This is a genomic window from Chloroflexota bacterium, assembly GCA_014360825.1.
Taxonomy (GTDB): Bacteria; Chloroflexota; Anaerolineae; order UBA2200; family JACIWT01; genus JACIWT01.
The window spans coordinates 1-111,637 of the sequence record JACIWT010000008.1 but is presented as its reverse complement, the minus strand read 5'-3'; the positions used below and the strand labels follow the sequence as shown (position 1 = coordinate 111,637).

122 protein-coding genes and 1 pseudogene (1 of these 123 cut by a window edge) are annotated in these 111,637 nt (G+C 60.1%); 65 read left to right on the top strand and 58 right to left on the bottom strand.

The features are described 5' to 3' along the window. The 9 genes from H5T64_07165 to H5T64_07125 all read right to left on the bottom strand — a co-directional run. Positions 1–965, bottom strand: the 5' portion of a protein-coding gene (locus tag H5T64_07165; protein ID MBC7264126.1) for a dihydrodipicolinate reductase. The gene continues 52 nt to the left of window position 1, outside the view; 965 of the gene's 1,017 nt are visible here — the first part of the coding sequence; the start codon lies at positions 963–965; its stop codon lies off the left edge, out of view. Positions 966–1,150: 185 nt separating this feature from the next. Beyond that, complete coding sequence (gene lysA, locus H5T64_07160; GenBank protein MBC7264125.1) at positions 1,151–2,377, bottom strand: diaminopimelate decarboxylase; 1,227 nt, start codon at positions 2,375–2,377, stop codon at positions 1,151–1,153. Positions 2,378–2,386: 9 nt separating this feature from the next. Continuing rightward, complete coding sequence (locus H5T64_07155) at positions 2,387–3,259, bottom strand: ABC transporter permease (protein ID MBC7264124.1); 873 nt, start codon at positions 3,257–3,259, stop codon at positions 2,387–2,389. A 33-nt stretch (positions 3,260–3,292) separates the two neighbouring features. Beyond that, positions 3,293–4,222 carry an ABC transporter permease gene (locus tag H5T64_07150; protein ID MBC7264123.1) on the bottom strand — a complete coding sequence of 310 codons (930 nt, stop codon included), beginning with the start codon at positions 4,220–4,222 and terminating at the stop codon, positions 3,293–3,295. Between the two features lie 92 nt (positions 4,223–4,314). Further along, complete coding sequence (locus H5T64_07145; GenBank protein MBC7264122.1) at positions 4,315–5,970, bottom strand: ABC transporter substrate-binding protein; 1,656 nt, start codon at positions 5,968–5,970, stop codon at positions 4,315–4,317. A 173-nt stretch (positions 5,971–6,143) separates the two neighbouring features. Continuing rightward, a complete protein-coding gene (locus tag H5T64_07140; GenBank protein ID MBC7264121.1) occupies positions 6,144–7,118 on the bottom strand; it encodes a C40 family peptidase in 975 nt (324 codons plus the stop codon). Positions 7,119–7,234: 116 nt separating this feature from the next. Continuing rightward, the gene (locus tag H5T64_07135; protein MBC7264120.1) at positions 7,235–7,546 is read right to left on the bottom strand and encodes a DUF2007 domain-containing protein; all 312 of its coding nucleotides are present in this window, start codon (positions 7,544–7,546) and stop codon (positions 7,235–7,237) included. A 21-nt stretch (positions 7,547–7,567) separates the two neighbouring features. After that, positions 7,568–7,747, bottom strand: coding sequence for a type II toxin-antitoxin system HicB family antitoxin (locus H5T64_07130; GenBank protein MBC7264119.1), 180 nt, complete (start codon positions 7,745–7,747; stop codon positions 7,568–7,570). Positions 7,748–7,777: 30 nt separating this feature from the next. Next, the gene (locus tag H5T64_07125) at positions 7,778–8,704 is read right to left on the bottom strand and encodes an NAD-dependent epimerase/dehydratase family protein (GenBank protein MBC7264118.1); all 927 of its coding nucleotides are present in this window, start codon (positions 8,702–8,704) and stop codon (positions 7,778–7,780) included. 169 nt (positions 8,705–8,873) lie between these two features. Here H5T64_07125 and H5T64_07120 point away from each other — a divergent pair, with 169 nt between their 5' ends. The 3 genes from H5T64_07120 to H5T64_07110 all read left to right on the top strand — a co-directional run bounded on the left by H5T64_07120 (position 8,874) and on the right by H5T64_07110 (position 14,130). Further along, on the top strand, positions 8,874–10,061 hold the full coding sequence (locus H5T64_07120) for a cellulase family glycosylhydrolase (GenBank protein ID MBC7264117.1): 1,188 nt from the start codon (positions 8,874–8,876) through the stop codon (positions 10,059–10,061). Between the two features lie 81 nt (positions 10,062–10,142). Continuing rightward, entirely contained in the window at positions 10,143–11,348 is a 1,206-nt protein-coding gene (locus tag H5T64_07115; GenBank protein MBC7264116.1) for a tetratricopeptide repeat protein, read from the top strand. A gap of 91 nt (positions 11,349–11,439) precedes the next feature. After that, positions 11,440–14,130 (top strand): cation-transporting P-type ATPase, encoded by a 2,691-nt coding sequence (locus H5T64_07110; protein MBC7264115.1) that lies wholly within the window; start codon positions 11,440–11,442, stop codon positions 14,128–14,130. Positions 14,131–14,133: 3 nt separating this feature from the next. On the opposite strand, the gene H5T64_07105 is transcribed toward H5T64_07110, so the two are convergent. The 7 genes from H5T64_07105 to H5T64_07075 form a co-directional block, all read right to left on the bottom strand. After that, positions 14,134–15,501, bottom strand: a complete 1,368-nt coding sequence (locus H5T64_07105) for a hypothetical protein (GenBank protein ID MBC7264114.1) — start codon at positions 15,499–15,501, stop codon at positions 14,134–14,136. A 566-nt stretch (positions 15,502–16,067) separates the two neighbouring features. Beyond that, on the bottom strand, positions 16,068–16,214 hold the full coding sequence (locus tag H5T64_07100; protein MBC7264113.1) for a hypothetical protein: 147 nt from the start codon (positions 16,212–16,214) through the stop codon (positions 16,068–16,070). A gap of 29 nt (positions 16,215–16,243) precedes the next feature. Then, positions 16,244–16,696 carry a type II toxin-antitoxin system VapC family toxin gene (locus H5T64_07095; protein ID MBC7264112.1) on the bottom strand — a complete coding sequence of 151 codons (453 nt, stop codon included), beginning with the start codon at positions 16,694–16,696 and terminating at the stop codon, positions 16,244–16,246. Between the two features lie 9 nt (positions 16,697–16,705). Further along, positions 16,706–16,975, bottom strand: coding sequence for a type II toxin-antitoxin system Phd/YefM family antitoxin (locus tag H5T64_07090; GenBank protein MBC7264111.1), 270 nt, complete (start codon positions 16,973–16,975; stop codon positions 16,706–16,708). 415 nt (positions 16,976–17,390) lie between these two features. Continuing rightward, positions 17,391–17,783 (bottom strand): DUF2752 domain-containing protein, encoded by a 393-nt coding sequence (locus H5T64_07085; GenBank protein ID MBC7264110.1) that lies wholly within the window; start codon positions 17,781–17,783, stop codon positions 17,391–17,393. 1 nt (position 17,784) lies between these two features. Continuing rightward, the gene (locus tag H5T64_07080; GenBank protein ID MBC7264109.1) at positions 17,785–18,165 is read right to left on the bottom strand and encodes a TM2 domain-containing protein; all 381 of its coding nucleotides are present in this window, start codon (positions 18,163–18,165) and stop codon (positions 17,785–17,787) included. A 216-nt stretch (positions 18,166–18,381) separates the two neighbouring features. After that, entirely contained in the window at positions 18,382–19,479 is a 1,098-nt protein-coding gene (locus H5T64_07075; GenBank protein ID MBC7264108.1) for a transposase, read from the bottom strand. A 524-nt stretch (positions 19,480–20,003) separates the two neighbouring features. Here H5T64_07075 and H5T64_07070 point away from each other — a divergent pair. From H5T64_07070 to H5T64_07060, 3 genes are all read left to right on the top strand, one after another. Further along, a complete protein-coding gene (locus H5T64_07070; protein ID MBC7264107.1) occupies positions 20,004–21,734 on the top strand; it encodes a thiamine pyrophosphate-binding protein in 1,731 nt (576 codons plus the stop codon). 71 nt (positions 21,735–21,805) lie between these two features. Further along, positions 21,806–22,831, top strand: coding sequence for an alcohol dehydrogenase catalytic domain-containing protein (locus tag H5T64_07065; GenBank protein ID MBC7264106.1), 1,026 nt, complete (start codon positions 21,806–21,808; stop codon positions 22,829–22,831). After that, positions 22,828–23,262 carry an SCP2 sterol-binding domain-containing protein gene (locus tag H5T64_07060; protein MBC7264105.1) on the top strand — a complete coding sequence of 145 codons (435 nt, stop codon included), beginning with the start codon at positions 22,828–22,830 and terminating at the stop codon, positions 23,260–23,262. Before H5T64_07065 ends, H5T64_07060 begins: the two co-directional genes overlap by 4 nt. 9 nt (positions 23,263–23,271) lie before the next feature. Here H5T64_07060 and H5T64_07055 read toward each other — a convergent pair whose 3' ends face one another. From H5T64_07055 to H5T64_07035, 5 genes are all read right to left on the bottom strand, one after another. Then, positions 23,272–25,560 carry a YfhO family protein gene (locus H5T64_07055; protein MBC7264104.1) on the bottom strand — a complete coding sequence of 763 codons (2,289 nt, stop codon included), beginning with the start codon at positions 25,558–25,560 and terminating at the stop codon, positions 23,272–23,274. Between the two features lie 261 nt (positions 25,561–25,821). Further along, a complete protein-coding gene (locus H5T64_07050; protein MBC7264103.1) occupies positions 25,822–26,115 on the bottom strand; it encodes a hypothetical protein in 294 nt (97 codons plus the stop codon). A gap of 259 nt (positions 26,116–26,374) precedes the next feature. Next, positions 26,375–28,534, bottom strand: coding sequence for a hypothetical protein (locus H5T64_07045; GenBank protein ID MBC7264102.1), 2,160 nt, complete (start codon positions 28,532–28,534; stop codon positions 26,375–26,377). A gap of 14 nt (positions 28,535–28,548) precedes the next feature. Then, positions 28,549–29,016 carry a hypothetical protein gene (locus tag H5T64_07040; protein MBC7264101.1) on the bottom strand — a complete coding sequence of 156 codons (468 nt, stop codon included), beginning with the start codon at positions 29,014–29,016 and terminating at the stop codon, positions 28,549–28,551. Further along, on the bottom strand, positions 29,013–29,639 hold the full coding sequence (locus H5T64_07035) for a hypothetical protein (GenBank protein ID MBC7264100.1): 627 nt from the start codon (positions 29,637–29,639) through the stop codon (positions 29,013–29,015). Before H5T64_07035 ends, H5T64_07040 begins: the two co-directional genes overlap by 4 nt. A gap of 225 nt (positions 29,640–29,864) precedes the next feature. On the opposite strand from H5T64_07035, the gene H5T64_07030 reads away from it, so the two are divergent. Beyond that, positions 29,865–30,320, top strand: a complete 456-nt coding sequence (locus H5T64_07030; GenBank protein ID MBC7264099.1) for a GxxExxY protein — start codon at positions 29,865–29,867, stop codon at positions 30,318–30,320. Positions 30,321–30,408: 88 nt separating this feature from the next. Continuing rightward, the gene (locus H5T64_07025; protein MBC7264098.1) at positions 30,409–30,933 is read left to right on the top strand and encodes a hypothetical protein; all 525 of its coding nucleotides are present in this window, start codon (positions 30,409–30,411) and stop codon (positions 30,931–30,933) included. An 8-nt stretch (positions 30,934–30,941) separates the two neighbouring features. Here the strand turns inward: H5T64_07025 and H5T64_07020 are convergent, their stop codons facing one another. The 15 genes from H5T64_07020 to H5T64_06950 all read right to left on the bottom strand — a co-directional run bounded on the left by H5T64_07020 (position 30,942) and on the right by H5T64_06950 (position 46,187). Continuing rightward, positions 30,942–31,199, bottom strand: a complete 258-nt coding sequence (locus H5T64_07020) for a hypothetical protein (GenBank protein ID MBC7264097.1) — start codon at positions 31,197–31,199, stop codon at positions 30,942–30,944. Positions 31,200–31,369: 170 nt separating this feature from the next. Next, positions 31,370–31,567: a cold-shock protein gene (locus H5T64_07015; protein ID MBC7264096.1), complete on the bottom strand. Its 198-nt coding sequence runs from the start codon at positions 31,565–31,567 to the stop codon at positions 31,370–31,372. Between the two features lie 632 nt (positions 31,568–32,199). Further along, positions 32,200–33,531, bottom strand: a complete 1,332-nt coding sequence (locus H5T64_07010; GenBank protein MBC7264095.1) for a hypothetical protein — start codon at positions 33,529–33,531, stop codon at positions 32,200–32,202. 301 nt (positions 33,532–33,832) lie between these two features. After that, complete coding sequence (locus H5T64_07005; protein MBC7264094.1) at positions 33,833–34,039, bottom strand: DUF2283 domain-containing protein; 207 nt, start codon at positions 34,037–34,039, stop codon at positions 33,833–33,835. 2 nt (positions 34,040–34,041) lie between these two features. Further along, positions 34,042–34,317 carry a DUF4258 domain-containing protein gene (locus H5T64_07000; GenBank protein MBC7264093.1) on the bottom strand — a complete coding sequence of 92 codons (276 nt, stop codon included), beginning with the start codon at positions 34,315–34,317 and terminating at the stop codon, positions 34,042–34,044. A 29-nt stretch (positions 34,318–34,346) separates the two neighbouring features. Continuing rightward, entirely contained in the window at positions 34,347–35,042 is a 696-nt protein-coding gene (locus tag H5T64_06995) for a hypothetical protein (protein MBC7264092.1), read from the bottom strand. Between the two features lie 97 nt (positions 35,043–35,139). Beyond that, positions 35,140–36,168, bottom strand: a complete 1,029-nt coding sequence (locus tag H5T64_06990) for a zinc-dependent alcohol dehydrogenase family protein (GenBank protein MBC7264091.1) — start codon at positions 36,166–36,168, stop codon at positions 35,140–35,142. Positions 36,169–36,224: 56 nt separating this feature from the next. Beyond that, entirely contained in the window at positions 36,225–36,635 is a 411-nt protein-coding gene (locus H5T64_06985) for a hypothetical protein (protein MBC7264090.1), read from the bottom strand. Between the two features lie 75 nt (positions 36,636–36,710). After that, complete coding sequence (locus tag H5T64_06980) at positions 36,711–36,944, bottom strand: hypothetical protein (GenBank protein MBC7264089.1); 234 nt, start codon at positions 36,942–36,944, stop codon at positions 36,711–36,713. Between the two features lie 223 nt (positions 36,945–37,167). Beyond that, the gene (locus H5T64_06975; GenBank protein ID MBC7264088.1) at positions 37,168–38,259 is read right to left on the bottom strand and encodes a LysM peptidoglycan-binding domain-containing protein; all 1,092 of its coding nucleotides are present in this window, start codon (positions 38,257–38,259) and stop codon (positions 37,168–37,170) included. A 32-nt stretch (positions 38,260–38,291) separates the two neighbouring features. Then, the gene (locus H5T64_06970) at positions 38,292–43,142 is read right to left on the bottom strand and encodes a carboxypeptidase regulatory-like domain-containing protein (protein MBC7264087.1); all 4,851 of its coding nucleotides are present in this window, start codon (positions 43,140–43,142) and stop codon (positions 38,292–38,294) included. Positions 43,143–43,519: 377 nt separating this feature from the next. Beyond that, positions 43,520–43,747 carry a DUF3343 domain-containing protein gene (locus H5T64_06965; protein MBC7264086.1) on the bottom strand — a complete coding sequence of 76 codons (228 nt, stop codon included), beginning with the start codon at positions 43,745–43,747 and terminating at the stop codon, positions 43,520–43,522. Then, on the bottom strand, positions 43,744–44,793 hold the full coding sequence (gene selD / locus H5T64_06960) for a selenide, water dikinase SelD (GenBank protein ID MBC7264085.1): 1,050 nt from the start codon (positions 44,791–44,793) through the stop codon (positions 43,744–43,746). The genes H5T64_06965 and selD overlap by 4 nt, the downstream gene beginning before the upstream one ends. A gap of 60 nt (positions 44,794–44,853) precedes the next feature. Next, on the bottom strand, positions 44,854–45,075 hold the full coding sequence (locus H5T64_06955) for a sulfurtransferase TusA family protein (protein MBC7264084.1): 222 nt from the start codon (positions 45,073–45,075) through the stop codon (positions 44,854–44,856). Positions 45,076–45,089: 14 nt separating this feature from the next. Further along, positions 45,090–46,187, bottom strand: coding sequence for a YedE-related selenium metabolism membrane protein (locus H5T64_06950; GenBank protein ID MBC7264083.1), 1,098 nt, complete (start codon positions 46,185–46,187; stop codon positions 45,090–45,092). Positions 46,188–46,482: 295 nt separating this feature from the next. Here H5T64_06950 and H5T64_06945 point away from each other — a divergent pair, with 295 nt between their 5' ends. From H5T64_06945 to argF, 8 genes and pseudogenes are all read left to right on the top strand, one after another. Next, positions 46,483–46,656 carry a hypothetical protein gene (locus H5T64_06945; protein MBC7264082.1) on the top strand — a complete coding sequence of 58 codons (174 nt, stop codon included), beginning with the start codon at positions 46,483–46,485 and terminating at the stop codon, positions 46,654–46,656. After that, positions 46,653–46,886, top strand: a pseudogene (locus H5T64_06940) (MBL fold metallo-hydrolase). Before H5T64_06945 ends, H5T64_06940 begins: the two are co-directional and overlap by 4 nt. A gap of 748 nt (positions 46,887–47,634) precedes the next feature. Further along, positions 47,635–48,270, top strand: coding sequence for a DUF3786 domain-containing protein (locus tag H5T64_06935; protein ID MBC7264081.1), 636 nt, complete (start codon positions 47,635–47,637; stop codon positions 48,268–48,270). Positions 48,271–48,441: 171 nt separating this feature from the next. Further along, on the top strand, positions 48,442–48,681 hold the full coding sequence (locus H5T64_06930) for a hypothetical protein (GenBank protein MBC7264080.1): 240 nt from the start codon (positions 48,442–48,444) through the stop codon (positions 48,679–48,681). After that, the gene (locus H5T64_06925; GenBank protein MBC7264079.1) at positions 48,678–49,250 is read left to right on the top strand and encodes a hypothetical protein; all 573 of its coding nucleotides are present in this window, start codon (positions 48,678–48,680) and stop codon (positions 49,248–49,250) included. Before H5T64_06930 ends, H5T64_06925 begins: the two co-directional genes overlap by 4 nt. Continuing rightward, a complete protein-coding gene (locus tag H5T64_06920) occupies positions 49,247–50,167 on the top strand; it encodes a hypothetical protein (GenBank protein MBC7264078.1) in 921 nt (306 codons plus the stop codon). The genes H5T64_06925 and H5T64_06920 overlap by 4 nt, the downstream gene beginning before the upstream one ends. A 35-nt stretch (positions 50,168–50,202) precedes the next feature. Then, positions 50,203–50,934 carry an HD domain-containing protein gene (locus H5T64_06915; GenBank protein MBC7264077.1) on the top strand — a complete coding sequence of 244 codons (732 nt, stop codon included), beginning with the start codon at positions 50,203–50,205 and terminating at the stop codon, positions 50,932–50,934. A gap of 129 nt (positions 50,935–51,063) precedes the next feature. Further along, entirely contained in the window at positions 51,064–51,990 is a 927-nt protein-coding gene (gene argF / locus H5T64_06910; GenBank protein MBC7264076.1) for an ornithine carbamoyltransferase, read from the top strand. An 86-nt stretch (positions 51,991–52,076) separates the two neighbouring features. Here argF and H5T64_06905 read toward each other — a convergent pair whose 3' ends face one another. Together H5T64_06905 and H5T64_06900 are read right to left on the bottom strand one after the other, a co-directional pair. Next, a complete protein-coding gene (locus H5T64_06905) occupies positions 52,077–52,304 on the bottom strand; it encodes a type II toxin-antitoxin system HicA family toxin (GenBank protein ID MBC7264075.1) in 228 nt (75 codons plus the stop codon). Beyond that, complete coding sequence (locus tag H5T64_06900; protein MBC7264074.1) at positions 52,304–52,519, bottom strand: type II toxin-antitoxin system HicB family antitoxin; 216 nt, start codon at positions 52,517–52,519, stop codon at positions 52,304–52,306. The genes H5T64_06905 and H5T64_06900 overlap by 1 nt, the downstream gene beginning before the upstream one ends. Positions 52,520–52,764: 245 nt before the next feature. Between H5T64_06900 and H5T64_06895 the strand changes: the two genes are divergently transcribed. From H5T64_06895 to H5T64_06810, 18 genes are all read left to right on the top strand, one after another. Then, the gene (locus H5T64_06895; protein MBC7264073.1) at positions 52,765–53,628 is read left to right on the top strand and encodes a TIGR00159 family protein; all 864 of its coding nucleotides are present in this window, start codon (positions 52,765–52,767) and stop codon (positions 53,626–53,628) included. Between the two features lie 2 nt (positions 53,629–53,630). Further along, on the top strand, positions 53,631–54,854 hold the full coding sequence (locus tag H5T64_06890; GenBank protein MBC7264072.1) for a hypothetical protein: 1,224 nt from the start codon (positions 53,631–53,633) through the stop codon (positions 54,852–54,854). Between the two features lie 123 nt (positions 54,855–54,977). Further along, positions 54,978–56,303, top strand: coding sequence for a ribosome biogenesis GTPase Der (gene der / locus H5T64_06885; protein ID MBC7264071.1), 1,326 nt, complete (start codon positions 54,978–54,980; stop codon positions 56,301–56,303). 156 nt (positions 56,304–56,459) lie between these two features. Beyond that, positions 56,460–56,726, top strand: coding sequence for a hypothetical protein (locus H5T64_06880; GenBank protein ID MBC7264070.1), 267 nt, complete (start codon positions 56,460–56,462; stop codon positions 56,724–56,726). Next, positions 56,701–57,150 (top strand): type II toxin-antitoxin system VapC family toxin, encoded by a 450-nt coding sequence (locus H5T64_06875; GenBank protein MBC7264069.1) that lies wholly within the window; start codon positions 56,701–56,703, stop codon positions 57,148–57,150. The genes H5T64_06880 and H5T64_06875 overlap by 26 nt, the downstream gene beginning before the upstream one ends. Continuing rightward, a complete protein-coding gene (locus H5T64_06870) occupies positions 57,147–57,953 on the top strand; it encodes a radical SAM protein (protein MBC7264068.1) in 807 nt (268 codons plus the stop codon). The genes H5T64_06875 and H5T64_06870 overlap by 4 nt, the downstream gene beginning before the upstream one ends. A gap of 126 nt (positions 57,954–58,079) precedes the next feature. Next, positions 58,080–58,883 (top strand): GNAT family N-acetyltransferase, encoded by an 804-nt coding sequence (locus H5T64_06865; GenBank protein ID MBC7264067.1) that lies wholly within the window; start codon positions 58,080–58,082, stop codon positions 58,881–58,883. Between the two features lie 185 nt (positions 58,884–59,068). Then, entirely contained in the window at positions 59,069–59,530 is a 462-nt protein-coding gene (locus tag H5T64_06860; protein ID MBC7264066.1) for a MarR family transcriptional regulator, read from the top strand. Beyond that, complete coding sequence (locus tag H5T64_06855) at positions 59,527–61,332, top strand: ABC transporter ATP-binding protein (protein MBC7264065.1); 1,806 nt, start codon at positions 59,527–59,529, stop codon at positions 61,330–61,332. Before H5T64_06860 ends, H5T64_06855 begins: the two co-directional genes overlap by 4 nt. A 53-nt stretch (positions 61,333–61,385) precedes the next feature. Next, positions 61,386–63,194: an ABC transporter ATP-binding protein gene (locus tag H5T64_06850; GenBank protein ID MBC7264064.1), complete on the top strand. Its 1,809-nt coding sequence runs from the start codon at positions 61,386–61,388 to the stop codon at positions 63,192–63,194. A 31-nt stretch (positions 63,195–63,225) separates the two neighbouring features. Continuing rightward, positions 63,226–63,747: a hypothetical protein gene (locus H5T64_06845; protein ID MBC7264063.1), complete on the top strand. Its 522-nt coding sequence runs from the start codon at positions 63,226–63,228 to the stop codon at positions 63,745–63,747. A 142-nt stretch (positions 63,748–63,889) separates the two neighbouring features. Then, positions 63,890–64,237: a DUF1232 domain-containing protein gene (locus tag H5T64_06840; protein MBC7264062.1), complete on the top strand. Its 348-nt coding sequence runs from the start codon at positions 63,890–63,892 to the stop codon at positions 64,235–64,237. 55 nt (positions 64,238–64,292) lie between these two features. Then, a complete protein-coding gene (locus H5T64_06835; GenBank protein ID MBC7264061.1) occupies positions 64,293–65,225 on the top strand; it encodes an ABC transporter ATP-binding protein in 933 nt (310 codons plus the stop codon). Next, positions 65,222–65,956, top strand: coding sequence for an ABC transporter permease (locus H5T64_06830; GenBank protein MBC7264060.1), 735 nt, complete (start codon positions 65,222–65,224; stop codon positions 65,954–65,956). The genes H5T64_06835 and H5T64_06830 overlap by 4 nt, the downstream gene beginning before the upstream one ends. A gap of 23 nt (positions 65,957–65,979) precedes the next feature. Beyond that, entirely contained in the window at positions 65,980–66,837 is an 858-nt protein-coding gene (locus H5T64_06825) for an alpha/beta fold hydrolase (protein MBC7264059.1), read from the top strand. Between the two features lie 292 nt (positions 66,838–67,129). Further along, the gene (locus H5T64_06820; protein MBC7264058.1) at positions 67,130–67,876 is read left to right on the top strand and encodes a slipin family protein; all 747 of its coding nucleotides are present in this window, start codon (positions 67,130–67,132) and stop codon (positions 67,874–67,876) included. Positions 67,877–67,881: 5 nt separating this feature from the next. Continuing rightward, the gene (locus H5T64_06815; protein ID MBC7264057.1) at positions 67,882–68,622 is read left to right on the top strand and encodes an orotidine 5'-phosphate decarboxylase; all 741 of its coding nucleotides are present in this window, start codon (positions 67,882–67,884) and stop codon (positions 68,620–68,622) included. A gap of 186 nt (positions 68,623–68,808) precedes the next feature. Further along, entirely contained in the window at positions 68,809–70,698 is a 1,890-nt protein-coding gene (locus H5T64_06810; protein ID MBC7264056.1) for a potassium transporter TrkA, read from the top strand. Between the two features lie 386 nt (positions 70,699–71,084). Here H5T64_06810 and H5T64_06805 read toward each other — a convergent pair whose 3' ends face one another. The 3 genes from H5T64_06805 to H5T64_06795 form a co-directional block, all read right to left on the bottom strand. Continuing rightward, on the bottom strand, positions 71,085–73,091 hold the full coding sequence (locus H5T64_06805; protein MBC7264055.1) for a hypothetical protein: 2,007 nt from the start codon (positions 73,089–73,091) through the stop codon (positions 71,085–71,087). Positions 73,092–73,178: 87 nt separating this feature from the next. After that, positions 73,179–73,646 carry a zinc ribbon domain-containing protein gene (locus H5T64_06800; protein ID MBC7264054.1) on the bottom strand — a complete coding sequence of 156 codons (468 nt, stop codon included), beginning with the start codon at positions 73,644–73,646 and terminating at the stop codon, positions 73,179–73,181. A 133-nt stretch (positions 73,647–73,779) separates the two neighbouring features. After that, positions 73,780–74,400 carry a zinc ribbon domain-containing protein gene (locus tag H5T64_06795; GenBank protein ID MBC7264053.1) on the bottom strand — a complete coding sequence of 207 codons (621 nt, stop codon included), beginning with the start codon at positions 74,398–74,400 and terminating at the stop codon, positions 73,780–73,782. Positions 74,401–74,849: 449 nt separating this feature from the next. Between H5T64_06795 and H5T64_06790 the strand changes: the two genes are divergently transcribed. The 17 genes from H5T64_06790 to H5T64_06710 all read left to right on the top strand — a co-directional run bounded on the left by H5T64_06790 (position 74,850) and on the right by H5T64_06710 (position 90,989). Then, positions 74,850–76,121: a glycosyltransferase family 4 protein gene (locus tag H5T64_06790; protein ID MBC7264052.1), complete on the top strand. Its 1,272-nt coding sequence runs from the start codon at positions 74,850–74,852 to the stop codon at positions 76,119–76,121. 33 nt (positions 76,122–76,154) lie between these two features. After that, positions 76,155–78,017 carry a glucosyl-3-phosphoglycerate synthase gene (locus tag H5T64_06785; protein ID MBC7264051.1) on the top strand — a complete coding sequence of 621 codons (1,863 nt, stop codon included), beginning with the start codon at positions 76,155–76,157 and terminating at the stop codon, positions 78,015–78,017. A 62-nt stretch (positions 78,018–78,079) separates the two neighbouring features. After that, positions 78,080–79,093, top strand: a complete 1,014-nt coding sequence (locus H5T64_06780) for a DUF362 domain-containing protein (GenBank protein MBC7264050.1) — start codon at positions 78,080–78,082, stop codon at positions 79,091–79,093. Beyond that, positions 79,083–80,600 (top strand): 4Fe-4S binding protein, encoded by a 1,518-nt coding sequence (locus H5T64_06775; protein MBC7264049.1) that lies wholly within the window; start codon positions 79,083–79,085, stop codon positions 80,598–80,600. Before H5T64_06780 ends, H5T64_06775 begins: the two co-directional genes overlap by 11 nt. Positions 80,601–80,932: 332 nt before the next feature. Next, positions 80,933–81,121, top strand: coding sequence for a hypothetical protein (locus tag H5T64_06770; GenBank protein ID MBC7264048.1), 189 nt, complete (start codon positions 80,933–80,935; stop codon positions 81,119–81,121). Between the two features lie 2 nt (positions 81,122–81,123). Further along, positions 81,124–82,314 (top strand): zinc ribbon domain-containing protein, encoded by a 1,191-nt coding sequence (locus H5T64_06765; GenBank protein ID MBC7264047.1) that lies wholly within the window; start codon positions 81,124–81,126, stop codon positions 82,312–82,314. A gap of 158 nt (positions 82,315–82,472) precedes the next feature. Continuing rightward, positions 82,473–82,817, top strand: a complete 345-nt coding sequence (locus tag H5T64_06760; protein ID MBC7264046.1) for a nucleotidyltransferase domain-containing protein — start codon at positions 82,473–82,475, stop codon at positions 82,815–82,817. Further along, complete coding sequence (locus tag H5T64_06755; protein MBC7264045.1) at positions 82,814–83,224, top strand: HEPN domain-containing protein; 411 nt, start codon at positions 82,814–82,816, stop codon at positions 83,222–83,224. Before H5T64_06760 ends, H5T64_06755 begins: the two co-directional genes overlap by 4 nt. A gap of 66 nt (positions 83,225–83,290) precedes the next feature. Beyond that, entirely contained in the window at positions 83,291–84,583 is a 1,293-nt protein-coding gene (locus H5T64_06750; protein MBC7264044.1) for an MFS transporter, read from the top strand. Between the two features lie 562 nt (positions 84,584–85,145). Next, on the top strand, positions 85,146–86,054 hold the full coding sequence (locus H5T64_06745; protein ID MBC7264043.1) for a DUF559 domain-containing protein: 909 nt from the start codon (positions 85,146–85,148) through the stop codon (positions 86,052–86,054). Between the two features lie 30 nt (positions 86,055–86,084). Beyond that, entirely contained in the window at positions 86,085–87,230 is a 1,146-nt protein-coding gene (locus tag H5T64_06740; GenBank protein ID MBC7264042.1) for a 4Fe-4S binding protein, read from the top strand. 145 nt (positions 87,231–87,375) lie between these two features. After that, a complete protein-coding gene (locus H5T64_06735; protein ID MBC7264041.1) occupies positions 87,376–88,299 on the top strand; it encodes a tetratricopeptide repeat protein in 924 nt (307 codons plus the stop codon). A 131-nt stretch (positions 88,300–88,430) separates the two neighbouring features. After that, entirely contained in the window at positions 88,431–88,937 is a 507-nt protein-coding gene (locus H5T64_06730; protein ID MBC7264040.1) for a hypothetical protein, read from the top strand. Between the two features lie 85 nt (positions 88,938–89,022). Further along, the gene (locus H5T64_06725; protein ID MBC7264039.1) at positions 89,023–89,514 is read left to right on the top strand and encodes a DUF523 domain-containing protein; all 492 of its coding nucleotides are present in this window, start codon (positions 89,023–89,025) and stop codon (positions 89,512–89,514) included. 23 nt (positions 89,515–89,537) lie between these two features. Continuing rightward, a complete protein-coding gene (locus tag H5T64_06720) occupies positions 89,538–90,029 on the top strand; it encodes a permease (GenBank protein MBC7264038.1) in 492 nt (163 codons plus the stop codon). Positions 90,030–90,148: 119 nt separating this feature from the next. After that, on the top strand, positions 90,149–90,565 hold the full coding sequence (locus H5T64_06715; protein ID MBC7264037.1) for a nucleotidyltransferase domain-containing protein: 417 nt from the start codon (positions 90,149–90,151) through the stop codon (positions 90,563–90,565). Continuing rightward, complete coding sequence (locus H5T64_06710) at positions 90,558–90,989, top strand: DUF86 domain-containing protein (GenBank protein ID MBC7264036.1); 432 nt, start codon at positions 90,558–90,560, stop codon at positions 90,987–90,989. Before H5T64_06715 ends, H5T64_06710 begins: the two co-directional genes overlap by 8 nt. A 14-nt stretch (positions 90,990–91,003) precedes the next feature. On the opposite strand, the gene H5T64_06705 is transcribed toward H5T64_06710, so the two are convergent. Genes H5T64_06705 through H5T64_06695 form a run of 3 tightly spaced genes read right to left on the bottom strand, consistent with a single transcriptional unit; the run spans position 91,004 to position 94,491 of the window. Beyond that, positions 91,004–92,401 carry an FAD-binding protein gene (locus H5T64_06705; GenBank protein ID MBC7264035.1) on the bottom strand — a complete coding sequence of 466 codons (1,398 nt, stop codon included), beginning with the start codon at positions 92,399–92,401 and terminating at the stop codon, positions 91,004–91,006. 18 nt (positions 92,402–92,419) lie between these two features. Continuing rightward, positions 92,420–93,316: a dihydrodipicolinate synthase family protein gene (locus tag H5T64_06700; GenBank protein MBC7264034.1), complete on the bottom strand. Its 897-nt coding sequence runs from the start codon at positions 93,314–93,316 to the stop codon at positions 92,420–92,422. Next, entirely contained in the window at positions 93,313–94,491 is a 1,179-nt protein-coding gene (locus H5T64_06695; protein ID MBC7264033.1) for an alanine--glyoxylate aminotransferase family protein, read from the bottom strand. Before H5T64_06695 ends, H5T64_06700 begins: the two co-directional genes overlap by 4 nt. A 609-nt stretch (positions 94,492–95,100) precedes the next feature. Between H5T64_06695 and H5T64_06690 the strand changes: the two genes are divergently transcribed. From H5T64_06690 to H5T64_06640, 11 genes are all read left to right on the top strand, one after another. Beyond that, positions 95,101–96,168 (top strand): hypothetical protein, encoded by a 1,068-nt coding sequence (locus tag H5T64_06690; protein ID MBC7264032.1) that lies wholly within the window; start codon positions 95,101–95,103, stop codon positions 96,166–96,168. A gap of 84 nt (positions 96,169–96,252) precedes the next feature. After that, positions 96,253–96,750, top strand: coding sequence for a DUF3795 domain-containing protein (locus tag H5T64_06685; protein ID MBC7264031.1), 498 nt, complete (start codon positions 96,253–96,255; stop codon positions 96,748–96,750). A gap of 80 nt (positions 96,751–96,830) precedes the next feature. Beyond that, complete coding sequence (locus H5T64_06680) at positions 96,831–97,709, top strand: hypothetical protein (protein MBC7264030.1); 879 nt, start codon at positions 96,831–96,833, stop codon at positions 97,707–97,709. 97 nt (positions 97,710–97,806) lie between these two features. Beyond that, entirely contained in the window at positions 97,807–98,505 is a 699-nt protein-coding gene (locus H5T64_06675; GenBank protein MBC7264029.1) for a haloacid dehalogenase type II, read from the top strand. Positions 98,506–98,994: 489 nt separating this feature from the next. Beyond that, on the top strand, positions 98,995–99,825 hold the full coding sequence (locus H5T64_06670; protein ID MBC7264028.1) for a GyrI-like domain-containing protein: 831 nt from the start codon (positions 98,995–98,997) through the stop codon (positions 99,823–99,825). Positions 99,826–99,960: 135 nt separating this feature from the next. Further along, the gene (locus H5T64_06665; protein ID MBC7264027.1) at positions 99,961–100,224 is read left to right on the top strand and encodes a DUF433 domain-containing protein; all 264 of its coding nucleotides are present in this window, start codon (positions 99,961–99,963) and stop codon (positions 100,222–100,224) included. Further along, entirely contained in the window at positions 100,224–100,607 is a 384-nt protein-coding gene (locus H5T64_06660) for a hypothetical protein (GenBank protein ID MBC7264026.1), read from the top strand. Before H5T64_06665 ends, H5T64_06660 begins: the two co-directional genes overlap by 1 nt. Positions 100,608–100,668: 61 nt before the next feature. After that, positions 100,669–100,872 carry a flavodoxin family protein gene (locus H5T64_06655; GenBank protein ID MBC7264025.1) on the top strand — a complete coding sequence of 68 codons (204 nt, stop codon included), beginning with the start codon at positions 100,669–100,671 and terminating at the stop codon, positions 100,870–100,872. 85 nt (positions 100,873–100,957) lie between these two features. Further along, positions 100,958–101,119 carry a hypothetical protein gene (locus tag H5T64_06650; protein ID MBC7264024.1) on the top strand — a complete coding sequence of 54 codons (162 nt, stop codon included), beginning with the start codon at positions 100,958–100,960 and terminating at the stop codon, positions 101,117–101,119. Positions 101,120–101,244: 125 nt separating this feature from the next. Beyond that, a complete protein-coding gene (locus H5T64_06645; protein MBC7264023.1) occupies positions 101,245–101,625 on the top strand; it encodes a hypothetical protein in 381 nt (126 codons plus the stop codon). A gap of 3 nt (positions 101,626–101,628) precedes the next feature. Beyond that, complete coding sequence (locus H5T64_06640) at positions 101,629–102,216, top strand: hypothetical protein (GenBank protein ID MBC7264022.1); 588 nt, start codon at positions 101,629–101,631, stop codon at positions 102,214–102,216. Here the strand turns inward: H5T64_06640 and H5T64_06635 are convergent. The 11 genes from H5T64_06635 to H5T64_06585 form a co-directional block, all read right to left on the bottom strand. Further along, on the bottom strand, positions 102,213–102,992 hold the full coding sequence (locus H5T64_06635; GenBank protein ID MBC7264021.1) for an XdhC family protein: 780 nt from the start codon (positions 102,990–102,992) through the stop codon (positions 102,213–102,215). The genes H5T64_06640 and H5T64_06635 overlap by 4 nt on opposite strands. A gap of 72 nt (positions 102,993–103,064) precedes the next feature. Continuing rightward, positions 103,065–103,346, bottom strand: a complete 282-nt coding sequence (locus tag H5T64_06630) for a metal-sulfur cluster assembly factor (protein ID MBC7264020.1) — start codon at positions 103,344–103,346, stop codon at positions 103,065–103,067. Next, the gene (locus H5T64_06625; GenBank protein ID MBC7264019.1) at positions 103,340–103,939 is read right to left on the bottom strand and encodes a winged helix-turn-helix transcriptional regulator; all 600 of its coding nucleotides are present in this window, start codon (positions 103,937–103,939) and stop codon (positions 103,340–103,342) included. The genes H5T64_06630 and H5T64_06625 overlap by 7 nt, the downstream gene beginning before the upstream one ends. Before the next feature lie 12 nt (positions 103,940–103,951). After that, positions 103,952–104,899, bottom strand: a complete 948-nt coding sequence (locus H5T64_06620; protein MBC7264018.1) for a SufD family Fe-S cluster assembly protein — start codon at positions 104,897–104,899, stop codon at positions 103,952–103,954. After that, positions 104,866–105,603, bottom strand: a complete 738-nt coding sequence (locus H5T64_06615; protein ID MBC7264017.1) for an ATP-binding cassette domain-containing protein — start codon at positions 105,601–105,603, stop codon at positions 104,866–104,868. Before H5T64_06615 ends, H5T64_06620 begins: the two co-directional genes overlap by 34 nt. Further along, a complete protein-coding gene (locus H5T64_06610; protein MBC7264016.1) occupies positions 105,597–106,142 on the bottom strand; it encodes a hypothetical protein in 546 nt (181 codons plus the stop codon). The genes H5T64_06615 and H5T64_06610 overlap by 7 nt, the downstream gene beginning before the upstream one ends. 89 nt (positions 106,143–106,231) lie before the next feature. Next, entirely contained in the window at positions 106,232–106,378 is a 147-nt protein-coding gene (locus H5T64_06605; GenBank protein ID MBC7264015.1) for a hypothetical protein, read from the bottom strand. 152 nt (positions 106,379–106,530) lie between these two features. After that, entirely contained in the window at positions 106,531–106,791 is a 261-nt protein-coding gene (locus tag H5T64_06600; protein MBC7264014.1) for a hypothetical protein, read from the bottom strand. 54 nt (positions 106,792–106,845) lie between these two features. Beyond that, positions 106,846–107,616, bottom strand: a complete 771-nt coding sequence (gene arsM / locus H5T64_06595) for an arsenite methyltransferase (GenBank protein ID MBC7264013.1) — start codon at positions 107,614–107,616, stop codon at positions 106,846–106,848. Positions 107,617–107,723: 107 nt separating this feature from the next. Continuing rightward, positions 107,724–107,951, bottom strand: a complete 228-nt coding sequence (locus H5T64_06590; GenBank protein MBC7264012.1) for a glutaredoxin — start codon at positions 107,949–107,951, stop codon at positions 107,724–107,726. A gap of 42 nt (positions 107,952–107,993) precedes the next feature. Beyond that, on the bottom strand, positions 107,994–108,386 hold the full coding sequence (locus tag H5T64_06585) for a winged helix-turn-helix transcriptional regulator (protein MBC7264011.1): 393 nt from the start codon (positions 108,384–108,386) through the stop codon (positions 107,994–107,996). An 87-nt stretch (positions 108,387–108,473) separates the two neighbouring features. On the opposite strand from H5T64_06585, the gene H5T64_06580 reads away from it, so the two are divergent. From H5T64_06580 to H5T64_06570, 3 genes are all read left to right on the top strand, one after another. Further along, a complete protein-coding gene (locus H5T64_06580) occupies positions 108,474–108,785 on the top strand; it encodes a hypothetical protein (protein ID MBC7264010.1) in 312 nt (103 codons plus the stop codon). A 511-nt stretch (positions 108,786–109,296) separates the two neighbouring features. After that, entirely contained in the window at positions 109,297–110,082 is a 786-nt protein-coding gene (locus H5T64_06575; protein MBC7264009.1) for a radical SAM protein, read from the top strand. Positions 110,083–110,226: 144 nt separating this feature from the next. Continuing rightward, positions 110,227–110,529 (top strand): hypothetical protein, encoded by a 303-nt coding sequence (locus tag H5T64_06570; GenBank protein MBC7264008.1) that lies wholly within the window; start codon positions 110,227–110,229, stop codon positions 110,527–110,529. Positions 110,530–110,631: 102 nt separating this feature from the next. On the opposite strand, the gene H5T64_06565 is transcribed toward H5T64_06570, so the two are convergent. From H5T64_06565 to H5T64_06555, 3 genes are all read right to left on the bottom strand, one after another. Next, entirely contained in the window at positions 110,632–111,012 is a 381-nt protein-coding gene (locus tag H5T64_06565; GenBank protein MBC7264007.1) for a type II toxin-antitoxin system PemK/MazF family toxin, read from the bottom strand. Next, positions 111,003–111,257 carry a hypothetical protein gene (locus H5T64_06560; GenBank protein MBC7264006.1) on the bottom strand — a complete coding sequence of 85 codons (255 nt, stop codon included), beginning with the start codon at positions 111,255–111,257 and terminating at the stop codon, positions 111,003–111,005. The genes H5T64_06565 and H5T64_06560 overlap by 10 nt, the downstream gene beginning before the upstream one ends. A gap of 127 nt (positions 111,258–111,384) precedes the next feature. Further along, the coding region (locus tag H5T64_06555) for a hypothetical protein (protein ID MBC7264005.1) at positions 111,385–111,637 on the bottom strand (253 nt) is incomplete at its 5' end.

Below are 111,637 nucleotides of genomic sequence, written 5' to 3'. Positions count from 1 at the left end.
ATAGCCAACAAACCGGGTGGGGCCTTCATCACCCGTGGGATGGCGTTGACCACGATGGCTGCTGTGGCCACATCACCGTGGATGCCTTTCACCACCATCTCCAGGTTTGGTGTACCCTCAATGAAGACGGAATCGCCGGCCTCTTCAGCGCCGATCTGCATGCGCAGGTCGAGGGTGATAACCGCTTCGTCTCCTTTCCAGCCGCGCGCTATTTGCTGTAAGCCCGCTACTTGGCCAGGCTGCACTTCGATATATTTGCTCTTCAGGGGGCGATCGGCAATCAGTGGCTCGATGGTCTCCTCGATGCGGTCCAATCTCCACTCCAGGGCATCGGCGATGGTGGCCACCGATTCTGGGAGACCGACGTGCTTCACGGTGCCCGTCTCCACTCGGGCGGCAAATTCCTCTGCCGTCAGCCCGGCGCCGATCTTCCTCTGCAGCGGCAGGCGGCGCTGAGAGGCGTCCACGATGCGTTGCACCCGGATGCGCCGCACTTCCTGACAAACCGCGGTGAGGGCAATGGGCAAGGTGTCCATGATGAACCCTGGGTTGACGCCCGTGCCCACCACGGTAACCTTGTGTTGGCGAGCGACCCGGTCCAGTTCGTAAGCCTGCGCTGGGTGTTGCATCCAAGGATAGGATAGTTCTTCGCAGGTGGATACGATGTCCAGGCCCGCAGCGATGATTTCCAGGAGCTGTGGCTGCACCTGTTTCAGAAAAGAGCCGGTGGAGTGTACGACGATGTCTGCCTGGCTGCTGGCCAGGACTTCTCCGGGCTGATCGGAGACGGTAACACCCAGCGGGGCGTCCAGGCCGATGACCTCGCCTATATCACGACCCGCCTTGGCGGGGTCAATGTCAATACCACCGACGATGGTGAATCCTGGTCGTTGGGTCACGAGGCGGGCGATGGCCGCCCCGATGGGTCCGAGGCCGTAGTGAATAGTGCGGATGTTTTCTGTCATTGTTTAGACTCCTTCTTGGGCGGGCACAAGGCCCGCCCCTACGTTGTGCAGGCGCGAGACCTGCCCCCTACGTTGTGTGGGCGCGAGACCTGCCCCCTACGTTGTGCAGGCGCGAGACCTGCCCCCTACGTTGTGCGGGCGCGAGGCCTGCCCCTAGGTTGGTTTGGGCAGGGTGAACCCCGCCCCTACAGATTGGTTTGTCTATGAAGTAGGTCATCCAGGCTCTCTCTGTGCCGGATGAGACGGCTCTGGGAGCCTTTGACCAGTACCTCTGCCGGCAGGGGTCGCGAGTTGTAGCGGCTGGCCATAGAGAAGCCGTAGGCTCCAGCGTGGGTGATGGCCAGGATATCGCCTTCCTCTGTGGGCGGCAGAGCGCACTGCTGGGCGAAGATATCGCCGTTCTCACAGATGTTGCCGGCCACTGTAACCACGTGTTTCTCCCCCTCTACCCGGCAAGCGTTGATGATCGGGTGATATGCCCCGTATAGCACGGGACGGATCAAATGATTGAAGCCAGAGTCCACGCCCACGATGGTCCTATTCGGCGTGTGTTTGATGTCGTTCACTGTAACCAAGAGGTAGCCGGACTCGGCAACCAAATAACGTCCCGGCTCGAGCATCAGAGTCAGTTCTCGCCCGTAGGAGGCGCAGAAATCAGAGAAGATAGCCGACACCTGACGTCCGAATTCCGCGATGTCCAGCGGCTCTTCGCCGGGCCGATAGGGAACACCCAGTCCGCCCCCGATGTCAATGAACTCCAGGTCAGGGAAATGGCGCGCGGTCTCTAAGAGCAAGGCCATAGCCTCGAGGAGGACCTCTGCATCCAGGATGCCCGAGCCGATATGGCTTTGCAAGCCAATGATGGTCAGTCCCTCCTCTTTGGCCCGGGACTTGATTTCCTCGTGTTGGCGGCGGTCAATGCCGAATTTGCTATGCTCCCCAGCAGTGACCACATACTGGTGGTGGCCACTGCCCACCCCAGGGTTAATGCGGACGGATACCCTGGCCCCGGGTTTCAGCCGCGCCCAATGCCTCATTTGCGTGAACGAGTCCAGGTTAAGCATCACACCCCCACGCGCCAGGTAGGCGAGTTCCTCTTGGCTGGCATTGTAGCCGGTGTAGAGGATGCGATCCGGCGGGTAGCCGGCCTGGCGGGCGAGGAAAACCTCCCCTGGCGAGACGGCGTCAATGCCCGCTCCTTCCTCCAGTAGGATTTTCAGGATGGCCAGGTTGGTGTTGGCTTTGCAGGCGTAGAGGATGCGCAGTGGGCGATACGCGATTGTCTGTGCCAGAGTGTGATATTGGCGGCGGATGGTCTCTTCCTCGTAGACGTAGAGGGGAGAGCCGTATTCACGCACTAGGTCAATCGCCTTGCAATCGGCGAGGTAGAGTTGATTATCGCGGATCTTCATGGAGGAGAATCACTGCTTCAAGTATGGGTCCAAGGCGTCTCGCAGGCCATCGCCGAAGAGGTTGAAACTGAGCACAGTGATGAAAATGGCAAGGCCGGGCCAGATGGAGAGCCAGGGCATGGTGCGAATATAGGGTCTGCCGGAATAGAGCATCTCACCCCAGGAAGGAGTGGGTGGGGGAACACCCAGCCCGATGAAACTCAAGCCAGCCTCGGTCATAATGGCTCCTGGGATGGCCATCGTGGTGCTCACGATCAGCGGGGCCAGACAATTGGGCAGCACATGCCTGAAAATGATGCGCAGGTCGCTGGCTCCCACGGCCCGGGCGGCCTCGATGTAGGCGCGCTCTTTGATGGAGAGCACTTGCCCGCGCATGATGCGAGCCCGGCCAGCCCAGCCCACCACTCCCAGCCCCAAAATGATGCCCAACAGTCCCCCCTTTGGTCCCAGGACAAACATCAGAGCCATCATAAATAAAAGGCTGGGGAAGGCGAAGAAGGCGTCGGCTAATCTCATGATCAGGTCATCTACCCGGCCGCCGTAATACCCAGAGACCAACCCCATCACCACGGCCACAAACAGGGAGAGAAACTGGGGCAAAAAGCCCACTAACAATGAAACACGGGTGCCGTAGATCAGCCGGCTGAGGAGGCAACGGCCCTTAATATCTGCTCCCAGCGGGTACTTGCTCCCCGGCGGCGAGTGACTGTCTTCCAAGTGTTGCTCTATGGGGTCGTGCGGTGCAAGTAGCGGGGCACAGATGGCGACCACAAACAGGAGTACGATGACTACGAGCCCGACGATCGCCATCCTATTGCGCTGCAGCCGATCCCAGGCATCCGAGATAAAGGTACGCGGGGCCTTTTCTTCGCGGAACTTCATTGTCTTCTCCACAAGCAACCCCTCTCGTTTCGACTATTGATAGCGGATACGCGGATCGAGGAAAGCGTACAGGATATCCACAGCCAGGTTGACGAACAAAAAAATGAAAGCACAGAACATCACATCCCCTTGGATGAGGAATAAATCGCGGTTAAAGGTAGCGTCCAGAAGAAGTTTACCCACCCCAGGCAAGCCAAAGACGATTTCCAGGAAGGCCACCCCGGTGAGGTAAACGCCGAAGCCGATGGCTTCCATAGTCACAAGAGGGATCAGGGCATTGCGGAAAGCATGCCGGAAGATGACCACCCGCTCGCGCAGTCCCTTGGCCCGCGCGGTGCGCACGTAGTCCTCTCGGAGCACTTCCAACAAGCAGGAACGGGTCATCCGAGCAGTGGAGGCGGAGCCTAACAAACCCAGAGTCAGGGCCGGGAGCGCCAGGGACCTCAGCCCCTCCGAGAAACCAGAGACGGGAAACAGGCCGAGCCGGTAAGCAAACACCAGTTGCAGGAGCAGGGCCAGCCAGAAACTGGGCATCGAGACGCCAGCGAGGGCGATCAACATCCCGACGTAGTCCGCAATGGAATACTGTTTGATCGCCGAGATCGTGCCGGCGGCGATGCCGATCACCAAGTCTATGATCATAGCCGAGACCGCCAAGGCGATCGTAATGGGAAGCCGCTCCAGAATCAGTTTCATCACGGGCTGGCGGTAGAAGAAAGACTTGCCGAAATTTCCATGTAGGATGCCGCTCACGAAACGTAAGTATTGCACGTAAACGGGTTGGTCGAGGCCGTACTCGTGCCGGATGCGCTCCACGAGGCTCTTCTGAGATGCCGCACGTGGTCCCAGCATCGTTACCACCGGGTCCCCTGGGACGACGTTCATCAGGGTGAAGGTGATCACGGTGACCAGGATGAAGACGGGGATCATCTGCAAGAATCGGCGGGCAATATAGGCGGTCATATTTTTCCCTGCTCCAAACGCGCTACATTAGGATGCGGGGGTGCATTTTAGCACCCCCGCATATCATCCGCCACTCGAGGCGGGTTACTGGCTTAGTGCTCTGTCAGGTCAACGGGATAGTAGAAGACCACCTCGTTAGGCGGCAGGACAAAGCCCTTGACCCATGGCTGGATAATGCGCATGGTCTCCAGGTGCCATAACCACACCCGCTGGCAGTCCTCCTCGATGCCGATCTTCTCGATCTCGTGATAGAGTTTGCAGCGCTCCTCTAAATCGGTCGTGGTCGCTGCCTTGTCAATCAATTCATCCACCCTGGGGTTGACGTACATGTTCTTCGACTCTTCGGTCTCCGGGGCGGAACGCCAGATATAGGCGAAGAAGTTGTGCGGATCGGCGAAGTCGGCCCACCAACTCAGGTAGTAGCAGTCGGTCTGGCCTTTGTACACCATATCCCAGAAGGCGCTGCGCTCCACGATCTGTTGCTCGACGGTGATACCCACCTGGGCCAGTTGAGCGACGATGGCATCCACAACGTCGGATTGAGCACGCTGCACGCACTTGATGGTGAAGCCCTTCTCATACCCGGCTTCCGTGAGCAGGGCTTTTGCCTTTTCGACGTTGTACTCATATACCTTGATGTCCGGGTTGTAGCAGGGCATGCCCGGTGGCAGGACGGTGTTAGCCAGTACGCCAGTACCTTTGAGGACCTTATCCAGGATGGACTGTCGGTCAATGGCATGGGCGATGGCCTGGCGGACGCGCACATCCTTGAGCGGTCCCGAAAAGTTGTTCAACTGGAAATAGTAGGTATCCAGCGCTGGCACCCGCACCACGAGATCCTTCCACTTGGGGTCGGTGGTCAGGCGCTCCAATTCGGCGGTGGGCACATCGTAGACGTCCAGTTCACCGTTCTCGAATTTCAGCATGCCGGTGGCTGAGTCTTCGATGATGATGATCTCCACGCCGTCCAGCGCCGGTGGGCCCTCGTAGTAGTCCTTGTTGGCTTCCAAGACGATCTTCTCTCCCCGGACCCAATCCTTGAGTTTGAAGGGGCCGGTGCCGGATGGGTGCACGATGTAGTCAGCGCCCCACTTCTCTACCTCTTCTTTGCAGAGGATGCCGAGACAGGGCGTGACCAGTTCAGCCAGGAAAGCGCCGTAGGGCTGGCTCAGGGTGAATTGGATGGTGTACTTGTCGATCACCTTGATGCCCTCGACCTCTGTGGCTTTGCCCCCTGCCTTGTCCATCGCCCCCACGATGTAGACGCCAAACATCTGGGCTGGCGAAGCCAGGGCTGGATCGTAGAGGCGCTCGAAGGTGAACTTCACATCTTCTGCGGTGACTTCTTGGCCGGTGTGGAATTTGACTCCCTTCCTGAGGTAGAAAGTGTAGACCTTGCCGTCAGGAGAGATATCCCATCTCTCTGCTAAGTCGGGCACAATGGAGAGGTCACCCGAATAGTCGAGGCGCACCAGCGTGCTGTAGATTTGGCGGGCCACGCCGTACATTGCCAGGCTCATGTCCATTTGCGGGTCCAGGCCACTTAGGTCCGAATCTAACAAGGAACCATCGCGGAGGATCTTGGGCTTGGCCGGAGGCACTGGCGTAGGCGTGGGTGGTGCTTCGGTGGCCTTGGCAGGCGGCACAGGGGTCGGTGGGGCCGCTGGCGCGCAGCCAGATATAAAACTGGCTAGCAAAGCCACGCAAGCAAACAGGGTCAACAGCAAATAGATTCTATTGGTTTTCATGTCCCTCCTCCTTTGGGAATCTCAAAATGCGATAGACAGTACACAACTTTCCTTTCCTCTCACCTCCTTTTCGCAAAGTCCAGCCGACGAATAGAATTCGGAGGCCATTTCTGCAAAGCCCCCCTGAGGCTTCACCATTGTAGCCGGGCAGGGCTCGTCAGAGTCGCTGACAACTATGGTCTTCTCGCTCCCTGATAGAGCGAGACCCAGTAAGGTTCATCAAGGCGAGAGATTTGGACGATGGGACGTTCGTGGGTGGTAGCGTGGATGAACTCGCCGTTGCCTATATACATTCCCACATGGCTGACGCGCCCCTGGCCGAAAAATACGAGGTCCCCCGGTTGCAGGTTCTCTCTGGCCACGGGCTGCAAGTTGGGCTGAGTGTATTGGATGTCTGCATCTCGTAGCAGGCTGATCCCGTTCAGGCGATAGACGAGTTGGACGAAGCCGGAGCAGTCAATCCCCAGGGGGGTGCATCCGCCCCACTGGTAGGGTAGTCCGAGGAAGCGTTTAGCGGTCTCCACCAGGTCAAGCCCGCTCCCACGCGGCTTGGGGGCATCGGCCGGGGCGATGGTCACGTCGCCCTTCTGAATCCACCTCACCGCCCTATCGGGCAGGACCACTGTAACCCAATCCCCCCGGTCTTCCACCACCTCCATACGGGTGCCGATAGTAACCTGCAGTGCGGGCGCGTGAGCGGTGACATCGGGTTCGTGGTAGAGGAAGGCGAGCAGGTTTCGAACTTCCGCAACTTGGCCGGCTGAAGCATAGGATCTCTCGCCCTCGGCGTAGACCCGGACCTGGGACGCCTCGATCCAGCCTTGGTACTGATCGGGCATCCGGACGTAGTACCAGCCGTCCCTGCTCTCCCAGATGGAGAGTTCGGTACCCAGAGTAGCCTGGGTAACCACATCCACGGCTTTACTGGGCTGGCTGTAGAGGTTCACTACGCTGCCTACCACCACTCCTTTGGTTTGGTGGCTGGTTGTCATGGCAGTGGGGTGCTGTTGTATGGCGGAGGTTGTGGGGGTGGGGATTACCTGTGGGCCTGGGGGCGGCGATGGGACACTCGTGTTCGTTGCCTTAGCACATGCTGTTAGAGTTAGGGTACAGATAAGCCCTATCAGGACCAAACCCTTCCCTAACACTCCAGCTCCTCCTCCACGTAGATATACGCACGCTTACTCGTAGTATATGACGAAAGGATTTCTTTGTCAAATGCGCTGCGCTGGGACTCGTAGCGCCTCGACTGTTCCAAGGGCGTTCAGTCTTCGTTGGCGCTGGGAGGTTCCTCCTCCCCCTCAGTCTCCAGTGCCGCTTGTTCCTCTGGCGTCAGGCTGTGCAGCACCTCGGTGGCCTGTTCCTGGTATGCGGCGGGCACCATCACCCGCACCTCGCCGAGGCCATCTACCGTGAGGCCAAACACCAACCCTGCGCTGTCGTAGTTCAAGAGCGCCGGTATCCCCTCCGCTTCCAGTTTGGCTTTGATGACCCGGGCTGCCAGGTGCCCCTGGGATATGTACACCGTTACCAAATCCGCGCCCAGATTCACGCCGCGAGGTCTATCTTGCAGCATTGAGCCCCTTTCTTCACTACTCTATACCTCTTCCACTGGCCCTTTGTACTCTTCTAGGCACAGTTCTAGAACCTCTTTGAGGTTCTTCTGAAGTTCGTCTAATGTAGCCCCCTGAGTATGAGCACCTGGAATGCCTGGTACTATTCCTACATAAAGTTTCGTCTCTGGATCCCATTCCAAATAAGCAGCAAAAGTTCGCATAATACACCCCCGTTTTGCTATCTCGCACGCTCACCGTTTGAACTGTGGGTCCTCGGCCATCATCCGCCGCAGGCCGGTCTCCAGATCCACTTTTGGCTCAAAACCCAATTTCTTGCGTGCCAGGCGGATGTCGGCCACCAGGCGTGACACACCCCCGCTCTGGAGGTTGGAGTACAGCCGGTGAGCCTCGCGTCCGGTAACCCGTTCAATGGTCGTCACCAGTTCGTTGATGCTCACTTCGCGCCCGCTGCCCACATTGATGGCGGTGCGATCCACCGTCTCGGCCCGCGCCGCGGCCACGAGGGCATCTACCACATCGGAGATGTACACGAAATCCCGCGTCTGGTGCCCTTGCCCGTAGATGACCAATGATCCGCCGCTGATGGCAGCCTTCAGGAATTTGGGGATCACGGGCGCGTGTTCTGGAGGGTTGGGCTGGCCCGGGCCGTAAGCGTTGAAGACCCGCAATATCACCGTCTCTATGCCATAGAGAGCACCTAATGCCCGCACGTAGCCCTCCGCGGCCATCTTGCTGACGGCATAGGGACTTTGAGGGCGGAGCACTGCATCTTCGGTAACGGGCTGGCGATCTTGCTCGCCATAGGCGGCCCCCGAGGAGGTGAACACCACTCGCTTGACCTTGGCGTCGCGCACCGCGGTCATCAGGCTCACAGTCCCGCCTACGTTCACGTCGTTGTACTCGACGGGGTAAAGCACCGATTCTGGCACCGACACCCGCGCGGCCAGATGGTAAACGCAATCCACCCCCTTGAGCAGTGTCCACAGTTTGGGGATGTCGCGGGTATCGCCGCGAGTGAAGACCACGTCGCGGTTTAGACGGGCGCTATCGCCGGCGCTCAGATCATCGAGCACGCGAACGTGATGACCCTCCTCTGCCAGGCGGTTGGCCAGCGCTGCCCCCAGGAATCCTGCCCCTCCCGTGATCAGAAATTTCATCTCAGCCTTATCCTCTCCGATTGGCGGTGATTTTCTCCGTTGGCGTGATTATATCTTGTAGTGCGGTGGATGTCAATGTCTGGGATGAAGGTTGTGACTGGTTCGACAAAAGTCGTGCTTTGTTGTAGAATGGAGATGCCCGCGATAAGCCGGGGAGAGGAGAACGTCCTTGACATTTCGGCGTCTGGGGCTCGTCTGCGCGATGTTGGCAGCGGTAGTGGCGGTCGCATCCGCCCAGGGGACGCCCCAACTGGCAAGTTCATATCCGTACCAGGTATACGTGCCCGTCGCGGTATGTAATCCGCGTTATACCGCTTACCTGCCCATTTTTGGGGGGACCGAGAGCGTGGTTCCTGGTGCTGCCATCCTGCCAGCCTCAGCTGTACCACTACCTTTCGTGGATAGCCGACCGGTTTCCGATTGTCGTGGCATGGTCCGCCGCGTCGGCGAGAACTTGGAACTGGATGGGCAGCCCTTCCTCTTCGTTGGGGTGAATGTCAGTTACCTGGCCGCGCCGGAATTTCCCCAGAGCGAAGTCGAACTCCTTCTGGCTACCCTGGCCAATTCTGGTGTCACCGTAGTACGCATCTGGGTAAAGCCCGATAGTGATATCTCCCGTCTCTCTTACATTTTGGATTTGGGACGTCAGCACCACCTGCGTTTCATCGTTACTCTGCAGGATTACTACTTCTGGAAAGATGCTCGCTGGTTCAAGACCACTTATCGCGAAGTGGACCTGCCCCACGTGCGGGCGTTGGTCTCCCAGTTCGCAGACCGGCCCGAGATCTTGATGTGGGAACTGATGAACGAGCCGGGCTGTGGTAATGACGATTGGAGCCCTAACTGCACTGAGGCGGTGTACGAGTGGGCAAAAGCACTTTCGGTGGAAATCAAGGCTCTGGACCCATGTCACCTGGTATCGGTGGGAACGGTGGGAACAGGCTGGATAGAGGCCGAGGAAGATCTCTTCCGTCGCGTCAATGCACTGCCCACGGTGGATGTGGTCAGCGTGCATCGCCCCACCTACCGCGGCTGTGAAGCGGAATTGCGCATCGCTCACGAACTGGGCAAACCCGTCTTCTACGGCGAAGTGTACCATCAGGCGTATAAAGAAAACTGCCGCCCTTTGAACTCCAATGCCCTGGATGAGCGGGCAGTCGTGATCGCCGAGGACCTGCGCCGGGCCTGGGAGAATGGCGTGGACGGCTATTTGCTCTGGGACTATGCGTATGGGGCGCTGGAACGGCCCGACGGTCAGATCCAGTATTTCTGCGGCATCTATGGCTACGCTGCCGATGATCCCGCCTGGGAGGTCCTGCGCCGAGCGCCGGTGACGCGAACCGGGTTCGACAATTGACAATGAGCGGGATTGGACTATAATCCATTCGCAAAAATCGGGCGTGGTTACCCGCTCGGAAAAGAGTTCAGGGAACCTGAGATGTTAGACGAATCGAGACATGGGCAAGCATACATACACGTCGAGCACGGGGAGGCGCTAGAACGGGCCGGACGCTTCGATGAGGCGATGTTGGAGTTCAAACGGGCAGTGGAGGCCGACCCCGGCCTGGCTAGAGCCCACCTGGCCTTAGGCTATCACTACCAGCGGAAGGGTCTTTTGACCAAGGCCGCCGAGGAATTCCGCACCGCCCTTTCCCTGGAAGAAAGTTACGAGGCTTACTATAGCCTGGGTCACGTGCTCATTGACTTGGAGCAATATGAAGAAGCCGTCCAAGTATTCGCTCGGTGCCTGGAGATTCTGCCCGATGATCCGTCGTCGCGCTACGAATTGGCCTATGCCTACTACTGTCTGGCCGATTACCAGGCTGCCCTGACACTGTTGAAAGAACTTCTGGGCTCTTACCCGGACGATTGGGACCTGTACCACCTGTCCGGAAGTTGCTACTTGAGCATGGGCGATTACACTGCTGCTGCGCAAGCGTTGGAGACCGCGGTGGCAAAGGCTCCCTCCCCCGCAGAAGCGATATCCGTCCAGGATACTTTGGCCATCGCCCGGCGCCATCTGGAGATGGACGCAGATCACGACAGCCGGCCCAAGGACCGCCTCTACGCTGACTACGGCGTGATCTACTTGGGCAGCGGCGGCGACGACGGCATCACTATCCCCGAGTACGAGGGTTACACCTTCCGGTATCACGACGTGGCCGTTACTCTGCGACGTCTCTACGCTATCGCTCTGGGCTTCGGCTGGCACTTCGACGCCATCGCTATGACCGATGAGGGTTCGCAACCGTTGGGATTGGTGCTCTCACGTTTGTTCCACGCCCCGCTGAAACCTGTCGAAGAGTTATCTCCCACGCAGTTCACCTTAGTGGTTACAGCCCACGGTTCGGTGCCTGAACTCTGCCAGGTGGTGATGGAACGCATCGAGGGGCCGATGCTTTCTTTCATCCTGGGGGTGGATTGGGCTGGCGAGAGCGACCTGCTGCCAGACATCGTAGGCGTGCTTTCCAATCGCCCGGTGGCGTTACCCTGGGGCTCCACACCCTCCAGGCGCGAGGCGGCCACGATTGCCGGCAAGATCAGTCGCGCCTACAATGCTTTGGGGCCCGAACCCACCCTGCAGACCCAGGTGAGTTACTACACGGACCTACACCGACGTCTCCGATTCCTAAGCGAGGCGTAGGCTCTCGTCCCATACTGGCAAAGCAAAGTAGGGGCGTAGTAGGGGCGTAGCATGCTACGCCCCTACCGTTATTGGGGGAGATCCTCCGAAAATGCAAGAGATACTATGGCATGCGCAGGCTGTGGATGACGTCCTGGCCCAATTCCACACCAGCCGGGAGGGCCTGACCTCCGAGGAGGCTGCCGCCCGCCTGGCACGCTATGGTGGCAACATCACTGGCCAGGTGCGCGGGGTCTCGCCAGTTCGTCTCCTCTTGCGCCAGTTCTCCAACTTCTTCATCCTGGTGCTCTTTGTTGCCGCCGGCTTGGCGTATGCGGTGGGCTTCATTCCTGGCCAACAGCCGCGCACTCTGGATGCGATTTTCATCTTGTTCATCATCGCCGTCACCGTAACTCTGGGTTTCATCGAAGAGTACCGGGCCCAGCGGGAACTGACAGCCATCCGGCAACTTCTGGCCGACCGGGCGGTTGTCTTGCGCGACGGTCGCCGCCTTGAGATAAGCGCTGCCGACATTGTGCCCGGCGATATCTTGGTCCTCTCTGCGGGGCAGAAGGTACCCGCTGACGGCAGGCTGGTGGAGGCCCATGCGCTGCGGGCCGACGAGGCGGCTCTCACTGGCGAGAGTGTGGCAGTGGACAAGGGCGAGCAACCTGTTGCACCGGATGCACCCCTGGCCGAGCGGAGCAGCATGGTGTATGGCGGGACCTATATCACCCACGGTTCCGGGTTGGCTGTGGTGGTGCGCACGGGTCAGGCCACCGAGATGGGACGGATTGCTACCTCACTGAGGGAAATGGCCGAGCGCCCCACTCCCTTCCAGGTGGAGGTGCAGAAAATGGCCCGCCAGATGACCGTCATCGTGGGCACGCTGGCGGTTGTGGTGGCGCTGGTCCTGCTCTTCATCCTGCACGCACCGTTGATCGAGGTGGCTCTGAATACGCTGAGCCTGGCCGTGGCCACGATCCCGGCCAGCCTGCCCATGGTCCTCACCTTCGCCCTGGCACTGGGGGCCCGCGAGATGGCACGGCGACGGGCTGTGGTGCGGCGGCTGTCGGTGGCCGAGAGCCTGGGCTCGGTGGATACGATCTGCACCGACAAAACGGGCACGCTGACCCAGAGCACACTGGCTGTGCAGAGACTCTTCGCCGATGGACAGGTGATGCCTTTCCCCTTGCCCCACTCGAACCCTGATGGGACGTGGCGGGAGTTGCTCTTGGCAGGGCTCCTTTGCAATGAGGCTTCGCTGGAGGGGAATACGAACCACGCCTCCCGGCAAAGCGGGATAAATGAACTGCCCGTTTTGGGCGACCCGGTGGATGTGGCGCTGCTCCGGGCCGCACAAGCAGCAGGACTGGATGTGGAGGCAGAACGCCGGGCCTACCCCCGAGTGAAGCTGATCCCCTTCGATTCAGAGCGGATGCGGATGACCACAGTGCACCAAGCCCCCGGCGATGGTGCAGGCCATTATCTGGTTTTCGCCAAAGGAGCCTTGCGGGCAGTGTTGAGCCGATGTGACCGACTGTTGGAGCACGGACAGATCGTCCCGCTCACGGAGGAGAGACGGGAGGACATCACCAACGTGGTGCGAAGCCTGCAGGACGAAGGTTGGTATGTCTTGGCCCTGGCGAGCGGAGAAATCTCGTCGGCCGAGGACGATGGCATACTGGAGAACGAGGAGGTACTGGAGAACGGATTGGTTTTCCTGGGCCTGCAGGCGATGATAGACCCGCCGCGGCCCGAAGCCAAGCCTGCCATCGCCGCCTGCCGCGAGGCTGGCATCCGCCTGATTATGATCACCGGCGACAACGCGCTGACGGCGCGGGCAGTGGGTCGGGAACTGGGCCTGGGCGAGCGGGCCATCGAAGGCGACGATCTGGAGAGTGTGTCGGTCGAGGAACGACGCCGCCGGCTGAAGGGCGTGGACATCGTGGCTCGGGCAACACCTCAAACGAAACAACAGGTGCTCGAGACTCTGCAGAGCGAGGGGCACTTCGTGGCTATGACCGGCGACGGCGTCAATGATGCCATCGCCCTCAAGCAGGCCGATGTGGGGGTGGCCATGGGTCAGCGCGGGGCCGATATCGCCAAGGAATCGGCCAGCATGGTTCTCCTGGACGATAACTTCGCCACCATCGCCGCGGCCATCGAAGAGGGACGGCGCATCTTCGACAACATCCGCAAGTTCACCAACTACCTGTTGAGCACGAGCCTGGCCGAAGTGTTCGAGGTGCTCATCCTCTCGGTCGCAGGTTACTTCCCCCTGAACGCTACCATGCTCCTGTGGGTGAACGTGGTCACCGACCTGGTGCCGGCCAGCGCCCTGGCTGGCGACCCGGCTGTCCCAGGGATTATGAAGCGCCGTCCACGCCGCCACGATGAGCCCATCCTAAACCGCGCCATCTATGCAGTCATCGCCGGCAGCGTCTTCCGCACGGTGATCGCCTACACGTTCCTGTTCGCTATGGGTCTGCGCCTGGGCGATGTGGCCTACGCCCGCACCATTCTTTTCACCGCCATCGTGCTCCACGCCTTCACCCGGGTGATGGTGGTGCGGCAGATGGATTCGCTCTCCCTGTGGTCCAACCCCACGTTGCTGGGCAGTTATGCCGTCTCGGTGGCGCTGCAACTGGTGGCCCTGTACACCCCGCTGCGGGTCATCTTCGGCGCGGTGCCTCTGGATCTGCGAGCCTGGTTGCTGATCATCCCAGTCGTAGCGGGGTCCTCCCTGGCCGGCGTGTATATGACGCGCTGGATCTTACGGCTGGTGCCCCTCTGGGATTGACCCTCACCACGAGATCGGGCTTGCTGCCGAATCCACCGCCGTGAACTCACCCTGCCGCCAGTTGTCCCGGTAATCACAGATTGCTGAGCCCAGGGGATAGGTCGGTGGCGGGCCACCCCACCAGGACCGCCATACACACAGCGGGGCAGGCGAGTTCACCCAAACGTCGTAAACCGTGTTCGATAGCACATTGCAGGCGGTGATCAACGCCGTTGCAGGGCCAGGCACGCCGTAGGTCAGTATCCCGTAGTCGTTGTATTGGATGGTGCTGCTCGTAACGGTCATAGCGTGAGGCCCGTACAAGGCCACGCCATAGGTGTTGGATGCGATAATGGAGTATCGTATCACCGACGGCGAGTAGATGTTCAGCCCCGCCCCGTATCTTACCACCACCCGCTCCAATGTGGACCCAGGCCCACCCAGACGGAGCCCCAGCCATGCCCCTTTGGTAGTCGTAGTGGCGTGGGTGAAGGTGATGGGCTGGCTGACGGTCCCCACCGCGTACAGCGTCCCCGCGATATCGAAGAGATAGGGGCCATTCACCCGCACCTCCACCCCTGGGTATATAGTCAGCGTGACCCCTTCGGCCACAGCCACGTTGCAGGTTACGGTTACCGGTCCACTGGACCACGCGGTGTCAGCGGAGATCACCCCGCAGGCCGGGGTTGCCGTGGGCAGCGGTGTCGGCGTGGGCGTGGGGGTAGCGACGGCGTATTCGATGGTGACGTAGGCGCGGTAGGCGGGGGCATAATCGCGGGAGTAGATGGCGCGGTAGTTCCCGTACGAGGCACCGTTGTCTTTGATCAGGATGTCCAGGGCATTGCCAAAGGCCCAGCCGGGCCGATTCACCACCTGCTGGATGAGCGAAGTGATGGTGCAGGTGTACCAGGTGTTGGCGGTCCAGGGGCCCGGCGACCAATCTACGTAGGTGGGCATAGTAGTCCGGTTGGCAGGGCCGTTGTCTGAGGCGAAGGTGGCCGCATCGTCGGCGTCCTCGACGTAGATGCGCAGGGGGACCGAGGCACTGGAGGTCTCCTTGGCCATGACGAACAGCGTGGCCGAGAGCACCTGTGCTCCCTGTGGGACGTTCACCGGGTCGAGGACCAGCCCGGTGTGGGCCCAGCCGTATCCCGTGCCCTTGTTGCCCATGTTAAGGGCGGTGTCGTAGAGCCACACTGGGGGCGACGAGGACTGGGCATGCCAGGCGTCATCTGTGGCCAGCGCGCCCACGTAGGCGGTGACGATGGTGGATTGGGCGGCGACGCGCCCCTCAGACGTGGGAGGCATTGGGGGAGCGGTGCAGGCGATAAGAGCCAGGGCGACGACAAGGACGGCGAAAGTGCAGGCGGCGAAAAGGCGTTTGATTGACATAATCTACCTCCTGGTGAAAATGGATTGCGGTCTACCTCCTGGTGAAAACTGTTTCAGACTTCCGAAGTCTGCCAGACTTCGGAAGTCTGAAGTCTGAAACACAAGTCTGATTCAATTGTAATGTATTTATAGTGTGAGCCGCCTCTGCGCAGCAGAGTGACCGCAGCCCTACGGGGCCGGGAACAGCGGATTCGGGGAACGGATTGAGCGGATTGATTGCAGTGGTTGGCTAGTATGGTGGGGCAGGTTTCCGTACCTGCCCTGGATGGCTATCAGCGGATGGGTAGCGGATGAGCAGATGGGGGAGCGGATGGGTGTCAGCGGATGGGTAGCGGATGAGCGGATGGGGGGCGGTCGGTCGCTTGGAACGTAGCGCAAGTTGTCAACTTGCGCTCGCGTCCTCGCAGGCGGACGCCAGGCCGATATAGGCTCCACAAGTGCGGTTTCAACTGCCCTGATTAGAGTATCTGGTCCGAGATGGCAACTCCTTGCCCCTTATCTCGTTATCTCCCCCAGCCGTGCCCACGCTGCTTCTTCCAAGTCGGCAATGTCCATCATCGGGGCCGTTATTTCCGGGAGTAGGGCGGCCGGGTCATCCGCCTGCCAGCCCCGTTGCCTCTGCCTACGCCTAACAGCATCTCCTCGCTGATGTCGTGGTCGTTGTAGGTGTAGATGTGGCGCATCGAACCAGTAACACAGTGGTGGGTCGGCAACGCCTTGAACCCCGTCAATGGTTGAAGTGTTATTTCAATGCTCCTTTATTCCAGTCTGCCAGGGCCTCGGCAGGCCAGCGAGTCGCGACGATCTCGGCCACCCGCTCCCGCTGCTGCCGGTCTAGCGTAACCAATGTGCTGCCGAAGCGCAAGGCCACGGCAGCGTAGACTGCATCGCTTCCCCGGAGGCGGTGTTGCGCAGCCAGGTCCGCCGCCTGCTGCGCCAGGGTTACGTCCAGCGGAACCAGCACCAGATAAGGCAGACGGCTGAGGGCGGCAACAAACCGACGGGTCAGGTCGGTGTCTCTTTGCCCCCTCCCTAGAGCGGCGGCTGTCTCGGGCAGGAGGAGCGTGGGCACTATGATCGGTGTGCCATTCTCCTGCATCCGGGCCAGGAGATTCTGGCTCACCTCGTGGCCCTGTTCGCGGGGGTTGAAAGCGTTCAGGAAAACGCTGGCATCTACGGTGTAGGTCGCGGCCATGGCAGTTTCCTAACGGCGTATCTCGGAGAGGAGTTCGGCGGCGGTCAGGTCAGACTGCCATCCTTGACCGATCTTCTCCCCCAGGGAAAGCAGTTCTTTCCACGCGTCCTCGCCCTCGTCGGCAGGAGGTATCGCCTCTCTCCCTGCCTCCCCCAGCGGCATTAGCACACCGACCGGTTTCCCCCGGTAGGTGACCAGGTAGCGGGCGCGGCGGTCTCGCACCGCCCGGATGATCGCCGAGGCCCGCGCCTTCAGTTCCCGCACGCCAATCTCAGCCATTGTTCCTCCAAGTCTAGTAGTCACTATTGTGACCACATTGTATACCCAAACATCCAGTTTGTCAAATCCTGGAAGGGCCGGAACTGGCCCTATCTGTAGGCGTCAGGGGCTGTCATCAGATTGAGAAAACGGACAAACGGAATGAGGGCGGCGGATTGGATACGGATGGAGCGGACGGCTGTCAGCGGATGGGTAGCGGATTAGCGGATGGGGGAGCGGATGGGTGTATCCGCTAATCCGCTATGCCGAAGGCTATCCGTTGATAGGCTGTTGGCGGACGGCTATCAGCGGATGGGTAGCGGATTAGCGGATGGGGGAGCGGATGGACGTATCCGCTAATCCGCTATGCCGAAGGCCATCCGTTGATAGGCTGTTGGCGGACGGCATCTGTGGCTTGTGCAGGGACGGTTCAAACCTACTTCTCTTGTTTTTTGGGAGAGGGTTCTTCGGCGATGGAAATGGCACTTGTGGAAAGCAGTGTAAAACCCTCCCTTCTTGTTTGGTGTAATAATAGGTACAGGTCTCGCGCGATGATGACTACTAACAGTGGTGCGATCAGTAGCACATTGGCGTTGTAGGCGACGGCGGATTCAAGGTCACCGTGGAGAAGGGCAGCCAAAGCGTGGGTGGTACCGTGAACAGGGCAATAACCGAACAAGCGTTCCCACAGGCAAAACTGCGGAAGCGCGTCTAGCACGTTCAAAGGCACGATCGCTAGCGCGATACATGCCACGACGATTAATAACAATCGAGAAGCAGGTGTAATGCCGTAGAACCAGTACGCCGTGCCGGTAAGCTTGTTGGTCATCCTATCGCTTGCGAAGGGCTCGTCCCTCAGCGTCAGGCAAGTTGTTCATAGCAATCAGGATTAGATCGATCAGCCACCAGATGCCACATCCACCTGCCGTGAGCAGTTTCAGGATGCCCAGCACAGTGTACCCTAGGTAGAACCGGTCAATTCCTAGTTCACCCAAGAAGATCGATAGTAGCAGTGCAGTAGTCCAGTCCTTCTGCTCGGCGATCTCGCCCGCCGCAACACGAACACCGCACTTAATGCAGATCTCAGCGGCCGGGCCGGTTTCTGCGCCACAGTTCCAGCAGTACCTCACCCCTTGGCCTACCTTCATACCACAGCTGGTGCAGACTGCTGCCTTTTCGCCCACTGGAGCACCACAATTGCGACAATACATTGCTGCCCTCCTTAAAAAATATGAATTGATTTAGAAGTTGAACATCAAGCGGGCTAACCGGCAACTAACTGCTCATAGATAACCGGCGAGCACTGCTTTCGATACTCTATGAGGTTTTTCCCTTTTTGGTGGCCGTGTGAAGTTTACGGAGTCTTACATGTTATTATTTCTATTATATACCAATCAGCGCATTTTTGTCAATTACTTTTCTGAAGTTCAGACATGAGTTCGGACAGGAGCGGAGACGAGGTTAGTGAAAGCGAGCAAGGCAGTGTTCGCTACCCATTTGGCCATGGCGCGGGATACCTGTGGTCTGTGTTCCAGTAGGAGGAAGAGTCCGGAATAAAGGCGGTATTTGCTGTGGCTACTGTCAAACAGCTTGTCACGCAAGGTTTCACCCAACAAGAGGCCGATGGTGTAAGCGATCAAGAGCAAAGCCAGGATCTGTTCCAGATAGTCCTGGCGCTGATTCATGACCCTCCCCAGTCCCAGGAGGTTCTTGAGGTCACGGAAGCTTTCATCAATCTTCATGCGCTGCTGGTATAGGGTGAGTGCTTGCTCTGGTGGCAAGTCCGTGGTCAGCCAAAGGGGTTGCCCGAATCCGCGTTGCCAGTACCCAATGACATTGACAGGGACTTGCCCTTTGTACAACACGTTGCGGTACACAACGGTTTGCTGTGGACTGACGACCAAGTCGATGCGTTCCCCAGTCTTGGTCCACATCACGGGTGGGTGAGAGCCCAGGTTCAGGCGAATCACGAAGTGCACCCCTTCAGCAGCCAGGTTCAGCAATAACTCCAGGTAGCTGAACTCGCGATCCAGAACGAGAGGCCGGTCGCCCAACACGGCCTTGATCCCTGCAAAGGCCCGACAGTGTTCCATATTGCGTGAAGTGGCCTCTTGGCGAATGGTCTTGGAGGAATAGGTGATGAAATGAAAGGGGATGGCCCGCCCGTGAAAGGGCGTGGCCAACATCAGTAGCCAGAACCCCCTCGTCTTGCCGTCGCTCAGCTTACCTACGTACTCCGTGCGCCGCGCTTGCCGGCGCGGAATCTCTGTCACGTCCCCGATGACGAACTTTGCATCCGGCTGCATCTGCTGCAGCAACCCCGCCTTCACATCGTTCTGCGCCACAAAGCGTTGGATCTCCTTATATCGCGCGGCCAGAGAGCCAGGCATCGCTCGCGCGATGTCTGTCAATCGCACCGACTGAGCTTCCAAAATGGCTTGAACGATCCGACTTACCTTCTCCGCTACTTGCTTATGTGCAAACAGGGTTTGCACAAAGCGCTGGACTCGTATATTCTTTACCATGAAGCTTCCTCCTCGGTAATGTTGTGCAAGGATAAGTTTACCTAAAGGAGGAAGCTTCATCCATTCGTTCACCCCTGCATGTCCGAACTCATGTCCGAATCTCAGCTTTTCACTCCTTTCACAGGGTAGTTGCAAAGTCGGCTGGACTCGATCTGTTCCAAAGCACTTGCAGTGCCGGAGCGCCCGGCGACGCTGTACCGTCGCTGCCAAGAGGCGCGAACAAGGCCTGCAGTGTAACTGCGGGAGAACATCGGCGTAGAATTATCGCCTGTCAAGGGATTTTGTAACAGCCCTCACTTCTTTACCTGAGCCTGCACGTCGCCTTCCCTCGTGCCACATCTTCTGCGGCTGCTTGCTACCGCCCTCGCGTTCAGCTCGCTGAACCAACTCCAGGCCATTGACTTTCGCCCTCGGCTGCGTTATACTGAATTCGCGAGCGTCATCGTCGGGGCAGTCCTGTGTTGCCGCCCTGGGCACCCACAAGGGGTGCCCCTACTGGCCTAACGCACAGAGAGGAGGGAACAATGAGCGCAATCATGGGTGCGGATGTCCTGGTCCAATGTCTGATCCAGGAGAAGGTGCGGTTTGTCTTCGGCATCCCGGGCGGGCAGTTGTGCCCCATCCTCGATGCCATCCGGCGCTTGGGCACCGAGGTGGGCATGCAGTTCATCATGACCCGCCACGAGCAGGCTGCCGCTCACATGGCCGACGCCTACGCCCGCGTGACCGGTGAGCCCGGCGTCTGTATGGGCACGGTGGGGCCCGGCGCCGCCGACCTGGTGCCCGGCGTGTACGCCGCCTGGGCCGACTCCATCCCAATGATCATCCTGACCGCCCAGAACCAGACCTGGAAGAGTTACCCCGAGCACGGTTCTATGCAGTCCCTGGCCCAGGTGGACCTATTCGCCCCGATTACCAAGTGGAGGGCGCGGGTAACCCACTGGCGGCGGATCCCAGAACTGGTGCAGCGCGCCTTCCGCGTTGCCGTGTCGGGTCGTCCCGGGCCAGTGCACCTGGACCTACACGTGGATGTGATGGTGGCCACAGGCGACGAGGCGTCTCTGGCCTTCCATCCTTATCCCCCGGCGCGCTACCGGGCCGACCGCGGGCCGATGGCTCAGCCGGATCTGATCGAACAGGCGGCGCGGATGCTGGTGGAGGCAGAGCGCCCGCTACTGCACCCCGGCGGCGGTGTGTTGCGTTCGGGCGCATGGGATGAAGTCCGCGAACTGGCGGAGTACCTCTCCGCTCCGGTTACCACAAGCCAGGGAGCCTGTGGCGCGATCCCGGAGGATCACCCGCTCTGTCTCATCGCTGGGGGGTACGGTGCCCTCGGCGCTCAGGCGGCAGCCGACGTCGTCCTTTTGATCGGCGGGCGAATGGGCGATGTGGATTTCTGGGGTCAGCCTCCCTACTGGGGCGAGCCCGACCAGCAGAAACTGATCCAGATTGACATCGAGCCCGAGAACGTGGGGCTCAATCGCCCCGTGGACCTGGCCCTGATCGGCGATGCCAAGGCTACCCTGCGCGCCCTCATCGAGGCCGTGAAGCGCCTGACGTCCCCTATCCCCGAGCGCCCCGAAATGGCGGAATATCGGGCCACTCAGGAGGCTTGGCTGGCCCAGTTCGAGAAACAGGCCGCATCGGACAAGAAACCGATCCATCCCCTGCGCCTGGTCCGGGATGTGCGCACCTTCTTCCCGCGCGACGCCATCTCCGTTGTGGACGGCGGCAACACTGCGGTGTGGGCGCATTATCTGAACCGCATCTATGCGCCCCGTTCGTTCCTCTGGGCGGCCGATTCGGGTCATCTGGGGGCAGGGCTACCCTACGCCATCGGCGCTAAACTGGCCCGGCCCGATCGTATGTTGTATGCCATCTGCGGCGACGGGGCCTTTGGCCTGAACATCCAGGAATTGGAGACCGCCGCGCGGCTGAATGTACCGTTGGTTGCCATCGTCGTCAACGACCGCCAGTGGGGCATGATCAAGGCCACCCAGATGGCCGCTTATGATGCCTGCTACATCGGCGTGGATTTCAGCGACATCCGCTACGACCTGATAGCGCGGGCGATGGGCTGCCACGGCGAACGGGTGGAGGAAGCGAAGGAGATCAGGCCGGCACTGGAACGCGCGGTGGCCTCGGGCAAGCCGGCGGTCCTGGACGTGGTGGTGGATCAGTGGGCCCATCTGACCCCGCCTGACCTGGAGAACCTGGACGCGGTGTGGATGGAGGGGTGTGAGTTGCCGCGGTGATGGGCAGGAGGCAGGATGCAAGAGGCGGGATGCAAGGGGCAGGATGCAAGATGCAAGGGGCAGGAAGAGCAATGAAGGCGGCGGTCTTCCGAGGGAGAGGACAAATCGAGGTAACAGAGGTGCCACGGCCTGAATTGGACCGCGGTGAGGCGCTGATCCGCGTTGGGTACTGTGGCATCTGCGGGACCGATTTGGAGGCATTCCACACCGGGATGTACGAGCCGGGGTTGGTCATCGGACACGAGTTCGCCGGCACCATTGTGGAGGTGGGCCCGGGCGTGGCGGACTGGCGAATCGGCGATCGGGTGGTGGTAAACGATGCCATCCCCTGCGGTGAGTGCTTGCCCTGTCGAGAGGGGCGGCCGGATGCTTGCGAGAGTGTGATGATGATCGGCGTCAGCCACGATGGGGGCATGGCAGAGTACGTGAAGGCTCCTGTCCGGGGCCTCCATCGCTTGCCCGATGGTGTTACCCTGCGCCAGGGCGCGCTGGTGGAGTCGCTTACCATCGCACTGCATGGCGTCCGGCGCTCACGACTCAAGCCGGGGGACAACGCGTTGGTGATGGGTGCTGGCCCCATCGGGCTGCTAACCCTGCAGTGCGCCCTGCTGGCTGGGGCGCGAACGGCGGCCGTGACTGAAGTGGACCCGGTCCGTGCAGCGCTGGCAGGTCGGCTCGGTGCGGCGGCCGTGCTGGACCCGAACCGCGACCACGTGGGCGTTGCGTTAGCCGACCTGACCGATGGCTGGGGCCCCGACGTGGTGTACATCTGCACTGGCGCGCCAGAGCCATTCCGCGACGCCATCTCCCTCGTCCGCAAGGGCGGGCAGATCTTCCTCATCGGCCTGTGCGTGGAGCCAGTGGAGACCGATTTCATGAGCGTGGTCATGGGCGACTTGTGCATTGAGGGCAGCCTTATGGGACGGGCCGAGTTTCCCGCTGCCATAGACTTCATCGCCCAACACCGGGTAGATGTAGAATCGCTGATCTCCCACGAGATCGCTCTAAATGACGTGGTGACCAAGGGGTTCCATCTGTTAGATACACCCGGCTCCGGAGCCGTCAAAATCCTGGTTCAGATAGGAGGGGAATCATGAAACTGGGTTCTTTGGAGTATCTGGAAGAGGTCAAGAAGAGAACCAACGCCGACCCGGAGTATCTCGAACTAGCGAAGGGGAACAACGAGTCGTACACTCTCGTTCTCGAGCCCGAACCCGCCCAGGGTGTAGCCGAGCAGATCGTGGTCGGCTTCGACAACGTGGACGGGAAGATGAACGCGGTTTGGCTAGGGCAGCGTCCCACCCAGTTCACCCTGTCCGGCTCGTACGGCGTGTGGGTAGATATCCTGCGCGGCAAGATGGGAGCCACCAAGGCCATCACGATGCGCAAACTCAAGACCCAGGGCCCATTCCTGCAACTCTTGCAGGGCGCCAACCGCATCATTCGCTGGGTGGAAATCCTGCGCACCATCCCCACCGAGTTTGAGGGCAACTACGCCCAATACAACCTGCCCGGCGAGCCAAAGTAGCGGCAGTGGTCAGGTGGTGCCACGCTGGCGGAAAAATTTCTTCCACCAGGCGAGGCCCCAGGCTGCCAATCCCAACCAACTTAGCGCGCTCAAGGACAGCCCAATCCAGAAACTGGAGGGCGAAAACCAGAGGCGCACTTCATGGTCTCCTGGGGGGATGTAGATGGCGCGGAAAAGGTAGTCCGCCTGGAGGACCCTCGTCGGCTGACTATCTATGGTCGCCCGCCAGCCAGGATAATAGACCTCGCTCAGCAGGAGATAGGCGGGCGTGGGCGTACTCACCTGGAGCGAGAGACGATTGCACGAGTATTCGATGAAAGAAATGGAACGGGGCTGGTTGCCCGGCTCCTGGACCGGCATCGGTTTCTCTTGCAGCACCACGATTTGCGCCGGGTCAAAATCGGGGGCGTGAACCGCAGCCAAGGCGGCCTCAGCGCTTTCCACCTCCACCGCTTGGTAGATGAGTTGCGCCATTGGATAGGCGGTGGTGTTCAGGTAGATATCCACGTCGGACCCAGCGGTGTAAACGGGCACCAGCCGCTCGTCTCCGGGAGGGCTGCCCTTATCGGCCAACACGTATTTGACCCCCAAGAGTCCGTACAGCCTGTCGCCTCGCGCCCCGATGCTCCAGCGGTAGGTCTCATAGGTGGCGAGATTCAGCGGATTGGCGACTCCACCGATATCGTATAGGCCGTATACGGCGGCGGCGTCGGGTTGCCAGGCGCTGGCGGCGCTGGAGTCAATGCGGTAGAGACCCGGGTCGCGGCGCAAGAATGCTACGACATCATCATGCTGGTAACCCGTGGTCGGATCCTCCCGCTGGACCTCCACCATCGAGCCGCTCAGGATCAGGTCGAGGGCCAGAATCGCGACGGCAACCCCGCCCAGCCAGCGTGTCCCATATCTGCGCGCCACTGCCCAGAGCCACAATAGCCCCAGGCAACACAAAGCCACCGCCATCCAGAGGGCATTTCGCGTCCTCTCCCACCGGTCGGCGGGAACAGATACAGCCCTAAGTAGCCAGGCGGATAGGACGAGCGCGGCAGTTAACATAACGATAACCGCGATCTGACCGCGGCGCGAATGGCGGATACGGTCCAGCCCGTAAGCGGCCAGCGCGGCCAACCCGAAGTCGCCTAGTACCACCAGCCGGGCGGGGGCGCGGACGCCGCGGAACCCCGGCAGCCAGTAGATCAAACGGTAGACGGGAGTGTGGCCTCCGAGGGCCAGGGCAAATCCGACGACCACCAGGAGGGCGAAGAACGCCGCTGGAAATTGCCCCACGTCGGTGGAGATCGGGCTTTCCTTCCTTCGCCCCGCCAGCAATCCCGCCACGGCCAAGGCCAGTGTCAATACGCCCACATATCCCACCTCGACCCGATCCCATGAGCCCCAAAAGTTCTGAGGTCCGCGACCATAGAAGCCGGGGACCACCAACCCAACCAGCGCTTGCCAGGGCAGAGAGTAGCGGGTCGCTTCTGCCCACGATAGTCCGGCGCGGGCGGTATGGGACCCCAACTCATAGGCGGGGTAGAGGGCCACTGCTGCCGCCGCCATACCCACCAGGACGACTATCGCTGCCAGAGCCGCCACACCCGCGGCCGCTCGAACGCCCAGCCGCCTGGCAGCATAGATGCGATATAGCGTCAGGATGGCGAGAGCCAGGCCGAGGAAGAGCAGCATTTGCCCGTGTCCCGCCAGGGCTGCAATGGCCAGCACTGCCTCCGCTGCCGCGGCGAAGTGCAAGGACCGGCGGGTGAAGGCGCGATCGGCGAGCAGGATCAGCGCGGGCAGGTAAGCGATGGTGGCGTTGAGGTTGAGGTTGCCGATGTGGGTGATGAAAGGGTCGGATAGGGTAAAAGCAAGCCCCCCGAAGACAGACGCGGTTCGGCTGAGGCCCTTGTCGCGCAGGAGGAGGTACATCAGCGCGGCGGCGAGAACTATGTGGTAAACCACCAGCCCCTCCATAACCTCATAACTTGGCTCCCCACCCACCAGGAAGAGGAGCAGGTGGATGGGGTAGAAGAGGCAGGACTGGTGATCGGCGGCGAAGGGTGCACCGGCGTAGAGGGTCGGGTTCCACAGAGGGAAAATCCCCTGGCGCAGGGAGCGCGCGGCAAAGCGCCAGGTGGGCCACAGAAAGGAGACCAGGTCGCCGCCGCCCCACGGTATCCAGTAGCGGCCGGAGAGCAGGGGCCAGAAAAACGCCAGTACGAGCAGCGTCAGTGTGGCGAGCGAAAGCGCATCTTGCCAGCACTTTTGTTTCGCCTGAGCATACCCTGGCGTGCGAGATTGCATTCAACACCCTCGTTGGCAGGCCGAAGAGATACGACCGTCCACCCCACTATATACAGCCAGGGTGATCTTGTCAAAGTGTTTTCTTCTCCCCGGAGCGGGTGTGGAAACTCACCTCAATTCGCTGATAGTTCATCAGCGGATGTCCTTCGGCATAGCGGATTAGCGAATGCATCGCCCTATCGCCCATATATCCGCTAATCCGCTACCCATCCGCTGATAGCAATCCGTTCATCCGCTATGTATCCGCGGACCACCATCCCTTCACAGTTTCGGCCCATCGCCCTCCAGGCCGCGGTGGCGGTGACCGTGCACTGGGTCGAAGCGCGGGTCGGGGGCGGGAGTCGCCCCGTAGAGACAGAACACGCACCCATCGGCCGGGTTGATGTCGTCGAAGAGGAGGACCCCGCATTGCACCCCCGGCGCGATCAGGTCAGGGCGGATGTCCATAGCCACCGGTACGCCCATTAGAAGCGAGTTCTCGTAGCCGACCAGTTCGACGGTCGCCGTCCACGACGCTTCGTCGAAGGCGCGGATGATAGCGGGGTGGATGATCATGGGATACCTCCAGTTAGCAGATAATCGGCGCGATCGTGGGAGCCGTCTCCAGACGGCGATGCGTTGCGCTTAGACAATGGGCTGGGACAATGGGCTTAAGCCCATTGTCTCTCTTATTCGATCACAGGTCTTGACGCCACGCGGCTCCTGTGATAATATGACAAGCGATAGCACGGGCTGCAGGGGAGGGGCGACGCTGAAATCACCAATTGCACGGAACTCCCTACCTCTTGCCTCCTGCCCCCTGCACCCTGCATCTTTATACCCCCTCAATCCATACCCGCTGCTGATATGTCCCACGTCCAGGCTCCCACACGTGCTCAATGCCCACCACCCGCCGCTTGGCTGAAGCAAGCCCAGCCCTTGCATCCGTAATCCCAATGAAATCGAACAACTCCAGCGCCGGATTCAACCCCGCCTCAAACCACCCCGAATAGTTCATCGCCTGGCTATCCCTTATCACCGCCTCAGCCGCAGACCAACACAACTGCACCGTATTCCACTGCCGACGCGATACCACATCAAATGTGTCCATCCCCAGTTCACTTGCCCGCTGTATGTCCTTGACCTGATAACCCGCCCCATATCCCACCGCTCGCACCCGCGTCGGCCCTACTACGCCCACTAAATAGGACCCACGAAGTATCTCATTGCTGGTCCCATAGTCGTAATCCGTGGGCGGGTCCGATGACTGCTTCCACGGAATGAAACAATACAAGCCCCCTGTGTAAAAACCACTACCCCAACGCGCACGCCCACCCACCAACGATAACAGGTCGTTCAGTACCTGCAAGCCCGTTCGCGGCGTCTCCAGCGCCCCACTGTACTGATCCGCAGGCCACCACCGCCCCCAAGCACGCACGTACCGCCCCCAATAGCCCAGGATGTGTCCAGACACCGCTACGTTCTCGACGATGGTGTCCCACTCAGGGGACCCATCGAACATCACCGAGAAAAAGCCCACCCGCGCCGCTAACTCCTCTATCACCCACTTCACCGTCTTACCCTTGAACGTGAAGGTCGCATCCGCTTTCCACCGCCGAAACAGTTCCCACCCGTCCACACAGTAAAGCCTCACCCACGCCGACGGACGCACCCACCGCGTCCCCGACGCCCCGACGCGGCGCTCAATCCGATCAATGAAGAACGGGCGCATCTCCACCAGCTCCCTACCACTACTGGTGGTATATCCCTGTTTTAATACCACCACAGATAGTAGCTTCACCGCCTCCTCTGTCGCCCCTGGCTGGCCCAGGTCGTTGAGTGCGCCATCGGAATTATCCAGGTCCACCACCAACCGCCCATGGCCTGGCCGCTCCAGGCACCAGTAGCCCAAGATCCGACTCTGTGGACAGGTCCAGTTCATATCCGCATGCCCACCGTAGTAAAACCGCGCCCGGTTCACCGTGGCCTCTGAGTTGGCATACAGCGCCAGGTTGAACCAGGTGGCACAAACCCGATGGAGGTTCGTCATGTCCTCATTCAAAGGCGTGGCATAACTCCAGTGGTCGAAATCCCGCGACTTAATGTACATCGGCATCCGCCATTCCATACCAGACGCCGAGAAGTCATCTATATAGATCAGTGCCCATACTTGCCCCTCTGTGGCACCTTCACAATAGGTCAAGGAAGGCCACCAGGGGTCAAACCCAGCCGAAGCATACCCAGGAGGAACTATCCGCTGTGGCGTAGTCCAAGACCCCTCACTCACTACCGTGGAGACAATCCGGGAGTCCTGCAACCGCCGTATCGCCGCCACCAAATACCACTTCGAGTCGTGATACGCCACCGCCAACCCCCGACAGTAGTCAAACTCAGGCCCGTATTCGTCTACCAGGTTCGTGATCTGTAGCACCGACCCGCCGTTGTAATCGCACCGATAGACGTAGCGCATCCCCTCAATGCTGGTAGCGTAGAAAATCGCCTCACCACCACCCGCAGCAATCCGGAAATAGTAGTTCCCGGAGTAGTTCCCTAAGTTCTTCACCGTCCGCTTGGCGCTCCAGGTGTAGCCCCCATCGGTGGACTGAATCTCGTTGATCAACCGCGTGTAGGTCCCCTCGAAGAAGAAAACGCGAATCGTGCCATTGTCATCACGGACGATGGCCACATCGCCGTAGGGCGGGGGCAGGGCGTTAGACGCCCGCAACACCCAGGGGTTGGGGTCCCCCCACTGCCATTGACTTTCCTGGTTGACGTCCGTGATCACCTGCGTCCAGATCTCGCCATCTGTTTCTAACATCACCCGCACGATCGTGCTACCAGCCACACAAGCAGCGCACAGGTCACCGACGGACATCCAGCCATCGCCGTAAAGCGTTTCCCAGCGCACTTGCTTATCCCGAATATCCGCCTCAACCGCAGGTGTGCGCCGCAGTGACCGCACCGCCGCCCGCAAGGTATCCGTTAGGTTACGCATCACGCATCACTCCTCTATTCCGGCGGCCAGGCCAAGCGCTCGCTCTCGCCCACCCACAGAAGTCCGCAGCCGGCGTAGAGTGTCCATAGTTCAGAGAGGAGGATAAGCGCGCCCGTAGCCGCCTCCCACGCCAGCCCGCCCTCGTCGACGGGGGAGGGAGCAGGAGGGGGTTCGCCCAGGTTGAGGGCGACGAGGGTGCGCAGGGAGACACGGCGCCCGGTGCGGCGGCGGATCAGGTCGTGGAGGTCGGTGGTGCGCTCGATTAGGGCGCGGGCCAAGGCACGGTCGCCGCAGGCCAGGGCGCGCAGGTCAGATTGGCGGACCCGAAAGGTGACCACCCGCTCGTAGCGCAGAGCGAATAGGGCGGGGGCCGGGTCATCCCAGGGGTACCAGACCCGGATGCCTTGGGCAGGATGGTAGAGGATGACGTGGGGTTCGCCATCGGGTGGGTCGGGTTCGACGTGCAGGGTGGCCGTGTTCACAGACCTGGCTCCACAATCAGGTGATCGGCGATGATCTCGCGGGACGACACCTCACGCAGCCAGACCTCGAACTCACGGGCCCGCAGCCGTCCCCAGGAGGCCAGAGCATCGTAGGCCCGCTCCACTGTGACCTTGCCCATCAGCGAGCGGGCCAATGCTTCGGCGGCGTATCCGGCCGCCCCGTTGACGATGTGGGGTTGATCGGTCTCGGGGATGGTGGAGTCGGTCTCGTCCAGGATATGGGGGCCGCGGGTGTGGACGGAGATGGCATCGCCGCTGGCAGGAGCGTCGAGGGTGAGGAGGACCAAGTAGTCGGTGCCGGCGTCGGATTCGACTTCAAAGCGACACCAGGCGCGGGGATAGCGCCCGGTGGGCCATTCCACCGCCGCGACGCCGCGTCGGCCGGGGAAGCGGTCGGAGAGCGCGGCCAGGCTGTAGCGGCGCAGACCGACCGAGGCGGTGAGGGTAGCGATGCGGGTGTAGGGGGCGACGGCGCTGTAGCGTTCCAGGGCAGTGGCAAGATGTTCGGCTAATTGGGCGTCGGACCAATCGGCGTTGCCGGCATCGCGCAGCCGGGCTTCCAAGTCAGCGATGGCGTCTGCCAATGTGGACCATTTGGACATCGTGAGCCTCCTGTTGTCTTGGGGGTTGCTGTCAACGGATCGCTGTCAACGGATTTTTGGAGCGGATTGAATGGATTTACTTACCAGAAAGGCACTCTCGATACCAACCCAATCTACTCAATCTGTTCCCGGAATCCGCTGACAGCGCTGCAATTGAACAAACCCACCAGTTATGATATAATGCCAAATGCAGGGTCGCGGAAACAATTTAGGACGGGAGATGCGATGACTAACAAGCGCATTGAGGGGCCGCATGAGGACTTGACCTATCGTATCATTGGTGCAGCGATGGCTGTTCATCGCCAATGGGGGCCGGGTCTCAAAGAGCAGCAATATCAACGCAGCTTGGAGATCAGTTTCACGGAGATGGAACTCTCTTATACGGCCCAACAAAACCTTCCGGTCTATGATCGAGATGTGCTAGTGGGTTTCTACATTCCCGACTTCATTGTTGAAGAGCGAGTCGTAGTGGAAATCAAGGCCTTGGGCGATCTGGATAATAGCCACCTGGCGCAAGTGATCGGCTATCTAGCAGTGACCGGGTGTCCGGTGGGATTGCTGATCAACTTTGGGACACGAAGTCTGCAGTATCGTCGCATTCTGCCACCCCGCAATATCAGCGAACACCGAATCAATCGGCAGTGGCTGTTTGTTCCCGACTGGCTTAAGGGAGAGGGATGAGAAGTGCTGTCAACGGATTTGGCGACTGAAGTGTAATCTGTTCAATCCGTTCTCATAATCCGTTGACAGCGACTGCAGGGAGGACTTCTTGCGAATAGCCATCATTGGCCCGACGGCGATTGAGACTGTGGCAGCGGCAGGAGGGTGGAGCGCGGAGGAGTGCCGCCGCCTGGCAGCCCAGGCTGGAGAGGAACTAGCGGCGCGGGGCCACGAGTTGGTGGTCGTGCCCGACCGGGGTGTGGGCCTCATCGCCGCGGAGGCTTACCGGCGGGCGGGCGGGCCCAAGGTAATCGGCCTTATCCCGCGCGGCGGGTCGAATTTGCAGGCTCGGATCGCCGAGTGTGAGCGACATCGGGACTTGTGCGATGTGGTCGTGGACGACCTGACCTGGGACGAACAGCATCCTCGCCTCTGCCAACTTGCCGATGCGCTCCTGTGCATTGGCCTGAGTTGTGGCACCATCGCCGAGATCGCTTGGACGAAGTGGACGGGCTATAAACCAGTGTTCGTGATCCGCGAACTGGTGAGCGCCATCCCACCGGAGATAATGGCCGAAACCAACGTGCAATTAGTAGGCGGGTTAGAGGAAGTGTGGGACAGGATAAGCGGATAAGGGAGTGCTTAGTACTCTCCGTCCACAGTGGGAATCCGCTGGCTTCCATTCTTATCAACGTCTGCCCTCAGGGCGCGAAGGATGCACTCGCGTAGGTCGGGGTAGGCGACGAGGACACCGCTGAGGAACTTGCGCCCCGGCGAGCGTTGCCGCCGGTAGATCATACACAGGCAGGCGGCGGTAACACCGATGCGCTGCGCCATCTCTTGTAGGGTCAGGTTCTCGTTCTCTTGCTTCTCCCGTAGCCGGCGCAGCAGTTCGTCCATGGCCCTGCCCACTTCCTGCCATTATAATAGCACAAATGTTCTAATTTGTCAAATCGCGCCTGTGGCTTGACCACACGGCGGCGGGGCGCGATCGGGCTCAGAAGGTGTGGCAAATGAAAAAGCCTCGGCGGGAACCCTGTTCCCACCGAGGCTTCTTTGGTTGCGGCGTGCTATAACTTGACGACGTTCACAGCGTGCGGCCCCTTGGGGCTGTCTTCGATGTCGAACTCGACGTGGTCACCCTCGTCTAGGTTGCGGAAACCTTCGCCTTGGATAGACGAGAAGTGCACGAACACGTCATTGCCGCTCTCGCGGCTGATGAAGCCGTAACCCTTGGTTCGGTTGAACCACTTGACGGTGCCGGTCATTCTGTCACTCATGTCCCGACATACCTCCTTCCTTTGGTAGATGTTGCAGGGTGGAGGTACTTGTTCGGTGGCGTGGTCTCAAGCGGTCCAACCTCGCTCCACAAACAGGGCCACCTAGGAGTTTGCCCTAGGTGGCCCGATTGGTTTACCCAGAACAAGTACTAACTACATCCTACAGTAAAACATTATACGCAGATTCGCAAATCTGTCAAATCGCTGCAGTGCTCTGTGGGGTAAGTATCGGTCAACTTCGGCGAGTAGCACCAAACGACCGAGAGCGTTTGGGCTTCGGGAACCTGAGATCCTCTCGCAAAGTCTGTTCGCAGATCTTAGCGCAGCCCCAGGATCTTACTGGCGATGGCTGCCATGATCAGGATGAATGCCCCAACAGAGGCAAAGGCGACGACGATGAGCAAGACCAGCGAAAGGGTGTCCACCGAGCAGTTCTCCTATGTGGGCGGTGATGCGCACGGCGGGCGGCGACGGCGCTAGGCCAAAAGGGGGCGGGATTGAATCTGCTTATATTATACACGACATGTCAAAATAGTCAAATCGCGCTCGAATCATGCAAAAACGATGCACCGACTTTTGGATTGCAGGCGTCCACTCTCCACTTGGGCGGATAGTGAGGTCTAAGGCCCCCACACCCTCATCTCCACATCATCTACGTACATTGCTGTGGGCTGTCCGCCGACGCCGTCATTCTTCACCCCGAAGTACAGCCGGATGGTCTGGCCAGCGTAGCGGGTGATATCCCACTCCGGCGGTGTCTGGTAGTAGGTCCAACTTTGCGTGTTCTCGCAGACGCGCAGGATATTTTCCAAAAACTCGTTCTGTGTGTTCAGAATACGCACCAGTTGGAGATCATAGGGCAGTGTATCGGCGCTGATGGGATAGTACCAGAAGCTGATGGTCCCTCGCGTCGTAGTGATGGGAATGGTAATATCCTGCCAGACAGATGACCAACATTCTCCATCAGGCCCATCCGTGATGCCCAACCGGTAACTGCGCATCCCCCTATACGAGAGCGCTGCAGTGTAGGCGCTGGCGCATGGGTAGGTAGTGCGGTACTGCCAAGCCTCGTAGTCCTCGAAGCCAGGGTTGACCACTAACTGCTGGCCCCCTGGCGTGGGTGACCCAGTGGGCGTGGGGGTAAGGGTTACCGTCGCGGTTGGGGTGCTCGTGCCCGTCGGGGTGTTGGTGGGCGTATGAGTGCTGGTCGGTGTCTCGCTCGGCGTGGGCGAGGGGCCACTGGTGGGGCTGAGGGATGGCGTCGGCGTGGCGGTGTTCGTGGGCGTCTCACTTGCCGTGGGTGAGGGGCCAACGGTGAAAGTGGGGGATGGTGTGGGGGTGGAGGTGTGTGTTGCAGTCGGCGTGCGGGTGGGCGTATAGGTGGGGGTGATAGGCGGATACCCCACCCGCACTACTGGCAGATAGACGAAGCGCGGTGGAGCCTCGCCCACCTGGATGTGCCCCGACGTAGAGGTGGCGGGGATGGCATGGGTGTTTGAATCCACCAGGATCACCTCATCCAAGGCCAGGGGGCTGGTGCCATTGGCGATGGCGATGAAGGTGATGCGACAGATGGTGCCACTGCCGCTCAGTGGTGCGGTCCCGTAGATGAGCGTTGCGGCGTAGAGCACTTCGCCTGTCTTATTGTCGGCGCTGCGGCGGGCGACATACGTCTGGCCGGTGACAGGGGGCGGGAAGTCGCCGTACTCGACCTGCACGCCATCCACAGCGGGATCAGCATCTACTACCTGCAACACCGTGGGGTTGAAACGCAAACGCACTTGCACTCCCCAGAAATTGCTGACGTTCTCGACGCGCACGTCCACCGTCGTCTGCTCACCGACGTTGATCTGCTGTGTCGCAGGGACGACGCGCACCAACGCTGTGGTGGCGTCGGAAGAGAGTACCAAGGCTATGAGGGTCAACAGTGTGGCGATGATTCGGACACGCAAGATGGATTATCCTCCGACAAGCGAATTGGCGCGCTGTGGTCCAACCTCTGGCGTGGGCGCAGTTTAGCGCGTCACGTCCAGCAAGTCAACTCGTGCGATGTCTCTGCTGTCCGCGTTACCACCCTTGATGACGGTGGCAGTGCGGTATCGTTACTCTCCTCGCCCCACCAAGAATATGCCCCCGACCGTTGGCCGGGGGCAGGATAGTAATACCTTTGGTCCGGGGGAGAACTTTCAGGCTGGGTCTGAGGTTCCTTCGGGGTTCGCAGAGCAGTCGTCGAATTTACTCGACGGCGATATCTTAAGTCGGCTTCCCTGCTAATTCATACACCATTCGGGTCGGCTGAATCACCCGGCGCGAAGCGTCTAATATCTCTAACGACACTACATTCCCTGCGGCATCGTAATCAATGATGATGCCCGGCTTGTCCTCATCGCTTTCTGCCACAGGCGCTTCGCTCAGGATGATGGTCAGCGTATCTGTTTGGGGGTCGTAAATTACCCGCATTTCTATCTCCAATATTTCTCTACCTTGCTGGTGCGATAGACAGTAACCACCTCAAATGGCTCATGGTGTACATCCACAAACACACGCACCAAGTACACCTTAGGCGGTTCACCAAAGGTTAGCCTGGATTGATAAACACGACGCCCAGAACGTATCTCCCACCACTGTTCTGGTGTAGTCAGAACCCCATCCACCTCGTCTTCTGTGATGCCCCGTCGCTCCATTTCCCAGCGAGCGTGATTGGTGAGCACATAGTTTCGCGGGTCTGGGCATGACATACGGTCGGTCTTTCCTACTACCCTCGAACTTAAAGCCCGGCAGCGATGGCAACGGCGCTCGCTATCCAGGAACCAACCACCAGTGCCGCCGAGGCAATGTAATAAAGCGAGGGCCTCCTCGTCCCCGGAGCGAGAACAGCGTCGCGGAGTCGCGCTCCCACCCAGTAGCCTGCGGGGAAGAGGAGTGCGGAGAAAACTGCCCACGGCAAACCCTCCGCCGCTAAGAAGGCCACGAAACCCCCGGGGCGATTGAAGGATAGAAGGTACTGGCATGGCGCGAGCCGCATGCCAGCAAAGTAGAAAGCCGCCGCCGCCAACAGCGCCGCCGACGCACCACTCGCTACACGGGCCAGATGGCCCCTCTCCAGTTTGCGTCCGGCAAAGGACACGACTCCGGCCAGAGCAAGTCCCTCCAGCATCACGGCCAGGCAGGAGTTTGCCTTGCACAAGACCGAGACGTGGAGGATGGGGACTACCAGTTGCTTGCACAGGATGGCCACCAATGCCACCCCCGCCAGCATCATGGGCCGCCTGAAAGCACCGGTGGCGATGCCCAGGATGCCCATCCCGATCCCGGTCAGGATGGCGGCTCGGTACGGGAAGTTCGCTGATGCCATCGCGCCTCCCAGAACCACCTCGGATACACCCCAAAGGGAGCCAAGCACCGCGATGGCGGTGAATATATCCAGCAACGGTGTTCTCTTCTCAAGGGCTTTCGTTTCCATCGCTTCCCCTCTCCTTGAAAGATTCTTGGTTATTAATAATATCTCGAACCTCGCCGCTGTCAAATGGAGTATCTCCCAGTCACCACCATCTCTCTGCTCAATCTATCCTCAAAACCTTCGCTCCCCGGATCTTCCGCCTTTTCAGTTCCAGCAAGGCCTTATTCGCCTCTTCCAATGCGTATTCCTGCACCTCGGGTCGGATGGGCACTTCTGCTGCCAGGGCCAGGAATTCGCTCACATCCCTCCTGGTGACATTGGCGACGCTCTTGATCTCCTTCTCCATCCACAGATGGGAGGGATAATCTACGCGGAGAAGATGGTCTTTGTCTGCTTCTTCCTTGCGGATGGCGTTAATGACCAGCCTTCCGCCAGGCTCGAGATTCGCTAGCGCCTCCACCACTGGTTTCCAGACCGGCGTGGTATCCATGATGCAATCCAATTTCACCGGGCATTCCTCTCCCACATCCCCGGCCCAGACGGCGCCTAATTCCCTGGCAAACGCCCTTTCCCCTTCGCTCCTGGCGAACACGAAGACCCTGGCGTTCGGATAGCGGTGTCTCACCATCTTCAGCACCAAGTGCGCCGAAGCCCCAAATCCGGTGAGGCCCAGGTTCCCCCCATCCTTGAGATCGCATAATCTCAGGGATCGGTAGCCGATCGCCCCAGCGCACAGAAGGGGCGCTGCTTCCGCGTCCGAAAAGACATCGGGAATGGGATAGGCGAAATCCTCGGGCACGGTCATATACTGGGCGTATCCGCCGTTTGCGTCTCGGCCCGTAGCCTTGAACTCGGGGCACAGGTTCTCGTTCCCTGCCAGGCAGAACTTGCATTTCCCGCACGCAGAATAAATCCAGGCGATTCCAACCCGATCCCCGACCCGGAAGATGCTCGCTTTGGGACCGAGATCTTCGACTCTCCCCACCACCTGGTGACCCAGGACAATGGGCAGAATGGGTGGCGGTGTTCGCCCCTCGATTTCGTCCAGTTCGGTGTGGCAAACCCCACAGGCGGACACTTTCACCAGGATTTCCTTCTCCCCGGGGATCGGGTCGGGCAGGGTGGTGAGTTCCAGTGGGGTCTCGTTCTCCTCCAGGCGACAGAGCCTGTTCAGTACCATCGCTTTCATTCAAATCCCTCGTTTGCGCCGCGGAGAAATTCATAGACTTGGCGTTCTCGGCTTTACTATTTTGCCTCCATCAATCCTTTGATTTCCACCAAATCGTCGCGTGCCCAACGGGTGAATTCCTTGGTGCGATCATCCGGCCGGAGTTTCCACAGTAAATCCATGAACATGGTGACCGCCTCCATGAGGGATCGGTACATCATCACGCCCACCTGATCCCATGGACCGAGTCCACCTTCTGGGAGTATGTAGCGCACGGACTCTTTGATCTGTGCCTTTTTGGCTGGGTCCAGTGCTCCCTTGGGCGCTCGCGATAAGATGCGATCTACTTGATCGAATTTCGTTTCGTTGAAGGGGCCACACAGCGACAAATAACGCACGGCTTCCAAATACACTCGTATGGTTTGCTCAATCTCGTCTCTCAGCGGGTCCTTCTTGCTGCTCGCAGAGCGCTTTCTGAACCAGTCCATGGGCATCTCCCTTCTGTTGCAATTTTGGTAATGACAAGCCCTCGCCGTCGAATGGAATCGCCCGTGTGCGACGGCTCATATCATCAAACCCGCCCCGCGGGTTTCCCATTCGTTGCCGTCGGTTTCCAACCGACGGCAGATTGATGGCACATTGCCGAAATCTCCGGCCAGTCGCCGAAATCTCCAGCCTGCCGTCGCATAGGCATCCCTCGCCGTCGAATAGAATTCGACGGCTCGCATTGTCAAACCCGCTGGGCGGGTTTCCCATTCGTTGCCGTCGGTTTCCAACCGACGGCTTGTCATGGCCATAAAATAGCGCCAGCCGCTGTTTATATTATGCCTTCAGCCACTGGCGCTACACAAACTTATTTTTCTCTTGCCAATGCCAACGATCATGCTCGACCTGGCTATCAGATACAGTAGGCCCAATGGGACTGCCTGCTCTCAGGCAGGCTACAACGGAGCGGACTAACAGAAAGTGAAGCGCCTCAGAAACCCGTTTTCTTCGAGAAAACGGGTTTCTGAGAAGGGCTCACGGTATGCAGAGCACCTGTCCGACGTAGATCAGGTTCGGGTTCACCAGGTTGTTGAGCGTGATGATGTACCACGGTAAGACCTGGTACATCGCCGCGATACCCCACAACGTCTGGCCCGGCTGCACGGTGTGCCACACGCGGCACGGCGGCAGCGGTGGCCCACTCGGGATCACCAGTACCTGGCCGGCCCGGATGTAGTTCGGGTTCAGGATGCCATTGGCCGCCTGGATAGCCTGCACTGTGGTGCCGTAGCGCAGGGCGATGCGGAACAGGTTCTCGCCTGGCTGGACCACATGGGTGACGGGCCCGGGCCACGAGGGTGGCGGCGCTGCCGGAATCCACAGAGCTTGGCCCGCCCGGATATAGTTCGGGTTCACGATGCCGTTGGCCGAGATGAGCACACTGATGGGCACACCGAACCTGCGGCTAATCGAGGACAGAGTGTCACCCCACTGCACGATGTACGTGAAGCCCCCCACACCTGGTGGCCACGCTGGTGTAGGCCCGACCGTGGGTGTGGCCGCGGGGGTGGACGTGGGAGTTGGGGTTGGCCCGCTCACCACCGTGATGGAGCCGCCGGTCGTGGTATGGGTGATGGGTGCAGCGCTCGAGTCCACCAGGGTCGTGGCGGTGAAGGAGATGTTACCTGTCCCCGCCGCGATGCCCTTGAACTGGATGGAGATGAGCGTGCCTGTCCCAGTCGCCGCCGGAGCCGTCGAACCCACCAGGGTGTACACGTACTGCACGGTCCCGGCGGTGTTATCGGCGGTGTTGTTCTGCAGGAACCCCTGGAAGGGATCCAGGAACGCGCCGGGGGCCACCTGGATACCGGGCGCCGTCGGGTTGGCGTCTTGCACCTCGAGTTTGGTCTTGTCAAAAGAGAGGCGCAAATCCACCCCATACAGGTTGGTGACGTTCTGCACCCGGATCTCCACTACCGCTGTTCCTCCCACAGCAATGGACTGTGATGCCGGGTACACGATCACCGTTGTCCCCTGGGCCAGGGCTGGCGGCGCGGCAACCAGTATGAAACTGAGTGCCATTAGGGTCGCCAGCAGGGCTCTAAGTCCGCGTACTTTGTTCCACATCGTTTGTACCTCCTTGCTTGCTTCGTTGTTGACTACTTTTTGTGGACGATGGGCATGTAGATCCAAGCCTCAGCGAAAGCCGAAACGGTCCCGCCAGAGGCGGTAGCATCCAGAGCGCCGCCCTCAGCATCGCTGAGTGCCAGACGCTTGAAGGTAAGAGCCGATGAGCCTTCGTTCACAACCCAGAACGTGATGCTGGCTAAAGTGCCGTCGCCCTGCCCGGGTTCCGCTGAGCCACTGCGGGTGGCTACAAACAGGATCCGCCCGGCAGCGTTATCCGCATTGTTCGGACCGATGTAGCTCTGGTCGGGACCCAGATCCACGAATGGGCCGGGGGTGATTTGTACGCCCTCCACCGCGGCATCGCTATCTACCACCTGCAACACGGTGGGCTCAAAGGCGATCTCGAACTCCGTGCCGTACAGGTTCGACGCGTTCTCGATCTTCACGTTGATGGTGATGAACTCGCCCATTTCCACCCGCGTCCATGCCGGATCCAGGAAGACGCGGGCCGGCTCCGGACTTGCCGCCATAGTCATCACGCTTGGGACCATAGCCCACGGCGCAGGGCAGGTGGCGTCGTAGTTGCGGCCGGCGCATACCAGGTCCATCACGTTCAGGCAGCCGTCGCCGTTCACGTCCGCCCGTGGGTTGATGGGGATGCGGCAGGGGCTTGGGTCGCTCCAGCCGGGATCCGTGGCGATGATCACCAGGTCAATGATGTTCACTCTGCAGTCGTCATTCAGGTCGCCGGCGGGCAGTTGAGCAGTGCCGATGTCGGTGTTCACGCCGGCGGATACGACCACACCGGTCTTCTCCGCGTAGATGTAGTTCTGCTTGGAGGCGCGGACGGTGTATGTCCCGGCGGGCAAGCCACCGAAACTGAAACTGCCACTGGCTCCGGTGGTGGTCGTGGCCACGACGGGCCCACTGGCGGTTACGGTGGTGCCGGAGTGGTTCGTCCGCCCGAAGAGCAGCACCACGCCGGAGATGCCGCCGGTGCCAGAGGGCGTGGCGGTAGGCGTGGGCGTCCGGGTCGGAGTGCGCGTCGGTGTGGGCGTCGGCGCTGCGGCAGGCGCGGCGCTGTAATCCGTCTCACCGTAAACGCGCAACGTGTTCCGAGCACTCACTACGTTGATGTAAGGGTCAATGGTGTCCGTCGGTGCGTAAAGCAAAGTCAGGCGCAGCGGATGGGCCGGGTCGGCGGTGAAGTAATCTTCGCCCACGGCCGGGTCGGTGTTGGTGGCCGGGATGTTGGAGTTCAGGCCGTGTAGGGCGTTCTGGGTGATGGTAATCGCGTCGCAGCCGTAGAAATGCACGCGGCTCTGATCCGACCACCAGTCGGTGGTGAGCAAGTAGTACTCGGTAATGCCGGGTACATCGGCCAGAAGCAGCGTGCTGTAGTGTTGCGGGATGATGCGGAACTGCTCGGTGCTCCATAGGTCTGTGGAACCAATGCGCCAGTACTTCTCTTTGAGTTCGCCGCTGAACTGCGGTTCCACATCTTCGTCTGTCAGACGGACGGAGAGCCCCGGCCGGGCATAGATGGAGCCGTGACAATCAGCGTCATAGGAGAGGGGATTGGCGAAATCTGCCTCAGTGATAGCCTGGATGTCTTGCATAGCAGTATGGTAAGCGTTGAAAGGCGGCACGAAGGGCAGATAATCGTCAATGCCGTAATCCTGCAGGCGCTGCGAATCCTGGTAGTTCACGAATTCCTGCTTGGGGATGGGCGTGCGGATAGTGATGTACTTGAACTCATATTGTTCCCAGGTTGGGTTAACATAATCCGCAGGCACCACATGGACGGCGGTGACGTTGTACTCGTGCCCGTCCACGAAGAAGCGCTTGAGATACCAGGGATCACCGGGGGTCAGGTCGTGGGCTCCAGCGCCGTTATCCATGGCCGAGCGCGAGGCTCCCAGGGCGCGGCCCACCATCACCCAGGCCATCTTGGTGGTGGGATTGATGCCGCTCACCCAGACGAACCACGGGCCGTCCATACTGCCCAGGTTGTTACCACCGGCCGGTATCTTCCTGTACCACGTGTCGGTGCGGCCGGCGATGGCCATCTCGCCTGCGGCCAGCGTGACGAAGCCGATCTGATAGGGCTGGAGCGAAGGGCCTGTGCCACCGCCTGTGCGCCAGATGCGGAACTCCGCCCCGCTCGCCGAAACGTTGTCCAGATACACCATGTAGTCTAAGAACTGGGCACTCTGACCACGGGCGAGTTCTACGTCGTCCACGGCCAGGATGACCATTTCGTCGCCACTCAGGGGGACGCCATCCTGGTCTAACTGGTCGAGGGCCCCACCGTCGCCATCGAAATCGGCGGCGATGTGGGTGCGCTTCTCCAGTGAGCGCTCGCTATGCACAGTGACGATGTCGTTGATGTCGTCGAAATTGCAATCGAAGGAAGTCACGCCCCAGCCAGCGCTGGGCAGCCAGGCCGGGTCCGGTGCGCCAGCGACGAGGCCCGGCAATTCCCGGTACCCCGTGGCCATGGGGAAGACCATGGTAGTCTGGCCGGGCTGGCCGTGGGTGGGTTTATCGGTCGTATCCAGCAGCATGTACGTATATTCTTGCAGGAGGGCGGGGAAAGTGTAAACGCTGCTGGACGTGAGGATCTTATCCATGTACTCTGGCTCATACCACATCCGCAGGAACACTTTCTCCCGGGCATCGCCGTTCTCGGTGCGGATGCGCCCGTAGAGGGCGTGGATGGGTTCGCCGGTATGGTCGAACTCGTTCATATAGGCCGGGTCGAAGGTGAGCGAGTCCTTGCGCGGAGCCTGTGGGAGATGCGGGTTGAAGGGAGCCCACGGGTCGGTGTAGGGATAGACCTCCACCGGGTAGGTAGGCGCCAGACGGTCGGTGGCGGTGCTATCGCCTGCCGAGCGGCCATCGTAGCCGTACAGGCGCACGCCTTCGAGGGTCTTGTATTTCGGGCCACCTTGTGCTGGGTCGAACCAGAACTTCACCCGCGGCTGCCAGCCGCTGCCAGGCATGGCAGAGACTCCTTCATCGCGCACCCAGCAATCCACGGTGTCGTCCCAGCGCAGGTTGTAGCGACCGGTATCGGCGGGCCGGCCCTGCATCCATTGCAAATACTCGCTCTGCGGGGCGGTGTAGGCCGCCGTCAGCAAGTATAGTTCATTCACGCCGGGGATGTCGGGCAGGACGAATTCTGTGTAATACCAGGGCAGGGAATGGAACTGCTCCACGTACCAGAATTCGCTGCCGTCGCTCCGGTCTTCCCCATACTTCTGCTTGAGTTCGCCGATGTACTGCTCGTTGGGACCCTCGCGGACGTAGTACATCTGCGTGTCCAGAGGGCTGCTATAAGTCCGCAGCCCATCCCTGGTGACATAGGGCAGGCTCACGTTGTCCTGCAAGATAGGTGCCACCGGCCCGATGAGTGGTCCCAGATAGTGGACGGCGCTCTCGGCAGCGGTCAGGTCGGTGCCGCAGGTGAATTCGGTGATGGCCTGCACGTCGCCCAAAATGTAGTGCTCGTGGTTATACGGCGGCATCACCGACAACTGCTCATTGGTGTTATATTCCTCCAGGTACACCGAGTGCTGGTCAATGAAGTAAGTATCCGGGCCTTTGGGAAGCGGCGTGCGAATGGTGATGAATTGGAAGCGCGAATCGGTTTCACCCGCGAAGTTGCGGGCGTAGATGGCGACTACGTTGTATTCGTGGCCATCCACGTAGAAGCGCTTGAGCCACCAGGGGTCGCCGGGGCGCAGGTCCGGAGAATAGGGGGCGTCTTCCATGCCACTGTGGGTGGCGCCGAGGGCGCGACCCACCACGATGCGGGCACGCGCTTCCGTCGGGTCCACGGTGTCCACGTAGGCGAAGAAGGGCCCGCGGACGTGGCCGATCTGGTCGCTATTGTAGGGCCCGAAGACCGTCGAAGGGTTGGCAATGATGAATTGCCGCTCGGGGACCAATTTGGTCACCGACATGCCCAAGGCGATGTTGCCATTGTAATAAATGATTAGGCGGGCCCCATCGCTCGACACGTTGTCCAGGCCGAGGTAGAAGTCCAAGAACTGGAGGGAGTCGCCGACGTGGAGTTCGATCGTGTCCAGATGCAGGATCAGCAACTCGTCGCCGCTCAGCGGGGTTCCATCTTGGTCCAGTTTCTGGATGACGCCGTCGCCGTCGAAGTCAATGCGGAAGTGATTGATGTAGGGCCCCTGCGAGAGGCTGAGTTCGCTATCCAGGTGCACGATCTCTGGGGTGCCATCGAAGTTGGCGTCCAGGCTGGTGAGGCCGTAGCCTCTGCTGGTGTTGCCCAGGTCGGCCATGCGTACGCCCACCGGGAAGACGAATTTGGAGATGCCCATCTGGGCCCAGGCTGGCTCGGGCTTGTCGGCCAGGCGCTTGGGCTCCATCATCATGTAGGTGAACTCCTGCATGATGGCCGGATACCACTCGTCGGTGCTGGTGGGCCGGTAACTGCTGTCGCGGTCGAGGACGCGGTTGGCATTGAGGTCCTTGTCCCAGTGCTCCGGCTCATACCACATGCGGAACCAGACCTTCTCCGAACCGTTGCGGTCGCCGAGATAGATGTGGTGGTAAAGGTCTCGGTTCTCGTCGGGGGTCTCCAGTTCGTACATCCAGATAGGGTTCCAGGTGATGGAATCCTTTTTGGGTGCTTGAGACAACTGGGGGTTGAAGACCGCGAACGGGTCGGTGTAAGGCGGGTCTTCTACGCCGGCGGTGGTGAACGGATCACGGACGGTGGGGTCGCCGGGCTGGCCAAGGGCGGGGAGAACTACGATCCACAGGCTGAGCGCCAGGGCGATCAGGACGAGCACGACTACACCCAGGCGCAATCGCGCCTGCGCTGTGAGATGCGGCATCTGATTCATTTTTCACCTCCGGGGCGATGCCAAAACGCCGGGGAAAAATGGCTCCCCAGGGCACGTTTATCTTACCATATATCAACCAAATTGTCAACTTTGGCGAACTACTTGTGAGGGCGATGGTGGTGTGAACGCAGGTAAATAATTATTCACCGCTGAGGACGCCAAGAACGCGGAGAAAACCTCAAAACTCAGCCATCTCGGCGTGCTCTGCGGTAGAATCCACTCCTTGGATAGAAAGTGCGTAACTTTTCTGTATTACTTGACGGAATAGGGCGGGGATAGTTGCGGGGGGAGGTTGATTTTATCGCTCCGCTAGTATTGAGAGTACTGCCGCCCGGTGATTGATTGCCAGCGGCAGGCGGTTTGTTGCCAAGCCCCGCTCACCCTACAGGATGCATACCCGCGATCTCCACGCCGGCCGCGGCCAGCAATGCGCTCACCGATTCTGCTTTGCCCCAATCGAAACGCAGGGCAATGCCGCAGTCGCTGGAGAGTTCCCGCGGCGTGGGGATCAGTTGGACCTCTAACCCATTCTTGAGCAGGACCTTCTCGGCGCGTATCGCCGCCGAGGTCGTGTAGAACAAAACCACACCAGCCGACGCCGTCATTTCCGAACCTCAATCCCCGAACCCTCCACGACCTCACCGACGCGCCAGACCGCTCGCCCCAGGGCGGCGAAAAGGGCTTCCAATTCCGGCGTTTTCTCCGCCGGCACGGCAATCAGGAGCCCCCCGCTGGTCTCTGGGGTGAAGAGGAGCATCTGCATCTCCTCCGGGATCTCAGGGGCGAAGGTTACCCCGCAGCCGTAGTAATCCCGGTTGCGGTTAGTACCACCTGGGAAGAGCCATTTACCCGCGTAGCCGCGGGCGCCTTCCAAGAAGGGGAGTTTGCCGAAATAGAAACACAACCCCACGGCACTTAATTCGGCCATCTCGCTGGCGTGACCCAGCAGGCTGAAACCAGTGATGTCGGTGGCGGCGTGGACGCCCACCTTTTGCATCGCCTGGGCAGCCAGACGGTTGAGGGTAGCCATGCTCTCCACTGCTTTTTGCACGTGGGCAGGGTCGGCCACCCCGCCCTTGAGGGCGGTGGTGATGATGCCCACTCCCAGAGGCTTGGTCAGCACCAGGTCGTCGCCGGGCCGGGCCCCCGCCTTGGTGAGCACCCGATCCGGGTGAACCACGCCCAGCACCGCCAGACCGTATTTCGGCTCGGGGTCGTCCAGAGTGTGGCCGCCAGCCAGTACCCCGCCAGCCTCGGCCACTTTCTCCGCCCCGCCGCGCAGGATCTCGGCGATGATTGCCGGGTCCATGTCGGCGGGGAAAGCGCAGACGTTGAGGGCCAGGATCACCTCGCCGCCCATCGCATAGACATCGCTCATGGCGTTGGCCGCGGCGATCGCCCCATACTGATACGGGTCATCCACCACCGGGGTGAAGAAATCCACGGTGTGAATGACGGCCACGTCATCCGTCAGGCGATAGACCGCAGCGTCATCGGCTTTGGAGAGCCCTACCAACAGGTTGGGGTAATCCTCGGCGCGAAAGAGGTTTTGCAGTGGGCGCAGGACCTGCGCCAGGGCCGCTGGGCCCCTCTTCGCCGCTCAACCCGCAGCCGTGGTCATCGCAGTCAGACGGATCTCTTCTCTCGTCATCTCAATCTTCCTTCTCCAGTCGGGGCGACGCACCCCCGCAGGAGTGCGTCGCACTCCTCGCTATTCTTTGGATAATGTTAGCAGGAACTCATCTCCTTCCTGCGTTATTTCCACTCGCCAGCCCAGGCCGCGAGCCATACGGCTCACATTGTCCCGGCTGGTACCGCTATCCACTCGCACCTTTACCGTGCCCTTCCCAGCCGCCTCCAGCGCCTTGCGGGCCAGGATGACTGGTTGCGGGCACGATAGCCCGCGAGCGTCCACAGTTTCAACGTGGTTCATCGTTACTCTCCTCTCTACGGTTCGCGCATCGTCAGCCCGATGGCAACGCAGATGATCAAACCGACGATCACTGCTGCTGGGCCGAAGGGGCTCGGCCCGCTCGTCGAACTGGCCAGGTTGAAGTTGTGGGCAAATCCCGCCCCCACGATCATCCCTAGTGAGAACAATGCGGCGTCGCCGTCGCCTTCACCAGACAGGAAAAGTTGCCGACCTGGGCAGCCACCAGCCAGAGTAAAGGCCAACCCTGCCAGGACCATCCCTCCGAAGTTCCACAGCGCGTTGGTGTGGGCCACAGGCTGATTCTCAAAATCTGGCCGGAACTGTCCCAGCAGCAAGTTGGTGACGAAAGCGGTTGCGATCAGCGCCAGGATGCCGTTGAGCAGGTGCGTGTCGCGCATCAGGATGAGGTCGCGCAGGGCGCCGACGGTGCAGAAGCGGCTGCGTTGGGCCAGGAAGCCGAGGAGTAAGCCGACCCCCAGGGCGACCAGCAACGGCGCGTGTTGGCTGCCCGGGCCTTTCGTCGAGAAGAAGATCGGGCCGGTGGGGTTGCCATCGGCATCACGCCCGAACTGGGGGGCCGCAATCAACAGCAGGAGCAGGCCCACCATCAGGAGAGGCATCACCCAGCCCAAAGCCCGAGGAGCAGGGCGATTGCGCCCCAGGCTGTAGCCCATGCGCAGGAAAACGATCCCCAGTCCGATACCGCCTATCAGGCCGAGGATGCCAGGAATGGCATTCCAGTCGCCACCGGCCAGGCGCAGATAGGTACGCCAGGGGCAGCCCAGAAACACCATCGCCCCGATCATGGCGAAAATTCCCAGCAGGAATCGCACCAGGGGCGCGGAGCCGGTGCGCGGCTTGAATTCGTGGAAAAGTAGCGCCGCGACCAGGGAGCCGAGCACAAAGCCGATGATCTCCGGCCGGATATATTGCACCAGGCTGGCGCGGTGCAGCCCGAGCGCACCGGCAATATCGCGGCTGAAACAAGCGACGCATATACCCATGTTGCCGGGGTTGCCCAGCCTGACCAAAACGGGGCCGAGCACACCCACCGCAATGCCCGTGAGAATAGGTCCCCAGCGGGACGTGAAGAGGCGATCAAGAGAAGACATGTTGGCTCCTTTCGTTGACGGATTTTGTGGGCCGCACACGGCATAGCCCTCCGGCAACGTCAGAGCCTACAGCAGTCCAAGCAGGAGACAGCAGGGGGTAACGTCGCCGGTCATAGACGCTGCCGGCGCGGCGAGAATGGTCGGCCAATGCATCCCGTGCATTGTGCCCGCACGATCTCATGTCTTGCGATACAAAACCATCTCGACGTCACCCCCTTTCTTGGTAGAGGTGTGGCAAAAATGCGATAGCATTCTACTCCAAAGCAGTGCACATGTCAACTTGTCAGCGGGACACTTGTCAACCCTGGGAATACGCGGCAGTACAACTGCCGCTGAACGGCGCGCGGCAGTGCAACTGCCGCTGAACGATGTGGCCTTTGCAGTCAGTGGCCACCCGGACCACCGGGTCTCCCGCCTGTTGGCGCTGGGTCTGAATGGAAGTATAATGGAAGCCAGGAGTTTGCTATGACATTACAAGCCCATTTCATCAACGTCGGCCAGGGTGACGCCATTCTGGTCACATACTGCGATGGAGGCACGACGTGGAACATGCTTGTGGACGGTGGCCGCGCCGACCAGGGCAACAAGGTGGTGCGCTATCTGCGACGGGCCGGCGTGCGACGCCTAGACTTGGTGGTGGCCACCCACGTGGACGACGACCACATCGGCGGGTTGCCCGCAGTTCTGGAGGCTTTTCCTCCCCGCCATTTCTGGGGCCCTGATCCCAGGCAGGCGCGCCTAACGCTGACCCTCTTCGCCGCGACCGAAACCGAGAACAGCACTCCCGGTGAGATCTCTGTGACCAGTTTCCAGAACTACCTGCAACTCCACGCCCAGGTAGTTCAGAGCGGCGCAATCATCGCCTACCCGTCGGCGGGCTTCCTCACCGCCTATGTCGCTCCGGCGGGGCTGAACCTCCGCGTGCTGGGACCTGCCGCTAGTGAGATCCGCGCCATCCTGGAGAGCCTGGGCGCGGGGATGGAGCGCCTGAGTGTGGAAGAGAGGGTGGGCATCCTCTCCACGGCGACCAATAACGCCAGTATCATCCTGCGGGTGGACGCTGGTGGCCCGGCATTACTGCTCCCCGGCGACGCAGAAGCGGAGGGCTGGGAGCAGGCGAATGCTGGGGAAGGGGCTTTGCGCGCCGATGTGCTGAAAGTGGCGCACCACGGGGGGCTTTCGGGGACGCCAGGCTGGGTGCCCTCGACCGTGCAACCACGTCTCTCGGTGATCAGCGTGGGCCCCAATACCTACGGTCATCCCCACCCGACGGTGATAGATTGGCTGCAGACCTATGGGCCGGTCCTGCGCACCGATGAGGCGGGCGATATCCGTTGGCCCGAGGAGAGCCATCGCCCATCGCTCTGGGAGCGGCTGTTGGCCTGGCTGCGGAGGATCTTCCAGTAGGGGAAAATGCTCCGCCTCTACCAGAAGAGAGGAGGAAATCATGGCTCGAACCAGACAAGAAGCCCATCTGCTGGCCCTGTACAAGGCTTACCAGGATATGCAGCAATTGGATCCCTACTTAACGGCGTACCGCGCAGCCTGCGAATTCGTCCCCGAGGAAGGAAACCGCGGCCATTTCCTCCTGCGCTTCTGGGGCGATGAATACGCGATCACTTTCCCAAAGGTGACAGTGCGCCATGCCGCCAGCGGGGCAGAACCTTCGGTCACCGAGCAACTACTGATGCTTCACTACCTACTGACCGCAGATGGCACCCTTCCCGCCGATCGCTGGATTTCCTTCCGCGAATTGCCCGGCGGGCTCGGATACGACCCCGCTTTCCAAGGACGTAGCGCAGGCATCCTGGTCCGCCGCTTCGGCGATGACCTGGAGGGTTTCATCGCCGCAGCAGTGGCTCTGGGTGGGGATCGGCTGACATACGGCGACGCCGCGTTCATGTTCCGCATACTCCCGCGGGTGCCGGTGGCGGTGGTATTGCACCGTGGCGATGAGGAGTTTCCCGCCGCTGCCAATGTTCTCTTCGATGCCTCGGCAGCACACTACCTGCCGACGGAGGATTTGGCGGTGTTGGGCGGACTGGTGGCAACACGGCTGAAAAAGGAAGCGCAACGCCGTTGAAGTGGAAGCACGCGGCAGCGCAACATTTCCTCGCAGTGCAACTGCGGGGGAACAATGGGGACGTCTTTGTGCCTTCGGGTCTTTGTGGTGACTTGTTTGCCCGGATTGCAAGGCGGGGTTATAATCAAGAGGTAAGATTTAAGGCATTACAATTAGGCCAGCGATAGAGCCATGACCGAGCATTCGGCCGCCGAGCGGCACAGGATTAACATTTACCGTCGTCTGACCCCCCAGCAACGCCTGCGCATCGCTCTGGAACTCAGCGCGATGGTGCAAGAAATGGCTGTCCGGGCCATACGACAACAGAATGCGGACATCAGTCCCGAGGCACTGAGTCAGGAGTTGCGACGTCGCATGTTGTCGCCTGAACTTTTCGCCCAAGTGGAGAGATATCTTGAGGGGCGCCGATGATGACGCCAGATGAAATCCTGGGCTTGGTAGTGGAAGAACTGGAACTGCGCTCTGTTCCCTACATGGTGGTAGGTTCTTTTGCCACGAGTTTCTGGGGCCGGCCCCGCGCCACTCATGATGTTGATCTGGTAGTGCAGATCCCTGTTGCGGTAACACAAGATCTGGCCAGCGCTCTTGACGATCGTTTCTATGCCGATGCTGAGTCTATGCGCCAGGCGGTGGAACAGTATAGCCAGTTCAATCTGGTTCATCTCGACACGGGCTTCAAGATCGATTTCTGGGTTCTCGGAACTGATCCCTATCGGTGTGAGGCCTTCCAGCGCCGGCGTCGCGAGCCTTTGCTAAGTGGTGGCCGGCTAGTCTACATCAGTTCACCTGAAGATGCCATTCTTTCGAAGTTACTCTGGTATCGCGAAACCCAATGGGAGCAGGACTTTCAAGATGCGCTTGGCGTATATGAAATCCAGCGGGGGCGACTGGATGAAATATACATAGCAGAGTGGGTAACTTCGTTGGGATTAAATGAACTGTGGGCCCGGCTGCAAACAGAGGCGGTACAGCCGGGGTGAGCACATCGAAAAGGCACTTTGCTGCGACTTCCAACTCTTGTTCCATTGACGAGGGGAACACCTTGACGATGCCTTCTCCTACATTAACATGGCGCTGGGCCGGGCCGGTGACGTATCCGGCGGCGCCACTATCCTATTTGGCTACACCGCTGGCCCTGATTTGCGGGACTCTCTCAGCCGGGCCCAGGCTAGGGATTGGCTTTGCCGCCCGGCTGGCGCTGGCGCTGCTCTTAGTGGGGCCCCTGTGGGGCTCGATCTGGTGGGCGATAGTGGAAACCGACTGGCGAAGGGCACTGCAGGGCCCGAAGCGCCGCCCCGCGGACCCACCCGTGTTGCCCTACACCGTGCGGGGTTCTCTCGCCCACAACCTGTCGGTCCGGTGGGCTCAGGTCGTGGCCCAGTGGCGCACCCGCAGCGGGCGTGTGAAGGCGAATGTTGCCACCGTGGCGCTGGGGACGCTGTTCGCCCTGTCGCTGTCTTGGCACCTGGGTCCGCCACTGGTGTGGTTGACTCTGGCCTTGGTCGGGCTGGCTGTGATATGCGAAGCAATGGGTGAGCGGAGGCAAATCGCCGTAGCCGGGACGTTTCTGCTGACGTGGTGGGCGGGGTTCGCCGCTTTCGGTGGCCGAAACCCAGCCTCACTGGTGGCAAGCCTGCTCTATGCCCTGAGCATGTGGGCCATCTCGTGGCCGGAGGCACCAGGCTGGCTGCGTGCCCTGCCCCAGGCGCTGGCAGTGGCACTGCTGGTCGCGATCCGGGTGCCACTGGCCGCACTGGTGGTGGGCCTATTGCTGCCACCGCAGTTGCTCTGGGAGCCAGTTCGCCAGGGCGATGCCGGGGTCGGTGACTATGCGGCCCGGGTGCAGGGCTACCTGGCGCTCAGCATGGTGGTGGCCGCGCTGGCAGTGGCAGGGTGAACGTTCACCTGGGAGGAACAGGCGAGTTAGACGCGATGAGCAAACTCTCGACCAACGCAGTGAATAAAGTCAAAGCGAAAGAGGTGGCAGCACCGCAGGTCAAACTGGTCACCCTGGATGACGTGCGCCGCGACCCGCAAGTGATCGCCTACCTCAAGCGCGGCGCCGAGCAGATGGCACTCCTGGGCTTCACCGAGCACGGCGAGCGCCACGCCAGCCTGGTGGCCAGTATCGCCCGCAACATCCTCCTCCGCCTGGGCTACCCCGAGCGCCAGGCCCAACTGGCCGAGATCGCTGGCTACCTGCACGACATCGGCAACGTCGTCCACCGCGAGAACCACGCCCACTCTGGCGCCTTCATCGCTCAGGAGGTGCTCAGACGCCTGGGTATGGACTACGAGGAAGTGAGTTACATCATCGCCGCCATCGGCAACCATGAGGAAGAGCGCGGCGATCCGGTGAGCCCCATCTCTGCCGCGGTCATCATCGCCGATAAGGCCGACGTGCACCGCTCCCGTGTGCAGAACCCCGATCCCCTGTCCTTCGATATCCACGACCGAGTGAACTATTCCGCCAAGCGCTCCTTCGTGCGCGTGGACGCCGAGAAGCGCACCATCGCCTTCGAAGTGGACATTGACACCTCTCTCTCCCAGGTGATGGAATACTTCGAGATCTTCATGACTCGCATGTTGATCGCCCGGCGGGCGGTGCGATTCCTGGGCTGCAAATTCCAGTTACGGATCAATGACATAGATCTGTTCTCGTAGGGGCAGGTCTCAGACCTGCCCCTACAGACCTGCCCCTACACATTGGCGTTACGCATTCCCTCCCTTTTGTGTTATAATATGTGCAAGTCTCATAAACCGCGTGATGGACACTCTTAGGGAGGCAATGCAATGAAGAAGGACCTCATTTCCCTCGCTGATCTTTCCAGTTCCGAGATCTGGGACATCCTCAATTTGGCGCAAGAACTCAAGGAGGAATGGGCCGCCGGCGGCAATATCCCACGGCTGGTGGGCAAGTCGCTGGGCATGATCTTCCAGAAACCTTCGCTGCGCACCCGCGTCTCCTTCGAGATGGCGATGAAGCATCTGGGTGGCCACGCTCTCTATCTCTCGCCTGACGAGATCCAACTGGGCAAGCGCGAAAGCGTCGCCGACGTGGCCCGCGTCCTCAGCCGCTATGTGGATGGCATTATGGCCCGCGTCTTCGCCCACTCCGACCTGGAGGAACTGGCCCGCTATTCCCGTGTGCCGGTCATCAACGGTCTTTCCGACTACAGCCATCCCTGTCAGGCCCTATCCGACCTCTTCACCATCCTCGAGAAGAAAGGGCGGCTGACGGGGTTGAAATTAGCCTGGGTGGGCGATGGAAACAACGTCTTGCACTCGCTCCTGTTTGGCTGCAGCAAAGTGGGGATGGACATTGTGGCCGCTACACCGGAGGGCTATGAGCCCGACGGGCGGGTGGTGGAGATGGCGTTCGCCTTCGCTCGGGAGAATTCAAGCACTGTGGAGTTGACCCATGACCCGGTGGCGGCAGTGAAGGGGGCCGATGTGATCTACACCGACACCTGGGTGAGCATGGGCCAGGAAGCCGAACAGAAGAAGCGACTGGAGGTTTTCCCGCCCTACCAGGTGAACGCTGCCTTGGTCTCCAGGGCCAGGCCCGACGTCATCGTGATGCACTGCCTGCCCGCGCATCGGGGCCAGGAGATCACCGATGGGGTGGCCGATGGGCCTCACTCGGTCATCTTCGACCAGGCCGAGAACCGGATGCACGTGCAGAAAGCCATCCTGGCCATCTTGCTGGGTGGGGGGTGACGGGTGTGATGGAATTTGGGGCTACAAATCGGGGTAGCAGTGGTGATATAGTAGGGGTTGTATTAATGAAGATGCCTGATTTTTGTCTAGAGTAAATCAACGAATTCTTCTGGGGTCAAGCCGGCATCGCGGAGAATTTTGCGCAATGTGCCTTTGGGAATGGTTTTGCTTGGGTGGATCGAAACAATGGTCCAACGTCCGTTGGGATGGCGATAAGTGGCATGGCTGCCTGATTGTTTGATTCGCTGGAAACCAAGGGCCTCTAGGACCTTAATCACTTGCCGCGCTTGGACCGATGGGAGTTTATCGGGCATTATACGGCGACCCTGACCAATTCTGGGGTGGGAACCGGATCACCGACGGCCAAACGCGATTCGATGCACAATTTTATGGCGTCCTTAATGTTTTCTAACGCTTCTTCGTAGGTCTTGCCGTCTGTGTAACATCCTTGTAAAAGGGGACAATCGGCCAAGTAGACGTTCTCTTCAGGGTCATATTCGATAATCACAGGAAATTGATATTCTTTCATAAATGTTTTCCTCACGGTAATGATTCTGCTTCTAATAGCATTATAGTAGCAAATATTGGTTAGTCAAGTCCAAAAGAAGGGGCTAATTCATTGCCAAGCCCGCTGAAGCGGACTGCCAGTCGGCTTCAGCCGACTTTGCAACCCGTAGCCTGCGGATTTATCCGCTGGCGTGGCCGCCGCATCAATTCAGCGGCGGGATTGGGAACCAGAAAGGGTTGCTTGGCGTCTTGCAATGAGTGAGTGGGATGGAACAATTACTGTGGATCGTCGCCCAATTCGATATCAAAGCGGTCGTTGACATCCTGCTGGTCTCGATCATTTTCTTCGTCGTCCTCAAACTCATCGAGGGCACCCAGGCAGTGCAGTTGGCGCGAGGGGCAGTGGTGCTCATCGTCTTGGTGGTGATCCTCTCCAATTTCCTCGACCTGCCTGCCTTGCGCTGGCTCTTCCGCCAGGCGGCGGGCGCACTGATGGTGGGCATCATCGTCGTCTTCCAGCCGGAATTGCGCCGGGCACTGGAACGGCTGGGGCGCGCGGGCGGGCTGGTGGACCTGCGCGTGCGCGAGGCCACCGCCAGCCGGGTCATCGCCCACGTGGCCCGGGCTTGCCGCCAACTGGCGGAGCAGCGCCACGGCGCGCTCATCATCCTGGAGCGCTCCACTGGCCTCCAGGATTTCGCCGAGACGGGCGTGGAGATGGACTCCGAGGTCTCTGCCGATCTGCTGACCACCATCTTTTTCCCCAACACCAGCCTCCACGATGGTGCGGTCATCATCCGCGAGGACCGCATCGTCGCCGCCGCCTGTGTGTTGCCGCTCACCAGCATGGAACTGGCCGACAAACACCTGGGCACACGGCACCGCGCCGCCATCGGCATCACCGAGCAAACCGATGCCCTGGCCGTGGTGGTCTCTGAAGAGACAGGCATCATCAGTCTGGCCAAAAACGGGCGTATGGTGCGCCGGCTGGACGAGGCCCGCCTGCGTCGCCTCCTGCAAGAGGAATACCGCCCACTGCCGGAGCGCGCCATTCCCACCTGGCTGCCGACTCTGTGGAAGAAAGAGGCGCGCTCTGAAGTTGGCCGGCAACAGAGCGAACTGCGAGGGTAGCGATGGCGCGCTGGTTGACACAAAATTGGCCTTCGATGTTCCTTGCCGTTGTCCTGTCGGTGGTGGTGTGGGTTGGGGCACTCTTGGAGAACCAACCGCGAGCAGGGGAGTTCGGCCCGCCCATCCCGGTGGAGGTGCTGAACAAGAGCGAAGACCTAGTGGCTGCGGGCGAGATCCCGGCCACGGTGAAAGTTACTATCCTGGCCCCGGATAGGATGTGGACGACGCTCACTGTGGACCGGTTCCACGCCACATTGGATATGGCTGGCCTGGGCCCTGGGACACACGAGGTGCCCATCGTCGTCCGTTGTGACGAGCGGCAGGTGCGCATCCAGGATTACAAACCCAAGACGGCGCAATTCAGCCTGGAGCGACAGGGTCAACGTAAGTTGAGGGTGCGGGCCCGGGTACTGGATGAGGAGAGCGTACCCCTGGGCTACATCTCCAAGTTGCCGGAGGTGTCGCCCACCGAAGTCACAGTAAGTGGTGCGGCTTCATTGGTGGACGGGGTAGCCGAAGCGGTGGCGGACGTCTCGCTGCGCGGGGCTCGGACCACAGTCCACACCAGTGCAAAGGTGATCTTGCTGGACCGTGATGGCAATGTCATCAACGGTCTGGCGGTGAATCCGACTTCGGTAATGGTGACGGTGCCCATCGAGGAGCAGTTGGGATACCGGACTTTGACAGTGCGGGTGGTGCTGACGGGTACGCCAGCCCCAGGCTATTGGGTGAGCAGCATCACGGTGGAACCGTCGGCGGTTACGGTGTTCGGCAATCCCGATGTGATCGGGAAACTCCCCGGGGTGCTGGATACCCAGCCAATTGATGTCTCCGGAGCCGATGAGGATGTGGTGCAGCGCGTGCCACTCGCCCTGCCGGAGGGAGTGCTGGTGCTGGGCGAAGGAGTGAGCGAGGGTGTGCAGGTGCGCGTCTCTATCCAGGCCAGCCTGGGCGGGCAGACCGTGCGACGCACTATCGTCATCCAGGGTTTGCGCTCCGGCTACAAAGCCACCATCTCTCCCGAAACCGTGGACATCATCCTTTCCGGTCCCCTGCCAGTGTTGCAGAAACTGAAGGACGAGGACGTGCAAGTGGTGGTAGATCTGGCCCGCTTGGGCGTGGGGACGCATCAGGTGAAACCCACCGTTCGCCTGACCGAAGGGTTAGGTTTGGCAGTGAAGAGCGTTGTCCCCGAAACGGTCGAGGTTCAGATCACGGTGCGCTAAGCATGCCATTGGCAGTGAAAGGCGATGGGCATAGGTGTAGGGGCAGGGTTCCATACCTGTCCCTTACGGGCGGCTATGGAAAGCCGTCCTAACAATGCTTAGCCAGGCAGTGAAAGGTGTTCTGTGAGCAAGCCCCTTGTGGCCATCGTGGGGCGACCCAACGTTGGCAAATCCACTTTTTTCAACCGCGCCATCGGCCAACGCCTGGCCATCGTCGAGGATGTGCCGGGCACCACTCGAGACCGGCTGTACGGCGATACGGAGTGGAACGGCCTCACCTTCACCCTCATTGACACTGGCGGGTTGGTGCTCGGCGAGGCGGACGACCTGACCGCCCAGGTGCGCGCTCAGGCCGAGGTGGCCATCGCCGAGGCCGACGCCATTATCTTCATCACCGACGTACTGGACGGCCTGGTCCCCGCCGACCACGACATCGCCGGCGTGCTGCGTCGCACCCGCAAGCCCGTCATCCTGGCCGCCAACAAGGCCGACAACGCCGAGCGCCGCGCCCACGCCCTGGAGTTCTACGAACTGGGCCTGGGCGAAGTGTACCCTGTGTCCTCGCTGCACGGTACCGGCGTGGCCGAGGTGTTGGATGCAGTAGTGGCTGCGCTGCCCAAGGTAGCCGAGGAGGAGATGCCCGAGGGAGTGCGCATTGCCATTGTCGGGCGACCCAACGTGGGCAAATCCATGCTCCTCAACCGCATCCTGGGCCAGGAGCGGGCCATCGTCAGCGAGATCCCCGGCACCACCCGCGACGCCCTCGATACCCCCCTCACCTGGAAAGGCCAACCGGTGGTGTTGGTGGACACGGCGGGCATCCGCAAACGAGGGGCCATTGACCGCGGCGTGGAGCGCTACAGCGTGTTGCGGGCCTTGAAGGCCATCAACCGCGCTGATGTGGTGCTCCTGCTCATAGATGCCATCGAGGGCATCACCGCCCAAGACGCCCACATTGCCGGCTACATCCTGGAGGATTACAAGAGCCTGGTGTTGGTGGTGAACAAGTGGGATGCGGTCAAGAAAGAAGCCCACACGATGGAGGAATTCACCACCCGCATTCGCGAGCAACTCCGTTTTATGCCCTGGGTGCCTATTCTGTACGTGTCGGCGCTGACGGGTCTGCGGGTGAGCGAGGTGATGGATACGGCGCTGCGGGTGCGCGAACAACGCTTTCAGCGCATCCCGACGGGCGAACTCAACGAGTTGGTGGCCGATGCCATCGCCCGCCACGCCCCGCCCTCGAAGGCGGGCAAACGCCTGGCTTTCTATTATGCCACCCAGCCCGAGGTGGACCCGCCGACCATCGTTTTCTTCGTGAACGACGCGCGACTGGTGCACTTCTCCTACCAGCGCTACTTGGAGAACCGCATCCGCGAGCGATGGGGGTTCGAGGGCACGCCGCTGGTGTTGCGCTTCCGGGGACGTGAGAAGAGGAAGCGCAGGTAAGTGAAAAGGACGGACTTATTCTCTGGGCCGAGTTGTCTCCAACGGACCCACAAATCTTGTGGTGCACTGCGAGTCTTGAGGAAGCGCGAAAGGTTGACGGAAAAGCGATGATGGTGTATAATAAGTATAGATAGATTGTATGTATTGGAGGTATGTATGGCGAATACAGTACGGGTTTCCCTCGTTTTCCCCCGTGAACTTTGGGAAGAGATCAAGCGCATCATCCCCGCCGGGGAGCGTTCACGAGTCATCGCCGAGGCCATGGAGCGGGAAATACAACAGCGGCGGCGGTTGCAGAGCATAGAACAACTCCGGGCTTTGCAGGAGGAGTTTCGACAGAGGTACGGCGAGATGCCCAGTGGCGTCGAGGACATCCGTCAGATGCGGGAAGAGCGAGATGCCGAGATCACCGGTCTGCGTTGACGCCAGCATCGTTGTTGCCTTGGTCACTGCCGAAACTCAGAGCGAGCGGGCTCTAACTCTGTGGGCTGAGTGGATGCAAGGAGGCATTCGGGTAATTGCCCCCACCTTGCTCCAATGCGAAGCCACATCAGCCTTGCGGCGCAAAGTAATGCGAGGCACGATGTCCTTGCCAGATGCTCGACGTGCCCTGGAGGTGGCTCTGTCCCTGGCGATTGAACTTCTTGATCCGCCTGGGCTTTCCCTTCGCGCCCTCGACCTGGCCGTTCGCTTGAACCGCCCCGCTGCCTACGACGCCTACTACTTGGCTCTGGCCGAGATGATGGGTGCCGAGTTCTGGACGGCCGACGAGAAACTTTACAATGCGGTCCGCGATGAATTCCCCCATATTCACTGGGTTGGGACCGCCGATCAGGCTAAACCATGATTATCAGAGAAATACACTGCAAATCTATCCTCACCAAGTCGGGCATTGAGGGCGTGGACTACGCCCTCAACCCTTATGTGGGCTGTGCGCACGGCTGCGTTTACTGTTACGCCAGTTTTATGAAGCGCTTCACTGGCCACAAGGAAGAGTGGGGCACCTTCGTGGACGTACGGGTCAACGCGCCAGAGGTGCTGGCCAAGCAGATGCGCCGGGCGAAACGGGGCAACATCGCCATTGGCACGGTAACCGACCCATATCAGCCCCTCGAGAAGAAGTACGAGATCACCCGCGCCTGCCTGGAAGTGCTCACCGCATACGATTTCCCCATCTCCATCCTCACCAAGTCGGCACTTGTATTGCGCGACCTCGACCTGCTCCGTCGCCTCCAGGACGTAGAGGTGGGTTTCACTATCACTACTCCGGATGACGGGGTGCGGCGGCTGTTCGAGCCTCGCTCCTCGCCCGTCCCGGCACGCCTGGAAGCCCTGAGCGAATTGGCGAAGGCGGGGATCAAGACCTGGGCGTTCTACGGCCCGGTCCTGCCCCTGCTTTCGGATACGGAAGAGCAGATGGACGTCCTGTTTGGGGAACTGGCCAAGGCGGGCGTCTCTTACGTGTATGTGGACAGCATGAAACTCAGCGGCGGGATCTGGGGGAGGGTCAGAAGAGTGCTGGAGAACCATTACCCAGACCTGGTGGAAGGATACCACCATATCGCCGCCAACCGCTGGCCCTATCACGAGGCACTGATAGCCAGGGCACAAAGGCTGGCCGGGAAATACGGTATTGCAGTGAGCGGATGATGCAACCGCAGAAAAGCCAGCCGTCTCGATGGTGAGCCTTGCTGGCGCAAGCGAGCATTGGGGGTGGGACAAGATGCCATCTTGTCCTACGGTGCGAAATGGCGCATGCACTGAAGGGAGGAGGAGATGGAAGAGGTCAGAATAAGCGAGGTGACTGCCGAGAACGTAGAGGACCTGTGTCGAGTGTGCATCCCACCGGAGAGGATAGCCGACCCCGCTTTCACAAAGGGGAGGGAGGAGAAGCGCAAATGGGCGCAGGAGATGCTGCGGATGTGGGGAGGGTGCGCCAAGTTGGCCTACGTGGGCTCCACCCCGGTGGGTCTCATCCAGTATAAACCCGTGCCCAAGGAACGGGTCGTGTACATCCATTGCATCTTCGTTCATGAGAAGGAGCACTGGCGAAAAGGGATTGGGAAACGGTTGTTAGCCAATCTGATAGAGGATATGAGGCGACCCAGGGCCTGGTTCGACGGCCAGCCAGCCTTGGCCCTGGTGACGAAGACCTTCCCCGGGGAACTGCCCGACCAATATCCCGCACGCCAGTTTTTCAAGGGCAAGGGCTTCCAGCAAGTGGGTGAGGATCCTGACTACCTGTATTATCCCCTGGAAGAGGGCTTTGTCTATCCGCCCGGTCAGGAGGAAGAGGCCTGCTATATTCCCCAGGGTGAGGACCGGGGCAAAGCCGTGATTATCTACGGACCCTCGTTCTGCCCCTTCGCCTATGTCTTCCTGGTGAAGGCGGCGCAGGTGGTCAAAGAGATCATCCCGGGGATTCCGGTGCGGTGGATAAGCAGATCCGGAGAACCAGGGGAGGTCGAGAAACGGGGCGGTTTTGAAGGCTGCGTGGTGAATGCCAGGCCTATCAAGTCTTTCGTCCTGGACCGAGAAGCCTTCCAGAGAGAAGTTGTCGAAGCGTGGCAGATGTCATAAGACAGAGATGCTTAGGTTCCCCTGAACTGCGCGGCAGTGCAACTGCCGCTGAACAGCGCTTGGCTAAAGTCGCCCCTAAGACGAACTACACTCTGTGAATCGCGGCATTTGACAAAAATCCGATTCCGTCATATAATTAGGCATCTAAATATTAGATGCCTAATTATTATGGGCAAAGGGGACTTATGACTGAGAGTACAGAGGCCGAGGGCCTGGGACATCTCCTGTGGCGGATCATCAAGTTGCACCGCATACACGCCCACACCGTGCTGGATCAACTGGGCCTGTACCGCGGGCAGCACTTTGTGCTGGCAGCGTTATGGGAGCAAGAAGGGCTGACGCAATCCGAACTGGCGGAGCGCACAATGGTCCGGCCCGCCACGATGACCGCCTCGCTGCAGCGGATGGAAGCGGCGGGTCTGATCGAGCGGCGGCCCGATCCGCACGACCAGCGGGTGATGCGGGTGTACCTGACAGAGGCCGGGCGCGCCCTGAAGGAATCGGTCAATGCGGCGTGGCGCGCCCTCGAAGAGCGCACCTTTGAGGGCTTCACACCGCAGGAGCAGGAGCAACTGCGGTGTTTCATGCTGCACATCATCGCCAATCTGGAGCGCGAGACTGAAAACATAGACGTGAGGAAGATATGAGTTCTTTGAGACGGATTTTGGTTTATATTGCCCCATATCGGCGCGATGCGATTCTGGCCATGCTCCTGATGTTTGGCGTGGTCCTGGAGGATTTGGCTATCCCTCGCCTGACGCAGACTGTGATTGACCAGGGCATCGCCAGGAGAGATATGAACACCATCTTGCTGTTCTCACTGGTGATGCTGGGGGTAGCACTGCTCAGCGCGGTGTTCGCCGTCGCCAACACTGTCCTCTCGGTGCGAGTGGGGCAGAACATGGCTGCCGATCTGCGCAGCGCGATCGTGCGCAAGGTACAGACCTTCTCTTTCGGCAACCTCGACCGGCTGCAAACCGGGCAACTGCTGGTGCGCGCCACCAGCGACGTGACGCAGGTACAAATGATGACGATGATGGGACTGCGTATGTTGACCCGAGCGCCCCTGTGGATGTTAGGTAGCATCCTGATGCTGGCGCTCAACACCCCGCGCCTCGTACCGTTGTTAGCGGTGCTTATGGTCTTTGTGCTGATATTGGTCTCGTCCCTGATCAGCAAAGCCCGCCCGATGTTTCAGCAAGTCCAGGAGCGGCTGGATGATCTCAACCAAGTGTTACAAGAGAACCTGGCCGGAGTGCGAGTGGTCAAAGCCTTCGTGCGCGAGGAGCACGAGAGCGTGCGTTTCGACAGCGCCAACGTGTCCTTGATGGACACCAGCATCCGGGTGATGCAGACCCTGGCCTTCTTGTTCCCGACGATGAACCTGATCATCAACTTCGGCATCGCCGGGGTCCTATGGTTTGGGGGCCGGGGCGTGGCTGTGGGGTCCTTCACGGTGGGCGAGATCGTAGCCACGTTCAATTATCTGATGGCCAGTATGTTCCCAATGCTGATGTTGGGCGGCTTGATCGGCCCGCTTTCAGCAGCCGAAGCCTCAGCGCGGCGCATCTTGGAGGTGTTAGATAGCGAACCAGAAGTGCGGGACGCGCCCACGGTCCCGGCACCAGTGGCTCTCACAGGACAGGTAACCTTCGAGGACGTGTGCTTCAGTTACGATAGCGAGGAATGTGGGGAGGCAGTACTGCGCGACATCTGCCTGACAGCCCAGCCCGGCGAGATCATCGCCATCCTGGGGGCGACTGGTTCGGGCAAGTCCAGCCTGATTCATCTGATTCCCCGCTTCTACGATGTCAAGACCGGGCGGGTGACGGTGGATGGTATGGACACCCGCGACCTGCCCCTGAAGGCGCTGCGTGGACAGGTGGGCATTGCCATGCAAGAGACAGTGCTGTTCACGGGGACTATCCGCGACAACATCCGCTATGGGCGCCCGGATGCCAGTGATGAGGAAGTTATCGCCGCAGCCAAGGTGGCGCAGGCGCACGACTTCATCATGAGTCTCCCCCAGGGCTACGACACGATGGTGGGACAGCGTGGGGTGAACCTCTCCGGCGGGCAGAAGCAGCGCATTGCCATCGCCCGCGCGTTGCTCGTGCGTCCCAGAGTGCTGATCCTGGATGACAGCACCAGTTCGGTGGATGTAGAAACGGAGAGCAAGATCGAGGCAGCGCTGGCGGCATTGCGACAGGAAGCGGCAACGAACGGACAGCAGCCGTTCACCACTTTCATCGTGGCGCAGCGCATCAGCACGGTGCTCAACGCCGATAAGATCGTGGTGCTGGATAGGGGGCGCATCGCGGCGGTGGGGCGGCATGCGGAGTTGCTGGCCAGTAGCCCGATCTACCGCGAGATCTACGAGTCACAATTAGGTGACGGACCCCTGGGTGGCCCGAACACCCGGAGCGTGACGCAGGAGGGCCGACGATGAATGAGAGACGTGGGCCAATAGAGCATCGCGGCGAACCACCCATCGGACCCAGAATGCCGGGACCGGCGGGACACGCGCACGGGCGCATCCCAATCGAGAAGCCGCGCGACGTGCGCGGCACGCTGCGGCGTCTGCTGAACTACTTGCGCCCCTACGCCAGGCCGTTATTCGTTGTTTTGCTGTTGGTGGTGGTCAGTAGCGTGTTGGATCTATTGGGGCCGTGGTTGATGGGCGTGGCCATTGACCGTTACATTACGACCCGCGATGTGCCGGGTCTCGTGCGCATCGTGCTGGTGTTAGTGGGGATTTACTTGATCTCCTGGGCAGCCCAGATGGGACAGAGCCTGCTGGTGGCGCGTACATCCCAGCGCGCGATGCGCGCCCTACGCCAGGAACTTTTCGTCCACATGCAGAGACTCCCGCTGAGTTTCTTCGACAAACATCCCCACGGGGATTTGATGAGCCGCCTGACCAACGATATGCAGGCTATCAGCATGGTGCTGGCGCAGAACGTGACGGCGCTGTTTTCCGGTATCCTGTCGCTGGTGGGGATCGTGGTGATGATGTTCGCCATCAATTTCTGGTTGACACTGGCCTCGATGATCGTGTTCCCGGCGATGCTGTGGCTGGTGGGCTTTGTGGGCCAGCGCACGCGAGAGGGCTTCCGCCAGTACCAGATGTACCTGGGCGTGCTCAACGGCAAACTGGAGGAGATGTTCAGTGGCCAGCGGGTGATCCTGGCCTTTGGGCGCGGCGATGCGGTATTGGCAGACTTCGAGCAGGCCAACCAAATCACCCGGGACGTGGGCATCCGCGCCCAGACGTACTCGCTCCTGGTTCCACCGCTGATGGGCATTATGAGCAACGCCAACGTGGCCATCCTGGCGGGCTTGGGCGGATGGATGACGCTGCGCGGCCTGGCCAGTGTGGGGACCATCGCTTCGTTCTACACCTACTCACGGCGCTTCGCCGCCCCACTGCGGCAATTGGGCGACCTGTACAACCAACTGCAATCGGCGCTGGCCGGCGCAGAGCGCATCTTCAATCTGCTGGACGAGCAGCCGGAACTGCCCGACGACCCGGATGCGGTGGAATTGGAGCGGGTTGCCGGCGATGTGGTCTTCGATCACGTGAACTTCAGTTATGTGCCCGGCGTGCCCGTGATCAAGGATATGAGCCTGCACGCCAAGCCGGGCCAGACCATCGCCTTGGTCGGCCCGACGGGAGCCGGCAAGACGACGATGATCAACCTCCTATCGCGCTTCTACGATGTGGACGGCGGTGCTATCCGCATTGACGGGATAGACATCCGCCGGATCAAGAGAGATAGCCTGCGGCGCCAGTTGGGTGTGGTCTTGCAGGACACTTTCCTGTTCACCGGGACCGTGATGGACAACATCCGCTACGGCAGGCTGGACGCCACGGATGAAGAAGTGATCGCCGCGGCGAAATTGGCGAACGCTCACCAGTTCATCGAGCGATTGCCCCAGGGCTACGCCACGATGCTCTCCGAGCGGGCCAGCAACCTTTCGGAGGGGCAGCGCCAACTAATAGCCATTGCCCGCGCCGTCCTATCCAATCCCGGCATCCTGATCTTGGACGAGGCCACCAGCAGCGTGGACACCCGCACGGAGGTGCAGATCCAGGCCGGGCTGCGCCGGCTGATGCAAGGGCGAACCAGTTTTGTGATTGCGCACCGCTTGAGCACCATCCGCGACGCCGACGAGGTGCTGGTGATCAACGAGGGGGAGATCATCGAGCGCGGCACGCACGAGGAGTTGCTGGCCCGGCAGGGCTTCTATTACCGACTGTATATGAGCCAGTTCAAAGGGCAGGTTCAACCAGTCCGCGTGCTCGGTTGAGGGCAACGGGATGCGGAAGGAGGGAGGACAAATGAAAAGTATCTCAGAGGCGGTCAAATACCTACTGAAGGCGTATGTTGGCGGGTGTGTGGGCTGTCTTGGGGCCTGGACGGCGACCATCGTTCTCATCGGTGCGCTCGTCTTTCTTGCTGGCCCCCAGCTGTTCGGCCTCGTGCAAGGGATGATTCAGCCCCTGCTCTCCGGCGTCCCGTCCTTGCCCTCTATCTCGCCAGGCACGCCGTTCGCCGAGGATTGCTACAAAACCATAGACGCCTGGGTGGCGAAGGAGGAAATGGGCTCTCCCGCCACCGATTTCGCCCCCACCGATGGCATCTTCCCCATCGTGGAGAACCCCACTGATTGTGGGAAGGTGAAGGCAAGGCTGATGGACGCAAATGGCCGCGTGGTAATGGAGAAGGCGTATAATGTGCGCTCTGGGCGGAACGGCTATGGGAACTTCAACCCGGAGAAGAATCTGAGACCGGGAACCTACACGGTGGAATTCTGGTATGGCGAAATCCCGCTGCAAACTGTCTCGCTGAGGGTGAAATAACGCCAGCGAGGGAGTGCATTTCATCGAGAATGACCGATTACGCCACAGTTCACATAACAAGAGAGATTTTGCGGTGATAGGCGGCGCTGGAGAGGTGAAGACAGTCGTTGAGAGATGGGTGCAGCGGGCCAGGCAACTCAAAATGGAAACCTACGCCATCTATCTCGCTTACAAAGACCCCAGAGTTCCTTGGTACGCCAGGCTGTTCGCCGCTTGCGTGGTCGGGTATGCCTTCAGCCCGATAGACCTGATCCCAGACCCTATCCCCATCCTGGGCTATCTGGATGACTTGGTCTTGGTGCCCCTGGGGGTTGCCCTGGCGCTGAAGATGATCCCACCGCCGGTTTTGGCCGAGTGTCGAGAGAGGGCTCAGGAAGTTGTAGGTCAGGGCAGGCCGGTGAGTTGGGCAGCCGCCGCCGTCATCGTCGCCATCTGGCTTCTTCTGGCGGCCTTGGCCATTGCCGTCGTGGTGCGAGTTCGCAGAAGTTGAGTGACCCGGGTATAATCCTTTGGGGTATGGATTTCGCTATTCTGGAGGAATTTGCATGACGGATATCGCCATTCGCATTGAGAACCTCACCCGTGACTTCGGCCCGGTGCGTGCCGTGGACAATCTCTCTTTGGAAGTGCCAACTGGCATCGTCTTCGGCTTCCTGGGACCCAATGGGGCGGGCAAGACGACGACCATCCGCCTCCTATTGGGCTTGCTGGAACCGACCAGCGGGCGAGCCGAGGTATTGGGCTTCGACACTCAGAGCCAGGCGGACGAGATCCGCCAGCGAACGGGTGCTCTGCTCGAACACTCGGGCCTCTACGAACGATTGAGCGCCGAAGACAACCTGGAATTCTACGGGCGCATCTGGCACTTGCCCGAGGGAGAACGGCAGGCGCGCATCCAGGAACTGCTCACACACCTGGGGTTGTGGGAGCGGAGGAAAGAAGCGGTCCGGGCCTGGAGCCGGGGGATGAAGCAGAAACTGGCTGTGGCACGGGCGTTGCTTCACCGCCCGTCCTTGATTTTTATGGACGAGCCGACGGCAGGCCTCGACCCAGTGGCGGCGGCAGCCCTGCGCGAAGACCTGGCTGGCCTGGCCGCGCGCGAGAGGGCGACGATCTTCCTGACCACGCACAATATGGCCGAGGCGGAGAAGTTGTGCCATCGGGTGGGTGTTATCCGCGCCGGGAAGTTGTTGGCGGTCGGCCATCCCGACGAATTGCGGACCAGGAGCGGCGAGCCACAAGTGGAGATCACCGGGCGTGGCTTCGGCGAGGAGATCCTGGCACTGCTCCGAGCACGCCCCGAGGTAGCCAGCGCCGAGGTGCAGAACAGCCGCCTGGTGATTCCTTTGCGTGGTCAAGTGGACGTCGCGCCTTTGGTCAGCCTCATCGTGAGCGCGGGGGCAGAAGTGGAAGAGGTGCGGAGAGGCAAAGCAAGCCTGGAAGAGGTCTTCTTGACGCTGATGGAGGAAGAGCGATGATCGCCGATATCTGGACGGTGATGTGGAAAGAGTGGAAGGAGATGCTCCTCTCGGGTGGCGGCCGAGGAGGCAGGCTGGGCTTGCTGGTGTTCGTGGCCGTCTTCGGGATTTATCTGCCCCTGCAGATGGGACGCGATTGGGTGGAATCGCCGGTGGCGCTGTTTTATTGGATGTGGGTACCGCTTTTTCTGGTGACAAGCGTGATTGCCGACTCCTTCGCCGGGGAGCGCGAGCGGCACATACTGGAGACGCTGCTGGCCAGCCGTCTCTCGGACCGGGCCATTCTCTTCGGCAAAGTCGGTGCCGCGGTGGGATATGGCTGGGGCTTGACGATGATCAGCCTGCTCCTGGGCTTGGTGACGGTGAACCTCGCCCATGGGCGCGGTGAACTATTGCTCTACCCGCCTGAGATCGGTCTGGCCATCGTGGTATTCACTCTGTTGGGGGCCGTGCTGGTGGCCGCGGTGGGCGTCTTTGTGTCACTGCGGGCCCCGACGGTGCGACAGGCGCAGCAGATTTTGAGCCTCAGTATTATGTTGCTCCTGTTCGTCCCGACATTCGGCATTCAGGCGCTGCCGGTTGAGTGGAGGTTGCGCCTGGCTGAGATGCTGGCGGCGGTGGATGTAGCCAAGATCGCGCTCATCGGCGGGACGGTGATGACTGTGCTCGACATCGGGTTGCTCGCGGCGGCGATGGCCCGTTTCCAGCGGGCGCGGTTGATCCTCGATTGAGGGTGATCTGCCAGGGAGGAAAAATGGAAACGAAGGTCCAGGAGAAATGGGTCGAAGTGGAGGGCCTGCGCATCCACTATCTGAGGGCCGGCGAGCAAGGTTCGCCGGTCCTGCTGCTCCACGGTGGGGGTCTGGACTGCGCCTCTCTCTCGTACCGGCTCAGCATCGGGCCTATCTCTCAGCACCACCGGGTTTTCGCCCCCGATTGGCCCGGATATGGGGAGAGCGATCAGCCAAAGGTGGAATACAGCACCGAATACTATGTCCACTTCCTGGGCCGTCTTATGGACGCCCTGGGCTTGGAACGGGCCAGCCTGGCTGGGCTTTCGATGGGCGGGGGGATCGCCTTGGGCTTCAGCCTCGAATCTCCGCACCGGGTGGAGAAACTGGTGTTGGTGGATAGTTACGGCCTGGGAAGTGAAGTCCCCTGGCCGGCGATCTCGTATCTGGTGGTGTGGATGCCGCTCCTCTATGAAATGACGTACGCGGTCATGAGGCGGAGCCGGTGGATGGTGCGGTTGAGTCTGCAGAACTTGGTCTGCAATCGGCGGGTGGTTACGGACGATTTGGTGGATGAGGTTTACCGACTGGTGAAGAAACCGGGGGTGGAGAAGGCGTTCCGGTCTTTTCAGAGAAGCGAGGCTCGCTGGAATGGGCTGCGCACTAACTTCGTGGATAGGCTCCCGGAACTCGCCGTGCCCACTCTCATCCTCCACGGTGAGAAAGACCGCCTTGTGCCCGTCTCCTGGGCTGAAAGAGCCCACTCGCTCATCAGTGGCTCTGAGTTGCGCGTCTTTCCGGAGTGCGGGCACTGGCTGGTGCGCGAGAAGACAGAGGAATTCAACCGCGCGGTGCTGGAGTTTTTGGGCAAGGACGGGTGAGGTTGCGCCCTCCCGCAGGTTCACAACCTGCGGGAGGGTCCCCCTCTGTTCTCGGCAGTTCTGGTGGAGACGATGCGCCGGATGTGTGAGATAGATGGCCTGATCCCGGCATGGCCGATCGAGTAGACAGCCTCGCCGGCGGATGAATCCACCGGCTACGTTTGGGAAGTCCCTGCAGGACTGCGCGATGGCAGCGCGCTTATTCCATTTCCGGGCGTGAACCCTAACAAGGTATAATCCTCGTGCAAGCGCCGGTTTATTTAACATAACAAGGAGGTATACGATGTGGCTCTTGGCATTGGTCGTGGTGATATTCCCCCTCGTCTTGATCTACCTGCTCTCCGGCATCTGCCTCGTGTACCAGTATGAGCGCGGGGTGGTCTTTACCCTGGGCAAGTACAGTGGTACCCGTGAGCCCGGCCTGATGTGGATCGCCCCGGTTTTCCAGAACATGCGCAAGGTGGACATGCGCATCCAGACTGCCGATATCCCCAGGCAAGAGGTCATCACCCGCGACAACATCACTATCCTCGCCAACACGGTGGTCTACTTCAAGGTGGAAAGGCCGGAGGACGCCATCATCAAGATCGAGGACTATGGTTACGCGGTTCGGCAATACACCCAGGCAGCTCTCAGGGACGTGGTCGGCAACAGCGAACTGGACTTCGTGCTCAGTGAGCGCGAGCAGGTCGCCAACAACATCCGCAAGATCGTGGATGCCGAGACTTCGGATTGGGGCATAGACATCGAGTCCATCAAGATCCAGGAGATCGAACTGCCGGCGGAGATGAAGCGGGCTATGGCCAAGCAAGCGGAGGCCGAGCGCGAGCGCCGCGCGGTGATCATCGCCTCGCAGGGCGAACTGTCGGCCGCTGAGAACTTGCAGAAAGCCGCCGAGATACTTTCCAAAAGCAGCGGCGCACTGCACCTCCGCACCCTGCAGACCATCCGCGATATCGCCGCTGACCCCTCGGAGAAAATCGTCATCTTTGTCCCCTCTGGTATGGAGGAGGTCATACAAAGGGTGGCCCAGGGGTAATCGGCATGTGGCAAAGCATTCTGCGCCCGCAACTCGAGGCTGCCAGGGCGGAGCAGCGCCCCCGTGCTTGGTCGGATCTCCGGCTGCAGAGCAACCTTCGCTACCTGCAACTGGCTTTCAATGAGGATTGGGCCCAGGCCAGACGAATTCTGCCCCTGATTCCGCAGAGTGACCGCATCTTGATCGAGGCCGGCACGCCCTACATCAAAAACGAAGGTCTGGCCGGCATTCGCGCTATCCGCGAACACTGGCCGGGTCCCATCGTGGCGGACCTGAAAACTGTGGACGGCGGAGCCGAAGAGGTAGCCATGGTTCGCGCCGCCGGGGCTACGGCGGCAACGGTGCTGGGCAGTTCACCGGTGGAGACCCTGGATCGTTTCATCAGCGCCTGCGCCGACTTGGAGATAGATTCGATGATTGACATGCTGGGCGTGAGCGACCCGCTGCGAGTGATGATGCAGTTGGCAAAGCCGCCCCAGGTGGTGGTACTGCACCGCGGGCGGGATGAGGAAGGCACGCGAGGCAAGGTCATTGGCTACAGGCATGTCAACCGGGTGCGCAGCAAATTCGACGTGCTTATCTCTGCTGCCGGCGGCGTGGATCTCCGGGAGGCCCGCAGCGCGATTTTCAACGGTGCCAGCATCGTCGTGGTCAACATCGTTTCCCCGGGCAAGCCCTGGGAGGGCATTCGCGCCGACAGTGATGTGGGTGGGATGGCCCAGCAATTCCTGGCCACCATCGAATAGGTGATTAGTGGCTTTACCTCACCCCCTGACCCCTCGTCGGGCAGTGAAACTGCCCTGTTCTCGGGCAGTTCCACTGCCCGAGAACAGGGCCGGGGATGAGGTTCAGAACCCTGGGGAACTGCGCCGGAGCAAGTCACGAGAAATCAAGGTAGCAAAAGAAACCATGGGCGAAATGGGGAGGTGCGTATGAGCAAGACTTCGCTGTGGGACCGGCTGCGCTATGCTTTCGACAACAGTCTGTCCAAGGGGCCTGTGGCGCTGATCGGCTGGCTGGCCTTGGCGTCCGCCGCTTTGATTCTCGCGGCCTCGCTTTTCCTCTGGGCCACGGGGATCGCACCCCAGCCTAACTTGATTGACCTGTTGTGGATGAACCTGCTGCACACATTGGGCCGCAGCATCCCCGACGGCGATAATGCCACCTGGCCCTACCGGCTGTTCATGCTGGCCGTTACCTTCGGCAGCATCTTCATCACTGGCACTCTCATCGGTGTGCTCACGGCTATAACTCGAAGCAAGATCGAGGACTTGCGCAAGGGGCGCTCCAAGGTTACCGAGACCGGCCACACCGTTATCTTGGGCTGGGCCCCGCACATCTTCTCTATTATCTCCGAACTCGTGGCAGCCAAGGCCAACCAACCCAAATCCTGCATCGTCATCCTGGGTGACAAAGACAAAGTGGAGATGGAGGAGGAGATCCGGGACAAAGTGGGTTCGACGGGCCGCACCCGCGCCGTCTGTCGGCGCGGCAGCCCGATAGAGATGAGCGACCTGGACATCGTCAGCCTGCAGACCGCTCACTCGATCATCATCCCTTCGCCCGAGGGAGATGACCCCGACTCCAGTGTGATCAAGGCCCTCTTGGCTATCACCAACAATCCCAACCGCCGCCCCGAGCCCTACCACATCGTCGCCGAGATCCGCAACCCGAAGAACAGGGAGGTGGCGCAGATAGTGGGGCGCGACGAGGTGGAATTGGTGCTGGTGGGCGACCTGGTCGCGCGCATCACCGCGCAGATCTGCCGCCAGCCGGGCCTATCGGTGGTTTACACAGAACTGTTGGATTTCGAGGGCGACGAGATATATTTCCACGCCGAGCCCGCGCTCACCGGCAAGACCTTCGGCGAAGCCTTGCTGGCGTATGAGGATTGCACGGCGATCGGGATATACCCCAAGAACGGCAAACTGCAACTCAACCCGCCGATGGAGACCGTCATTCAAGATGGCGACCAGATCATTGCCATCGCCGAGGACGACGACGCCATCCGACTGTCTGGGCGAACGGATGTGGGCATCCATGAGGAGGCCATCCATTCCCCCAAGGTCGCAGAGGCACGTCCGGAGCGCACCCTGATTCTGGGCTGGAATTGGCACGCGCCGTCTGTCATCAACGAACTGGATCGCTATGTGGCGCCGGGCTCGGTGGTTACCGTGGTGGCCGACTGCGCCGACGGAGCAGCCGAGATCGCCCGGCGTTGCGCTGGACTCCGTAACCAGACCGTCCACTTTCACTTGGGAAACACGACCGACCGCCACACATTGGACGGACTGGCCATCGAGACGTACAATCACGTGATCATCCTGTGCTATTGCGACACCCTCGATGCCCAGCAAGCCGATGCGCGCACGCTGATCACGCTCCTGCACTTGCGCGACATCGCCGAGCGCACCGGGCACCCCTTCTCCATCGTCAGCGAGATGATGGACGTCCGCAACCGGAACTTGGCGGAGGTTACGCGAGCCGACGACTTCATCGTCAGCACGCAGATCATCAGCCTGATCTTGGCACAGGTTTCGGAGAACAAAGCCCTCAACGCGGTCTTCACCGACCTCTTCAATCCGGAGGGGTCCGAGATATACCTCAAACCGGCGGCAGATTACGTGCGGTTGAACGGTGCGTTGAACTTCTACACCGTGGTGGAAGCGGCGCGACGGCGAAGCGAGGTGGCGTTAGGCTACTGGCTACATGCCCACGCCAACGACGCAGCGAAGGCTTACGGGGTAGTCCTCAATCCCGACAAGTCGGCCCCGGTTACATTCTCCGAGGGAGATCGGATCATCGTCCTGGCCGGAGGGTAGCCTCGCCGCCGGATAAATCCGGCGGCTACGTCTGAAAAGTCCCTGCGGGACTTGGTGAGCGTAGCCCAAATTCCATTTCCGGGCTAGGCTTCCGCCTGGCGACCATTGCCCAGGCGACCCGCAGTGCAACTGCGGGGGAACACGCGAGGTCGCATCCTCCCGCAGGTTCGCAATCACTTCTGTTCGGCGGCAGTTGCACTGCCGTCCATTTCCGCCGTGATTGCCCAGGCGACCCGCAGTGCAACTGCGGGGGAACGCGCGAGGTCGTATCCTCCCGCAGGTTCACAACCTGCGGGAGGGTCCCGCCCACACCGCACCGCCGGCTACGTCTGAAAAGTCCCTGCGGGACTTGGCGAGCATAGCCCGGGTATTCGTTCCCGAGCACGCTAATAGACTCGGACGATAGCGAATTCACAAATGGCCAGGAAAGCGAGGCTCAGGGAGAGGCCAAGGATGAGGAACAGGATGCGAGCGCGTCCCTGCGCCAAACGCGCCCGGGACAATAGATATCCCAGGATGACCGCTGCTTCCAACACCGCCAGCAAGAGCACCCACCACCGGGCTTCCCATGGCCAGATGATGTGCTCTGCGTAGCGGGACTGCAATTGTACGAAACGCCCTAGAAAACCCGTGAAGGCGGGTATGGGGATCATCACCGGGTGGGTGTAAAAGACCAGGAAGCCCAGGGCCGAGGCGATAGCATAAACCAACCCATCCCAGAGTTCATCCCAGCGCCCCCAACGCCAGACTGTGGCCAACAGGACCACCAGCCAGGCGACGGGGGCAAAAACGATCTTCGCCCAGATCAGAGAGGGAATGGCGCTCAGCATCCCCAGGGCAAACAGGAGCGCGAGATGGCTGGGAGCGACGGGGGTGTAGCGCCGCTGCTTGTAGAGGAAGGTGTAGAGGAGATAGGGAAGGCCAAGGTACTGGACGCCGAGGAGGGGGTTCAGGCTGAGTTCCTGCTGGAAATACCGGGAGCCGGACGGCAGTTCCAGCAGGGAGATTCCCCCCAAGAGCAGGAGGAAACTCAGGTACAGGGAGGTCTGGGCCCTGGTCCCAGAAACGGCGCCGGCAGAGGCCTTCAGCACCTCCCAGAACATCCCGGCCACGAAGATGAGGAGCGGCCAGAACCCGAGGATGCTCTCCCAATCCTCCGAGCCGAAGGCGAACCAGATACCGAAATAGCCGTATAGGACGAGGAAACCAGCCACGGAGAGACCGAATAGTCCCAGCAGTCTCTCCGCCGATAATCTCTTCGTCAGCCACAATGCCAGGGCCAGCAAGACGATGGCCACGGTGAGATACAAATGATAATCGAGTGCGGACGCAAATACCATCGAGGGTTCCAGGGACATATAGGCCATCAAGAGGGCGCTTCCCAATCGGTAGTGCAACAGGAACTGGGTCATGCCCAGTGTGGGCCCGTGGATAAGGAGGTAGGCGATGGCAATCCAGATCCCCCACAGGGAGAATATCACCAGGCGGAGAATCCTGGATGGTACCAGCGCTTTGATCGTATCTACCAACCATCTGGCCAGACTTTGTGCGCCGTTGAAAAGGTCCAATCCCAGCCAGAACCAGAAGAGACTCACCAATCCCAAGAGGTAGTGGAGGGAGAGGAATGTGTCCCCGAGGACCTCTTCGGCTGGGGTCTGCAGGAGATTGAGGCCGTAGAAACCGACGAAAAGGATGGCGCTCACCGCGAAAGCGATGGAAGGCTTGAAGGCTCGCTCTCTCAGAGTCCAGGGGTTGGCCACCAGAGCAAGGTAAACTGCCGCTAGGATCAGCCGGCCCTCATTTCCCGGCAGAATCGTCTTCAGGTGTAGAGAGGAATATGTAATCAGGGCCACGAGGTAACACAATAGGCAGAGGAGAGGGAGTCGCCAACGCGTTGGCCGGGATGAGGCCACCCAAGCGCCCGTGACAAGCAACCAGAAGGGGATGAGGGCGAACCAGGGAGTGCCCGCCAGACCGAAGCCCGCCGCCAGGCCATAGAAAGCAACGTAGGCAGCGGCCAGCACGTAAGCCCCCAGACCCACAGCAGCCGCGCCGACGAGGAGATACGCCCAGCCGAACGAGATAACAAAAAGGGAGAGGTACAGGGCAGCCGAAAGAACCCTCACTGCCTCCCCCTCCCATATTTCGATGCTCAGGATCGAGACCCCGGCACTTTGCAGGCTCAAGTAAGCGGTGGCCGCGACACTGACCAAGAGGATTGCCAGGCCAGGCCAATATAGCGGCCCACTGCGTGCCAGGACTCTCAGTGTGGCGAACCCAGCCGCCTCATCTTTTACCCGCACGTTGACTACATAATCTCGCAGTGCCGAGAAAAGGATGCGGCCCAGGCGCAGCAATGGGTGAGGAGACTTCCTCTCCCCCTCATCCGTCATGTTTCCCCCACTTCCGGTGGGATTGATCTCTGTGGCCAACGATCTCTCGTCAGGCGCGGCGCGAAAGGGCAATACGTGTCTTGCCCCCTAAGCGACCGGGCGTATCGGTTTCCCGCAGCCGTCGCAGAATTTGGCGCCTGGCCGCAAGGCTCGACCACAGTGCGGGCAAGTGGCCAGCAAGGCTGCCCCGCAGCCGTCACAGAATTTGGCTCCTGCTCGCACGAAGCGCCCGCAGGATGGGCAGCGCGGCGCGACCGGGGGCACGGGCGTGCTGGTGGCCGTCTGCTCTCCGATCACTCGCCCCAAATCCGCCTTCACATCCTGGGCCAGGGCAGAGAGCGAACTTTTCGCCTGCTCGACTTCTCGCTCCACAACGGCCTGCCCTCGGCTCAGGGTGTCTTGGGCCACTCCTTTCGCCACTTGGGTTTGCAGTGCCCCACCCTTCGTGACCCCTTTGACCACCTGCCGAACTGCGATCACACCCACCAAGAGGACGAGGCAGATAACCAACTGGGGCAGGAGAGAGAGCGCCAGAACGGGACCCAGTCGCCACATCTGATATGCGGTGAAGAGGGCCAGCAGGGAGAAGATCACGATGAGAGTGCCCGCCCAGTGCCGCAGCAAGAAACGCCCGATTGCCTTCCCAATCCTGGAAAAAAAGCCCTTCATATCCCTCTATCTCTTTGGCTCAGGCCTTCGCTTCCGCCGGTGCCCCGCAATGATCGCAGAACTTGGCCCCGGGGCGCAACTCTGCCCCGCACTTCGCGCAGGCAAGCACCAATGAGGCCCCGCAATTATCGCAGAACTTTGCTCCCGCCCGCACTGGCTGGTTGCAGGATGGGCAACGGGCTTGGGCTTTCGTTGGTGCGGGTGCTACCGGCGGGGCCATGACTGGGGCAGCCATCGGGGCAGCCGTCAGCGTGCCCCCGGCCGAGGCGATGTACTGGTCTAGGAACTCCCAAGTCTGGTCAATGATCTCCTTCTGCTTATAAGCCCCGTAGGCAGGGAGAGCAACCAACGGCCAGAAAACAATAGCGGCCACTGCGCCACTCACAACTTTCTCCGTCCACCTGGCGCCCCCCGTCTGCACTACCAGATTGTCTCCCTGGGGAGTCATCATTACTGTGAGGGCTTGAGAAGTAGCAGTGGTGATCCAGCCAGACCCCTTTTTCGCCTGCACCGTTACGCCATCTGCCCCTGGGCCTGGGAGCATCTGGGTCTGATACCCCTTGCCCTGGAAAAATTGCAGCAAAGCCTGCCCCGTGCAACTCGTCGTTGAGTTTGGGTTCCAGGGCGCGCAGCATCTCATTCACTCTCTCCGCCTGCTGTTGCAATTCTTCTGGCTGGACCACGCCGTCGGCCAGAGCCTTCTGCCAACTCTCCATCTTTTCCGCGTATTTGGAAAACATGGGCTCGTTGGACTCCTCATCAAACCAACTTTTTCTTTTCCTGGCCATTGTCGCCTCCTTCTCCTATGGGAATTGTTAAAGAACCGCCAATAGTTAGCCCGAAGCCCACAAGTGGCAGGCTTCTTGCTTTTCCGATATTATACACCATAAAGGGTGTGAAAGCAATAGGCAAAATATCCGATTTTTAATTTTTAATAAAAAGCCCAGGATTTTGAGAAATCCTCGACTTAACTCGATGAGACCCTTTGGCGCTCGTAGCCGGAAATGCATTGCGGGGCGAGGCCTCTTTGCGCCTGTGGTGTTGTTCGGGTACAATGGGGCTAGAGACTTTTCCCGAGGAATGGGTTGTATGCACGCCTTGAGCACCAGCGCGAAGCCGCAGCGTGTCGCCATCCTGCACTACGCTGGCCCGCCGGTGGTCGGCGGTGTGGAGAGCACCATTTACCATCACGCTCGCCTGCTGGCCCAGGCCGGCTACGAGGTGCGGGTGATTGTGGGGCGGGGCGAACCCTTTGATCCCCGCGTTTCGGTGTGCCTCGTCCCTCGACTTTATTCTCAGCACCCCGAGGCGCTGGCTGCGAAACGACAACTGGATCAGGGCACCGTCAGCGCGGCCTTCGAGCGGCTACGAGATGACTTACGCGGAGAACTGGCCGCCGCCTTGGCTGGCACCGATGCCTGTATCGTGCACAACGCCATGACTCTACATAAAAACTTGGCGCTGACGGCAGCATTGCGCGAACTTTCGGACCAGCAGATGACCCGATTCATCGCTTGGTGCCACGATTTCGCCTGGTGCAGGCCCCAGTATCGCCCGGAGTTACACCCGGGCTACCCCTGGGACCTGTTGCGCCAGCCGTGGCCAGGGGTGACCTACGTGGTGGTCAGTGAAGCGCAGCGAGAGGAATTGGCGACGCTGTTCCACTGTCCTGCCGAGGACATCCAAGTGGTGCCACCGGGGGTGGATGCCGCCGCGCTGCTGCGGTTGCGCCCACAGACGACAGAATTGGTCAGCGCCCTGGGTTTGTTGGAGGCGGAGATGGTGCTCCTCCTCCCGGCGCGCATCACCCGGCGCAAGAACATCGAACTGGCCCTGTGCATCACTGCCGCCCTCCACGAGCAGGGCTGTCGGGCCCACCTGGTGGTTACCGGCCCGCCAGGGCCACACAACCCCACCAACGTCGCCTATCTGGAACGGCTGCAGCGCCTGCGACGGGAACTGGGGGTCGAACAACACGTGCATTTCCTCTACGAACAGGGAACAGAAGAGACCCCCTTTGTCCCAGATGATGCTCTCTTGGCGGAACTGTATTTGGTCGCCGACGCGCTGCTTTTCCCCAGCGTGCAAGAGGGCTTCGGCATCCCGGTGCTGGAGGCTGGGCTCACCCGGCTGCCGGTGTTTTGTTCCGACATCGCGCCGTTTCGCGAGAGCGGCGGCGATTGGATCCACGTTTTCGATTTGAGCCAGAAGCCAGAGCAGATCGCGCGGCGCATCCGAGAGGTGCTGGGCAGCGATGAGACCTTTTGCCTGCGCCGGCGGGTGCGCGACCATTATACCTGGCAGCGCATTTTCGAGGACCGCATCTTGCCGCTGTTGTCGCCCGGTTCCTCGTGCGGATAGGTCCCATCTGGCACTTGGGTATCGGAGTGTTCCGTGGCGAAGAGGAAGAAACGACGGCTGTTCCGCATCTTGATCCCCGTCGAGAACCGCCAAGATGGGGAAAACTTGCTGCGCCTTGCCGCCGCACTATTGAAAGACCGCGAGGGCCAGGTGACCCTCGTCGGTGTGGTCGAGGTCCCTGGCGAACAGCCACTGAGCGCGGGGGCGTTCGAGGCTCAAGAGAGGCGCCGGGTCCTGCGCGAACTAGAGCAGGCCTATCGTCATCTCCCCCTGTGGGTGAAGGCTCGGGTGCGCGTGGCTCACGCTCCCTGGCCCGAGATCCTGGCCCTCATTCCCAAGGAGCGAATTGACCTGCTTCTCCTGCCTTGGCGATCTGAGGCATCCGATCAAGTGTTGGGCCAGTCGATCGATGCCTTGCTACAGGAGACCCCCTGCGATGTGGCTCTGGTGCGTGGCCATCTGACAGGGATTGATCGCATCCTATTGCCTGTCCGGAGCAGGTCGCCCCACGTGGACTTGGCCCTGCGCATTGCCGATGCCCTGGCCGAGGCAGAAGACGCCGAGATCACCCTGTTTCACGCTGTTGAGGAAGGGGCGGGGGATGAGGAGCAGACGCTAAGCCAGTTTCTGCCGCTCTTGCGCGGGAGACCTCGCATCACCGGCCGGGTGGCCGTTGTGGAACAGGTGCCAGAGAGCATCCTGCACGAGGCCAGTGGTCACGAGGTAATCGTGATCGGGGCCTCTATCCGTATGACACCGCCAGCGCCGGAGACGCGGCTGGGACCGATCGGCGCCCGATTGGCGGCGTTGACCCATCAGGCGCTCATCTTGGTGCGCAGCCGTCGGGGTATGGAAGTGGCGACCAAACAGGCCCTGCAGCCAGGCCCACTGCCTATGCCCATCTCCACTTCCATCTCGGTGTTGGTGGATAAGTGGTTTGCCGAGAACACCTTCGACAGCGCCGAGTTCGCTGACCTGCGATGGCTACTGGAGCAGAAGCGGAAACAAGGGCTGACCATCAGCCTGGGGCTGCCAGCCCTGAACGAAGAGGAGACGGTCGGGACCGTCATCCGGACCATCCGCTCTGCCTTGATGGAGGAGGTGCCCCTCCTGGACGAGATGGTCCTCATAGATAGCGGTTCAACGGACCGCACCGTGGAGATCGCGCAGGAGATGGGCATCCCCGTGTACTTCCACTCACAGATATTGCCCCAGCACGGCACATACCAGGGCAAGGGCGAGGCTCTGTGGAAGAGCCTGTACGTGCTGCGCGGAGACATCATCGTCTGGATAGACACTGACATCAAAAACATCCACCCCCGCTTCGTGTACGGCCTGATCGGGCCCCTATTGCGCTCACGTCGCATCCAGTATGTCAAGGGCTTCTATCGGCGTCCTCTCCGAGAGGCTGGGAAAATCCAAGCCAGTGGGGGAGGGCGCGTTACCGAACTGGTGGCCCGTCCCCTGTTAAACCTGTTCTGGCCGGAACTGTCGGGCCTGATCCAGCCTCTGGCTGGGGAGTACGCCGGCCGACGCCGGGCGCTGGAGCGCTTGCCCTTCTTCACCGGCTACGGCGTGGAGATCGGCCTGCTGATTGACCTTTTGGAAAGGTTCGGCCTCCATTCCATCGCTCAGGTAGATCTCCGGATGCGAATTCACCACAATCAGCCTTTGCTCGCGCTGAGCAAAATGTCTTTCTCCATCATCCAGGTACTCTTACAGCGGCTGGAGGACCGGCATAAGATCAGATTGCTGGAGGAGTTCAGCAGGAGCATGAAACTGATCCGCTATGGGGCCCGTCACTACTACCTGGAAGTGGAGGAAATCCGCGATCACGAGCGGCCGCCGATGATGGAGATACCCGAATACCGGGAGAAATTCGAGCCCTTGGCTTAGAGTAGGACAAATTGGCAATTTGTCCTACGGAGCGAAGAGGATGAGGTGAGGAGTTGAGCCGCATGTCAAACATTACCCGCCGAGAGTTCCTACGCCGGCTGGCAGCCGCGGGGTTCGGCACATTGGCCGGGGCCTGGTACCTGAGCGCCTGCCGGCGGCAGGAAATGCCCGTGCCCACGATGCCACCGCCGACAGACATCCCGTTGCCCCCTACCGCCGTTGCGCGCGAGACCGCTGTGCCCACCGCAACCCCGTCGGCGGAATACCCCTACCTGGCGGTGGCGCGAGGCGGCGAGCCGGAGGAATTGGTGCGACGAGCGATAACCGCACTGGGGGGTATGGAGCGCTTCGTGCGCCGCGGTGACGATGTGGTCATCAAGCCCAACATCTGCGTCGCCTATCACACCTACGAATACGCGGTGACCACCAACCCCTGGGTCGTGGCCGCGCTGGTCAGGCTTTGCTTGGAGGCGGGCGCGCGCCGGGTGCGGGTGATGGATTACCCGTTTGGCGGTGGTCCGGAGGAAGCCTACGTGCGCAGCGGGATCCAGGAGCAGGTGTTGGCAGCGGGCGGTCAGATCGAGATCATGGCGAAGTTCAAGTTCGTCAAGACCGACATCCCCCAGGGGTTAGACCTGCGCAGTTGGGATATCTATGACGATATCCTGAAGGCCGACGCCCTAATCAACGTGCCCATTGCCAAGGACCACAGTCTGGCCCGGCTCGCCTTGGGCATGAAGAACCTGATGGGCACGATCCTCAACCGGCCGGCGATGCACACCAACCTGGGCCAGCGGCTGGCCGACCTCACCAGCCGCATCCGCCCGGCACTGACTGTCGTGGATGCGGTGCGTATCTTAGTGGCCAACGGGCCTACGGGCGGCAGCCTGAATGATGTGAGGAAACTGGACACGGTGATCGCCAGCACTGACATCGTGGCCACCGACAGTTACGCCGCCACGTTATTCGGCCTACAGCCCGACGATCTGGCCTACGTCCGGGCGGGGACGGCGATGGGACTGGGGCGAAGCGATCTGGGCAACCTGAAGATCGAGGAGATCGCCGTTGGCGGCTGAGACGAGGCGCAAAGTGGGACGGCCGCGTCGCCGTTGGACAATGCTGCGTCGAGTGGTCCAGTACGGGGCGCTGTTTGCCTTTGTGGTGTTGTTTGTGGAGACCCGGCGGGGCGGGTGGCCTGGCACAGTGGTCAATCTCCCCATGCGGTTGGACCCGCTGGCGATGTTGGCTCATCTGCTATCCAGCCGCACTTTCCTGGCCGGCTCGGCGCTGGCGTTGGTCACCGTGGCCCTGACCCTGGTCTGTGGCCGGGCCTGGTGTGGGTGGCTTTGCCCCCTGGGGACGTTGCTGGACCTGTTTCCCTTGCGCCGCTGGCGTGGGAGGAGCCGGTTACCAGACTCCTGGCGCCGGGCGAAGTATCTCCTGCTGCTGACCATCCTCGCTGCCGCAGTCCTCACCAACCTGACCCTGCTGATTTCGGATCCCCTGACCATCGTGTTCCGCACCCTGTCGGCCAGCCTGTGGCCAGCGCTGGACCGGCTGATTACGGCTGCTGAGGCCACCCTGTACCAGATCCGGGCGCTTCGTCCCGCTGTATTGGCCTTCGATGCCCTGATACGGCCACGCTTGTTCCCACCACAGCCCGTTTCCTATCGCTACGCTCTATGGTATGCAGGCGCGCTTGTTGCTGTGATCGCGCTGAATCTGGTGGGCCAACGGTTCTGGTGTCGCTACCTTTGTCCTCTCGGGGCGCTGCTCGGGCTGCTGAGCAAGGCCGGCGTCCTGCGCCGGGAGGTGAACGAGCGGTGTAATCAGTGCGGTGCCTGCGCGCGTGTCTGCCCGACCAGCACCATCCGGCCCGAAAAGGGATATGCCAGCGACCCCGGTGAATGCACGATGTGCCTGGAATGCCTGACCGTCTGCCCGCAGAGGGCCGTCGGGTTCCCAGCCCACCTGTCGCTGGCCGAGTGGAACCACTACGATCCCAGCCGGCGGGAGGCGCTCATCGCCCTTGGCGTAGCCGCAGCTGGCTTCAGCATATTCCGCAGTGGCCTGTTCGCCATGCGCGACCACCCCTGGCTCATCCGCCCGCCTGGGGCTCGAGAGAACAACCTGCTCTCCAAATGCATCCGCTGCGGGCAATGTATCCGTGCCTGCCCGACGGGCGCTATTCAGCCGGCCATCGGCGAAGCGGGTCTCGAAGGGCTATGGACGCCGGTGCTGGTGCCAAGGTTGGGATATTGCGATTATTCGTGTAACGCCTGTGGCCAGGTGTGCCCGGTGCAGGCTATCCCGCCGCTGAGCCTGCCGGAGAAGCGACAGCAGGTCATTGGCAAGGCGCACGTGGACCCGGATCGCTGCATCGCATGCGGCGTCTGCGAGGAGATGTGCCCGGTACCCAACAAGGCGGTCAGGTTGGAATGGGTCGGGATGCAGTATGGCGACGGCACTACAGTGAGGGTGCAGCGCCCTCGCGTGTTCCGCGGGCGGTGCATCGGGTGCGGCGTCTGCGAGTACTATTGTCCGGTGGACGGTGAGGCTGCCATTCGGGTGTATGCGCCATAAAAATGCCCTCCCGGATGTAGCCTTGAGCCTTGCGCCTTGAGCCTTGCGAAGGTTTGGAACCTTCGCAAGGCTTACCCTCCCGCCGCCGGATGAATCCAGCGGCTACGTGTAGGAAGTCCCGCAGGGACTTTGTAACCGTAGCCGGCGGATTCATCCGCTGGCGTGGCTTCGCAGCCCACAGCCGGTGGCTTTATCCGCTGGCATGGGCATAACGTAGGGGCGGGTTTCCATACCTGCCCCGGATTGGTCGCCTGACGAGAGAGGGGTTGCGCCCTCCCGCCGTCGAATAAATTCGACGGCTACGTGTAGGAAGTCCCTGCGGGACTTGGTGGATGCATTCCAAGGCTTTGTTGCCGGTGGTCTGCCAGTCGGCTTTAGCCGACTTTGTAACCGTAGCCAGCGGATTTATCCGCTGGCGTGGCTTCGCAACCATCGGCCGGCGGATTCATCCGCTGGCGTGGCTTTGCCTTTTCTCAGTGATGCAGTATAATGGCATAGCGAGACGCACTACAGGAGGATGACCATGTCTGACTCACCCCGGATTATCGTGGAGCGTTGTCCTCAGTGTGGGGCCGGTTTGCCACCGGGCGGCGAGCAGGTGATCTGCGCCTATTGCGGCTCGCGGCTGATCCGCTATCGGCCAGAGAAGCCTGGTACCCCGACGCCAGGACAGGAACCCTTCGTCCAGGGGTTGCGCCTGAAAACGTTCTCCTGCGTGGACACCCAGGGCATCGGCATCGAGGCCTTTCGTATGCTCATCCCCAGCGGCTGGGAGTTCAGTGGCGGCGTGCACTGGCTGATGAACAACCCCGGGATGCCGGCTGTGGTCGCCTTCCAGGTTCGCAACCCCGGTGGCGAAGAGGTTTTCGAGGTCTTCCCCAATCTTTCCTTTTACTGGACCAATAACCCCATGGTGCTCATGATGTTCCCGGTGGGCAGTCTTTACTATGGCAACGAGGTGCGACCTCCCGCCGGAGTGCAACAAGTCCTGCGCGAGATCGTCGTCCCGCGCTTCAGGGGGCAGATGCCCGGGCTGCAGATCGTCCACGAGGAAAGCCTGCCCGACTTAGCCCAACAGTTGCGGGCGGCCAGCCCTGTGGCCCCAGATAGTATGACCACCGCCGAGGGGGCGAAAGTCCGCCTCCGCTACCAACAAGGCGGCAAAGTTATCGAAGAGGAACTCTTCGGAGTGGTGGAGATCACCCGTGTTGTCATGCCGGTGATGATGGGAGCGGTGGAGCACATCTATTGGATGGCCGATTACCTCTTCTCCTGCCGCGCCCTGGCCGACCGATTGGATGACCTCTCGGACCTCTTCCGGGCCATCGCACACTCCTTCCGGCTCAACCCGCAGTGGTACAGCCGCTACACACAGGTCAGCCAATACCTCATCCAGAACCAGATCCAGCAGATCCAGCACATCGGGCAACTCAGCCGCATCATCAGCCAGACCTCCAGCCAAATCAGCGATATGATGATGGACTCCTACTACCAGCGGCAACAGGTGTACGACCGGATTTCCAGTGGCTTCAGCCAAGCGATCCGGGGCGTGGACGAGTATCACGATCCATACAAAGAATACGGGGTGGAGTTGCCGGGTGGCTATCGCCATGCTTGGGCCAATAGCCTGGGCGAGTACATCCTGACCGACGACCCGAACTTCAACCCGAATATCGGCTCTAACCTGACCTGGCAGGAGATGGAGCGGCACTAACAAAGGGGACCCTCCCGCGGGTTTAGGAACCTGCAGGATGGTAACGTTCCGTAGCCTATACAGGGTTTGTCCTGTGTCGAGGCTATGTTATAATTTTGGTTGAGTATGGAGAGCCTATCACCGTTGCGTTGAGGCGGGGCCCAAGGAGGTTCAAGGGTGTGAAGCGGCTTGAGGATATTGCTCTGACACCGAACCAGCATCAGGCTTTGGCAGAATTACGACGTAGGTTGTTCGAAGAGTTCGAGATTGAGGCCCTGATTTTGTATGGATCGGTTGCACGTGGGGAGGCGGATGAAGAATCCGATTTCGATTTGCTCGTCTTAACCACGCATCCGCTGGCGCGTCCTGCCCGCCATAAGATCACCGATGTGGTCTTTGAAGTGAATCTACGCTATGACACGAACTTCAGCACTTTAGTCATTGACCGCCGCTCGTGGGAAATAGGTGCGGTTGCGGTGCTGCCCCTCCGACACGAAATCATCAAGGATGGCATCCCACTATGAATGCTGAGGAACAGCGCGCCGAAGTAGTCCGTTATTGGTGGGCCAAAGCCAAAGAAAGCCTGGCCTCTGCCCAACGCGAACTCGAAGCCGGAGCCTATGCTTTTGCCGTGAATCGCCTCTATTATGCCGCATTTTATGGGGTGAGTGCAGCACTTTTAGAGCGTCAACTATCTTTTAAGAAGCATTCAGGAGTCCGGGCTGCTTTCCAGCGCGAGTTCATCAAGAGCGGCTTGCTAGATGTGCAGTGGGGCAGACTCTATGACCAACTTTTCGAGGATCGGCAAGAGGGAGACTATGTGGCTTTGATCTCGTTTGACCGAGAGTATGTCGAGACCCAACTGACCCGCTGCATCCAGTTCCTGAATGAACTTCGCCCTCTGATCTCCTTGCTTCCACCAGAGGGTTAAGAGTCGGTTCCACAACATCGCGCAAGATGTTGGCATTTTTGACTTCTCTCGAAGAAAGGAGACGCTATGAAACCTTCCAAACACCGCTGGTTCGTAGTCGCTGTTTTCTTCGCCTTTATGTTGCTCCACCAGTGCGACAAACTGCTCATCGGGCCGCTGACCAGCCAGATCATGGAGACCTTCCGGATCAACGAGGCGCAGATGGGGGCAGTAGTCACCGGCGCGCTCATCGTTGGGGCCATCCTCTACCCGCTGTGGGGCTATCTTTATGATCGTTATGCGCGGTCGAAATTGCTCGCTTTGGCCTCGTTCATCTGGGGCTCGACTACCTGGCTGAGCGCCATCGCCCCCACCTACGGCGCTTTCCTGGCCACCCGCGCCACCACAGGGATTGACGACTCCTCCTATCCGGGCTTGTACAGCCTGATCGCCGACTATTTCGGCCCCGAGATGCGTGGCAAGATCTACGGGATCTTGGATATCGCCCAGCCCCTCGGCTATATGTTGGGTATGTTGCTGGCCCTCCTGCTGAGCGGCACGTTGGGCTGGCGCGGCATCTATTACCTCACCGGGTCGCTCGGTGTGCTGCTCGCGGCGGTGATTTTCTTCGGGGTGCGCGAAGTGCCGCGCGGCAAAGCCGAGCCGGAACTGCGCGACCTGGAACGCATAGGGGTTTACCGCTTTGACCTGCAGACCGCGCTGGGGTTATTCAAGAAACGCAGCCTGATCCTGCTCTTCACCCAGGGGTTCTTCGGCGTCTTTCCGTGGAACGTAATCACCTACTGGTTTTTCCGCTACCTGGAGACAGAGCGGGGCTATTCCAGCGCTGCGGTCTTCACTACGATGTCCATCGCGGTGTTGGTGCTCGCCTCCGGGTATTTTGTGGGCGGGGCAGCGGGCGATTTCTTCTTCAAGCGCACCCCACGCGGGCGAGCCCTGGTGGCGATGACCGGGGTCCTGGCTGGGGCCATTATGCTGGTGGTCACGCTCGCCGTTCCGGTGGAGAACCAGGGGCTGTTTCTGGTGCTATTGAGCATCACCGCCCTGTTCATTCCCATCGCTGCGCCAAATGTCATTTCCATTGTCTATGACATCACGCTGCCGGAGGTGCGCAGCAGTGCCCTGGCGGTGCAGTACTTCATCGAGTCGGCGGGGGCAGCCTTAGCGCCGCTGATGGCGGGTCTTATCGCCGTGCGCTCTTCTTTACATAACGCCATCCTGCTCATCTGTGTCTCGGCCTGGGTGTTATGTGCTATCTTCTTCGCCGTGGTCGCCTATCTGGTGCCGCACGACATTGCCACATTGCGCGGCCAGTTGCGCGAACGGGCAGAGCGGGAGCGAGCGCTGCAGGCGGGGTAGGCCCGCCGCCGGATAAATCCAGCGGCTACGTGTAGGGGGGCTGGCACGGTAAATTTACATAACGTAGGGGCAGGTTTCCATACCTGCCCTGGATTGGTGGTGGAATCCGCATCTGGAGGCCCGCCGTCGAATAAAATCGCCCGTGTGCGACGGCTACGTGTAAGAAGTCCCGAAGGGACTTTGGAACCCGAGCCGCCGGATTCATCCGCTGGCGTGTGGGGTTGCGGATGGAAGGAGGTCGCTATGCCGCTCAAGCCTCCTGCTAGTCTCGGCAGGCAAGTACGAGGAGCAAGAGAACGTGGTATCCCGCGATCTTAATGGATGCCGCATAAAGAACTTGGGGGATCTCTCTCGCATCATAGTCCACGACAGTACGGCTCTTTCCGGCGAAGATGACCTCGTTGCTGACCTCTTCTGCGTTCGTAAGGGGACGCGGGTGTTGACCCCCCTAAATCCTCCCGTCAACGGGGGGACTTCTCCCTCGCTATCCCGTTCCCTCCCCGTCAACGGGGAGGGAACGGGTGGGGCGGGGTCTCCCTCCCCGATGTCGGGGAGGGCTGGGGTGGGGTATTCGCCTATCCCCATCGAAAATCTCAACCCGGGGGATTGGGTGATCACCCACGATGGCCAACCTCACTGTGTGCTGCGCACCATCCGCAAGCGTCACCGGGGCCTGATGGTTGGCATCCGACACAATCTCCACACTCAAATGTTGTGGGTGACTGAGGATCATCAGGTGCTCTGCCAGAAGCGCACCCTATCCTACGGGGCCCAACGTACCTGGAAACACGTCCCTCGAGAGCATTTTCCACGCTCGCGCGAATTGCGCAAAGATATGACCGCAGCTGAACATATGCTCTGGCAAGGCCTACGAGGCAAGCAACTAGGTGTAAAATTCCGCCGTCAACATCCCATTGGGCCTTACATTGTGGACTTCTACTCTTGGGAAGCCGGCCTTGTAGTCGAGGTGGATGGCGATTCCCATTTTGCTCCAGAAAGCCAGGAATACGATGCCGCGCGAACAGAATATCTCGAAGCCCTTGGCCTAAACATTATGCGCGTCACGAACGAGGACGTTCTCCATCACCGCGAAGCCGTTTTGGAGTGTATCCTGGAGGCCACGCAGGAAGCGGCGCCGTCCGAGGATCACTACCGCCAATGGCGCCGTGCAGTCACCCTGAAGGTAGGGGACATCGTCTTCGCCCTCCCCGATGTCGGGGAGAGTCAGGGTGGGGTCAATCTACAGCCAGCGGGAATCACCTCCATTGAATGTGTGGAAAGCGAGGAAGAAGTCTATGATCTGGAGGTCGAAGGGGCACATACCTTCCTCACCGACGTCTGTGCTGTGCACAACTGCAGCTCCGAATATGAGAAACGGTTCTTGCGCTATCTCGACGCGCAAAGTAGCGAGTATACTCTCAAGCAAGCAGCCCGTCCGCTGTGTAGCCATGGACGGGCTTTCTCATCTTGAGCCTATCAAAACAATAACGCGGAGGTCGCTATGGGCGAAAAGGATCTTTACGAGGAACTCATCCGTTTCTACGAGTTTCAGTTGGGCCAATTGCCCAATCGCCAGGAGTTCAAAGAGGCGCTGCAAGCCACTCTCACCGAAGAGGACTTGCGCGTCTTCTTTTTGCTCCCCTTTTTCGGGATGATCCCCATCGAAAAACTCGAGCAGAAGGCAGCCAAAATCGGGATCCCGCGGGAAAGGTTGCACGAGATAGTGCAGCGCCTCATCCCCGAAGGCATCATTGACTCCTATGTTTCGCCCTCGGGTCGCCTGTGCGGGCGCGCACCGGTCATCGCCCTGTTGGAATTCCAGGTGCGCCTCAAGGAGGATTCGCCGATGCGCGCCGTGTGCGTGAAAGTGATGAACGCTTTCATCGAAGGGGCGGTGGACGTCATCCCCACCCGCACGCCCTACTACCGGGTGCTGCCTGTGGAAGCGACCCTCACCGGCGAAACCGAGCGCGTGGAGATCCCCATCCACGAGGTCGTGCCGGACCCCCGCCAGGTGCTGCCCATTGACGTCATCTCCGAGATGATCAAGAAGGAGCCGATCATCGCCGTTGCCGACTGTTACTGCCGTTCAACGAAGAAATTGCTGGGTGAGGGTTGTGGGCATCCTCTCGAGACCTGCTTCTACTTCAACGAACTGGCGATGATCAAACTCGAATCGGGCTATGGTCGCCGCGTGGACTACGACGAGGCGATGCGCATCCTGCGCGACTGCGAGGTACAGGGCCTGGTGCACAATGTGAGCAACTGTGAGGGCAAGATCCAGACCCTGTGCAACTGTTGCGCCTGCTCTTGTGCGGTGATGAAGGCCATCGTGCGCGGACAGAAGAACGTTGGCGCGCCGTCGCGCTTTGTGGTGGCCTTCGATGAGTCCAGTTGCACGTTGTGTGGCGAATGCGTAGAGGCCTGCCAGTTACACAATTTCTCCACTATGGACCACCGCCTTGTGGTCAAGACTGAAAATTGCATCGGGTGCGGCCAGTGTGTCTCCAGATGTCCGCAGGGAGCGTTGCGCATGGTGCTCCGCAAGCGACCCCCCAAGATCTATCGCGATAACGATGCTCTCTTCCGCAGGATCAACATGGAGGCTATGGTCGGGCTGGTACTCCGTAAGTTACAGGGCAAATAACCGCAGGGACGGGCACTGTACACGAGGGCAGTATTGCCCGCAACAAAATACCCATCGTCCATAGTGCGTCATTAGCGATGGCTACTATCCTCCCGCAGGTTGTCCAAACCTGCGGGAGGATACGGGCACAAAAGGAGTACGAACAATGGGGTTTTTGGACCGATTACTGGGGAAGGGGAAGACAAAAGGTGCGCCGGGCACACAGCCCGAGGTCTCTCCAGCGCGAAGATTGCCGGGAAGTGCCGACGAGCGGGCGCTGCAGTTGTGGGAAAGCGTCAAAAAACTCGGCGTCTCAGAGGCAGACCGCAGGAAGGCGGTGGCGATGTGCACGGAAATCCTGGGCCTGCTCGATCCGAACACGACCTCCCTGCACGTGGGCGTGGTCTTTTGGCAACGGGGCGTCTCGTACCGGCTGCTGAAGAATTACGACGCGGCACTGGCGGATCTTCAACAAGCGCTGGAATTCGGCCAACGCCGAGGGGACTACTCGCTGGTTTTGGACAGTCAGCGGGTGATGGAGGAGATCCGCCAGGAGAAGCGCCGAGCCGAGATCGAGGCCGGTGGGGGCGAAAAGGCGGACCGGCTCCAGGCGATGGAGCAGCAAGCCCGTCAACTCTGGCGCACCGGCCCCGAGGCCGATGCGGCCTTCGAGAGCCTCTTTGCCGATCTGCAGGATGGCGATTCAGACGTTCGCATCGCTGCGTCGCGCCTCCTTGGCGAGCCCCCGAATGCCGTGCGGCGGTTGATCTCCATCTACCAGCAAGACCTGGCTTCGGACCCCCATCGGGCCCATCTGGCAGGTCGGGTCCTTGGTCGTGCCATTGCCAAGGGTTCAACCGAACTTTTCCCCGCCGAGATCGCCCGGATGAAATACGGTCTGGACTTCTCCGTCATCCCCTGCTCTTGTGTGCACTGCGGGGCGATGAACTTGGGGATCGCGGTACCACCCAGGGCGCCGATGGTTCCCTACTATCACCAAGAGGATGACAAAGGCGCGTACGCCATCCCGGTGCTGTGCGACAAATGCAGCACTGAGTTCTTCGTGGTTTGGGACGTGGACCCCCGGTAGCGCGAGAAAAGCACATGTCAGCACGCATTATCGCAGGTACGCATTGTAAACCTTTGTGTAAGCAACTTACATGGACTGATGCCCTCTGGTGTGGCTGTTGCTATTGTTAATCCCAGTAAAGGTGGTAGCCTATGAAAAGCACGACAGCATTCTTCCACTGCGGTGATTACTTAAGAGAGACCCTTCGTGACGAGATTCAAGAAGTCCAATCAGTCATTGCAGCAGTCCGATGGGCTTACGAATTCGGTTACCGCGAAGACGGCACTACCTACAAGCATCAGGCGGGATACAATAGAGCCTTTGGGCGTGAGTTCCGCAACCGAGGCTGGGAACCTCAACCTTTGCTTAGCCGAGATCCCAGACTTATCGGTGATTTCAGAAAGGGCCTCGTATTCGTAGAAATACAGTTTGGCAACAGCGCGGCGTTGTACAGAGATTACTACAAGTTTCAGTATGGATTAGCGAACGGCCTCCTCTCCTTGGCTGTTTTGATTGTGCCCGCCGACCCGGGTTCGTTCTTCCCTACGCGTCCTAAGAGTGTCCAGAATATGGCTGATTACTCCCTGGCCCATACGTGCTTCAGCGTGCTGCCAATAAACGTTCCCACTTTTCTGATCGGCCTCTTGGCAGAAAACTGAGATGGGGTAACGAGGTTCATTCAGGCCCCCACAACCGCCTGTAGAAAGAGTCATTCTTGTAAAGAGGGTTAGCCAGACAGCAAGCATGATCAAAATCCTCGTCAGTGCTTGTCTTTTGGGTTGCCGGGTGCGCTATGATGGCTCTGACGCTGCCGTGCGGAGCACGATTTTGCAAGAGTGGCGAGCCGAGGGTCGTATTATCCCGTTCTGCCCAGAAGTGGCTGCCGGCATGAGCATCCCCAGGGAGCCGGCGGAGATCATTGGCGGAGAGGGCGGGGATGTCCTCGTCGGCGAGGCGATTGTGCGAGAGGCGGGCGGGAGAGAGGTAACGGGTATCTACTTGGATGGGGCGAGGCGGGCGCTCGATCTGGCGAGGGCAGAGGGAGTGAAGGTGGCGGTGATGAAGGATGGCAGCCCGTCGTGCGGCAGGGGGTTCATCTACGACGGCAGTTTCACGGGAGTGAAAAAGCGTGGCCGAGGGGTGACGGTGGCGATATTAGAGCGGGCGGGGGTGAGGGTGTTCAGTGAGGCGGAGATCGAGAAGGCGGCGGAGTGGATGAGGCAAAGCGCAAGGTGAACCTACACAAGAGGAGCAGGGCGATGGATACGGCGACGCTGATTCTGGCTGCCGTGGCGGTGATACTGATGGCAATCGCCTTCTGGCGAGGACGCGGGCTACCGCTGGCCGGGCTGTTGGCTGCCGGGCGCATGATATGGTCGAACCTGGCGATCCTGTTGCTGGGCTTCGTGATCGCCGGGCTGATCCAGGTGCTGGTTCCTAAGGAACTGATCACCCGCTGGCTGGGCGCAGGGGCAGGTGTCAGAGGAGTGCTTATCGGGTGCGTGCTGGGCGGATTGGTACCCGGCTCGCCCTACGCGGTCTTCCCCCTGGTGGCTTCGCTCCACCGGGCCGGGGCAGGTCTGGGCGCGGTGGTAGGATTTGTCTCTGCCTGGGCCTTGTGGTCAGTGTCGCGTCTGCCCACGGAGATAGCGCTGATCGGCCCGAAGCCGGCCCTGGTGCGCTACGTCATCACCTTTGTGGTGCCACCTATCGCTGGGCTGGTGGCGAATGCCGCCAGCCGGTTGGTGTGAAGGAGTTATAGCCTTGCGAAGGTTTAGAACCTTCGCAAGGCTGAGCAGATGCAGCACATGGTGACACTTTGTGATTCGCTCCCGCCCGCAGTATAATTTGGGACAGGCGAGGAAAGTCGATGCGCAAAGATATGATCCCGGCACTGGAAAGGCTCAAGAAGATACTTGCTGCCGATCCACGGATCCTGGCTGCCTTTCTCTACGGCTCACAGGTCGAAGGCTGTGCCATGCCTCATAGCGACGTGGATGTGGCGGTACTATTCACTGCGGAGGCGGCCCCAACGATCACTGGACGCGATGTGGCGCGCCTGGAAGCGAAATTGATTGAGGCGACCGGTCTGCCGGTGGAAGTGGTTCACCTGAATCGGGCCAGCCTTTTGCTGCAGCATCGCGCCATCAGCGGCATCAGCCTTTTCGAGCGTGATCCGATCGCCGTGTCTGATTTCATCGAAGGCGTATTGAAAGCCAGGCGGGCCACCGCTTACCGCCGCAATCGCCGGCTGCAGGAGTTTTTCGGGACGGCGTCACGTGATTGACCGAGAGATCATCGAACGAAAATTAGGGGTCATTGAGGACAATCTTGCCCTTCTAACGCGCCTTAGTAGTCTGGAGGACGCCGAGTTTGACAGCGACTTTCGTAATCTGTACACAGCCGTGCACTTGCTGCAAATGTGCGTTGAGGCTATGCTGGACTGCGTGGATCACGTCATTTCTCGCCTGCGACTAGGCACGCCCAGCGATGGACGCGAGGCATTGTTGGTGATGGCCAGCCAAGGTCTGATGCCGGCGAGTCATGTGGAAACCTATCTGGCCATGAATGCTTTCCGCAATCGGGTTGTGCACTTATACAATGATGTCAGCCCCGAGGAAGTGAAGCACATCTTGCGCATGGAATTGGACGACTTCCGGATGTTTATCGCTGATATGCGCACAGTTGTTGCTCTACATAATGAGTCTTGATCTTGGCTGGCATCTTACGGGAAGATCTTCGCCGGGTTCAGGATCTGATGGGGGTCGAAGGCGGCCCGGATGCGGCGCATCACCTCGATCTGAGCCTCGTCCAGCGCCAAGGGGAGATACCGACGGCGGGTGGCGCCGACCCCATGCTCGCCCGTGATCATTCCCCCCAATGACAGGGTGAGCCGGTATATCTCCTCGGCGACGGCTGGCACCACCACCTCCCATTGCTCATCAGCGAGGTCGTCTTTGAGGACGTTGACGTGCACGTTGCCGTCGCCGGCGTGGCCGAAGTTAATGATGCGTACCCCGTGCTTCCTGGAGATGTCCTTGATCCCCTTCAGCAAAGGCGGTATCTCGGACCGTGGCACCACCACGTCCTCCATGTGATTGATGGGGCTCTCATGCTTGAGGGCCTCGATGATCATGCGCCGGGCGTGCCACAGCCGATCGCGGGTGAGCCGATCCCTGGCCACCATCACGTCGCGCGCCCCGTGTTCCAGGCACAAGTCGCCTACCTCCTCGAAATCCGCATCCACCGCCTCCCGGCGGTTGCCGTCGAGTTGGATGAGCAAATGAGCCTCCGCGTCGTCGTATGGCACTTCCTGCTGCAGGAGGCGCTCTACGGCCAGAATGCTGTCTCGCTCCATAAACTCGATGGTGGTGGGCACGATACGATGGGCGATGATGGCGGAGACGGTGTTGGCCGCCGCCTGGAAATCGTCATACGGCACCAGTAGGTCCACCTGCACTTTGGGCAAGGGGATCAGGCGCAGGATGATTTTGGTTACCACTGCCAGGGTACCCTCTGAGCCGATCAAGAGTTGCACCAGGTCATAGCCGGTAACGTTCTTGACCAGTTTCCCGCCGCAAGTGATGATATCGCCCGAGGGCAGCACTGCCTCCAGACCGCACACGTAGTGCCTGGTCACGCCGTACTTGACTGCTCTCGGACCGCCGGCGCACTCGGCGATGTTCCCCCCGATGGTGCACGAATCGAGGCTGGCTGGGTCTGGCGGGTAGAACAGTCCCTCTGCCTCCACCGCGCGGTGGATGTCGCCGGTGATGACCCCCGGTTCGACGGTGACCATCAGGTTTTCCTTGTCGATCTCCAGGATGCGGTTCATCTTCTCCAGCGACAGGACGATCCCGCCACACATCGGCACCGCCCCGCCGCTCAGCCCCCACCCCGCTCCCCTCGGGGTAACCGGCACCCGCTCTTGCTGGGCCAGCCGGAAGATATCGGAGATCTGCTGGGCGCTGGTGACCCTGACCACCACCTCTGGATCGGCGCGCAAACCCACCACCTGGTCGTGGGTGTAGGGCTCCATGTCCTCGGCGCGCACCAGGACATTGCTCTCGCCCACGATCTGGCGCAGCGCCTCGACAATGCCAGCGTCGACTTTCTTATACATTTGCGATGCCTCCCCTGCTCAGGCTGGCAAAATCCCCCCTTCGACCAAGGTGGCGCGCAACGCGGCTTGTTGAGCCTCGTCGAGCGGTCCAAGGGGCGAGCGCGGTGGCCCACCGTAGTAGCCCAGCCAATCCAGGGCTAATTTCAGGCCTGGGACGCCAAAGCGGGCAGTTGCGGCAGTGTTGGCAGGGATCATCTTCAACTGCAACTGTCGTGCTTCATCGTGCCGTCCCTCTCGAGCGCACTGGTACAGGCGATAGCACTGTTCCGCAGCGATGTTGGCGAGGGCCGCAACCCCGCCCACCGCGCCCAGAATCAGAGCCGGGTAGAGAAAACAGGCTGAGCCGGCCAAGACACTGAAGTGTGGGGGAGCAGCCCGGATAATGTCCCCTAACTTGACCACGTTCCCCCCGCTGTCCTTAATGCCGATGATGTTGGGATGCTGTGCCAGTTTCAACACGGTTTCCGCCGAGAGGTCAACGCCCGTGCGGGACGGCATATTGTACAGGAGGATGGGCAACGGGGAGTGCTCGGCCAACTGCAGGAAGTGCCGCTGCATCGCCGCAGGGTCCGCCTTGGTGTAATAACTCGGGGTGATGACCATGGCCGCATCGGCCCCGATCGCCGCGGCGCGCTCCGTCAGTTCCAAAGTGCACCGGGTGGACTCACAGCCTGTGCCGGCGATGAACAGTCTATCTTTGGGGATAGCCTGGCGGGCAGTTTTCAGCACCTCTACCTTTTCCTCATCGCTCAGGTAGACGTATTCACCGTTGCTGCCCAGGACCACGAGCCCCGCGAGGGGTGTTTCCATCCATTTGGCGATGTTCTCGGCCAATTTGTCGTGTGCGACGGCCCCGTCGTTGTCGAAAGGGGTGGGGATGGGAGCGTATACTCCCGATAGCGATAACCCTTTCATCCTCGATACACCTGTTCCGCAGCGGTCAGGGCAGCTCCAGACCGCACCGGATATCCCTCCGCCTGCAGCACCGCCTCCAGCGCGGCGAGGAATAGGAGGACCGATTTCCTGGTGGAGTTGTAGCCCATCAGGCCGATGCGCCAGATCTGCCCCTTCAGTTTGCCCAATCCCCCGCCGATCTCGATGCCGTAATCCTGGAGTAGCCTGCCCCTCACCTTGGCGTCCTGGATGCCCTCCGGGACGCGCACGACGTTCAGCGAGGGCAGCCAGTGGCCCGCCTGGGCGAAAGGCTCCAGTCCCATGGCCTGCAGCCCAGCCATCAGGGCGCGATGATTCAGTTCGTGGCGCTGCCAGCGAGCCTCCAACCCCTCCTCTTGGACCACGCGCAGGGCCTCTCGGAAGGCGTAGCACATATTGGTGGGCGGGGTGTGGTGATACACCCGTTCCTCACCCCAGTAGCGCCGGATGAGGGACAGGTCGAGGTAGAAACTCGGCACCTTGGTGCGCCGCCCGTCCAGGACCGCCTGCGCCCGTGCCGAGAAGGTGATGGGCGCCAGCCCAGGCGGACAACTCAAGCACTTCTGGCTGCCACTGTACACCACATCCAGACCCCACTCGTCCACCTTGAGCGGGCAGCCGCCCAAGGATGTCACCGCGTCCACCAGCAGAAGGGCTCCATATTTGTGAGCCAGGCGGCTGATATCTCCCAGGGGCTGGAGAACGCCGGTGGAAGTCTCGGCGTGCACGACGGCCACCACCTTGACCTTGGACTGCTTCAGGACGGATTCGACCTGCTGGGGGTCAATGATGCGGCCCCACTCCGCCTCGATGCGGATCAGTTTCCCCTGGCAGCGCTCGACGATGTCGCACATTCGGTCGCTGAAGAAGCCGCTGACGCACACGGCCACGGTGTCGCCGGGCTCGATGACGTTGCAGAGCGCCGCCTCCATACCTGCAGTGCCGGTGCCGGAGATGGGGAGGGTGAGGGGATTACTGGTCTGGAAGGTGTATTGGAGCAACTGCTTGGTTTCGTCCATGATTTGGAAGAAGTCGGGGTCGAAATAGCCGATCGGCGCTGTAGTCATGGCCCGCAGGACGCGGGGGTCGGCGTTACTGGGGCCGGGGCCCAGGAGGAGCCGGGCTGGCGGATTGAGATCACGGTACGTCACAGACATTGTGTTTCCCTCCATGTGTGCAGTTTTTCTCCCAGGCGGTTCCCAGCGTCTGGCGGCAAGTTCGGGGCTGGCCATCGTCGCCGGGACCTTTTGCTCACCGCCATTTTATCACATTTTGCGGCTTTTGTGAAGGGTGGAACGTCCGTCTACGCCCAGCCTCCTCGCCTCCAATGAATTGCCCGCCTGCGACCGCTGCATGCACCTGAATTAGCCGTCGAATAAATTGCCCGGGTGCGACGATTGCATGCGCCTGCGCCCGCCGTCGAATGAAATCGCCCGGGTGGGGCGATTGCATGCGCCTGCCCCTGCCGTCGAATGGAATTCGACGGCTACAGGCAGGAAGTCCCTGCGGGACTGTTTTGGCGGTTGGGGAGGTTTCCATTTCGAGCCGGGTGGCGTGGGGTTTGGGGTGGGCGAAAACACGTTGACAAACGGGGAGCCTGGCCTTATAATGTGATTGTAAACCAATTGAAAATCCGTGTAAAGGCAAAATCCATAATACGTAACTCTGTGGCGCATTGTGCAGATTCTGTACCTGCCATTTGGTACAGCTATAGATAGCCAGCCTTGATACATCCAGATAGTTTGGCGTTGTCGGAGTTGTTTTCAATGTCAATATTCGAAGAAGGCGGCCCATTAGGAGGCCGCCGTGTTGGACCTAACAGATATGAATTCAGAGTGAAAATTCCTCTTGATGCGGACGGGATGGTCGGGCGTGAATGCCCTGACCAAACGTGCTCACCTGGATACTTCAAAGTGAAACCAGGAACTGGCATCACTCAGGGTCAATCTATTGCATATTGTCCCTATTGTCGACATGGAGACTCCCCGAGCGAATTCTTGACGAAGGCTCAGCAGAAATATGTCTTGCAATTGGTAGGAAATGAGGCCATTAAAGGTATCAATCGCACTATTCGGGAGGCGCTTGACCTCGGACCCGCTGGAAAGAAAAAGATAGATGGTGGTCTCCTCTCGCTTGAAATCTCCTATAGGGAAGCCAGACTGAGTCCGGTTTCTCGTCCAGTTGAGGAAGAGTTACGACGGGACCTTACTTGTCCCCATTGCGGGCTTGAACACGCAGTGTTTGGTCTTGCGACTTGGTGCCCAGATTGTGGAACTGATATCTTCATAAGCCACGTTAGTGAGGAGCTCGCTGTTGTCCGAAAGACTCTCGCCACCGTCGATGCGCGTCGGCTCGAACTTGGTGCCCGAGTTGCCGCCCGAGATATTGAGAACGCCCTTGAGGATGTTGTATCAATCTTTGAAGCCGTTCTAAAAGCGATAACAAGACGGCACTTGCTTAGGAGCGGCATGGCACCTGAAGAGGTCGACCGTGTAGTGGAGCGCAACATTCGTAATTCGTATCAGAACATTGCTGCAGCGGCGGAAACTTTCAGAAATCACGTAGGTTTAGAACTCTTTGAGGGTATCAGTGAGAGGGATTTGAATGACCTTGGACTTGCATTTGAGAAGCGGCATCCTATTACTCACAATTTGGGAGTTATTGATCGCAAATATCTCGAGAGAGTTCGGTCTGGAGAGATGGAAGGACGCGAGATCCGGCTAAGCGCTGCGGAAGTTCTTCGGGCCGTTGACATATCTTTTGAAATCATCCGGCGGGCTTACGAGCGGGTGTTTATATCTGGCAATAGTTTACTTACTAACTCGACTGGCTAAAATCTCATTCTAGTCGACACCACATTCTGCGGCACCACCAAACCCGGCGCCCCATCCCACACCAGCCCAAAAAGGAGCATCTCGATGGTGAAAGACGAAGACTTGATCACCTACTGCGGTTTCTATGGCGGGAACTGTGCGCGATGGTGCGGTTACACGAAATTCAGAGACCTGGTTGCCCTTCTCGCTGAATGGGTGGATGCGCAGGGATACCAGCACTGGATGCCACAGGAACTACACGAATTCGATTACCGAGAATTCCGCAAGGGGCTGGACTTCTTCAGCAAGCCCGATACCTGGCTTGTTTGTCACAGGTGTTGCAAGGGTGGGGATGGAAATCCCGACTGCGAGATCCGGAAATGTTGCAGGGAACGCGGGCTCGAGATCTGTTTCGATTGCGATGAATTTCCCTGTGAGAGGGTCGGAGAAGACCCGGGGATGATGGAGCGCTCCCGACAGTACAGGGCCCTGGGCAAGACGGAATGGCTGCGACAGCAAGTCGAGAAGGCGAATCGTGGCTTTGAGGGACACACGAGGAAGTACTATCAGATGAGAGCCACCGAAGATCCGCCGCAGACTTAGATATCGCTAACCTGGCCTCCAGCCGTCGGCGCGGCTCAAGCCCAGGCCGTTCGCCAGCCTATGTGTGGACGAGTGACGCAATGCCTACGTGCGAGTTTGTGGATACTTTCCCTGCCTTCTTGACCTATTGGACTGGGGCCCAGGCTAAATCCCTGGATGACCAGATAGAAGGTTGGGCAACGGAGTATATGTCACTGTGGCCGGAACTCCTGGCTCAGCAAATCGAAGATTATTCTTCGCAAAACATAGACTGGCGACAGATTGCCCGCGAGAGGGTGTTCCCCTATCTGGCGGAGCGACTTCCCGCTATGCAACGGGCTCATCAGAATCTACTACGATCTTGCGAGCACATCTATTCCAAAGCGCAACAGGTGCTTCACTTCGACAGCGAGGCGGTTTTCGTCCTCTACGTGGGCATTGGTTGCGGGGCGGGATGGGCGACGACGTTTCGTGGTTCGCCGGCGATTCTGTTTGGGTTAGAGAACATCGCCGAGTGCGGCTGGAGTGAGCCTGAAGCCATCACGGGTTTGGTTGCCCATGAGATCGGACATCTGGTGCATCGTCATTGGCGAGCACAACAGGGGAAACGCATCGGCTCTGGACCCTGGTGGCAACTCTACGAAGAGGGTTTCGCACAATATTGCGAGTGTCTGATACTGGGTTCGGATGCCTGGCATCAAATGAGTCGTGGCAACGGTGATTGGCTCGACTGGTGTCAGGGACACAGGGACTGGCTGGCCGCCGAGTTCGTGAGAACGGTAGATGCGGGGGAACCCATCTCCCCGTTTTTCGGTTCGTGGTTTGAGATCTGCGGCAGGAGCGAGACAGGTTACTTCTTGGGATACGAAGTGATCCAGGAACTACGGGGAAGATTCAGTCTGAAAGAGATCGCCTTGCTGGAGGATGTCGAGGTCCATTTGCGCCCGGTTCTGGAGCGGATGAGAGGGTACAATGGCTAACGCGCACTTTCGGCCCGCGCGCTCCGCGCTACCAGCCTGCGGCTCAGCCGCGGTTCCTTGAATGGATCCACATGCAACAATCCCGGGAGAATTCAACATGTTGAACTTCGATGACTTTGAAGTCCTGACCTTTGATTGCTACGGCACGTTGATTGATTGGGAGACCGGCATCTGTGAGACTCTACAGCCTATCTTCGCCAGGCATGACGTCCGCCTCACGCTCGACAAAGCGCTCGAACTCTACGCCGAATTGGAGTCCGAGGCCGAGCGAGGGGAGTATCGCGAGTACAAGACCGTGCTGAGGATGGTGCTGGAAGGATTTGGCTCCAGGCTGGGGTTCACACCATCGCAGGCGGAATTGCAGCGTTTTGCGGAGTCGGTGAAAGACTGGCCGGCTTTTCCGGATTCCGCTCCCGCTTTGCAGGCGCTGAAGAAGAAGTACAAACTGGCCATCATCTCCAATATTGATGACGACCTTTTCGCCTTCTCCGCCCAGCGACTGCAAACGCAGTTTGACTGGGTGATCACCGCCCAGCAAGCCAGATCCTACAAGCCTTCTTTGAACAATTTCCACCTCGCTTTTGAAAGGATCGGGTTGCCCAAGGGCAAAATCCTACACGTTGCCCAAAGCCTCTACCACGATATAGCCCCAGCCAAAGCACTTGGGTTGGCTACTGTATGGGTAAACCGGCGCCACAACAAACCAGGCTTTGGGGCGACTCCTCCCGCGCAAGCCCGACCGGACTTGGAGGTTCCGGATCTGCAATCCTTGGCCGCTATGATGGGGTTAATGTAGTCGGAGGGGCTCACCCAGCCGCTTGAGGGGGTGAGGGAGTGCTACTTTTCGATGATTGGCTGAAAACCCCGGACTTCCACGCCGCCGTGAATGATTTGGCCCGCGCCTTCAGGGACACGCATCACTTGCCCCCAATCCACCAATTGGGCCTGGTGGTCCCAGATGTCGAGCGAGCAGCCGGGGCTCTGGAAGGGCAGGGCATCGGGCCCTTCTTCATCGCGGGTGGTGCGCCGGTGCTCTGGCTCGAGCGCGGAGAAGAGCGGAGGGTTCGCGGCAGGATGGGTTTGGCCTACTATCAGGGCATCGAACTGGAACTGTTGGAGCCGCTGGCAGGCTCCGATTTCTACAACCAGGGCCTGGATCCCCAGGGGAGGGTTGTCCTGCATCACATCGGGGTGTTGGTTCGAGATGTGGACGCATGGGCGGAGGGGCTTGCTGCCGCCGGGGTGCCGGTGTGGGTCCGGGGTATGTTGGCGATGGGGCCGGTGAATGTGGACTTCGCCTATATGGACACGGTCGGGGCGCTGGGCTACGTCTTCGAGTTCATTTGCTGGCGGATCGGCGGCTGGAGATTTCGCCCGCCGCCCCGTCTGCTGTGGGGAGCGGGCTGGTTGGAGAAGTGGTCCGGACACAGGAGCATTTCCGTCTGAACGGAGCAGGACGTTCACCCAGAAAAGGAGGATATCCGCAGTGAAAATTGACCTCAGGAAAGAATTGAAGCATCTGTACGCACCGTCGGCGAAGGTGGTGGAACTGGTGGATGTGCCGAATTTGCACTTCGTCATGATAGACGGCGCCATCCGGCCCGGTGAGACCCCAGAGACATCCCAGGGGTTTCAGGATGCGATAGGCGCTTTGTACGGGGTGTCGTATACGTTGAAGTTCATGTCCAAACTTCGAAAAACCAACCCCATTGATTACACCGTGATGGCGCTGGAGGGGCTTTGGTGGACGGATTCGGGGGAGTTCGATTGGAGCAAGCAGCAGGAATGGAAGTGGACCATGATGATCCTGCAGCCCGATCACATCACCGCGGAGATGTTCCACGAAGCCCTGCAACAACTCAAGAAGAAGAGAGACACCCCGGCATTATCTCGCCTCCGTTTCGAAGACTTTCGCGAGGGCCTCTGTGTGCAGACCATGCACCTGGGGCCATATTCGGAGGAACCGCAGACCATCGAGCGAATGATGGCGTTTGCTCGGGAGAACGGTCTCCGCTTTTGTGGCAAGCACCACGAGATTTACCTGGGGGACCCGCGCCGAGCCAAGCCGGAGAAGTTGCGCACGGTCCTGAGGCATCCGGTGGAGAGAGTCGGCTAAGGGCTGTGTGGAATGGTGGTGCGAGGATTGGGGGACTGAGTGCGACGGGCTACGACGTCTTGCCTTGCAATACGTGGATGTTGGCAAATCGCCATGCTTTGATGTATAATCGGGTTACTTTACGGGGGTATCAAGATGAAAGGGAAAGCACAAGCAAGGCTGCTAGGGCGCTATATTGTCGCTGATCCGGAGATCTGTCACGGTCAGCCAACCTTTCGCGGCACACGCATATTCGTTTCCGACGTGCTCGAGATGGTCGCCGAAGGAATGGCTTGGGAGACGATCATCGAACAATGGCACAATAGCATCACCAAAGAGGCGATCGCTGAGGCTGTAAAGTTGTCAAGCGAGGCATTTCTTAAGCACGCAGATGAATTTGCTCTGGAGCCAATCTCCTAATGAATGTCCTGGATGAAAATGTCCTCGAGGACCAGCGGAGTCTGCTGCAGGCGTGGGGAATTTCAGCCCGTCAAATCGGTTTGGATGTGGGGCGAAAGGGGATGAAGGATGAAGAAATCATCCCCTTTTTGCATGAACTCCGCGATGTTACTTTCTTCACCCGTGACTTGGGCTTCTACAACCGCAAACTATGCCATCCTCGGTACTGTTTGGTTTGTCTGGCTGTGGGGAAAGACGAAGTTGCCATTTTTGTGCGCCGTATTCTGCGTCATCCAGAATTGGACACAGAAGCAAAGCGAATGGGTGCGGTGGTTCGCGTCTCTCACGCAGGGCTCTCGATTTGGCGACGGAACGCTGCGAAAGAGATCCACATCCACTGGTGAAAAATCGATGCACAGACCGCACGGAGGCAATAGCAGACAATGCTGCGGAAAGAGGTGAAGCATGAAAATCCTGGGCATTGCCGGGTCAAACCGGAAGGACGGCAACTCCTACTTGCTCCTCAGGGAGATATTCCAGGGGTTACCTGAGGTCGAGACGGTAATCCTGCAAGTAGCCGAGTTGAACATCCGGCCCTGCGAACTCTGTTTCGACCTCTGTGCGCAGAAGCCCTACGAATGTGTCATAGAAGACGATACTCGCGGGTAAACCTTGCGCCCTCATCTGCGTTTCCGCCAGCGGCAGTAGTTTCAACGCCTTCCAAACCCTTCATCACTTGCAGGAATTCGCGCTCATGTTGCATATGCAACCCATCACAGTAGCCTCCTGGCCCTTCATCGGTCTTTCGGCCAGGAGCGGCGAGATAGAGAGGGGTGCGATCCTGAACGAAACGCGGACGATAGAGCAGGCCAAGGAATTGCTGGGCTTGTTGGTGAAAGAGATCAGAGTAGTCTAACAAAGATGCGCAACCGTCTCCTAATATTCGTGTTTTGAAAATAGCCCTCAAGGGCAAGAGTTCCTTCCGAAGTTCACAAACGCAGCCGTTGAATTCACTCGGCGGCGAGAACGGGAGGCGTTCCTATGTGGCGCAGTTTTCGACCCAATAGTCAAACGTTGGCTGGGGGCAACACCGCAGTGCCCATCGCCCTGGTGGGTGGCAACCTGCTCTGCAATGTCATCGCCAACTCCTGCTTCAAATTCTCCGCCACCAGCCAGACTTGGCGGGGCTTCCTGGCCTGGCAAATCGTCGGCAACCTGGCCGGGTTCATCACCGTGCTCACGTTGACCGGACTCTTGCGTTTCGTCCCCCTGCACGTGGCCTACCCGGTCACCACTGGACTGGCAGTGATCGGCGTGCAGGTGGTGGCAGCGCGATGGCTCTTCGACGAACCGATCTCGTCTGCCCATTGGCTGGGCACCTTATTTGTGGTGGCAGGCATCACCCTGATCGGCGGGCGGTAAGGGATGCGCACCCTGATCCGCCGCTTCGACGGCCTGCTCCGCGCAGCCTACGGGGTCTTCGAGTACTGCGAGGATGAGGATTGCCTGTTGCGCCTGCGCCTCACGGTCGCGCCGCACCCGCTGGCACTATCGCAGGAGGTCGTGGAAGCCGGCGAGCCGGTGTTGGAACTCCACCTCTGGAACGAGCATATCCCAGCGCTGCCATCGGCCGGCCCTGACCTGATCTGGGCCACCCGGGTGCGGCGGATGCTGATTCACTCGCTGCGCAGTTTGGCCCGGCAGATGGAGCACGACCCGCGACTGGCCGGGGCGCGCGCCCTCGGTGGGGTGACGGTCTTACTTTCCCCAGACCGCCCCTCTGGGATGCGTCTGATGGAACGGCTGGGGTTCACTGTCGTGCCTTTTCACAGCCCTTTGGGACGTTTTGGCGAATTCTGGGAGAATTTCTACGCCTGGTGCCTGATGTGGACATTTAACGCCGTCAGCCTGCGACGCCGGCAACTGATCCGCCTGCGCCGGGCGGAGATATGGATGTCCGCCGATGAGTTCCTGCGCCGCTACGGCGGAGATAGCCAGCGGGAGGGGGATTAAGCCTCGGCTCTCTCCTCGGCGACTTGCGCCTTCGGCGTCCCCGTCCCGCCATAGCGCACCTGCACGATCTCCGCCAGGATAGCCAGGGCGATCTCGGCTGGCGAGCGACCGCCCAGGTCCAGCCCGATGGGGGCATGGACGCGCGCCAGCCGCTCCTCCGGCACGCCCTCAGCGCGCAGGTGATCGAAGATCACGCCCACCTTGCGCCGGCTGCCGATCATACCCACGTAAGCGGCTGAAGTGCCAAGCACCTGGCGCAGCGCTTGCTCGTCGGTGATGTGGCTCTCGGTGATGACCACCACATAAGTCCAGGGGGTGATGGTGGCCGGATCGAATTGGGGGGTGGTGGCGCGATCGGGGCGCACGTCCACCACCTGGACGTGGAAGCCCAGGATGCGCGCCATTTCGGCCAATGGGCGGCCGATGTGTCCGCCGCCGACGATGAGCAGGACGGGCGCTGGCTGATACACCTCGACGAACACGGTGGCCTCGCCACCGCACAGCATCCCCACGGCATCGGCGCCTTTCTCGCGCAGGGTGTAATGGACCAGGCGGGATTTGCCTTCGCTCAGGGCAGCCATCGCTTCCGTCCGTATTCGCTGCTCCAGCGCCCCGCCGCCGATGTTTCCCATCACGCTTCCATCGGGGCGCACCAACAGTTTGAAGCCCACCTGGGCGGGCGAAGCGCCTTTTATCTCCACCACGGTGGCCAGGGCCACTGGTTCGTTGGCCTCAAGACACTGCGATAACGCCTGAATGATGCCTTTTGTTTCCATCCCTGTCCGTCCTTTTGCCAAACTGTCTTGCCTGTGGTTCCCTCGCCGGCTGTGCCAATGGAGTTCATCTGCTCACGGCGCGGATTGCTTCATCCAGGACGGGTCCCAAGGCTCGTCTAACAGGGTTACTTTCGCCTCTCGCACTCCGGGCACGACCGCCGCCGCATGGCGCACCTGTTCCACGAGCATATTGGCCAAGGGGCAGAAGGGGGTGGTCAGCACCATCTTAATCTCCACTTTTCCCTTATCACCCAGCACGATCTCGCGGATCATGCCCAGATCCACCACGCTCATCCCGATCTCCGGGTCTGTTACTGAACGCAAAGCGTCCAGAATGGTCTCTTGTGTTAGCATTTTCCCTCCACTTTATGTATCCTCGCCCTGGCCACCGTCCGGTTACGGTGGACATCCGCATCGTATTCCTCGACCCAACGCCGATAGGTCTCCCACTCGTAATCATCGTCTAACGTTTCCAAAGCCGTCGTCGTGGCCCGCTCCAAAAGCGGATCCAACCATTCGGGCTCCATCTCTGCCTGGCGCAAGCGTTCGGCCAGTTCTCGCCCCAACGCCTCGCCCAGAGGGCCCATCCTTTGCTGGTCGTCCAGCGTCAGGACCGGCAAGTTCAACGCGTAGCGATCTCCCTCCAGGCGGATCAGTCCGTGGTGCTCCATTACGTGCAGGTGATTGGTCAGTGCCTCCGGCGAAATATTCAGCGCGAGGCCACTGCGGTCGGTTAGATAAGGGCTCAGGTGGACCTGCAGCCGCTCCCTCAACTCATCCAGGGTCAGTGGCCCCTGGATGAGAGCCTGGACAATGAGCCGCCGATTGCGGTTGACCAAAAGCCAACTGACCCGATCTTCGTCCCAAGGCTCCCAATTGGTATGCTCATACCAGGGTTGGGGGATCCGGAACCTGGGCACGCCTTTGTATTGGTATCTTATCTCCATGAGCGTCTTCCTTCACAGCATCCCTTTCACAATCATATCCACGGCTTCCTGTTCGGTCAAACCGCGGGCCATAAGGGTATCCAATTCCTTCTGGCTCACCCGCCCCACCGCTGCCTCGTGGGTCACCCGGGCCTGATCATCGGTTACCCGCACGATGGGGATCGCCCGGGCCGTAGAGTGCGCGCCCTGCACGATCTCCTTGCAGTCCACATGCCCTTTTGCCCCGGGAGCGTTCGCCTCGGTGATGCCCACCATCAACACATCGCCGCCGCCCGTGGCCGCTGCCCGCAGGCGGATCACCCCGCTGGCGTCCCGCCCCTCCAGGAAGATGCCATCGCGGATGCGCACCCGGTCTTTCTCGCTGCGGCCATAGGCTTTGGCCACCGCCTCCACTTTTGCCCTTTCGTGGGCATAGACGTCGAGGTAGATGACCAATTCGCCCACTGTGCCGTGAGTGAGGGAGAAGACGGTCTCGAAACGGCTGCCTGGACCAACGTCCACCTCAAAAGCGGGGTACACGTGAGCGCCACTGTAGGGGCCGTGGTAGTGTCGCTCCTCGTAGAAAAACAGGGCATCGCGCCCGATCATCACCTGGGCCTCCATGCGGTGGGTCAGATTGCGGGCCTGGGGGAAACTGCAGTGGGCCAGGATCAATGCCTCTGCCTCGTCCTCGATGATGAAGCGCGGCACAATCTCCTGCACTCCCTCTTCGGGGAGGACGCCGAAGCAGAGGTGAATGGGGCGCTTGATCTTCGTCCCTTTGGTGACGATGACGTCGGCCATGACGCCGTTCGGCAGTTCTCGTCCGGTCAGGATGAGTCCCGGCACCTCTTGGACCGCGGTGATCTGGTTGAAGTTGAGGAAGAATTTTGGCGTGTCGGGCTGGAGCATCGTGTCCACATCGAAGCCCACCTCTCGCGCGCTCTCTAAGATGGCATAGGGCAGTACTTGCTGCGACATCGCTCCCTCCTTCCTGCCGCCAGGCAATAGACTTGCATCACTTCGGAGAAGTCGCCGGTCTTCAGCACCCGCCCCTGCCACAGCAAGGTGGCTGCGTCGGCGATGTCCCCTGTCTCCTCGCGGTGGGTGATGAGCAGGATGGCCGCGCCGGTGTCGCGGCGAATCCGAGACAGCATCTCGTGCAACTCATCGTAGACGATGATGTCCAGTCCAGAATCGGGCTCGTCGAGGATCATCAGTCGTGGTCGCATAGCCACCACTGCCGCCAGTTCGACCCGCTTGCGCTCACCACCGCTCAGGGAAGCATCGGCTTTGCGCGTGGCATACAGATCGGGATCCAGGCCGACGAGGGTCAGGGCCTCCCGCACGCGCTGGCCATCTCCATCGCGGATGCCGGCGCAGACGTAATCCCCGATGGTGATGCCCTCGAAGCGAACCGGCTCCTGCCAGGCCAAAGTGATGCCCAAGCGGGCTCGTTCGGTAACCGAGAGCGCGGTGATGTCCTGGTCCCGGAAGTAAATGCGCCCCTGCTGGGGGCGGTAGCCCGCCAGTCCCATGATGGCATAGGCGATGGAAGACTTACCGGAGCCATTAGGGCCCACCAGGGCGTGGATCTCCCGCTCCCGCACGGTGAAACTAACGTCGTGGACGATGGCTTCGCCAGAATTGGCGGGGATAATCGTTACGTTCTCCAATCTCAGCATTTTTCATCTATTCCCAAGAGTTGTGCTAACCGCCGGCCACCCTCGATGTATTCTGGTTCGCTCAAACGCCGGCATTCCGAAAGGTGGCGGCCACCCAATAGCAGTTCGAAAGCGAAGGCCATGCAGGTAGCCTCACCACAATCCCTGCAGTTAAGCCGTGGCAACAAAAGATAAACATCGAGTGGCCCCAGCAACTTTCGCGGTTCGTAGCAGGGCTTGATCTGCGCCCGTCGCTGCCAGGTCTCGTTGCACAGTTCCTGAAACCAGGTGAGTTGAGCGACCGCATCCTCGACCCCGTCCACTTTGGCCATCACTGCCACGTGCGGGTAAAAGGTGAGGATGCGCCATTGCCGCTTGATGGTGACACTATTGGCCCCAGGATTATACATCAGATTGGGGATGGTGGCGTTCAGATAAGGGAAGACAGCAGCAACGTTGTCAGAGAACTCGGCAATGACCCGGTTCTTGGTCGGGTCGGCGATGCAATCCAGTATATGGGTGATGGCGAAACTGTGCAATAACAAATCGTTTCCGGTCATTGTTGCCTCTTCAGCCGTTCCCTCTTTCAGAACAGCCGCTGCCCATCCGCTTTTTGGATGCCCGCCCCGGGCACCTCGATGAGCACCTTTCAGCCGCCGGCCAGTGCTTCGTTGGCCGGCTTCTTGAGATGCTCCTCCAGGAAGCGCAAGGCCTCCTTCTCGTCTCGGTCCAGCAGGATGCGACACAAACTCTGCAGTTCCTCTTCGGTCAGTGGCACCACCAACGCTTTCTTCATCGTTCGCGTTCTCCGTTCTGCGCAGCCGGCGCGCAGGATGTCAGATGCGCCGCTCTCCACCCTCGCCGCACTGCGAAACCCCTCGCCCGATCAGGAGAGGGAAATCCAAATGGGCCCTATCTCCCCTCCAGGGAGATGAAATCAGGGGTTCATCAAGCGTCGCCTTCGACGAAAGTCATGCCCTCAATCTGCGCCACTGCGGCGATGATCGCCTTTCGCAGGCGCATCTCGACGGGTGACCGCGCGGCCGCCTCGCGCAGGGGCAGGTGCGCGGTCAGGGCCTCCAGCAGGGCGTAGAGGGGGACCGTGCCCCGATCGGCTTTGGGTTGCTGGGGTTCCAGTTCCAACACCAGTTGGCGGACTCTTTCTGGCGTGACCGAAGCCACCAGTTCTTCCAGTTCCTGTTCGTTCATTGCTGCGCTATCCTTTCCCATCACCAGAGGCGGTCGGAGAGATCGCCGCCGATTTCATTTATGTCCCTCCACGTAAATGTTCGCTACGCATTCCGCCACGGATTCGCCTTTTAGACCCTCGTTGATAGACTCTACGCAACAGGAAGGCTCTTCGACGATGATTCTCACATCTTTCAACCCGGATGCCTCGACGATTTTTCGGTACTCGTCCACCAATATTGCCCCGCCAACACAACGGACGTACGCCTCCGGACTCTCTCGAACCTCCCTGGGGAGTTCGCGGCGCAGAGCAACATCCGAAATCGCTATCCTCCCATTTGGCTTCAGCACCCTGTAGATCTCGCGAAAGACTTTGGGCTTATCGGGCGAGAGGTTAATCACGCAGTTGCTGATCACTACATCCACCGAGTTATCTGCAACCGGCAGGTTTTCGATCTCGCCGAGCCGAAACTCGACATTGCCGAACCCATGCTTTCTGGCCGTATCCCTTGCCCGCTCAAGCATCTGGGGCGTCATATCCACCCCGATGACCTTGCCGGTTGGGCCCACTCTGGCGGCAGCCAGGAAACAATCGAACCCGGCACCCGAGCCAAGGTCCAGGACCACCTCGCCCTCTTTCAGGCTGGCCAGGGCGGTGGGGTTTCCACAACTGAGGGCCAGGTTCGCCTCTTCGGGTATCACCGTCAGTTCCTCTTCGGAATAGCCAATGGCCATCGCGAATTCTCTCGGACTGGGTCCACAACAACTGCAGCCACAACCTCCTTGCCCTTGGGCGATCTTGCCGTAGGCTTCCCTCACGATTCTTTGCGTTTTCGATGTCTCCATTGGTATTACCTCGTAGTTGGAATTCAGGATATTTTTGACATAAATTACGTCTGGTGCTCTCTTCTCCCAGGGTTCCGCGCCGGCTCACGGCCGACTTGCTATACCGTTCACATTCCGTGAAAGCCGACGATCACCTCCTCGCCCATCAGGATGGTGGGCACGTTGCGCTGCCCACCGTTGAGGGCCAGCATGCGTTGCAATGCGGCGGCATCCTTTTGCACGTTGTGCTCCACGTAGGGCGTGCCGTCGTGCTCGAGTTTGCGCTTCAGCGCCCGACTATAAGGACACCCGGGCTTGGTGAAGATTTCCACTGTGACGTTCGTTTGCTCGGCCATAGACGGTTCCTTTCTTCGCTACAGAGAGATTCCATCCTCCGTCTAATCTCGTTCGAGGTGGATTGCGCTGGGCACAAGGCGTTCGGTGATCGGCTGGGCGGATGCCGGCCCGCATGATGGCAGGCGAGGTTGGATGCGCGATGGTGCGAGGAACTCCGTGATGCGGGCGCAGCATTCGGTCAGCGCCGCCTTCTTGACGGAGTAATACACCCAGCGGGCATCGGTGGGCTCGCGCTGGGCTTCCACCAGCCCGGCATCCCGCAGCACCCGGAGGTGATGCGAGACCAGGTTCATGGGCAGTCCCAGGCGCTTGCCGATCTCGCAATTGCACTGCACGCCTTGCATCAGCAAGTCGAAGATCGCCAAACGATTGGGTTCGCTGAGCACGCGGAACAGGCCAGCCAGTTTTCTCCTATCCGCTACGCTTGGATCCATCACAGCGCTCCTTTTCGCATCCCCATCAGTCCATCCCACAGGTTACAAACGGCGGTAATAATTCAACGCGGGTTGAATTATACTACTTTGTCGCAGATTGTCAAATCGCTCTCTGTCTACGTCGCCCCGGACGGCGATAACGCCAACCCCGGCACCCGCGACCGACCCTGGGCCACCCCCGGCTATGGCTCGCGGCAACTGGCCCCTGGTGACACGCTGGTCATCCTGGGCGGCCGCTACGTCCTGCGCGAGTACGACGCCGACATCATCACCCCGCCTTCCGGCACCGCCCAGGCCGCTTTTCCTGCGCCCGGCCTGGGGCACCGACGGGGATTACCACCTGCGGGAGGGCAGCCCGGCCATAGACGCTGGTCTGCCACCTGCAGCGCCGCCCGATGACCTCGACGGTCGCCCTCGTGATGCCAGGCCTGATATCGGGGCGGACGAGTGGTGGAAGGTGGTGGCGTGGGTTCACTTGCCGATCGTGCTGGTTGACTAATGCCGTAAAGTGTGGCATACTTCTCCTGGAGATCGCCGCCGAAAAAATGCCCGTTCACCTCTGGATCTCCTGTTGTGGGGAGTAAAGAAAACAGACTGCCTCCCTCACCGTATACTTGACATAAACGTATTGGAAATCGGTTCAGTTGCTCTACCTAACAAAGGAGGTCCAAAAGTGAAGGCGTATTGCTTAAAGTGCAAGAAGACGCAGGAAATGGAGAAGCCAGAACGCGTCGTTCTGAAGAACGGTCGGCCGGCGATCAAGGGCACGTGCCCGGTCTGCGGAACCAAACTGTTCAGGATGACGAAGGCCTCATAGACGCCGGTAGGCGGGATCAAACGGCTCTTTGCCTGCTCTTCCAGGGCCAGTGGGGGCGTGCACTCAGGGTCTGGCGCGAGATGGAGGTGAACGATGCTGCTCCCGCTGCAAGTGGGCATCCTCTATGGCCCGGTGAACTCCCGGAGATTGGGCAAATCCCTGGGCATCAACCTGATGCCTGGGGATTACAAACTGTGCTCCTTTAACTGCGTCTATTGCCACTACGGCTGGACGAAGAAACACACCCTAGACGTCCGGCCGTGCCTGTCGGATCTACCGTCCTTGGACGATGTGGTAAGAGCGGTAGTGCAGGCAGCGCGGTCGGCGCTGGACTTCGATTACCTCACCTTTTCGGGGAACGGCGAACCCACCCTGCACCCACAATTCGCGGAATTGGTGGATGCGGTGGTGAAGATCCGGGATGAGTACAGGCCCGAGGTCAAAATCGCCCTGCTGTCCAATTCCACCGGCCTGGTGTATGATTCGGTGCGCGAAAGTCTCCCCAAGATAGACGTCCCCGTATTCAAGTTGGACGTGGGGACGGAGGAGAAATTCCGCCTGATCAACCGGCCAGCCAGGGGAGTCCGCTTCACGAGCATCCTCGAGTTGCTTTCCTCCTTGTCGGGCATCTACATTCAGACGGTGTTGATCGAGGGGACGCCTTCCAATGCCACGGCCGAAGACCTGCAAGCCTACTTTCAGCAGATCGCCCGCATCCGGCCCCGAGAGGTGCACATTTATTCCACCGACCGGCCCGTCCCCGATGCCCGCATCGCGTTGGTCTCCCCGCAGAGGCTCGAGGAGATCGCCCGGTGGGGGGAGAAGGAGACGGGGGTGAGGGTGAGGGCGTTTTACAGGGGCGTGAGGGGGGAGGGGTGATGCGTGAGGGGTGATGCGTGAGGGGGTCAACGGGCCAAAAGACGCATTGTTCAGCGGCAGTTGTACTGCCGCGCACTTCCACTTCAGCGGCGATTGCCCAAGGCGACCCGCAGTGCAACTGCGGCGGAACGTAAGGAGAATAGGTTGGGGGTCAATGAGGGAGTGCGCGGGTCACAGAGCCGCGAGATCCCCCGCAGATTCCCGAATTTGCGGGAGGGCTTTGAGCGACGCCAGCGGATGAATCCGCTGGCTACAGTTATCAAGTCCCGCAGGGACTTCCTATACGTAGCCGTCGCACACGGGCGATTTCATTCGACGGCGGGGCTGCTCGTAAGTGGTCGCTGGCTCGCATCTCCGCATTGTTCAGCGGCAGTTGTACTGCCGCGCACTTCCACTTCAGCGGCGATTGCCCCAGGCGACCCGCAGTGCAACTGCGGCGGAACGTAAGGAGAATAGGTTGGGGGTCAATGAGGGAATGCGCGGGTCACAGAGCCGCGAGATCCCCCCACAGGTTCCCGACCCTGCGGGAGGTTTTTGAACCCATCGCCGCTAATCCAGCCCGAGGTTGTACTTGAGCGCAGCGTCCACCTCTGCCATTTTCTCCGCACTCAAGCGGCCGATGGGTCGGATTTCGTTTTCGCCCCTGGGTGGCCGCAAGAGTGAGCCCGGCCCATCTTTCTGGATAGTGGCTATTTGAGCGCAATTGACGGCGCTGCGGTCGGGCAGGCCGCTTTCTGCGGGGTCCACGATGACGACGAAGGGGTAGGGCCGTGGGGGAAGTGTACTTGTGATGGCTACGACGACGGTGGTGGGGCTATAGCGATTGCCGACATCCTGCTGTACCACGAGGGCAGGGCGCAGCCCGCCCTGCTCGCTGCCCTTTACAGGATCAAATTGCACCCAATAGATTTCGCCGCGCTTTACGAACATGAGCCCATCGCCTCTGAAGATGCAGGCAGGCTGGCAGCGGCAAACTCCTCGGCCTCCTGCGCATAGAAGCGGTAGCCCTCGGCGGCCAATGTGTCGCGTTCGCGGGCAGCCATCTCGGCCAACAGGTCGGCGAGCACCTGGCTCCGACTGATGCCCATTTGCGCTGCTTTCCGGTCAGCGTATTCCAACAGATGGCGGGGCAACGAGATGGTAACCTTGCGAATGTTGGTGCGGCTTTCGGTCATAGACCTCGTCTTCTCACTTGGATGATCTTTGTGTCATTCCAAATTGTACATCCAATTGGGATTACCGTCAAATCATGCCATCGGGTGAATACAGGATTATCACGCATCACGTATCACGTATCACGCATCACGTCTCTTGCTGGTGCTGTGCCAGCACATGGTATCCACTCCAAGGGCCTAGTTCAACGGCGACTTTGTCGAGCATAAAAGGTACGACCAACCTGATGTTCTCATCGATCTCTGGCAATTGCTCCTTGAGGTGGGCAAAAGGTGTTTGGTAGCCCAGGGAGGAGTGTTCTCGTACGTTGTTGTAGTAGTAGAGATAGCCCAGGGCTTCGTCGAGCAAATCCCGCTCGCTGTGAATAGCAAGCGCTCTGGGG

What these genes read in the sequence shown, in the direction of transcription:
- H5T64_06650 (MBC7264024.1), top strand. Translation starts at nt 100,958, where the DNA reads ATGTTGCATATGCAACCCATCACAGTAGCCTCCTGGCCCTTCATCGGT.
- H5T64_06815 (MBC7264057.1), top strand. Translation starts at nt 67,882, where the DNA reads ATGTGGCAAAGCATTCTGCGCCCGCAACTCGAGGCTGCCAGGGCGGAG.
- H5T64_06770 (MBC7264048.1), top strand. Translation starts at nt 80,933, where the DNA reads ATGCATTCCAAGGCTTTGTTGCCGGTGGTCTGCCAGTCGGCTTTAGCC.
- H5T64_06865 (MBC7264067.1), top strand. Translation starts at nt 58,080, where the DNA reads ATGGAAGAGGTCAGAATAAGCGAGGTGACTGCCGAGAACGTAGAGGAC.
- H5T64_07015 (MBC7264096.1), bottom strand. Translation starts at nt 31,567, where the DNA reads ATGACCGGCACCGTCAAGTGGTTCAACCGAACCAAGGGTTACGGCTTC.
- H5T64_06800 (MBC7264054.1), bottom strand. Translation starts at nt 73,646, where the DNA reads ATGTGGCGACTGGGTCCCGTTCTGGCGCTCTCTCTCCTGCCCCAGTTG.
- H5T64_06900 (MBC7264074.1), bottom strand. Translation starts at nt 52,519, where the DNA reads ATGAAAGAATATCAATTTCCTGTGATTATCGAATATGACCCTGAAGAG.
- H5T64_06895 (MBC7264073.1), top strand. Translation starts at nt 52,765, where the DNA reads ATGGAACAATTACTGTGGATCGTCGCCCAATTCGATATCAAAGCGGTC.
- H5T64_06840 (MBC7264062.1), top strand. Translation starts at nt 63,890, where the DNA reads ATGGAAACCTACGCCATCTATCTCGCTTACAAAGACCCCAGAGTTCCT.
- H5T64_06660 (MBC7264026.1), top strand. Translation starts at nt 100,224, where the DNA reads ATGAATGTCCTGGATGAAAATGTCCTCGAGGACCAGCGGAGTCTGCTG.
- H5T64_06860 (MBC7264066.1), top strand. Translation starts at nt 59,069, where the DNA reads ATGACTGAGAGTACAGAGGCCGAGGGCCTGGGACATCTCCTGTGGCGG.
- argF (MBC7264076.1), top strand. Translation starts at nt 51,064, where the DNA reads ATGAAGAAGGACCTCATTTCCCTCGCTGATCTTTCCAGTTCCGAGATC.
- H5T64_06565 (MBC7264007.1), bottom strand. Translation starts at nt 111,012, where the DNA reads ATGTTCGTAAAGCGCGGCGAAATCTATTGGGTGCAATTTGATCCTGTA.
- H5T64_06600 (MBC7264014.1), bottom strand. Translation starts at nt 106,791, where the DNA reads ATGAACGAACAGGAACTGGAAGAACTGGTGGCTTCGGTCACGCCAGAA.
- H5T64_07150 (MBC7264123.1), bottom strand. Translation starts at nt 4,222, where the DNA reads ATGACCGCCTATATTGCCCGCCGATTCTTGCAGATGATCCCCGTCTTC.
- H5T64_07045 (MBC7264102.1), bottom strand. Translation starts at nt 28,534, where the DNA reads ATGCGTAACCTAACGGATACCTTGCGGGCGGCGGTGCGGTCACTGCGG.
- H5T64_07145 (MBC7264122.1), bottom strand. Translation starts at nt 5,970, where the DNA reads ATGAAAACCAATAGAATCTATTTGCTGTTGACCCTGTTTGCTTGCGTG.
- H5T64_07130 (MBC7264119.1), bottom strand. Translation starts at nt 7,747, where the DNA reads ATGCGAACTTTTGCTGCTTATTTGGAATGGGATCCAGAGACGAAACTT.
- H5T64_06805 (MBC7264055.1), bottom strand. Translation starts at nt 73,091, where the DNA reads ATGACGGATGAGGGGGAGAGGAAGTCTCCTCACCCATTGCTGCGCCTG.
- H5T64_07030 (MBC7264099.1), top strand. Translation starts at nt 29,865, where the DNA reads ATGACTAACAAGCGCATTGAGGGGCCGCATGAGGACTTGACCTATCGT.
- H5T64_07070 (MBC7264107.1), top strand. Translation starts at nt 20,004, where the DNA reads ATGAGCGCAATCATGGGTGCGGATGTCCTGGTCCAATGTCTGATCCAG.
- H5T64_06695 (MBC7264033.1), bottom strand. Translation starts at nt 94,491, where the DNA reads ATGTCTGTGACGTACCGTGATCTCAATCCGCCAGCCCGGCTCCTCCTG.
- H5T64_06955 (MBC7264084.1), bottom strand. Translation starts at nt 45,075, where the DNA reads ATGAACCACGTTGAAACTGTGGACGCTCGCGGGCTATCGTGCCCGCAA.
- H5T64_07105 (MBC7264114.1), bottom strand. Translation starts at nt 15,501, where the DNA reads ATGTCAATCAAACGCCTTTTCGCCGCCTGCACTTTCGCCGTCCTTGTC.
- H5T64_07090 (MBC7264111.1), bottom strand. Translation starts at nt 16,975, where the DNA reads ATGGCTGAGATTGGCGTGCGGGAACTGAAGGCGCGGGCCTCGGCGATC.
- H5T64_06970 (MBC7264087.1), bottom strand. Translation starts at nt 43,142, where the DNA reads ATGAATCAGATGCCGCATCTCACAGCGCAGGCGCGATTGCGCCTGGGT.
- H5T64_07055 (MBC7264104.1), bottom strand. Translation starts at nt 25,560, where the DNA reads ATGCAATCTCGCACGCCAGGGTATGCTCAGGCGAAACAAAAGTGCTGG.
- H5T64_06740 (MBC7264042.1), top strand. Translation starts at nt 86,085, where the DNA reads ATGGGCGAAAAGGATCTTTACGAGGAACTCATCCGTTTCTACGAGTTT.
- H5T64_06965 (MBC7264086.1), bottom strand. Translation starts at nt 43,747, where the DNA reads ATGACGGCGTCGGCTGGTGTGGTTTTGTTCTACACGACCTCGGCGGCG.
- H5T64_06685 (MBC7264031.1), top strand. Translation starts at nt 96,253, where the DNA reads ATGGTGAAAGACGAAGACTTGATCACCTACTGCGGTTTCTATGGCGGG.
- H5T64_06630 (MBC7264020.1), bottom strand. Translation starts at nt 103,346, where the DNA reads ATGCTAACACAAGAGACCATTCTGGACGCTTTGCGTTCAGTAACAGAC.
- H5T64_06625 (MBC7264019.1), bottom strand. Translation starts at nt 103,939, where the DNA reads ATGGAGATAAGATACCAATACAAAGGCGTGCCCAGGTTCCGGATCCCC.
- H5T64_06985 (MBC7264090.1), bottom strand. Translation starts at nt 36,635, where the DNA reads ATGGACTGGTTCAGAAAGCGCTCTGCGAGCAGCAAGAAGGACCCGCTG.
- H5T64_06585 (MBC7264011.1), bottom strand. Translation starts at nt 108,386, where the DNA reads ATGGATCCAAGCGTAGCGGATAGGAGAAAACTGGCTGGCCTGTTCCGC.
- H5T64_06590 (MBC7264012.1), bottom strand. Translation starts at nt 107,951, where the DNA reads ATGGCCGAGCAAACGAACGTCACAGTGGAAATCTTCACCAAGCCCGGG.
- lysA (MBC7264125.1), bottom strand. Translation starts at nt 2,377, where the DNA reads ATGAAGATCCGCGATAATCAACTCTACCTCGCCGATTGCAAGGCGATT.
- H5T64_06560 (MBC7264006.1), bottom strand. Translation starts at nt 111,257, where the DNA reads ATGACCGAAAGCCGCACCAACATTCGCAAGGTTACCATCTCGTTGCCC.
- H5T64_06605 (MBC7264015.1), bottom strand. Translation starts at nt 106,378, where the DNA reads ATGAAGAAAGCGTTGGTGGTGCCACTGACCGAAGAGGAACTGCAGAGT.
- H5T64_06645 (MBC7264023.1), top strand. Translation starts at nt 101,245, where the DNA reads ATGTGGCGCAGTTTTCGACCCAATAGTCAAACGTTGGCTGGGGGCAAC.
- H5T64_06980 (MBC7264089.1), bottom strand. Translation starts at nt 36,944, where the DNA reads ATGGCCATGACAAGCCGTCGGTTGGAAACCGACGGCAACGAATGGGAA.
- H5T64_06725 (MBC7264039.1), top strand. Translation starts at nt 89,023, where the DNA reads ATGATCAAAATCCTCGTCAGTGCTTGTCTTTTGGGTTGCCGGGTGCGC.
- H5T64_06890 (MBC7264072.1), top strand. Translation starts at nt 53,631, where the DNA reads ATGGCGCGCTGGTTGACACAAAATTGGCCTTCGATGTTCCTTGCCGTT.
- arsM (MBC7264013.1), bottom strand. Translation starts at nt 107,616, where the DNA reads ATGGAGACATCGAAAACGCAAAGAATCGTGAGGGAAGCCTACGGCAAG.
- H5T64_06845 (MBC7264063.1), top strand. Translation starts at nt 63,226, where the DNA reads ATGAAAAGTATCTCAGAGGCGGTCAAATACCTACTGAAGGCGTATGTT.
- H5T64_06855 (MBC7264065.1), top strand. Translation starts at nt 59,527, where the DNA reads ATGAGTTCTTTGAGACGGATTTTGGTTTATATTGCCCCATATCGGCGC.
- H5T64_06790 (MBC7264052.1), top strand. Translation starts at nt 74,850, where the DNA reads ATGCACGCCTTGAGCACCAGCGCGAAGCCGCAGCGTGTCGCCATCCTG.
- H5T64_06925 (MBC7264079.1), top strand. Translation starts at nt 48,678, where the DNA reads ATGATGACGCCAGATGAAATCCTGGGCTTGGTAGTGGAAGAACTGGAA.
- H5T64_07060 (MBC7264105.1), top strand. Translation starts at nt 22,828, where the DNA reads ATGAAACTGGGTTCTTTGGAGTATCTGGAAGAGGTCAAGAAGAGAACC.
- H5T64_06735 (MBC7264041.1), top strand. Translation starts at nt 87,376, where the DNA reads ATGGGGTTTTTGGACCGATTACTGGGGAAGGGGAAGACAAAAGGTGCG.
- H5T64_06750 (MBC7264044.1), top strand. Translation starts at nt 83,291, where the DNA reads ATGAAACCTTCCAAACACCGCTGGTTCGTAGTCGCTGTTTTCTTCGCC.
- H5T64_06825 (MBC7264059.1), top strand. Translation starts at nt 65,980, where the DNA reads ATGGAAACGAAGGTCCAGGAGAAATGGGTCGAAGTGGAGGGCCTGCGC.
- H5T64_06795 (MBC7264053.1), bottom strand. Translation starts at nt 74,400, where the DNA reads ATGAGATGCTGCGCGCCCTGGAACCCAAACTCAACGACGAGTTGCACG.
- H5T64_06675 (MBC7264029.1), top strand. Translation starts at nt 97,807, where the DNA reads ATGTTGAACTTCGATGACTTTGAAGTCCTGACCTTTGATTGCTACGGC.
- H5T64_06670 (MBC7264028.1), top strand. Translation starts at nt 98,995, where the DNA reads ATGTGGACTTCGCCTATATGGACACGGTCGGGGCGCTGGGCTACGTCT.
- H5T64_07110 (MBC7264115.1), top strand. Translation starts at nt 11,440, where the DNA reads ATGCAAGAGATACTATGGCATGCGCAGGCTGTGGATGACGTCCTGGCC.
- H5T64_06730 (MBC7264040.1), top strand. Translation starts at nt 88,431, where the DNA reads ATGAAAAGCACGACAGCATTCTTCCACTGCGGTGATTACTTAAGAGAG.
- H5T64_06640 (MBC7264022.1), top strand. Translation starts at nt 101,629, where the DNA reads ATGCGCACCCTGATCCGCCGCTTCGACGGCCTGCTCCGCGCAGCCTAC.
- H5T64_06880 (MBC7264070.1), top strand. Translation starts at nt 56,460, where the DNA reads ATGGCGAATACAGTACGGGTTTCCCTCGTTTTCCCCCGTGAACTTTGG.
- H5T64_07080 (MBC7264109.1), bottom strand. Translation starts at nt 18,165, where the DNA reads ATGTATTGTCGCAATTGTGGTGCTCCAGTGGGCGAAAAGGCAGCAGTC.
- H5T64_07050 (MBC7264103.1), bottom strand. Translation starts at nt 26,115, where the DNA reads ATGATCATCCACCCCGCTATCATCCGCGCCTTCGACGAAGCGTCGTGG.
- H5T64_07035 (MBC7264100.1), bottom strand. Translation starts at nt 29,639, where the DNA reads ATGTCCAAATGGTCCACATTGGCAGACGCCATCGCTGACTTGGAAGCC.
- H5T64_06615 (MBC7264017.1), bottom strand. Translation starts at nt 105,603, where the DNA reads ATGCTGAGATTGGAGAACGTAACGATTATCCCCGCCAATTCTGGCGAA.
- H5T64_06950 (MBC7264083.1), bottom strand. Translation starts at nt 46,187, where the DNA reads ATGTCTTCTCTTGATCGCCTCTTCACGTCCCGCTGGGGACCTATTCTC.
- H5T64_07075 (MBC7264108.1), bottom strand. Translation starts at nt 19,479, where the DNA reads ATGGTAAAGAATATACGAGTCCAGCGCTTTGTGCAAACCCTGTTTGCA.
- H5T64_06975 (MBC7264088.1), bottom strand. Translation starts at nt 38,259, where the DNA reads ATGTGGAACAAAGTACGCGGACTTAGAGCCCTGCTGGCGACCCTAATG.
- H5T64_06690 (MBC7264032.1), top strand. Translation starts at nt 95,101, where the DNA reads ATGTCAATATTCGAAGAAGGCGGCCCATTAGGAGGCCGCCGTGTTGGA.
- H5T64_06755 (MBC7264045.1), top strand. Translation starts at nt 82,814, where the DNA reads ATGAATGCTGAGGAACAGCGCGCCGAAGTAGTCCGTTATTGGTGGGCC.
- H5T64_06870 (MBC7264068.1), top strand. Translation starts at nt 57,147, where the DNA reads ATGATTATCAGAGAAATACACTGCAAATCTATCCTCACCAAGTCGGGC.
- H5T64_07155 (MBC7264124.1), bottom strand. Translation starts at nt 3,259, where the DNA reads ATGAAGTTCCGCGAAGAAAAGGCCCCGCGTACCTTTATCTCGGATGCC.
- H5T64_06575 (MBC7264009.1), top strand. Translation starts at nt 109,297, where the DNA reads ATGCTGCTCCCGCTGCAAGTGGGCATCCTCTATGGCCCGGTGAACTCC.
- H5T64_06620 (MBC7264018.1), bottom strand. Translation starts at nt 104,899, where the DNA reads ATGTCGCAGCAAGTACTGCCCTATGCCATCTTAGAGAGCGCGCGAGAG.
- H5T64_06830 (MBC7264060.1), top strand. Translation starts at nt 65,222, where the DNA reads ATGATCGCCGATATCTGGACGGTGATGTGGAAAGAGTGGAAGGAGATG.
- H5T64_06850 (MBC7264064.1), top strand. Translation starts at nt 61,386, where the DNA reads ATGCCGGGACCGGCGGGACACGCGCACGGGCGCATCCCAATCGAGAAG.
- H5T64_07095 (MBC7264112.1), bottom strand. Translation starts at nt 16,696, where the DNA reads ATGGCCGCGACCTACACCGTAGATGCCAGCGTTTTCCTGAACGCTTTC.
- H5T64_07125 (MBC7264118.1), bottom strand. Translation starts at nt 8,704, where the DNA reads ATGAAATTTCTGATCACGGGAGGGGCAGGATTCCTGGGGGCAGCGCTG.
- H5T64_06990 (MBC7264091.1), bottom strand. Translation starts at nt 36,168, where the DNA reads ATGAAAGCGATGGTACTGAACAGGCTCTGTCGCCTGGAGGAGAACGAG.
- H5T64_06905 (MBC7264075.1), bottom strand. Translation starts at nt 52,304, where the DNA reads ATGCCCGATAAACTCCCATCGGTCCAAGCGCGGCAAGTGATTAAGGTC.
- H5T64_06700 (MBC7264034.1), bottom strand. Translation starts at nt 93,316, where the DNA reads ATGAAAGGGTTATCGCTATCGGGAGTATACGCTCCCATCCCCACCCCT.
- H5T64_07020 (MBC7264097.1), bottom strand. Translation starts at nt 31,199, where the DNA reads ATGGACGAACTGCTGCGCCGGCTACGGGAGAAGCAAGAGAACGAGAAC.
- H5T64_07115 (MBC7264116.1), top strand. Translation starts at nt 10,143, where the DNA reads ATGTTAGACGAATCGAGACATGGGCAAGCATACATACACGTCGAGCAC.
- H5T64_06705 (MBC7264035.1), bottom strand. Translation starts at nt 92,401, where the DNA reads ATGTATAAGAAAGTCGACGCTGGCATTGTCGAGGCGCTGCGCCAGATC.
- H5T64_07005 (MBC7264094.1), bottom strand. Translation starts at nt 34,039, where the DNA reads ATGCGGGTAATTTACGACCCCCAAACAGATACGCTGACCATCATCCTG.
- H5T64_07000 (MBC7264093.1), bottom strand. Translation starts at nt 34,317, where the DNA reads ATGTCATGCCCAGACCCGCGAAACTATGTGCTCACCAATCACGCTCGC.
- H5T64_06915 (MBC7264077.1), top strand. Translation starts at nt 50,203, where the DNA reads ATGAGCAAACTCTCGACCAACGCAGTGAATAAAGTCAAAGCGAAAGAG.
- H5T64_06935 (MBC7264081.1), top strand. Translation starts at nt 47,635, where the DNA reads ATGGCTCGAACCAGACAAGAAGCCCATCTGCTGGCCCTGTACAAGGCT.
- H5T64_06680 (MBC7264030.1), top strand. Translation starts at nt 96,831, where the DNA reads ATGCCTACGTGCGAGTTTGTGGATACTTTCCCTGCCTTCTTGACCTAT.
- H5T64_06995 (MBC7264092.1), bottom strand. Translation starts at nt 35,042, where the DNA reads ATGGAAACGAAAGCCCTTGAGAAGAGAACACCGTTGCTGGATATATTC.
- H5T64_06780 (MBC7264050.1), top strand. Translation starts at nt 78,080, where the DNA reads ATGTCAAACATTACCCGCCGAGAGTTCCTACGCCGGCTGGCAGCCGCG.
- H5T64_06720 (MBC7264038.1), top strand. Translation starts at nt 89,538, where the DNA reads ATGGATACGGCGACGCTGATTCTGGCTGCCGTGGCGGTGATACTGATG.
- H5T64_06655 (MBC7264025.1), top strand. Translation starts at nt 100,669, where the DNA reads ATGAAAATCCTGGGCATTGCCGGGTCAAACCGGAAGGACGGCAACTCC.
- H5T64_06765 (MBC7264047.1), top strand. Translation starts at nt 81,124, where the DNA reads ATGTCTGACTCACCCCGGATTATCGTGGAGCGTTGTCCTCAGTGTGGG.
- H5T64_06635 (MBC7264021.1), bottom strand. Translation starts at nt 102,992, where the DNA reads ATGGAAACAAAAGGCATCATTCAGGCGTTATCGCAGTGTCTTGAGGCC.
- H5T64_07085 (MBC7264110.1), bottom strand. Translation starts at nt 17,783, where the DNA reads ATGACCAACAAGCTTACCGGCACGGCGTACTGGTTCTACGGCATTACA.
- H5T64_06875 (MBC7264069.1), top strand. Translation starts at nt 56,701, where the DNA reads ATGCCGAGATCACCGGTCTGCGTTGACGCCAGCATCGTTGTTGCCTTG.
- H5T64_07065 (MBC7264106.1), top strand. Translation starts at nt 21,806, where the DNA reads ATGAAGGCGGCGGTCTTCCGAGGGAGAGGACAAATCGAGGTAACAGAG.
- H5T64_06930 (MBC7264080.1), top strand. Translation starts at nt 48,442, where the DNA reads ATGACCGAGCATTCGGCCGCCGAGCGGCACAGGATTAACATTTACCGT.
- H5T64_06665 (MBC7264027.1), top strand. Translation starts at nt 99,961, where the DNA reads ATGAAAGGGAAAGCACAAGCAAGGCTGCTAGGGCGCTATATTGTCGCT.
- H5T64_06610 (MBC7264016.1), bottom strand. Translation starts at nt 106,142, where the DNA reads ATGACCGGAAACGATTTGTTATTGCACAGTTTCGCCATCACCCATATA.
- H5T64_06835 (MBC7264061.1), top strand. Translation starts at nt 64,293, where the DNA reads ATGACGGATATCGCCATTCGCATTGAGAACCTCACCCGTGACTTCGGC.
- H5T64_06810 (MBC7264056.1), top strand. Translation starts at nt 68,809, where the DNA reads ATGAGCAAGACTTCGCTGTGGGACCGGCTGCGCTATGCTTTCGACAAC.
- H5T64_06715 (MBC7264037.1), top strand. Translation starts at nt 90,149, where the DNA reads ATGCGCAAAGATATGATCCCGGCACTGGAAAGGCTCAAGAAGATACTT.
- H5T64_07135 (MBC7264120.1), bottom strand. Translation starts at nt 7,546, where the DNA reads ATGCTGCAAGATAGACCTCGCGGCGTGAATCTGGGCGCGGATTTGGTA.